The organism is Streptomyces sp. NPDC046862 (assembly GCF_040704615.1).
Classification (GTDB): Bacteria; Actinomycetota; Actinomycetes; order Streptomycetales; family Streptomycetaceae; genus Streptomyces.
On the sequence record NZ_JBEYXP010000025.1, the window covers coordinates 1 to 115,343 of the forward strand.

Genomic DNA, 115,343 nt, shown 5'->3' on the forward strand with positions numbered 1-115,343 from the left:
AAACGCCCGGTTACATTCCGAACCCGGAAGCTAAGCCTTACAGCGCCGATGGTACTGCAGGGGGGACCCTGTGGGAGAGTAGGACACCGCCGAACGATTATTGGGAAAACCCCCGCACCTCACGGTGCGGGGGTTTTCTGCGTTCAGGGAAGGGTTTTTGTTTCCCAGAGGAGTCTGCCCCTGGGAAACACTCCTCACAGACGTCCCGCCGCTTTCAAGGCCAGGTAGGCGTCGGCCAGCGCCGGTGCCAGGTCGTCCGGGGTCGTATCAACGACCGTAACTCCGTGACGGCGCAGCTGTTCGGCTGTCCGGTGCCGTTCTGACTGGGCCTGGGCCGCGGCAGCGGCTTCGTAGACGGCATCTGGATTTCCGCGTGCTTTGGCCATGCCGGCGACGTGCGGATCCGCCACTGATGCCACGAGGACCGTATGGCGCCGAGTGAGTTGAGGGAGTACGGGAAGCAGGCCTTCTTCGACAGGGGCCGCGTCCAGGCTCGTCAGAAGCACGATCAGGGCGCGGCGCGGTGCTGTACGCAGTGCGGTGGCCGTGAGGCCGCGGGCGTTGGTTTCGATGAGTTCGGGTTCCAACGTGGCCATCGCGTTGACCAGGGACGGGAGGACGTCTCCTGCCGTGCGGCCCTGGACGAGGGCGCGTACGCGACGGTCGTACGCCAGGAGGTCCACGCGGTCGCCGGCTCGGGACGCGAGGGCGGCCAGGAGCAGGGCCGCGTCCAGGGAGGCGTCCAGACGCGGAGCGTCGCCCACACGTCCCGCGGAGGTCCTGCCGGTATCCAGGACCAGCAGGATGTGGCGGTCGCGTTCGGGACGCCAGGTGCGGACGGCGACCGCGGACTGACGTGCGGTGGCGCGCCAGTCGATGGAGCGGGTGTCGTCACCGGGAACGTATTCGCGGAGGCTGTCGAACTCCGTGCCCTCGCCTCGGGTCAGCACGCTCGTGCGGCCGTCGAGTTCGCGTAGGCGGGCCAGCTTGGACGGCAGGTGCTTGCGGCTGGTGAACGGAGGCAGGACCCGTACCGTCCAGGGGACCTTGTGGCTGCCCTGGCGGGCGAACAGGCCGAGAGGCCCGTACGAGCGGATGGTGACGAGGTCTGCCTGGCGGTCGCCGCGGCGGGTGGGGCGCAGGCGGGTGGTGACGCGTCGGCGTTCGCCCGGGGGGATTGTCAGGCGATGGCGGGAGGCGGCCACCTCGGTGCCGGGTTGCCAGCTGCTCGGAGGCCAGGCGTCGCGGAGGTGGGCGCGTAGTGGGCGGTTGGACGGGTTGGCCACGGTGAGGGTGACGTCCGCCGTTTCGCCCAGGCGCGCCGAGGTGTCGCCGGAGCGGGTCAGGCCGAGGCGGCGTACGGGCGCGGCGAGAGCGAAGTCGCAGGCGCAGGCCAGGGCCAGGGGGACGTTCACGGCGAGGATGCCCGTCCAACTGGGTTCCCAGATGCCGACGGGGAGGGAGCCGAGGGCCGCGAGGAGTGCGGCGCGTCCGGTGAGTGCCATCAGCGGGGGACGGGGACGTGGGTGAGGATCGCGTTGATGACCGAGTCGGCCGTCACGCCCTCCATTTCGGCCTCAGGGCGGAGTTGGACACGGTGGCGGAGGGTCGGGAGGGCGAGGGCCTTGACGTCGTCGGGGATGACGTAGTCGCGGCCCGTCAGCCAGGCCCAGGCACGGGCGGTCGCCAGGAGGGCCGTGGCGCCGCGTGGGGAGACGCCGAGGGTGAGGGACGGGGATTCGCGGGTGGCGCGGCAGATGTCCACGACGTAGGCGGTGATCTCGGGGGAGACCGTGGTCTTGGCGACCGAGGCGCGGGCGGCTTCCAGGTCTGCCGCGTTCGCTACGGGGCGTACGCCGGCGGCGCGCAGGTCGCGCGGGTTGAAGCCCTCCGCATGACGGGTGAGAACGTTGATCTCGTCCTGGCGGGAGGGGAGCGGGATGGTGAGCTTGAGGAGGAAACGGTCCAGCTGGGCCTCGGGGAGCGGGTACGTGCCCTCGTACTCGACGGGGTTCTGGGTGGCGGCGACGAGGAACGGGTCCGGGAGAGGGCGCGGGGTGCCGTCGACGGTGACCTGGCGTTCCTCCATGGCTTCCAGCAGGGAGGACTGGGTCTTCGGGGGGGTGCGGTTGATCTCGTCGGCGAGGAGCAGGTTGGTGAAGACCGGGCCGGGCTGGAAGGAGAACTCGGCGGAGCGGGTGTCGTAGACGAGGGATCCGGTGACGTCGCTCGGCATCAGGTCGGGGGTGAACTGGACGCGCTTGGTGTCGAGTTCGAGGGCGGACGCCAGGGCGCGGACGAGGAGTGTCTTGGCGACGCCGGGGACTCCTTCGAGGAGGACGTGGCCGCGGCAGAGGAGGGCGACGACGAGGCCGGTCACCGCGGGATCCTGGCCGACCACGGCCTTGGCGATCTCGGCGCGCAGGGCTTCCAGGGAGGAGCGGGCGGCGCCCGGGTCCCCGGCGTACCCGGCGTTGTCAGTGGTCGGGTCCATCATGGACGGCGTACCTCTCTTTCGAGGGCGTCGAGTTGGTCGGCGAGGGCGGTCAGGCTTGCGTCGTCGCCGGGTGGTGGGCCGAAGAGGAGGGCGTGCAGGGCCTGTCCGTCCGCGTGGTTGTCGAGGTGGGTGGACAGGGCGGGGAGCAGGGCCTCGGGTGCGTGCGCCTGGGCGAGGGGGATGCCTACGAGGAGGGCGAGGCGGGTGCGGGTGGTGGAGCGCAGGGCCGCGGACGCGCGGTCGCGGGCGTTGGCCTTGCGGTAGAGGCGGGCGCGGCCTTCGACGGTTTCGGAGGCGCGGATCGCGACGGGGAGACGTTCGGGTACGAGGGGGCCGAGCCGGCGTGCCCTCCAGAGGGCGGCCAGGGCGCCGGCGACGAAGAGCTGGAGCGTGCCCCAGAGCCAGCCCGAGGGGAGCAGGTCGAGGAAGCCGCGCTCGCCGTTCTCGGTGAGGGCGTCGTCGGACAGCGAAGGGAGGTACCAGACCAGATGGGGGCGCGAGCCGAGGAGTTGGAGGGCGAGCGAGGCGTTTCCGCGCTCGTCGAGACGGTCGTTGAAGAAGATGCTGCGGGCGCCGAGCACGATGGTGTCGCCGCCTCCTTCGGGTGCCGGCAGGCGCACCAGGCTGGGCAGACCGTCGCTGGGGTAGCAGGTGTCGGCGTCCGGGTCGGTCGTGCGGTAGCGGATGCCTCCCGTGTCGGCGGTGCCCGCGCTGCGGGCTGCCGGCAGGTCGCACTGGGGGGTGAGCGTCGAGTGGGGGCTGCGTGCCCGGTCGGCGCGCACACCGGGGGCGAGGGTGCCGATGGAGGGAGAGTCGGGGGCGAGCAGGACCGTGCGGCCGCCGGAGGTCCGGGTCGCCGTGCGGAGCTCGGTCTGTTGGCGGTCCGTCAGCAGGTCGGGGACGGCGACCAGGAGGGTGGTGCCGGAGCCGGTGGCGGCGCGGGCCTCGTCGAGGGTCGTGACCAGACGCGTGGACACGCCTCGGTCGTCGAGGAGTTCGGCGATCGCGCGGCTGCCGTTGGGGTCGGCCGAGCGCGGGTCGAGCATGCCGTGCTGGGAGGTGGAGCGGACCGAGGCGATCACGACGGCCGCCGCCATGAGGAGGACCAGCGCGAGCACGACGCCGCGCGAGCGGGTCCACACGTGGCGGACGGTGGGCGAGGCCGAGGTGGAGGGCGCGGTGTCCGGGGGCGTGACCTCGGTGGTCATTCGGCGGCTCCCCGGCGTGCGCTGCCGGCCGTGTCGCTCACGCCGGCTGTGTCGGTCGTACTGGCCGTGCTGTGGGCGCTGTTGGTCAGCACGGGCTTGGTGCGCTCCAGCTCGTCGTCGAGGGCGGCGAGGCGGCGGTACGTTCCGTCGTCCGCCGACCTGCCACCGTATGTGACGTCGTCGAAGTCGCGGGAGGCCGTGCGCAGCCGTTCCGCGTGGGCGGGGAGCGTGCGGCCCGCTTCGGAGGCGGCCTCGTCGGCGGTGCGGCCGGGGCGTACGTCGAGCAGGGCGCGTTCCTCGAGGGAGCGTACGACGGCGCGCATGCGTTCCTGGACGGCCTGGTTCCAGTGGCCCTGGGCGGCGTGCGCCTCGGCGGTGGCGCGGTGCTCGGCGGCGCTGCGGGGGCGGTCGTCGAAGAGCGCGGCGGACGTCGTGGGCGTGCGGTGGGGGGTGCCCAGGCGCCACCACAGTGCGCCGAGGAGCGCGAGGACCACCAGGACGATGACGACGAGGCCGAGTGCGCCGCCTGGGGTGGCGGCGGACGCGGCGTTGAACAGCGTGTCGAGCCATTCCCAGAAACGGTCCAGGGCGCGCTGGAACCAACTGGGGTCGTTCTCGTGGTACATCCGCTTGGACAGCTCCCGCCTGGCCGCCTCGCGGGCGGGGTCACGCGGTGTGGTGAGCGGTGGTGCGTCGTCGGACATCGGCAGCGCCAGGACCGCTGTGGGAACTCCCCCCGTCACGCCGTCAGCTCCCCGGAGTCGTGCCGGGTGCTTGAGTGTCGTATCCCTGGATGCCGGCGGCGCGGGCCAGGTCGAGGTCGAGGGCCTCGCGGCGGATGCGCTGGTCGATGTAGAGGAGCACGGTGACACCCGCGGTGATGGGGAACGTGAGCGTGGACCCGATCACCGAGCCGATCCCGCTGATGACGAGGAACGTCCAGCCGACCTCCCCGGTGCTGGTGTTGAGGAAGCCGGAGAGGCCGTCTCCGCTGAGTGCGGCGGCGATGAAGGCGAACGGGATCACGATGATCGACGCGAGGATGTTGGCGATGAGCGCGGCGAGCAGCTGGATGCCGAAGACCCGCCACCAGGAGCCGCGCACCAGCTTCGCGGAGCGGTTCATCGACTTCAGGACGCCCTGCTTCTCCAGCATCAGCGCGGGGGAGGCGAGCGAGAAGCGGATCGTCAGCCACACGGCGACGGCGCCGCCGCCGATGCCGCCGAGCGCGGCGAGCGCGGCGCCTCCTCCGCCTCCGCCCCCGGCGATCACGAGGATTCCGGGCAGGATGCCGACGGTGATGATGGTGAGGGCGATGAGGGGCAGCAGGAGGGTCAGGCCGAACAGCCTGGCCAGCCGGGGCCGGGCCTCGCGCCAGGCCTCCGCCGTGGTCACCGGCTTGCCGAGCACCGCGCGGCTGGTCACGGAGGTGAGCAGGGCCGTGGCCACGATGGTGCCGAGCAGGCTGATGAGCAGGACGACGGCCGAGCTGAGCATGGTGGTGCCCAGGGCCCGGGTCAGTTCGTCGAGGGAGGCGCTGGGGTCGTTGAGGGCCTCGGTGCCGGCGGCGTCGTTGAGGACGAGGCCCTGGAGCAGGATGACCGCGATCTCCGTGACGACGGCGACGGTCAGCGAGATGCCGAGGACCGTGCGCCAGTAGGTGCGCATGGTGGAGACCGCGCCGTCGAGGATCTCGCCGACGCCGAGTGGGCGCAGGGGGATCACGCCGGGTTTGGCGGCGGGCGGGGGACCGCCCCACGCTCCGCCCCAGCCGCCGGGGCCGCCGTATCCGGGCGGGCCCCATCCGCCGTAGCCTCCGGGGCCGCCCTGGCCGCCCTGGCCAGGGCCACCGGGGCCGCCGGGCTGCCCGCCGCCCCAGCCCGGGCCGGGCGGAGGGGGCGGTGGAGCCTGGCCGGGGGTCTGCGGGCTCGGAGCGGACCACTGGCCGGGCGGGGGCTGCTCCTTGGACCACTTCGACGGCGGCTCGGAGGGGTTCACGCCACCCTGGTCCGGCTGCTCCGGGGGCTGGGTAGCGCCGGAGCCGGCCGGTTCCTGGCCGTCCGACGGGGCGGATCCGGGCGAGGCCCAGCCCGGAGTGTCTTTCATCGTCGCTCCTTCACGATGCCCGTCCGCGGTCGCGGTGGCAGGTTGGCGCCCATCGTGCCACGGGGCGTCCGTCAAGTGACCAGGGGTGGTATGGGCTGTGCACCTTCAATTGTCAGCGGGGTAGGGGGCAGACTGGGCGGATGGCTGATCAGCAGGCGCAATCCAGCGACGACAACCGGCCGACGGAGATCCCCGCGATCCGTTGGGACGAGCCACCGGAAGGGCCCGTCCTGGTCCTTCTCGACCAGACACGGCTGCCGGCCGAGGAGGTCGAGCTGGTGTGCACGGACGCGCCCGCGCTGGTGGAGGCGATCCGTACCCTCGCGGTCCGCGGGGCGCCGCTGCTGGGCATCGCCGGGGCGTACGGCGTCGCGCTCGCCGCCGCGCGTGGGTTCGACGTGGAGGAGGCGGCCGCAGGGCTCGCGGGTGCTCGGCCCACCGCGGTGAACCTCGCCGTGGGCGTGCGCAGGGCCCGGGACGCGTACCTGGCCGCGCTCGCCGAGGGAGGGGACCAGCAGCGGGGCGCCGAGGCGGCTCTCGCGGCGGCGCGGGCGCTGCACCGTGAGGACGCCGAGGCGAGTGCCCGCATGGCCGGGCACGGGCTGGCGCTGCTCGACGAGTTGCTGCCGGCCGGCGGGCACAGGCTGCTCACGCACTGCAACACCGGTTCGCTGGTGTCGGGCGGGGAGGGCACGGCGTTCGCGGTGGCCCTCGCGGCACACCGGGAGCGGCGGCTGCGCAGGCTGTGGGTGGACGAGACGCGGCCGTTGCTGCAGGGTGCCCGTCTGACGGCGTACGAGGCGGCGCGCAGCGGGATGGCGTACACCTTGCTCACGGACAATGCGGCGGGTTCGCTGTTCGCGGCGGGGGAAGTGGACGCGGTGCTGGTGGGGGCCGACCGGATCGCGGCCGACGGCTCGGTGGCGAACAAGGTGGGGACGTATCCGCTCGCGGTGCTGGCCCGGTACCACCATGTGCCGTTCATCGTGGTGGCGCCGGTGACGACGGTGGATCCGGACACCCCTGATGGTGCGTCCATCGAGGTGGAACAGCGGGCCGGGTACGAGGTGACGGAGATCGCGGCGCCCCAGGTGCCGGTGGCGGGAGCGGAGGCGGGCGGTGGGATTCCGGTGGCACCCCTGGGAACCCAGGCGTACAACCCGGCGTTCGACGTGACACCGTCGGAGCTGGTGACGGCGATCGTCACCGAGGAGGGCGCTGTGTCGCCCGTGACGGCCGAGGCACTTGCCGAGCTGTGTGACAGGACACGCCAGGTAACGACTTAGTTAATGGGATGATGTCATTCATGAAGGGACGAGTCCTTGTCGTCGACGACGACACCGCACTGGCCGAGATGCTCGGCATCGTGTTGCGTGGTGAAGGTTTTGAGCCGTCTTTCGTAGCCGACGGCGACAAGGCGCTGGCCGCTTTCCGGGAGAGCAAGCCCGATCTGGTGCTGCTCGACCTGATGCTGCCCGGCCGGGACGGCATCGAGGTGTGCCGCCTGATCAGGGCCGAGTCCGGGGTGCCGATCGTGATGCTCACGGCCAAGAGCGACACCGTGGACGTGGTGGTCGGCCTGGAGTCCGGTGCCGATGACTACATCGTGAAGCCGTTCAAGCCGAAGGAGCTCGTGGCCCGTATCCGGGCGCGGCTGCGGAGGTCGGAGGAGCCGGCGCCGGAGCAGCTCGCCATAGGTGATCTCGTCATCGACGTGGCCGGTCACTCCGTGAAGCGGGACGGGCAGTCGATCGCGCTGACGCCGCTGGAGTTCGACCTGCTGGTGGCGCTGGCGCGCAAGCCGTGGCAGGTGTTCACGCGCGAGGTCCTGCTGGAGCAGGTCTGGGGCTACCGTCACGCGGCGGACACCCGTCTGGTCAACGTCCATGTGCAGCGGCTGCGGTCCAAGGTCGAGAGGGACCCGGAGCGGCCGGAGATCGTGGTGACCGTCCGGGGCGTCGGGTACAAGGCGGGGCCGAGCTGAGATGAGCGGAGACAGTGCCGCTTCGGCGCCCGGCCAACCGGGGACCCGCGCGGGGCGGCCTGTCGGCCGGAGGACGGCGGGGGCCGGCTGGGGGCGCCTTCTCGACGGCGGGCTGCTGCAGGGGGGAATCCACGGCAGCCCGGTTCTGCGGCTGTTCATGCGCTGGGTGCGCCGTCCGCTGTTGCCGGTGATGCGGCTGTGGCGGCGCAACATCCAGCTCAGGGTGGTCGCGACGACCCTGCTGATGTCGCTCGGTGTGGTCCTGCTGCTGGGCTTCGTGGTCATCGGACAGGTGCGCAACGGGCTGCTGGACGCCAAGGTGAAGGCGTCGCAGAGCCAGGCGACGGGCGGCTTCACGGCCGCCGGGCAGAAGGCCGACAGCGCGGCGACCGTGGCCGGGAACGACAGCCCGGACCCGGACGGCGACTCGGTGAAGAACGTCGGCGAATGGATGAGCAACCTCTCGGAGTCGCTCTCCAGCGGCGGCCAGGGCGCGTTCGACGTCGTGATGCTCAGCAGCAGCGGAGCCGGTGACACCCGCGGTTTCGGGCCCCGCGCCTCCGGCGGGGTGGAGCCGACCCTCAGCGTGCCCGAGGACCTGCGCGATCGTGTGGACGACGGCGCGGGTGCGGCACAGAGCTACACGCGCATCGTCTACGAGGCCGCCACCGGCAAGGAGTCGCAGCCCGCGCTGGTCATCGGCAAGCAGGTCAACGACCCGTACGGCAACCCCTACGAGCTGTACTACCTCTTCCCGCTCAGCCAGGAGGAGAAGTCGCTGAGCCTGGTCAAGGGGACGCTGGCGACGGCGGGACTGTTCGTCGTCGTACTCCTCGGGGCCATCGCCTGGCTCGTGGTGCGCCAGGTGGTCACGCCGGTACGGATGGCGGCCGGGATCGCCGAGCGGCTGTCGGCGGGGCGCCTTCAGGAACGTATGAAGGTCACCGGTGAGGACGACATCGCGCGGCTCGGTGAGGCCTTCAACAAGATGGCGCAGAACCTACAGCTGAAGATCCAGCAGTTGGAGGACCTGTCGCGGATGCAGCGGCGGTTCGTCTCCGACGTGTCGCACGAGCTGCGCACCCCGCTGACGACGGTCCGTATGGCCGCCGACGTCATCCATGAGGCGCGCGTCGACTTCGATCCGGTGACCGCGCGGTCGGCGGAGCTGCTCGCCGACCAGCTGGACCGGTTCGAGTCGCTGCTCGCGGACCTGCTGGAGATCAGCCGGTTCGACGCGGGCGCGGCGGCCCTGGAGGCCGAGCCGATCGATCTCAGGGAGGTCGTGAGGCGGGTGGTCAGCGGGGCGGAGCCGCTCGCCGAGCGCAAGGGCACGCGGATACGGGTCGTCGGCGACCAGCAGCCCATCGTGGCCGAGGCCGACGCCCGGCGCGTGGAGCGGGTGCTGCGCAACCTCGTCGTGAACGCCGTGGAGCACGGTGACGGCAGGGACGTCGTGGTCAAGTTGGCCTCGGCGGGCGGCGCGGTGGCGGTCGCCGTGCGCGACTACGGAGTAGGGCTCAAGCCTGGCGAGGCGACGCGGGTGTTCAGCCGCTTCTGGCGGGCGGACCCGGCACGCGCGCGTACCACCGGTGGTACGGGTCTGGGGCTGTCCATCGCCCTGGAGGACGCGCGGCTGCACGGTGGCTGGCTGCAGGCGTGGGGCGAGCCGGGCGGCGGTTCGCAGTTCCGGCTGACGCTGCCGCGGACCGCGGACGAGCCGCTGCGCGGATCACCGATACCCCTCGAACCCAAGGACTCGCGGCGCAACCGGGGACTCGACGAGGCCGGTCTGTCCCTCGGCGGCAGCAGCAAGCTCGCCACGGTCCCGTTGCAGGCGTCCGGAGAGAACGTGCAGGTGAGGGCGCCCATAGGGATGCGGTCGGCCGGGACGACGCCCACGGTGGACCCGACGGCGCTGCCGGGGGACGGGGCGCGGGTCGTGCCCCGTCCCACCAGGGCCGCGGGCCGTCCGGCGGACGGCGACGTGGGGGACACCGAAACGGGGGATGCCGAAGCCGGCGACACCGAAGCGCGGGACGCCGGGGAACAGCCGTCGCAGGGCGGCGCGGAGGAGTACGAGCAGGGGGAGGCATTCCGTGGGCGTTGACCGCGAGGGGCGCGGCCGTCGGCGTGGGATGCGCGTGGGGGCGTACATCGGCTGCGGTGCCGTACTGCTGTCCGGGTGTGCCTCGATGCCGGACAACGGGGATCTGCGCGGTGTCGAGTCCACGCCACGACAGGACGCGCAGGTACGGGTCTACGCGCTGCCGCCGCGTGAGGACGCCCGGCCCTCGGAGATCGTGCTGGGCTTCCTGGAGGCCCTCACCAGCGACGACCCGAACTATGAGACGGCCCGTATGTACCTGGCCGGCAAGGCGCTCTCCGACTGGCGTCCGAGCGACTCCACGACGGTTCTCGCGGAGGGGCCGAGTGCCCTGGTCGAGCCGTCGGGGACGAGGGAGAACGACGGTGACTTCCTCTACCGGCTGACCGGCCGTGAGGTCGCACGGGTGGACGCGCAGCACGCGTACGAACCCGCCGACGAGACCTACAACGAGACCGTGCACCTGACTCAGGTGAAGGACTCCAAGGGCACCAAGCAGTGGCGCATCGACCGGCTGCCGCCGGGTGTGGTGATGGGCAAGTCGGACTTCCAGCGCACCTACGTGTCCGTGAACAAGTACTACTTCACCTCGTTCGCGCAGTCCGGCCTGCTGGGTACCGTGGCCGATCCGGTCTACGTGCGCCGGGAGGTGGACCCGGTGACGCAGATGGTCCGGGCGCTTCTGAAGGGTCCGACCCGCTGGCTCAATCCGGTGGCGCGGACGAGTTTCCCCTCGGGCACCGCTCTGAAGAAGGGCGTCAGGTCGCTCACGCCCGACGACAAGAACAAGCTGGTCGTGCCGCTGAACGGCAAGGCCGACCATGTCGGGCGCGGCAAGTGCGACGAGATGGCGGCGCAGCTGCTGTTCACGCTCCAGGACCTGATGCCCACGGGTGTGGACGAGGTGGAGCTGCAGCGGTCGGACGGTACGCAGCTGTGCGTGCTCGACGAGGGTGGGGCCGAAAGCGTCGCCTCGCGCGGCGTGGGCAGGCCGGCGGAGTACGAGTACTTCATCGACGGCGAGGGCCGGCTCGTCCGGATGCTCGGAAGCGGTGCGGGCCGGGACCCCGAGCGCGTGCCCGGCGCCCTGGGCACCGGCGACACCCAGCTCCGGTCGGCCGCCGTGGCACGCGACGAGGACCGGGCGGCGGGTGTGTCGAAGGACGGCAGCGCGTTGTACGTCGGGTCGCTCGCGTCGGGCGGTTCGCTCGGCGACCCGGTGGTGCGCAGCGAGGGCCCCACCGACAAGGACCGGCTGACGACACCCAGCTGGGACGGGCGGGGCGATCTGTGGGTCGCCGACCGCAATCCGAAGAAGCCGCGGCTGCTGATGCTGCGGGACGGTGCGGGCGAGCCCGTGGAGGCCGCGACACCGGGGCTCGACGGGCGCATCGACGCGGTGAGGGTGGCCGCGGACGGCGTACGGATCGCGCTGATCGTGGAGAAGGAGAACAAGCAGGCCCTGTACATAGGGCGGATCGAGCGGGACTCCGACTCCAGTGGTGACCCGTCCGTGTCGATCGTCGCGCTGCGTTCGGCCACGCCGCAGTTGGAGGAGGTCAAGGCCATGTCGTGGGCCGGGGACAGCCGGCTCGTGGTGGTCGGGCGTGAGTCGCGCGGTGTGCAGCAGATGCGGTACGTGCAGGTGGACGGTTCCATGCCGGACGGTCCGCAGCCCGCGTCGCTCACCGGGGTGAAGGAGATCGCCGCGTCCGAGGACGAGCGGCTGCCGCTGGTGGCGCATTCGGAGGACGGGATCGTACGGCTGTCGTCCGGTTCGCAGTGGCAGAAGGTGGTCAGCGAGGGGTCGGCGCCGGTTTATCCGGGATAGCGGTATCCGGGACAGGTATCCGGGGAGCGGCGAGCGTCCGCGCGCGCGGGCGTGCACAGGGGGCTGTCGCTCGTGTGGGGGACGGCCGTGGGCCGTTGCCGCGAGTTGTCCACAGGCGGTTGTCCACAGGGGTGGCCGGGTCCCGCCGACGTTGGCACAGTGGTGGGCATGCGGGGGTGGTGGCAGGACCTCACCGATCTGGTGCTGCCGGCCGAGTGCGGAGGCTGCGGGATGTCTCGCACGGTGCTCTGCCGGGAGTGCCGTGCCGCCCTGAGCGGGGCCGCACCGCGCCGGGTGCGACCCGTGCCGGAGCCGCCCGGGCTGCCCGTGGTGCACGCGGCGGCCCGGTACGAGGACGAGGTACGGGCGGCGCTCCTCGCCCACAAGGAGCGGGGCGCGCTGACGCTCGCGTCACCTCTCGGCGCGGCCTTGGCAGGGGCCGTACGGGCGGGGCTCCAACAGCAGGGGCTGCGCGAGACGACAGGCGTGCGGGAGTGCGTGCTGCTCGTTCCCGTGCCGTCGGCACGCTGGGCCGTGAGGGCACGTGGGCACGACCCGGCGCGGCGGATCGCGCTCGCCGCCGCCCGGGAGCTGCGGCGCACGGGGACGCCGTCCCGGGTGGTCGGCGTGCTGAGGCAGCGCCGGGCCGTGGCCGACCAGTCGGGTCTCACCGCGCGGCAGCGGCTGGACAACCTCGCGGGCGCCCTGGAGGTGGCCGACGGAGGAGGCCGGTTGCTGGCAGGGGGCAGGGTCGTGCTCGTGGACGACCTGATGACGACGGGCGCCTCGCTGAGGGAAGCGGCGCGTGCCGTACGGGAGGCGCTGGAGGAAACGGCTGTGTACGGCGGCGTGACAGGGGAAGTAAGAGCGAGACGGATCGCGGGTGCGACCGCGGCGACCGGAGTGAGGTCGGTGCGGTCGGCTCCCGGGGAGGTGATGGACCGTAGCCGAGCAGTACCGGGAAAGGCGGCTGAGAACGGTGCCGGATACATGATCCGTGCGGCGGTGGTCGCTGCCTCACCTGAATCTTTCCAATAAACCGGAACTGAGAGAGAACTTGCGTCGTTGCAGGTAACAAGAGGGTCAAATCACCTGAACGGAGGTACGTCGCAGTAGAGGGTGACGACATCCGTCCGGGCGAGATATGTTCGGTTGTGAGGGAAAGGCGGTGGCCGTTCCTCGCATATCCGAATGCCGTGCTGCGGGTTTTCTGTAATCACCCGCGACGGCAGGGCGGAGATCTCGTCCATGGGGGAGGAGGAGGTGGCAGTCACCAAGTCCGAGGCTCCGGGACGTACCGGGGCCTGGTGATGCACAAGGGAGACGCTCCGCACTGGCGCGGGGCGATCCGGGAACGGAGTTCTGCGTGGACATCGTCGTCAAGGGCCGCAAGACCGAGGTGCCCGAGCGGTTCCGCAAGCACGTGGCCGAGAAGCTGAAGCTGGAGAAGATCCAGAAGCTCGACGGCAAGGTGATCAGCCTCGACGTCGAGGTGTCCAAGGAGCCCAACCCCCGGCAGGCCGACCGGTCGGATCGAGTGGAGATCACGCTCCACTCCCGCGGTCCGGTGATCCGGGCGGAAGCAGCGGCCAGCGATCCGTATGCGGCGCTCGACCTGGCGGCGGAGAAGCTGGAAGCCCGGCTGCGCAGGCAGCACGACAAGCGTTTCACGCGCCGTGGAGCCCGACGGCTCACGGCAGCCGAGGTCCCCGACCACGTCCCGGGCGTGGCGACGCTGAACGGGAACGGCAAGGCCGTCGACGAGGAAGAGCAGCCGGACGGTGTTCCCACCAAGAAGATCGGCTCGCTGGAGGTCAAGGGTGAAGGCCCCCTCGTCGTCCGCGAGAAGACCCATGTCGCGTCCCCGATGACCCTTGACCAGGCGCTCTACGAGATGGAGCTGGTCGGGCACGACTTCTATCTCTTCATCGACTCCGAGACCAAGGAACCCAGTGTCGTCTACCGGCGGCACGCCTACGACTACGGCGTCATCCACCTCAGCACCGATCCGATGGTGGCCGAAGGGCGTTCGGCTGCCCCGGGTGGTGCGCTCGGCGGCTGACCTCGCCGGGTGACAGTCGATCGGGTGCCCCTGGAGCGCGCGTGTGCGCCCCCAGGGGCACCCGTGTGCGACCCCTCGATGCACCGCTCTGTCACCGCTCCGCAGCCCAGGCATGAAATCATGGCTGGACCGGCCCCAACCGGTGGGCTGTTGCCTTTGGTTGGCGATGGCACAGAAACACAGGCCACGGCCTTCTAGGGGGAGGAACGATGGCGGACAGCTTCGGACCGATGCGTGACGAGGATGCCGACGGCGGCGTCGTCGGCATGGGCTCGGAGGCGGGCTCCCCACGCAAGGAGCCCATCCGGGTGCTCGTCGTGGACGACCACGCGCTCTTCCGCCGGGGCTTGGAGATCGTGCTCGCGGCCGAGGAGGACATCCAGGTCGTGGGCGAGGCCGGTGACGGGGCGGAGGCGGTCGACAAGGCGGCCGATCTGCTGCCCGACATCGTGCTGATGGACGTACGGATGCCCAAGCGCGGCGGGATCGAGGCGTGCACCTCCATCAAGGAGGTGGCCCCCAGCGCGAAGATCATCATGCTGACGATCAGCGACGAGGAGGCCGACCTCTACGACGCGATCAAGGCGGGCGCGACCGGTTATCTCCTGAAGGAGATCTCCACGGACGAGGTGGCCACGGCCATTCGCGCGGTCGCCGACGGGCAGTCGCAGATCAGTCCCTCCATGGCGTCGAAACTGCTCACCGAGTTCAAGTCCATGATCCAGCGGACCGATGAGCGCCGGCTCGTGCCGGCGCCGCGATTGACGGATCGTGAGCTGGAGGTCCTCAAACTCGTGGCGACGGGAATGAACAACCGTGATATCGCCAAGGAGTTGTTCATCTCCGAGAACACGGTGAAGAACCACGTGCGCAACATCCTGGAGAAACTGCAGCTGCACTCCAGGATGGAGGCCGTGGTGTACGCGATGCGGGAGAAGATCCTCGAGATCCGTTAGGCGTACGGGTCGGAAGCACGGAAGCACGGAAGCGCGGAACTCGGTGGCGGTCAGGCGAGGGTGCGGTTCAGCTCCCTCGTGAGGGGTTCGCGCAGCTCCGGGGTGTCCACCCGCTCCACGCGTACGTCCGTGCAGTCCACCCAGCTCGCTGCCTCTCGCAGGGCCTGGGCCACCCCGGGAACTGCCTTGGGGCCGACGAGGTTTATCTGCTTGGCGACCAGGGTGCGGCCGTCGCGAGCGGGGTCGACGCGGCCGACGAGGTGGCCTCCGGCGAGGACCGGCATCGCGAAGTAGCCGTACACACGCTTCTGTTTGGGGGTGTAGGCCTCCAGGCGGTGGGTGAAGCCGAAGATGCGCTCGGTCCGGGCCCGCTCCCAGATCAGGGAGTCGAAGGGGGACAGGAGCGTCGTACGGTGGCGGCCACGCGGTGCCGTCTCCAGGGCCGCCGGGTCGGCCCAGGCGGGCTTGCCCCAGCCCGCGACCGTCACCGGGACCAGGCCGGAGTCCGCGATCACCGCGTCGACCTGCTCGGCCTTGAGACGGTGGTAGTCGGCGATGTCCGCGCGCGTGCCGACGCCCAGGGCCTCGCCGGCGAGGCGGACCAGGCGGCGCAGGCACTCGGTGTCGTCCAGCTCGTCGTGCAGCAGCTCCGCCGGGATCGCTCGCTCGGCGAGGTCGTACACCCGCTTCCAGCCGCGGCGTTCGACGCAGACCACCTCGCCGTACATCAGGGCCCGCTCGACGGCGACCTTCTCGCCGGACCAGTCCCACCACTCACTGGTCCGCTTCGCGCCGCCCAACTCCGTGGCCGTCAGGGGCCCTTCCGCGCGGAGCTGCTTGATGACGCGGTCGTACGCGCCGTCCGGCAGCGCGTGGTTCCAGTGCGGGCGGGAGCGGTAGGCGCGGCGGCGGAACGCGAAGTGGGGCCACTCCTCGATGGGGAGGATGCAGGCGGCGTGAGACCAGTACTCGAAGGCGTGCGGTTGTTTCGGAGACGTGCTGACCGGGGCGGTCGACCAGTACGCCCTGTCCACCGTCCCGCGGCCCACCGCGCCGAGGCGGGCGTACGGGATGAGTTCGTGCGAGCGGGCGAGGACCGAGATGGTGTCGAGCTGGACCGCGCCCAGATGCCGCAGCACACCCCGCACGCCGCCCTTGCGGTTGGGTGCACCCAGGAAACCCTGGGCCCGCAGGGCGATGCGACGGGCCTCGTCGGCGGAGAGCTGGGCGGTGGGGCGCGGCAGGGTCGTCATGGTCCGCACGATAGGGGGTGCCACTGACAACGGGGCCCGAGCCCGGGATTCCGGGCTGCGCAGGGACGTTACGGCCGGCCCGGCACGTACGGTGCCGTCGACGGCAGGCCCAGGTCCGAGGGGAGAAGAGAGGCCACCCAGCAGTCGCGGCGTACGCCCTTGTTGTCGATCGCGGAGCGGAGGGTGCCCTCCAGGGTGAAGCCCGCCTTGTCGGCCACCGCGCGGGACGCCGTGTTGCCGACCTCGGCGCGCCACTCCACACGGTCGATCGCCACGGAGGTGAAGGCCCAGCGGGAGACGGCGAGGGCGGCCTCGGTGATGTAGCCGTTGCCGCGGTGCTCCTTCGTCGCCCAGAAGCCGATCTCGCCGGTGCCGAGCGAGCGCATGGTGATGCCGAGCATGCCCGCCAGCTCCCCGGAGGGGAGGAAGACGCCGAACGTGTACATCGAGGAGTCCGCCCACCCGTCGGGCGCCATCTGACCGACGAACAGCTCCGCGTGCTCGCGCAGGTACGGCGACGGGATCATGGTCCAGCGCTGGATCTCGGGGTCCTGCGCGGCCGCGTACACCGCCTCGGTGTCGTGCGGGCCCACCGTGCGCAGGACGAGCCGGTCGGTGGTCAGGGTGACGGGGTCCATCGGGCGATTCTGGCTCGCTGCGGCGGGAGAGCGCCATCCTTTTCGATACCGGGCCGGTCGATGTCGGACCTGGTCGGCCGGTGTCCGGTCAGCCGGACGCCGTTTTGTGGTCCGTGTTGTTCGCGGTGCGTGAGGGTCTGATCACATTTCGCGCATTTCGTGGACGGAACGCGGCACCATCCGTCTCGCACGTCCGTTGTCCTAGTGGCTGTCACGGCCAGACCTCCCGGCACGGTGGGGTCCTCGCTTACGATGGCCGTTGCTCAACTGGTATTGAAGCTGTCATTGAACCTGTCCATGGAAAACCGACCGTCCCAGGCCCGATCGGCAAGGAGACAAACCCCCGTGTCCGTCCTCTCAAAGATCATGCGTGCAGGCGAAGGCAAGATCCTGCGCAAGCTGCACCGCATCGCGGACCAGGTCAAGTCCATCGAAGAGGATTTCGTCGACCTCTCCGACGCCGAGCTGCGGGCCCTCACCGATGAGTACAAGCAGCGCTACGCCGACGGCGAGAGCCTCGACGACCTGCTCCCCGAGGCCTTCGCCACCGTCCGTGAGGCGGCCAAGAGAGTCCTCGGCCAGCGGCACTACGACGTGCAGATGATGGGCGGCGCGGCACTCCACCTCGGCTACGTGGCCGAGATGAAGACCGGTGAGGGCAAGACCCTGGTGGGTACGCTGCCGGCGTATCTGAACGCCCTGTCCGGGGACGGCGTCCACCTGATCACGGTCAACGACTACCTGGCCGAGCGCGACTCCGAGATGATGGGCCGCGTCCACAAGTTCCTGGGCCTGACCGTCGGCTGCATCCTGGCCAACATGACGCCGGCCCAGCGCCGCGAGCAGTACGGCTGCGACATCACGTACGGCACGAACAACGAGTTCGGCTTCGACTACCTCCGCGACAACATGGCGTGGTCCCAGGACGAGCTCGTCCAGCGCGGCCACAACTTCGCGATCGTCGACGAGGTCGACTCCATCCTCGTCGACGAGGCCCGTACGCCGCTGATCATCTCCGGCCCGGCCGACCAGGCCACCAAGTGGTACGGCGACTTCGCCAAGCTGGTCACGCGCCTCAAGCGCGGCGAGGCGGGCAATCCGCTGAAGGGCATGGAGGAGACCGGCGACTACGACGTCGACGAGAAGAAGCGCACGGTCGCCATCCATGAGTCCGGTGTCAGCAAGGTCGAGGACTGGCTGGGCATCGACAACCTCTACGAGTCGGTGAACACGCCGCTGGTGGGCTACCTGAACAACGCCATCAAGGCCAAGGAGCTCTTCAAGAAGGACAAGGACTACGTCGTCATCGACGGCGAGGTCATGATCGTCGACGAGCACACCGGCCGTATCCTCGCAGGCCGCCGCTACAACGAGGGCATGCACCAGGCGATCGAGGCGAAGGAAGGGGTGGACATCAAGGACGAGAACCAGACGCTCGCCACGATCACCCTGCAGAACTTCTTCCGCCTCTACGGCAAGCTCTCCGGCATGACCGGTACGGCGATGACCGAGGCCGCCGAGTTCCACCAGATCTACAAGCTCGGCGTCGTCCCGATCCCGACCAACAAGCCGATGGTCCGCAAGGACCAGTCGGACCTGATCTACCGCACCGAGGTCGCCAAGTTCGACGCGGTGGTCGACGACATCGCCGAGAAGCACGAGAAGGGCCAGCCGATCCTCGTCGGTACGACGTCGGTCGAGAAGTCCGAGTACCTCTCGCAGCAGCTCTCCAAGCGCGGCATCCAGCACGAGGTGCTGAACGCCAAGCAGCACGACCGTGAGGCGACGATCGTCGCCCAGGCCGGCCGCAAGGGCGCCGTGACGGTGGCCACGAACATGGCCGGTCGTGGTACCGACATCAAGCTCGGCGGCAACCCCGACGACCTCGCCGAGGCGGAGCTGCGCCAGCGCGGCCTCGACCCCGAGGAGCACATCGAGGAGTGGGCCCACGCCCTGCCCGCCGCCCTGGAGAAGGCCGAGCGGGCCGTGAAGGCCGAGTTCGAAGAGGTCAAGGAACTCGGCGGGCTCTATGTGCTGGGCACCGAGCGGCACGAGTCGCGCCGTATCGACAACCAGCTGCGCGGTCGTTCCGGCCGTCAGGGCGACCCCGGCGAGTCCCGCTTCTACCTCTCCCTGGGCGACGACCTGATGCGTCTGTTCAAGGCCCAGATGGTCGAGCGCGTGATGTCGATGGCGAACGTCCCGGACGACGTGCCGATCGAGAACAAGATGGTCACCCGCGCGATCGCCTCCGCCCAGTCGCAGGTCGAGCAGCAGAACTTCGAGACCCGTAAGAACGTCCTGAAGTACGACGAGGTCCTCAACCGCCAGCGCGAGGTCATCTACGGCGAGCGGCGCCGCGTCCTCGAGGGCGAGGACCTGGACGAGCAGATCAAGCACTTCATGGACGACACGATCGACGCCTACATCCAGGCCGAGACCGCCGAGGGCTTCGCCGAGGAGTGGGACCTCGACCGGCTGTGGGGCGCGTTCAAGCAGCTCTACCCGGTGAAGGTCACCGTCGACGAGCTGGAGGAGGCGGCCGGTGACCGTGCCGGGCTGACCGCCGAGTTCATCGCCGAGTCCATCAGGGACGACATCACCGAGCAGTACGAGGGGCGCGAGGCGCAGCTCGGCTCCGAGATCATGCGTGAGCTGGAGCGCCGGGTGGTCCTGTCGGTCCTGGACCGCAAGTGGCGCGAGCACCTCTACGAGATGGACTACCTCCAGGAGGGCATCGGCCTGCGCGCGATGGCCCAGAAGGACCCGCTGGTCGAGTACCAGCGCGAGGGCTTCGACATGTTCCAGGCCATGATGGAGGGCATCAAGGAGGAGTCCGTCGGCTACCTGTTCAACCTGGAGGTCCAGGTCGAGCAGCAGGTCGAGGAGGTTCCGGTCGAGGACGAGAAGCCTTCGCTGGAGAAGAAGGAGGACGCGGTTCCGGCCCAGGCGGGCGCCCGTCCCGAGATCCGCGCCAAGGGGCTGGAGGCCCCGCAGCGCCGTGAGCGCCTGCACTTCTCCGCGCCCACCGTGGACGGTGAGGGCGGCATCATCGAGGGCGACTTCGCCGAGGACGAGCCCGTCCGTTCCGAGGCCGACGGCCTCACGCGCGCGGAGCGCCGCAAGCAGGCCAAGGGCGGTCGGCGCCGCAAGAAGTAACGGGTACCTTCGGCGAGACAGCCGTGTGAAGGGCCGGGCACTTGCGAGTGCCCGGCCCTTCTGCGTACGGCCATCGCCGATTGCTCCGGTCCGTCCTTGTGCGTCCGTCCTCGTGCGTCAGTCCTCGTCCGTGCCGGGCATTCTCGGGCCGCCCAGTTCCACGGCTGTGCAGCGCCAGCGGTGGTCGGGGCCGTGTTCCAGGCGGAAGGCCATGGCCCGGAGCTGGTCACCGGCGCCGATGCGGGCGAATGCCTCGATGGCTCCGGGGCGGGGCTCGTAGTAGCCGATGTCGCGGACGACCGGGCGGGTACCGCGGGTCGTGCGCAGGGGGCCGCGTTCGGCGAGCCAGGCCAGTTCGTCGTACGCGCGTCCGACGGTGTGGCGCAGCATGCTGTGGACCGGACGCTGACCGCTCAGCACCGCCAGGAGGAGGTCGGCGAAGTGGTCGGTGGGGCGCGGCTGGGGAAGAGCGGGCATGAGCGGGGCCGCGCAGGGTGCCGGCGGGCGGACGGGGCCGCCGAGGACCGCCGTGTCGGCCGCTGTCGTGCCGGTCGCCGCTGTGCCGGCCGCTGCCGTGCCGGTTGCTGCCGTGCCGACCGCCATCGTGCCGCTCGCCGCGGAGCCCGGTGTGGTGGAGCCCGGTGTCGTGGAGGGGCGGCTGTGGCCCGGAGCCGTGCGGGGCGGGGCCGTGCGGGTCGGGTTGCCGCCGGGGTGGCGGGTGTCGTGGCGCGTGTCGTGTCGGACCGGCGGGCGGGTGCGGGTGGCGGGGTGGCGCCGGGTCCTGGTCATGACCTTGTTCATTGGGGGTTCCCCGTTCCGTGAACCGACCGCTCAGGGGATACCGGTCGGTAACTTCGTGGTTGGGGATCTTGTACGGGGCCGGAGGGGAGCGCCGCAACGAAGCCGGGCACGCCGCCGGGGCGCCGGATTCTTCACCTATCAGGGTGATCCGGAGGTGCGGAACCCTTGGGGGCACTGGGGTGTACCGGGTGATCGGGGAGTGGCGGGTGGACGCCGTGGACGGCGCGGGTGGGGACCCGATGGGGGACGCCCGCACGTATCCTGGGGTGACTCACCGGAGGTGCGGGACCACGGACCGGTCCTGTCGAAGGCTCCCCCGCGTTTCCCGTGTCCTTCCGGTGGCCCTTCCCGACTACGAAAGCGGCTCGTCATGCGCGTCTACGTCCCTCTGACCCTTCCCGGTCTCGCCGAGGCGTACAAGACGGGTGAGCTGGGAGAAGGGCCGTTCGTCGCGTACGCCGTCACGCCCGCTCTGCGCGAGTGGTACCTCTCCGACGACATCGAGGAGCTCGAGTACGCGGCCCTCAACCGCGCCGCCGTCGCCTCGCTGCGGCTCCTCGCCGTGGAGCCCGGGGTGGTCCGCCGGCGCGTGGTCGTCGCCGTCGACGTCGCCGACGGGGCCGCCGCGGCCGATCCCGACCGCGGGCTCGACTCCGCGGCGCTCGGCGAGGTACGGGTCGCCGGTCCCGTCCCGCTGGCCAGGGCGGCGGCCGTGCACGTCGACTCCGATGACGCCGAGACCGACGTGGCCGCCGCCGCGGACGCGCTGGGCGCGGCCGATCAGGGGGACGACGACGCCCAGTTCACCGTTGACGGTGCCGAGGACCACGAGCTGTTGTGGTTCGCCACGCAGGAGATTCCCAACCTGGTGGGACTGGGGGACTGACCTGCGGCGACCGGTCCTGGCGACCGGCGCGAAGGAGTCGGACACGGGCGTGCGGTGGGCGGTCACGATGCGTTGTCAGTCGTGCCGGGTACGTTCTTGGTATGGGGAAGCACGGAGCAGCGCACATCGTCTGGGACTGGAACGGGACCCTGTTCCACGACAACGAGGCGATCATCGGGGCGACGAACGCGGCGTTCGCCGAGCTGGGCATCGAGCCGCTCACACTGGAGCGGTACCGGGCGTTGTACTGCGTGCCGGTGCCCAAGTTCTATGAGCGGCTGATAGGGCGGCTGCCGACGGACGAGGAGTGGGAGATGATGGACGAGATCTTCCACCGGTACTACTTGGAGCACCGCACGACCTGCGGGCTGACCGAAGGCGTGCCGACGATCCTCGCGGACTGGCAGTCGGCGGGGCGCAGCCAGTCGATCCTCAGCATGTACGGGCATGAGGAGCTGGTCCCGCTCGTGCGGGGGTTCGGGATCGAGCCGCACTTCCTACGGGTCGACGGGCGGACCGGGCCGTCCGGTGGCAGCAAGGCCGAGCACATGGTGCGGCACGTGGGCGCGCTCGCCGGTGTGCAGCCGACCCGGGTGGTGGTGATCGGGGACGCCGCCGACGACGCGGTGGCCGCGCGGCACGTGGGCGCGCAGGCGGTGCTGTACACCGGCGGTTCCCACAGCCGCGCCAGCCTCGAGGTGGTGGGGGTGCCCGTGGTGGACACCCTGGAGGAGGCGGTCGCGGAGGCCGAGCGGTTGGCGGCCTGACGGCTGCGGCCTGACGGCTGCGGTCGGGCGACAGCCGGTCGGGCGACAGCCGGCCGGGCGGCTGTTGCCGGCGCTCCGTGTGCCACCGCCTCCGGGCCCGAGCAGTGGCTGGCCGGGTTCGGTTCAGCTGCATCACTTCAGGTCAGGTCACGGGCGCCTTGGCTCGCAGGATCGTGAGGAACTCGCGCATCCAGCCGGAGTGGTCCGGCCAGGCGCGGGACGAGACGAGGGTGCCGTCGACCACGGCCTCCGCGTCCTGGAACGTGGCGCCGGCCGCCTGCATGTCCAGCTCCAGCGCCGGGTACGCGGTGACGCGGCGGCCGCGCAGGCTGTCCACGGCGGCGGTCAGCAGGGGACCGTGGCAGATCTGGGCGACCGGTTTGTCCGTGTCGAAGAAGGACTTGAGGATCTTGCGGAGTTCGGGATCGTTGCGGAGGTATTCCGGGGCACGGCCGCCCGGGACGACCAGGGCGACGTACTCGCCGGGATCGACCTCGGAGAAGGCGAGGTCGGCGGGCCAGGTGTAGCCGGGCTTCTCGGTGTAGGTGTCGAAGCCTGGTTCGAAGTCGTGGACGACGAACTGGAGCTTCTTGCGGGCGGGGGCGGCGATGTGGACCTCGTAGCCCTCCTCGCGCAGGCGCTGGTACGGGTACAGGACCTCCAGTGACTCCGCCGCGTCGCCGGTGATGATCAAAATCTTGGCTGACATGTCGCTGAGCTCCCCTCAGCCGTGGTGTGCGCCCCCAGACCCCCACTATCGCCCACAATCGGTCTGAACGGGTTCGTCCTCAAAACGCCCGGGTGCGAAGCGGGCGGACGGCCCCGTGCTGTGCAGAACGTCAAACTTCCGGCCCCGGTTTTGTACACATACGGCTCATGACGGGGCCCCCGTCCGGAGCGATAGCCTTGTGGCGTGATCAGCGCGATATTTCGCGGGGGCCTCGTCGTCCCTGCCCTGCGCCCGGAGAGCACGGTCGACAGCCGTGACCGGGTGGCGGTCGCTGGTCTTCGCGGGCGGGGCGGGACATCGAGGCTTCCCGGGACGCCGAGCACTCCCTGGGCGCGGACGCCACCGAGAGCAGCGTCACACCTGTCGGGGAGCTCAAAAATGGCTCAGAAACCCCCGCACATCTCACCTTGCGGCATAGCGTCGGATCAGGACCGGACACCCCGCGTCTCGGCGTCACGTCGGCAGGGAGGGACCGTACTTCCTTCTACGTCACGCAACGGCGCGCGACAGGAGCCAGAGGACAATGCAGACCAAGCTGGACGAAGCCAAGGCCGAGTTGCTGGAGAGGGCCGCTCGGGTAGCTGAGAACAGCCCGGTCGGGGGGCACCTTCCCACCGGGACGACGAGCGAGGGCACCCCCGGCACCTCGGACGGCACCGCGGACCGGGACACCATGCTCGCGTTCCTCCAGCGCTACTACCTCCACACGGCCCCGGAGGACCTGGCCGACCGCGACCCGGTCGACGTCATCGGAGCCGCGTTCTCCCACTACCGGCTGGCCGAGAACCGCCCCCAGGGCACGGCCAGCGTGCGGGTCCACACCCCGACCGTCGAGGAGAACGGCTGGACCTGCAGCCACTCCATCGTGGAAGTCGTCACCGACGACATGCCCTTCCTCGTCGACTCCGTCACCAACGAGCTGTCCCGGCAGGGGCGCGGCATCCACGTCGTCATCCACCCGCAGGTCATCGTGCGCCGCGACGTCACCGGCAAGCTCATCGAGGTGCTCAACACCCCGCGCGGCGGCGAGTTGCCGCACGACGCGCACACCGAGTCGTGGATCCATGTCGAGATCGACCGTGAGACCGACCGGGCCGATCTGAAGCAGATCACCAACGATCTGCTGCGTGTCCTCTCCGACGTGCGGGAAGCCGTCGAGGACTGGGAGAAGATGCGGGACGCGTCGATCCGTATCGCCGACGAGCTGCCCGCCGAACCCACCGCGGACGACCTGCGCGGCGACGAGGTCGAGGAGGCCCGCGAGCTGCTGCGCTGGCTGTCGGACGACCACTTCACCTTCCTGGGCTTCCGGGAGTACGAGCTGCGCCAGGACGACTCGCTGACCGCCGTTCCGGGCACCGGCCTCGGCATCCTGCGGTCCGACCCGCACCACGAGGAGGAGGAGAGCCACCCCGTCAGCCCCTCCTTCGAGCGACTGCCCGCCGACGCCCGCGCCAAGGCCCGCGAGCACAAGCTCCTCGTCCTCACCAAGGCCAACAGCCGCGCCACCGTCCACCGGCCGAGCTACCTCGACTACGTGGGAGTGAAGAAGTTCGACGAGGCGGGCAACGTCGTGGGGGAGCGGCGCTTCCTCGGACTCTTCTCGTCCGCCGCCTACACCGAGTCCGTCCGGCGCGTTCCCGTCATCCGCCGCAAGGTCGACGACGTGCTGGCACGTGCCGGGTTCTCGCCCAACAGCCACGACGGGCGCGACCTGCTGCAGATCCTGGAGACGTACCCGCGCGACGAGCTGTTCCAGACGCCCGTCGACGAGCTGCAGTCCATCGTCACCTCCGTGCTCTACCTGCAGGAGCGGCGCAAGCTGCGGCTCTACCTGCGCCAGGACGAGTACGGGCGCTACTACTCCGCCATCGTCTACCTGCCCCGCGACCGGTACACGACCGGCGTACGGCTGCGCATCATCGACATCCTCAAGGAGGAGCTCGGCGGCATCAGCGTCGACTTCACGGCCTGGAACACCGAGTCGATCCTCTCCCGGCTGCACTTCGTGGTCCGCGTCCCCCAGGGCACCGAGCTGCCCGAGCTCAGCGACGCCGACAAGGACCGCATCCAGGACCGGCTGGTGGAGGCCGCGCGTTCCTGGTCCGACGGGTTCTCCGAGGCGCTGAACGCCGAGCTCGGCGAGGAGCGGGCCGCCGAGCTGCTGCGCCGCTACGGCAACGCCTTCCCCGAGGGATACAAGGCCGACCACAGTCCGCGCGCGGCGGTCGCCGACCTCGTCCACCTCGAAAAGCTCGGCGACGGCGAGAAGGGCGGCAAGGACTTCGCGCTCAGCCTGTACGAGCCCGTGGGCGCCGGTCCCGGCGAGCGGCGGTTCAAGATCTACCGCCGGGGCGAGTCCGTCTCCCTCTCCGCGGTGCTGCCGGTCCTCCAGCGGCTCGGCGTCGAGGTCGTCGACGAGCGGCCGTACGAGCTGCGCTGCGCGGACCGTAACAACGCCTGGATCTACGACTTCGGCCTGCGGCTGCCCAAGGCCCTGATCGAGAGCGGCATCCTGGGCGACGACGGCCGCGAGCGGTTCCAGGAGGCCTTCGCGGCGACCTGGAGGGGGCAGGCCGAGAACGACGGCTTCAACGCGCTCGTGCTGAGCGCCGGGCTCACCTGGCGCGAGGCGATGGTGCTGCGGGCCTACGCGAAGTACTTGCGCCAGGCCGGCTCCACCTTCAGCCAGGACTACATGGAGGACACCCTCCGCAACAACGTCCACACGACCCGTCTGCTCGTGAACCTGTTCGAGGCGCGGATGTCGCCGGAGCGGCAGCGGGCCGGTCTGGAACTCGTCGACGCGCTCTTCGAGGAGCTGGACAGCGCCCTCGACCAGGTGGCCAGCCTCGACGAGGACCGGATCCTGCGGTCCTTCCTGACCGTCATCAAGGCGACCCTGCGGACCAACTTCTTCCAGGAGGCGGGCGGCGGGCAGTGGCACGACTACGTGTCCATGAAGTTCGACCCGCAGGCGATCCCGGACCTCCCGGCGCCGCGCCCGGCGTTCGAGATCTGGGTGTACTCGCCGCGGGTGGAGGGCGTGCACCTCAGGTTCGGCAAGGTCGCGCGCGGTGGTCTGCGCTGGTCCGACCGGCGTGAGGACTTCCGCACCGAGATCCTCGGCCTGGTCAAGGCGCAGATGGTGAAGAACACCGTCATCGTGCCCGTCGGCGCCAAGGGCGGCTTCGTGGCCAAGCAGCTGCCGGACCCGTCCGTGGACCGCGACGCCTGGATGGCCGAGGGGATCAGGAGCTACAAGACCTTCATCTCCGCGCTGCTCGACATCACCGACAACATGGTGGCCGGCGAGGTCGTGCCGCCCGCCGACGTCGTACGGCACGACGAGGACGACACCTACCTGGTGGTCGCCGCCGACAAGGGCACGGCGACGTTCTCGGACATCGCCAACGAGGTCGCCCAGTCGTACAACTTCTGGCTCGGCGACGCGTTCGCGTCGGGCGGCAGCGCCGGCTACGACCACAAGGGCATGGGCATCACGGCCCGCGGTGCCTGGGAGTCCGTGAAGCGGCACTTCCGGGAGCTGGGCGTGGACACGCAGACCGAGGACTTCACGGTCGTCGGCATCGGCGACATGTCCGGTGACGTGTTCGGCAACGGCATGCTGCTGAGCGAGCACATCCGTCTGGTCGCCGCCTTCGACCACCGGCACATCTTCATCGACCCGGTTCCGGACGCGGCCACCTCGTACGCCGAGCGCCGCCGCGTGTTCGAGCTGCCGCGCTCCTCCTGGGAGGACTACGACACCGAGCTGATCTCCGCCGGTGGTGGCGTGTTCCCGCGCACCGCCAAGGCGATCACGGTCAACAGCCACATCCGCGAGGCCCTCGGCATCGAGGGCAAGGTCTCCAAGATGACCCCGGCCGACCTGATGAAGGCGATCCTCCAGGCACCGGTCGACCTGCTGTGGAACGGCGGCATCGGTACGTACGTCAAGGCGTCCACCGAGACGCACGCCGACGTCGGCGACAAGGCCAACGACGCCATCCGCGTCGACGGCGCAGACCTGCGGGTCCAGGTCGTCGGCGAGGGCGGCAACCTCGGCCTGACCCAGCTCGGCCGGATCGAGTTCGCGCAGCGCGGCGGGAAGATGAACACCGACGCCATCGACAACAGCGCGGGCGTGGACACCTCCGACCACGAGGTGAACATCAAGATCCTGCTCAACGGCCTGGTCACCGAGGGCGACATGACCGTCAAGCAGCGCAACAAGCTGCTCGCCGAGATGACCGACGAGGTCGGCCATCTGGTGCTGCGCAACAACTACGCGCAGAACACGGCGATCGCCAACGCCCTCGCCCAGTCCAAGGACATGCTCCACGCCCAGCAGCGCTTCATGCGCCACCTGGTGCGCGAGGGCCACCTCGACCGGGCGCTGGAGTTCCTGCCCACCGACCGGCAGATCCGCGAGCGGCTCAGCGCCGGGCACGGGCTCACGGGCCCGGAGACGGCCGTCCTCCTCGCGTACACGAAGATCACGGTCGCCGAGGAGCTGCTGCACACCTCGCTGCCCGACGACCCGTACCTGCTCGGCCTGCTGTACGCGTACTTCCCGACCGAGCTGCGCGAGCAGTTCCCCGAGAACATCGACAGCCACCCGCTGCGCCGCGAGATCGTCACGACCGTCCTGGTCAACGACACGGTCAACACGGGCGGTACGAGCTTCCTGCACCGTCTGCGGGAGGAGACCGGAGCCTCCCTGGAGGAGATCGTCCGGGCGCAGACCGCGGCCCGCGCGATCTTCAACTCCGGCGCGGTGTGGGACGGCGTGGAGGCGCTGGACAACAAGGTCGACGCGGGCGTCCAGACCCGTATCCGCCTGCACTCCCGTCGGCTGGTCGAGCGCGGCACGCGCTGGCTGCTCAACAACCGGCCGCAGCCGCTGGAGCTCACCGGGACCATCGCGTTCTTCAAGGACGGGGTGGCGCGGGTCTGGGCCGAGCTGCCGAAGCTGCTGCGCGGCGCCGACCTGGAGTGGTACCAGAAGATCTACGACGAGCTGACCGACGCGGGCGTCCCCGACGAGCTCGCCACGCGGGTCGCCGGGTTCTCCTCCGCCTTCCCGACGGTCGACATCGTCGCGGTGGCCGACCGCATGGGACGGCAGCCGATGGAGGTCGCCGAGGTGTACTACGACCTCGCCGACCGGCTGCGGATCACCCAGCTCATGGACCGCATCATCGAGCTGCCCCGCGCGGACCGCTGGCAGTCCATGGCCCGGGCGGCGATCCGCGAGGACCTCTACGCGGCGCACTCGGCCCTCACGGCGGACGTCCTGGCGGTGGGCAACGGCGAGGCCACGCCGGAGCAGCGGTTCAAGGGCTGGGAGCAGAAGAACGCGGCGATCCTGGGCCGGGCGCGCACGACGCTGGAGGAGATCCAGAGCTCGGACTCGTTCGATCTGGCGAATCTGTCGGTGGCGATGCGGACGATGAGGACGCTGTTGCGCACGCATTCTTAGGGCGCGTCCGTAGGGGCGGTGCCTGTTGGGTGCGCGGCTGCCGGTTCGTTGTGGTCGCTCGCGCAGTTCCCCGCGCCCCTTTTGGGGGCGCGGGGCTGTGTCGATATGCGGCTCCGCCGCGTGGGCGCGACCAGCCACGACGCATCCGCAGCCGCGAAACAGACATCCGCCCCCCTCTGGGAGCGAAGGCCTGGAAGCAACCCATCCCGCCCTCGTGACATCTACCTAAGCGACCCCCAGATGGACTACACATGGATTACTCTGTGTAGTCGGGGTGAATCGGTATGTCTACGATTATTGGGATGAACGTGGAACTGCGTAGCTCGCCCGCGCCCGCCGTGTCCGTCGTCGTGATCGTCTACAACGACGAGGCCAGGCTCCCCACGGCGGTGCGCTCCGTGCTGGACCAGACGTTGCGGAGCGTGGAGGTCGTCATCGTCGACGACCGGAGCACGGACGGCTCGTACGCGGTGGCCCAGCGCCTCGCCGCCGAGCACCCCGGCCGCGTACACGCCCACCGGCTGCCCGAGAACAGCGGCGGCTGCGGCGCCCCCCGCAACCACGGGATCCAGCAGGCCCGCGGCGACTACGTGCTGTTCCTCGACAGTGACGACGTCCTGGAACGCAACGCCTGCCGCAACATGCTGGAGGCCGCCGAGACCACCGGCGCCGACCTCGTCTCCGGGCTCTGCGTCCGCGTCCACGTGGACTCGCGCAACGGCAAGGAGGTCAAGTGGTACCCCTGGCTGTACGCGACCACCCGCACCCTGGAGTCGATCTCCGAGCTGCCCGACCTGCTGGTCTTCGACACGCTGTCGACCAACAAGTGCTACCGGCGTGAGTTCCTGCTGGACAACGGCCTGGAGTTCCCCGTAGGAATCCACTACGAGGACCTGCTCTTCTCGGCGCAGGCGTACGCCGCCGCCCGCCGCATCACCCTCATCCCGAACCGGGTCTACGACTGGAACGTCGTGGACAAGCCAGGCACGGCCGCCACGAAGTCGATCAGCAACCGGCGCGCCGAGATCGCCAACTTCACCCACCGTATGGAGATCCACCGCCGGGTCGACCAGCTCCTCGTGGAACGGGGCCTGGCGGAGCTGAAGTTCCACAAGGACGTCAAGTTCCTCAAGCACGACCTCGTGCTGCACCTGCGTGACCTGCCGTTCCGGGACGCCGCCTACCGGCAGGAGTTCGCCGCGATCGCCCGTGAGTACCTGGAGTCGATCGACCCGGCCGCGTACGACGAGACCGAGCCGATCCACGCCATCTGCGCCTATCTGCTGCGCAAGAGCGACTGGGACAACCTGCTGCCCGCCGTGGACACGCTCACCAACCGGAACAAGGTCTCCGCGCCGCTCGTCGAGCGCGACGGCCGGATCTACTGGTGCGCCGAGCACCTGGACGACCCCGAGGACGGGGACTTCGCCCGCCGGGTCCTGGACGTCACCGAGCTCGGCTACCACACCAAGCCGGTCGAGAAGCTGTTCCTGCGCAACGAACTGACCGAGTACCAGGGCCCGTACGGCGGCGTCGGCGGCGCGGTCCGCCTCGCCGGGCGCATCACCAACCCGCTGGGTGTCGTCCCGCCGGGCGCCCGACTCACCGGCGAGCTGGAGTTCGCCGCCCGCCGCAAGGGTGTCCGTTTCCAGGTCTTCCGCTTTCCCGTGGCATCGACCCGGCACGAGGGCGAGTTCATCGCGTGGGAGGCGGTCGCCGATCTCGCACGGGGGCTCAGGCCCGTCGGCATCGTGGACGCGGTGTGGGACGTACGGCTCCACCTCGACGTGGACGGCGTACGCACCACCACCCGGCTCACCGCCTCCGAACCGGGCCTCGCCTCCGGGCAGTTGCCCGTCCGGCCCCGGCTCACCCGGCTCGTCGCCGACCGTATCGAGCCGCAGATCTCCTCCCGCGGTCACCTCGCCTTCCAGCTCGTCCCCGACAAGAAGGCGAACACCCTCGTCGAGCGCGGTATCCACGGTGCCCCAGGACGGCTCGCCAAGTCCGGCTACCGCAAGGCGAAGTCGGTGCGCAGGACGCTGGCCTCCGGGGACACCAAGATCCGTCTCTACCACGAGGCGTATCGCCGGCTGCCCGTGAAGAAGCGCCTGGTCGTCTTCGAGAGCCACCTCGGCCGTCAGTACAGCGACAGCCCCCGCGCGATCTACGAGGAGATGCGCCGCCAGGGACTGGACTTCGAGGCCGTGTGGGCGTACGCGGACAAGCCGGAGGGCTTCCCCAAGGACGCCATGCTGGTCCGCCGTTGGTCGATGCCGTATCTGAAGGCCCTGGCCCGCGCCGAGTTCTGGATCGACAACCAGAGCTACCCGCTCAAGCTCACCAAGCGTCCCGAGACGACGTACATCCAGACCTGGCACGGCTCCGCGCTCAAGCGGATGGGGTTCGACGAGCCCGAGTGGAAGCTCCGCTCCCGCGCCGAACAGGCCGAACAGCAGCGCACCCTGGACCGCTTCGACCGCTTCCTGGTCCGCTCCGAGCACGACGTGCGCACCCTCGCGCGCGCCTTCCGCCTCAAGGAGAAGTCGCTGCTGCGGGTGGGCTACCCGCGCAACGACGCGCTCGTACGGGCCCGGCAGTCCTCAGGGCGCCCGCCGCTCGCCGCCGAACTGGGCATCCCCGAGGACAAGAAGGTCCTCCTGTACGCCCCCACCTTCCGCCGGCGAGGGCAGCGCCGCTTCGAGCTGCCCTTCGACGTGGAGCGCTTCGCCGACACCTTCGGCGACCGCTACGTCCTCCTCGTCCGCTCCCACTACCTCAACCACGTCGTGCTCCCACCGTCGGTCCGGGGCCGCGTCATCGACGTCTCGTCCCACCACGACGTGACCCCGCTGCTGGCCCTCGCCGACGGTCTGATCACCGACTACTCGTCCGTGATGTTCGACTACGCGCTCCTCGACCGGCCGATGTTCTTCTTCACCTACGACTACGAGGAGTACGTGCACGAGGGCCGCGGCACCTACTTCGACCTGCTCGAACGTGCTCCCGGTCCCGTCGTCCGCACCGAGGACGACCTGTACGCGGCGCTCGGTTCGCTGGAGGAGCAGTCGGCCAAGTTCTCCGGAGCCCGCGAGCGGTTCGTCGCCGACTTCGGCGAGTACGACAAGGGGCATGCCGCCCGGAGCATCGTCGACCAGTTCTTCGCCGAGTGGAGGCGAGCGTGACGCCGAACCCGAACCCGAACCCGTCCCCGTACCCGTACCCGTCGAGGGACGTCTTCCTCGTCGCCAACAGCGTCAACGAGCTGGGCGGAGTGGCCAGTTGGACTCACCAGATGGCCCGGCTGTTCTCCGAGCGCGGGCACCGCGTGCACGTCGTCGGCATCACCCCGCCCGAGGTCCCCATGGAGCTGGGCGACGTCCCGTACCCGACCACCACGCTGTACGACGGCCAGCCCCCGCGCCCCGGCCGCGCCCGGGACGTGAGCATGCGCGAGAAGGCCACCCGCCTCACCTCGCTGTTCCGGGCCGCGCGCCCCGGCGCGATCGTGATCGTCACGCAGGTGTGGGCGATGGAGTGGGTGGGGCTCGCCGACACGACCGGCCTGACCGTCATCGGGATGAGCCACGAGTCGTTCGAGTACAGCAGGAAGAGCTCGCGCTTCCAGCGAGTCCTGAAATTCTACGAGAATGTCGACCGCATGCTCGTCCTCACCCGCGAGGACGCCGACCTGTGGATCGGCCAGGGCCTCAACAACACATCCTTCATGCCGAATCCACTGCCTTTCATACCCGCCGAACCCTCGCCGCGCACCGAGAAGGCCGTCGTCAGCATCGGCCGGCTGCACGACCAGAAGGGCATCGACATGCTCCTCGACGCCTGGGCGGAGGTCGCGCCGCGCCACCCCGACTGGACCCTGAAGATCTACGGCTCCGGCGAGGACGAGGAGATCCTGCGCAAGCAGTGCACCGAACTGGGCCTCGACGACTCGGTGCGGTGGATGGGCCGTACCAGCGACGTGCCCGCAGCCCTGCGCGGAGGCTCCGTCTTCGTCCAGTCGTCCCGGGGTGAGGGCTTCCCGCTGGCCCTGATGGAGGCCATGGCCACCGCCGTCCCGTGCGCGGCCTTCGACTGCGCCCCCGGCGTCCACGAGATCGTCCACGACGGCGAGGACGGCCTGCTGGCGGCCCCCGGCAACACCGGCGAACTCGCCCGCAAGCTGGGCGTGTTGATGTCGGACAAACACCTACGGGACCGCATGGGCGACACGGCCCGCGTCAACATCCAGCGCTACACGACGGAAGAGATCGTCCGCCGCTGGGAGGAGCTGTTCGGGTTCCTGGAGAGGTGACCTTCAAGGCCGGGGGTGGGGGCGCCCCTGAAAGGGGCGCGTGCCCCGTAAGGGGCGCGGGGAACTGCGCGAGCAACCACAAACGACCCGCAGTCGCAGTAAGCCAGTTCCCCCCGAGCTCCAAGGCGGCCCCTACTTCTTCCCACCCGTGAACTCCTCGTACGCCTCCAGAACCTCCTCCGTGGCCCCATCCATCCGCAGCTCCCCCCGCTCAAGCCACAGCACCCGATCACACGTGTCCCGGATCGACTTGTTGTTGTGGCTCACCAAGAACACGGTGCCCGCGTGCTTGCGCATCTCACGAATACGTTCCTCAGAGCGCACCTGGAAGGAGCGATCCCCCGTGGCGAGGGCCTCATCGATCAGCAGCACGTCATGGTCCTTGGCCGCGGCGATGGAGAACCGCAGCCGCGCCGCCATTCCGGAGGAGTACGTCCGCATCGGCAGCGTGATGAAGTCGCCCTTCTCGTTGATGCCGGAGAAGTCGACGATCCCCTCGTAGCGCTCCCTGATTTGCTCGCGGGACATGCCCATCGCGAGGCCGCCGAGGTAGACGTTCCGCTCGCCGGTGAGGTCGTTCATCAGGGCGGCGTTGACGCCGAGGAGCGAGGGCTGGCCGTCGGTGTAGATACGGCCGTTCTCGACGGGAAGCAGTCCGGCCACGGCCTTCAGCAGCGTGGACTTGCCGGAGCCGTTCGTGCCGATGAGCCCGATGGCCTCGCCCTTGTAGGCGGTGAAGGACACGTTCTTCACCGCGTGCACCTTGCGCACGCCCGCCGCCTTCTCGGTCTGCTTGCGGCGCATCATGCGGTTGAGCGCGGCGGTGGCACTGCCGCGGCCCGCGCCCGTGCCGTTGACCCGGTAGACGATGTCGACCTGGTCGACCACGACGGTGGGGGCGAGCTCGGCGGGGGCTTCGGCCTGCGCCATGTCCTCGAGGTGGGTCAGGGTGATGTCAGCCACGGCCGTACGTCTCCTCAGCCTTCCAGAAGTAGATGAACCCGCCGACGCCGGCGAGCAGCGCCCAGCCGAGGGCGTACGCCCACACGTGGTGGGGGAGCTGGCTCGCGTGGAAGCTGTCGATCAGCGCGAACCGCATGAGGTCGATGTAGACGGCGGCGGGGTTCGACTCCAGCAGGATGCGCAGCCAGTGGGGCAGGTCGTTGTGGTCGAGCACCCTGCTGATGCTGAACATCACGCCCGACATGTACATCCAGGTGCGCAGCACGAACGGCATCAGCTGGGAGATGTCCGGGGTCTTGGCCCCCCACCGGGCCATGATCATCGCGACGCCGGCGTTGAAGACGAACTGGAGCGTGAGCGCGGGCACGATCAGCACCCAGGACGCGGTGACCGGCACCCCGAAGGCGAGCAGGATCACGACCAGCGCGGCCATCGAGAACAGCAGCTGCTGCAGCTGCTGGAGCGCGTACGAGATCGGGAGCGCGGCGCGCGGGAAGTGCAGGGCGCGGACGAGTCCGAGGCTGCCGGAGATGGCCCGCGTCCCCGCCATGATCGAGCTCTGCGTGAACGTCCACACGAAGACACCGGTCACCAGGAACGGGATGTAGTCCGGCACGCCCCGGCTGGTGCCCATCAGGACGCCGAAGATGAAGTAGTAGACCGCCGCGTTGAGCAGCGGGTTGGCCACCTGCCAGATCTGGCCCAGCTTCGCCTGGCTGTACTGCGCGGTGAGCTTGGCCGTGGCGAACGCCGTGATGAAGTGCCGGCGCGCCCACAGCTGCCGTACGTACGCGGGCAGGGAGGGGCGGGCGCCGCTGACGCTGAGGCCGTACCGCGCGGCGAGCTCCTCGGGGGACTCGCCTGTCGGCGCCTGCGCCCGCGTCTGCGTGGGGGGCGTGGCGGGGGGCGGTGTGTGGAGTACCTGGCTGCTCACATCCGCTGCTTTCGGCTAGGGGGACATCCCGTGACGCTTCGTCGCGCTGCTCTTCGCCCGGCTCTTCGCGCTGCTCTTTGCATTGCTTTTGCCGTGCTCTTGCGTCGCTCTTACGTCGGGACGGGTCCGTATCGTCGTAACGCAACCGTAGGCCGAAGTAACGCCGGAACGCAACCGTTTCGTCGTCACGCCCCTATGCTGGTTCGTATGACTTCGAACACCGACGCCCCCGCAGCAGCGCAGTCGACAGCAGCGCAGTCGACGCGGCCGCGGCAGCCGCGCCGCCGGGCCCCCGCCGGGGCGGCCGTGCTCCGCGAGGACGTGACCGAGGCCATCCAGGCGGCGGTCTTCGAGGAGCTCGCGGCCGTCGGCTACGGCCGTATGTCCATCGAGGGCATCGCCCGGCGCGCGGGGGTCGGCAAGACGGCGGTGTACCGCCGCTGGCGCTCCAAGCTCCACCTGGTCCTCGACCTGGTTTCCGCGGTGGCGGTCCAGGGCCTGCCGATGCCGGACACGGGTTCGCTGGAGGGCGACCTCCGCCTGCTCTACGAGGTCACGTCCCGCGCCCTGCGCCACCCGGTGGCCGGCCAGATCATCCCCGACCTCCAGGCCGAGGCGGCCCGCAACCCCGAGATCGCCGAGGCCATGCAGAAGGCGCTGCGCGAGGGCCAGCAGAGCGTGGCGAGCGGCATCGTCGCGTCGGCGGTCGCCCGCGGGGAGGTGCGGGACGGGATCGACGAGGACCTCACCCTGGACCTGATCTCCGGTCCGCTGTACTGGCGGGCGGTGGTCGTACGGGGCCCGAAGCTGCCGAAGGGGTACCTCGCGAGCTTGGCGAGGGCGACGGCGGGGGCGCTCAAGGCGCTGTAGGCGCTGTAGGGATGCGCATCCGGGTGTGCTCCGTCCCGGTGAAGCCCTGAGGCGCTGATCCTGTTGTGCCCTGGGAGGAAGCGGCGGGACCGGCTCCGCATTGCACACGTCACCGTTTGACAGGGGGTGGCCGGCGGTTTGCGATGGTGACGAGGCGTCGACGCGACGTTCTCCGCTTCGGCGTATGACCGCGGAGCATGACCGAGGAGCATGACCGAGGAGGCCGCCATGGCAACGCATTCGTCGCACCTGCCGTCGGCGGATGTCGCTGCCGGCGCTGCCGGCGCGGTTGCCGGACTGTGGCGCTATCCCGTGAAGTCGATGATGGGGGAGGAGTTGAACGCCTCCGAGGTCACGAAACGGGGGCTCTTCGGGGACCGGCAGTTCGCCGTGGTCGATCCGGCGACGGGCAAGGTCGCGGGTGCCAAGAATCCGCACAAGTGGGGAAACTTCTTCGAGTTCCGAGCCGCGTATGCCGACCCTCCGCGGGCGGGCGGACACCTGCCTGACGTCCGCCTGACCCTGCCCGACGGGACCGTCCTGACGAGCGCCCAGCCCGACGCGGCCCGGCTGCTGTCCGAAGCGCTCGGCCGGGAGGTCACGCTCGCGACTCTCGCGACGGCCAAGGGCGACGACGAGTCGCCCCGCGCGACGGCGGAGGAGTACTGGCCGGACATGGCAGGGCTCGACCACCGGGACACCGTGACCGACTGGGACCTGCCGACGGGGACCTTCTTCGATCTCGCCGTGGTGCACCTGCTGACGACGGCGACGATCGACAGGCTGCGCGCGCTCTATCCCGAGGGGCGCTTCGAGGCTCGCCGCTTCCGCCCGAACATCATCGTGGAGACCCGTCCGGACCTGCGGGGTTTCGTGGAGAACGACTGGGTCGGGCGCACGGTGGCGATCGGCGACGAGGTACGCCTGCGGATCACCGGTGCCTGCCCCCGCTGCGTCATGATCACGCTGCCCCAGGGGGACCTGCCGCACGATGCGGGCATCCTGCGTACGGCGGCGCGGCACAACCAGGTGAACGTGGGGGTCTACGCCGACGTGATCTCGGGCGGAACGATCCGGCGCGGGGATCACATCACGCTCGTGTGAAGGGGCGACCGGCGTTGGTCAGCAAACCTGACGACCGATCAACCGCCATGCGAGATCCACCAGTTCAGCAGCACGGAGAACGCGTCCTTCGAATCCGGGCAAGGGCGCGCTGGGGGTCAGTCAAGGCGCCTGGCTTTGAGCGCGGTGAGGAGAGCGCGGAGGGGGGCGGGGCTGGTGGTCAGGTGAGCGGCGGGTTGGTCACTCTCGCGGAGGTGTATGGAGGTGGGGGTGGAGGGCAGAGTGGCGAGTTCGACGCAGTCGTCGCCCGAATCGGTGCCCGAGAAGGACGACTTCTGCCAGTGGAGGCGGCCGCGCATGTCAGCTCCTTTCACAGTTCGCGGGCGACGCGGTTGATGAGATCTCTGGACTCCGCGGGTGGGAGAGCCGCTGCGGCAACCCGCTCGTAGCGCTGTTGATACTGCCTCAGACGGGACTCGGCGTCGAAGAGTTCGCCGCGATGTGCCGTATCGATCTGTGCGGTGTCGAGTTGGGGGACAGGGCCGTGCAAATAGAGCATCGAATACCCGGTCCCGGCGAAGTCCTCGGCGTCGAAGGGCAGCACATGCACGGTGACGTTGGCCAGCTCCGACCGTTCGAGGATCTGTCGCAGCTGGGCCTGAGCCGTGTCGCGGCCACCCACCCGGATGCGGAGAGCCGCCTCGTGGATGATGGCTTCGTACGGCGTTCCGGGCGAACCGGTGAGGACCTGCTGCCGTTGCAGGCGGAAGGCGACAAACGCGTCCAGGTCTCGCTTCGGCATGGCCGGCGAGGTGTAGCTGAACATCGCCCGCATGTGGTCCTCGCTCTGCAGTAAGCCTGGGATGTGGGCGACTTGGAAGGTGCGGATGCCGGTGGCGTGATGCTCGCACTCCGCGAGGTCCAGCCCTTGCGGAGCGACGATGTCCCGGTACTCCTCCCACCACCCCTTGCCTCGTTCGTTCGCCATGCTCACCAGGGCGTCGACGTACGCCATGTCCTCGCACGCGCAATGCGTCGCCAAGCGACGAATGCGATCCTCGCTGATCCCGCCGCGGCCGGTCTCCACATGGCTCTGGTGCATGGGGCTCGATCCCAGGAACTCGGCTGCCGCTCGGGCGCTGATCCCCGCGCGCTCACGCATCTTGCGCAGTTCGGCACCCAGGCGCTGTTGCCGGGCCGTGGGGTTGCTCCTTGGCGGCATCCGCCTCTTCTCCCTGGTCATCCCGCTCAACGAGTATGCCGCGCAAGCATGGCACGGTTCACACCGTCGAGTTTCAGTTTCCGGGTATAGCTTGCGCCGGGTATAGGTTGCACCCTACTTTGGGTGATGGTTATGGCGCTCTCGGTCATGTTTTCTTGATGTGCCTCAACTCCCGTATCCGCCAACGTCAGTCGGAAGTGCACCTGGGCGAAGCCGACTGCCCGGGCAATGACACCGACCGGCCCGTTCCCTTCTCTCTCGTCATCTGTCCCTCTCCGTAGCGGAGTTGATCAGCCATGCCCGAATACACCCTCCGATGCCCACCCCTGGACACCACTCCCCGCATCGCCCGCGACTTCGTCACCTCCGTCCTGAGTGCCCTGGGGCTGGGCACCCTCGTCGACGACGCCACCCTCTGCACCTCCGAACTGGTCACCAACTCCTGCGTTCACGCGAAGGGGGCGGGCGCCGTTTTACTGCTGACAGCGGAGGGTGAGGCTGTCCGCGTGACGGTCTACGACGAAGACGACGTGCTGCCCGTCCTGCGGGAGGGCTACGACAGCGAGTCCGGCCGTGGCCTCTGGATCATCGACGCCCTCACGGACGGCCGCTGGGGGATCGAGCCCGAGCAAGGTGTCGGCCTCGCGTTGGGACGGGATGGCGGGAAGGGCGTGTGGTTCGAGCTGGGAGCGGGGCCGCCGGAAGGGAGTGTGTGTCCGTCCGGCCCGCGCCGAGCCCCGGCGGAGTGCGGAGGTAGCGAGGGATGGCGTACAGCCGGTGCACCCTGAGGGGCCGAGAATCCCGATGCCGCCCTTGACGCGGGACGCGTTGAGGGAAGCTGTGAAGCGGGTGAGTCTGGTGAACCTGCCGCAGTTCGACCTGGAGGCGGGGCGGGCGTTCGACCAGGCCAGTCAGACCGGGAGTACGGCTCCCCTGCAGCTGTTCCTACGGCGCTGGGGCGTCTTCGTGGCGATCGAGCGGGATCGGGCCCGGGCGGCCCGTCTGCACGAGGCCGAGCGGGTCTCCCAGGACGACACGGTGGCCGAGTTCGCGTTCCGCGCCGCCATGGCGGAGGTCAACCGGATTCTGCGAGAGGCGGAGCGGGAGATCGAGGCTTGAACGATCAGGAGCCGCCGGACCCGGAGTGGGCATGGGAGTACGGAGCGGAACCGGACTGGGTTGTTGGTGATCTTCCCAGCGAGGGGCGCGAAGCGGCGGAGGAGGTCGCGCGCGAGTTGGTGGTGCTCGCCTAGCTGGGACAGGACCCCGGCGAAGGAGCCGACGTGACGAGAACGGCTACAGCGGCCGATGCCGCGTCGTACGACACTGAGACCGAGCAGGGCTGTCAGTCCACCCGTTGGCGGGCGGCGAGGACCGCGATGTCGTCCTCGTTCGCGCTGCTTCCGAGGCCGGCCAGGAGGGTGTCGAGCATGTCCTCCAGCGGGTCGTCCGTCGACAGGCTCAGATCCGTCAGCGCCTGCAGCGAGACGTCGATGTCCATGCCGCGCCGTTCCACCAGGCCGTCGGTGTAGAGCAGCAGCACCGTGCCCGGCTCCATCCGTACGGTGATCGACGCGTAGTCTCCCAGCTCGGTGCCGAGGGGCGGACCGGCGGGAAGCCACAGCACCTCGGGAGGTCCTCCGGGCCGGATGACGACGGGCGGCAGGTGTCCGGCGCCGGCCGCCGTGCAGGTGCCTGACTGTGGGTCCATGAGTACGAGAAGACAGGTGGCGACGCGGTCGAGGCCGATGTGCGTGACGCGCTGATCGACCTCGCCGAGGATCCTGTCGACGGGCATACCGGAGGCCGCCACGGTGCGGAGCAGGGAGCGGTACTGACTCATGGCGACGGCCGCCTGGAAGCCGTGGCCCATCACGTCGCCCATGACCAGCAGGGTGCGGCCGCCGGGCAGGGCGATGGAGTCGTACCAGTCCCCGCCGACCAGCACGCTGGTCCCGGAGGGGAGGTAACGGGTGGCCACTTCGACGCCGGGGTCCGGGCTGCCCGGTTCGGACAGCAGCGCACGCTGCAGTTCCAGCGCCATGGTGTGCTCATGGGTGTATCTGCGAGCGCTGTCGATGGCGACGGCGGCCCGCCCTGCCAGGCCCTGGGCCGTCAGAACGTCCTCCTCGCTGAAGGGCGCCGACGCGCCCGCCCGCCCCAGGATGACGTGGCCGACGGAGCGTCCGGCCGTGGGCAGGGGGACGAGGAGAAAGGAATGGATGCCGGCCGCGCGGAGGACCCTGAGCGGTTCGAGGTCCACCGGCATCTTCTGGAGCAACTCGTCCGAGGCGTGGTTGCCCAGCCACGGCCGCCCGGTGTCCATGCAGCGGCGTGAGACCGACCCCCGGGGGATGTCGATGTACCCCGCCGGTCCGCCCATCAGCCGCAACTGACGTCTCACCTCCTGCGGCGCCGAGAGCGCCATGCCGCGCAGCCGCAGCATGCCGGGAGCAGGTGTGCCGCAGAACTCCTCGTCGACGATCCCGACCAGGGCGGCATCCGCGAGGGAGGGGGCGAGGAAGTCGGCCAGCTCCGTGCAGGTGGCTTTGATGTCGAGTGTGGTGCCGATCCGGGTGGCCGCGGTGTCCAAAAGCGCGAGCCTCTGATGCGCGTTCTCCAGATCGTCCAGATAGCGGCGCAGGTTGCTGACCTCCACGCCGATCCCACACACACCGACGACCCCGTCCTGCCCTTCCAGCCGGTGAAAGACCACACGCCACAGCCTGCGGCCCAGGCGTGAGGGGGCACGTGTGGTGCCGTCCACGGTCTCTTCCCGGGGCTGCCCGTCCTTCAGTACCTGGAGCGGAACCTCGGGGTAGGCGTGGACGTCCGGCAGCACCTCGCCCAGCGTCCGGCCCAGGAACGCGGCGGCGGGTACGCCACTGACCCGGGCCCACGCGGGATTGACGTAGAGATAGCGCAACCGCTCGTCGAGAATCACGACGGGAGCCGACGTCCCTTCGATGATCCGGCGCAGGAACCCGCACTCGCACGCCTCCTCGGTCAGGTCGCCGAGTAATCCGGAAACCCCTGCCGGGAAATCCGGATCGCGGGAGAGGAGCCACGGTGGCGGAGGTCGTTCGGCGTCCACACGTCCCTCCTTCTGACCGGTCCGATCCTTCTGATCCTTCTGATCCTTCTGATCGGCGTGCTGACCAGGCCAAACCGCTTTCTCATCGTGCGGTAGGGGAGGGTGTGCCGCATCTTGAGCGAACGGTCCGTGCCCGGCGGCCAAAAAAGTCCGACGGCGATGTCGAGAACCCGCGTCCGGCTCCGTCCCCGGGGTGAACGCGACCACAATGGGTCGCACGAGCACCGAGGAGAACCACGATGGCCAAGTACCTGCTGCTGAAGCACTACCGAGGCGCCCCGGCCGCGGTCAACAACGTGCCGATGGACCGGTGGACGCCCGAGGAGATCTCGGACCACGTGCAGTACATGAACGACTTCGCGGCCCGGCTGGAGAAGACCGGCGAGTTCGTCGACGGTCAGGCGCTCGCCCCCGAGGGAGCATGGGTCCGCTACGACGGTGAGGGACGCCCTCCGGTCACCGACGGACCGTTCGCGGAGACCAAGGACCTCATCGCCGGCTGGATGATCATCGACGTCGACAGCTACGAGCGGGCCGTCGAGCTGGCGGGGGAGCTGTCGGCCGCGCCGGGGGCCGGCGGCAAGCCGATCCACGAGTGGCTGGAGGTGCGGCCGTTCCTGACCGCGGCTCCCACCATCACCGAGTGCCATTGATGAACGAGGCCCTGCTGAGGAGCCTCACGCCGAGCGTGCTCACCGTCCTCGTCCGCCGCGGAGCCGACTTCGCGGCGGCCGAGGACGCCGTGCAGGACGCGCTGGTCGAGGCGCTCCGGGTCTGGGCGGCCGACCCGCCGCGGGATGCCAAGGGCTGGCTGGTCACCGTGGCCTGGCGCAAGTTCCTCGACGGGGCCCGCTCGGACGCCGCCCGCCGCCGGCGCGAGGACCGCGTCGACGAGGAGCCGGTGCCCGGGCCCACCCCCGCGGTGGACGACACGCTCCAGCTCTACTTCCTGTGCGCGCACCCGTCGCTCACACCGGCGTCCGCGGTCGCCCTCACCCTGCGCGCCGTCGGCGGGCTCACCACCCGCCAGATCGCCCAGGCCTACCTGGTGCCCGAGGCGACCATGGCCCAGCGCATCAGCCGGGCCAAGCGCACCGTCTCCGGCGTACGGTTCGACCAGCCGGGCGACGTCGCCACCGTGCTGCGCGTCCTCTACCTCGTCTTCAACGAGGGCTACTCCGGCGACGTCGACCTCGCCGCCGAGGCCATCCGGCTCACCCGGCAGCTCGCGGCCGTCGTCGACCACCCCGAGGTGGCGGGGCTGCTCGCCCTCATGCTGCTCCACCACGCCCGGCGTGCCGCCCGGACCGCGTCCGACGGCAGCCTCGTGCCGCTCGCCGAGCAGGACCGCGGCCGGTGGGACACGCGCCTGATCGCCGAGGGCGTCGGGATCCTGCAGGCGGCCCTCGCCCGCGACCGGCTGGGCGAGTTCCAGGCCCAGGCCGCCATCGCCGCCCTCCACGCCGACGCGCCCCGCGCCGCCGAGACCGACTGGGTGCAGATCGTCGAGTGGTACGACGAACTCACGGTCCTGACCGACAGCCCGGTCGTCCGGCTCAACCGGGCGGTCGCCGTCGGGGAGGCCGACGGACCGCGCGCCGGCCTGGCGGCGCTCACGGAGCTGGACGCCTCACTGCCCCGCCACGCCGCGGTGGCGGCGTACCTCCACGAGCGCGACGGTGACCTGGAGACGGCGGCACGGCTGTACGCCGAGGCGGCCCACAACGCACCCAACCTCGCCGAGCGCGACCACCTGACGCGCCAGGCCGCCCGGCTCAACGCCCACGGACCCCGCTGACGGGTCGCGCCGGCTGTTGCTGATGGGGCGCGCCGGCTGTTGAGGCGGCGCTCAGGAAGGCGACTGCGCCTCCGGATGCCTGCGCAGCCAGCCCTCCCAGGCCGAGGAGATCATGTCCTCCACCCCGTACCGGGCCTTCCAGTCGAGCTCGCCGGCGATGCGATCCGCGGAGGCGACCACGCGGGCGGGGTCGCCGGGGCGGCGGGGGGCGACGGACGGGGGCAGGCCGTGGCCGGTGAGCGTGGTGATGCGGTCGATCATCTCGCGGACCGAAACGCCTTCACCGCGCCCGATGTTGAGGGTCAGGTCCGTGCCGGGGGCGGCCCGCAGGCGCCGGGCCGTCGCCACGTGGGCCTCGGCCAGGTCCACCACGTGGATGTAGTCCCGCACGCACGTGCCGTCGGGCGTCGGGTAGTCGTCCCCGAAGATCCGCGGCGCCGCGCCCTCGGTCAGCTTCTCGAAGACCATCGGGACGAGGTTGAAGACGCCGACGTCCGCCAGTTCGGGCGAGGCCGCGCCCGCCACGTTGAAGTAGCGGAGGGACGCCGTGGACAGGCCGGTTGCCCGCCCCGTGGCCCGTACCAGCCATTCGCCCGCGAGCTTGGTCTCGCCGTAGGGGCTCATCGGTACGCAGGGCGTGTCCTCGGTCACCAGGTTCACGTCCGGCATGCCGTACACCGCGGCCGAGGAGGAGAAGACGAAGGACGGGACCTTCGCGTCGGTGACGGCGGAGAGCAGGACCCGCAGTCCCTCCACGTTCTCCTGGTAGTAGTGCAGCGGCTGTTCGACCGACTCGCCGACCTGCTTCTTCGCCGCCAGGTGGACCACGCCGGAGACGGCGTGCCGGGCCAGGGTGCGCGACAGCAGCTCGCCGTCCAGCGTGGAGCCCACGACCAGCGGCACACCCTCGGGTACGCGCTCGGCGATCCCCGTCGACAGGTCGTCGTAGACCACCGCCCGTTCGCCCGCCTCGCGCATCGCGCGGACGACGTGTGCCCCGATGTAGCCGGCGCCGCCGGTGATCAGCCAGGTCATGGACTGCCGTCCCTTCATGAGTTCGCCTACAGGTCGCGCACCAGTGAAGCAGGCGATCACTTGTGAAGCAGACGTTTGACGCGCCTGCTCACCACATCCGCCAATCCGCGCCAACCGGGCGCGATCCGCACCGCGAGCGCCCCCGCGTGGGTCGCGTACGGCTGCACGAGGAGGAGCCCGTGGCGCGCGCTCGGCACGGCGGTGCGCCGCAGCAGCCCGGGCCCCCGGAGTGCGCGGGGCGTGGTCTCCCGGGCGGTGCCGTCATGGAAGCACAGCCGCAGCCGCAGGTCCCAGGTGCCCGAGCCCAGCTCGCCGAGGTCGACCGGCACGTCGGCCTGCCAGCTGTCGAACTCCGGCTCGGCCGTGAGGGAGGCCGTGCGGACGAGTCCCACCCGGCCGGTGTCCCGGTGGGTGAACTCCACGTCCACCGTGTGGGGTCCCGCCTGATCCATCCGCCCGTACAGCTCGTGCAGGCGCAGCCGGAGCAGGGTGTGGCGCGCGCGGGGGCGCAGTTCGGCGTCGACCGTCGCGGGCAGCAGGTGCACGGGGCGTTCGAGGAGGTGCTCCAGCCGCACCTCGGGCAGGTCCGCGGACCACACCGGGGTGCCGTCGGCCGCGCGCGCGTACGGCGGTGTCAGCCGGGCCGGTCGGGCCGCGAGCTCCTTGAGGCGGGACACGTCGCGCGGCTCGGCGGAGGTCAGTATCACGCGCGCCACCACACGCCCCGGCGCGGGCGCCAGCGCGAAGTCGGCCGCGTCGAAGGTCTCCAGGTACGCGCGGGTGAGGGTCCACCACTCGCGCTGGTACCCGTCCCCGCGCTGGTCGAGCTCGCGCGCGTACATCCGCAGCGAGTGTTCCAGGAACCTCGCCCGCGCGGCCCGTGCCAGCTGCTTCTCGCCGGCGCCCAGGAGGATGTCGTACGACAGTCGGTGGGCGTCGGTGCGTGCCCGCCAGTTGTCGATGCCCGCGCGGTCGAGGGAGATGGACAGCCGGGTCGCGGAGCGCCGCACGTGCCAGACGTAGACCGTGTCCGGGACGAGGGCCATGCGCGGGGCGGCGGCCAGCACGCGCGCGCTGAACACGAAGTCCTCGTACGCGAAGCGCCCGTCGGGGAAGCGGATCCCGTGCTCACGCAGGAAGTCGGTGCGGTAGAGCTTGTTGACGCACAGCGTGTCGTGGACGAGGCGGGTGAGCCGGGACGGGTGGGTGATCACGGCCGGCTTCGTGTACAGCTCGGGCTGCCACGGTGTCTCGCGCCCGGACGGCAGCTCCCGGCGCACGCACAGGCCCGCCGTGACCTGTGCGCCGTGCTCGACCGCCGCGCCGAGTAACACGTCCACCGCACCGGGCGGCAGCACGTCGTCGCTGTCCAGGAACATCACGTACGGCGCCGCCGCGGCCTCGATGCCGTCGTTGCGCGGGGTGCCGCAGCCGCCGCTGTTGACCTGGCGGCGGATCACCCGCAGGCGCGGTTCGCCGGCCGCCATCCGCTCCAGCAGCTCCGCGCTGCCGTCCGACGAGCAGTCGTCGACCGCGATCACCTCTCGGACGGCGGGGCCCTGCGCGAGCGCCGAGCGGACCGCGTCCGCCACATGGGCAGCGTCGTCGTATCCGATGACGACGACGCTGACCTGCGAGTGGTGAGGATGCATGGCTCCCACGAGTCGGAATAGTAGGTATTGATATTAGTTTCCCGTTTAGAGGCACTTAGCCTCCCGTGTGGAAGATGGCAGGAATGGGGGCCGGGTTCCGTTCGGAGTTGTCGGATTCGAGGCCGTTCGGTCGTTGCCCGCCACAGCCGTACGAAGGACAGGGCCGCCGCGGCCGTCAGGAGCCCGTTGCGCACGAGCATCAGCAGGCAGCCCGTCCAGGTGCTGTCGACGACCTCCCGGTAGAGCACGGGATACGCCACCGCGCTGACCGCCGTCGCCGCCACGAGCAGCACGGCCACCGGGCGCTGCGTGGTGTGCCGCGAGGTCAGGCACACGGCGGCCAGGCCCAGCAGCCACACCATGTACTGGGGGCTGATCACCCGGCTGGTGACCGTGAAGAGCAGTACGGCGCTCAGCGCGGCGTCGTACGGCGTCGCGGGCGACCAGCGGTGGGCTCGCGTCCGCCACAGCAGCAGGGCGCCGAGGGCGGCGACGGTGAGGGCGAGCGAGAGGGCCGCGACCTCCGGCACGTACGGCCCCGTGAACTCCATCGCGCCGTACCGGTAGCGCACGGTCCCGTCCCATCCCGCGCGGCGCGCGAACGCGAGGGCCGTGCCGCCGAGCGACTCGATCTGCACGCCCCGGGCGCCCTGCTGGCGCAGGAAGTCGAACGGCGCCCTGAACAGCACCGCGAGCGCCCCCAGCAGCACCGCCGCGGTGACCACGCCGGCCGTCCACGCCTCCTTCGTCGTACGGCCCCTCGGCGTACCGATCAGGGTCAGCGCGGGCCATACCTTCACCACGGCGCCCATCGCGGCGAACGCCCCGCACGCGCGCTTGGAGCGCGAAAACGTCAACAGGGCGATGACGGCGAACGCCGTGACCAGCACGTCGTACCGTACGAGCGGCAGACACAGCAGGACCGGCAGGGCGGCCGTCCACAGCGCGGCCCCGGTCGGGCTGCGCCCCTCGGGGCGGGTCCCCGCGTGCGCCAGGGCGGCCGTGACGACGGCGTCGGCGGCGAGGGTGAGGACCACGAAGGCCTGGAAGTACGTCAGGCCCGGCAGCAGTCCGGGCGCCAGCAGCAGGGGCCCGGCTCCCGGTGGGTACTGCCAGAGCGGGTCGCCCTGGGGGTACGCGCCACCGGAGAGGATGTCGTGCCAGCCGGCGTACAGCCGGTACACCTCACGCGCGACACCGCCGCCACCGAGCGCGGGCAGGTGGTTGTGGGCGAGCAGCCACAGCATCAGGGCGCGGGTGGCCGGCCAGGCGACGGCGAGGGTGAGCAGGGGGAGACGGGTTCGGGGCTGGATTCGGGGCTGGATTCGACATCTCATCAGCTCGGATGGTAATCCGCGCAAATGCCACATTCACGGCGATACGCCGCCACTGTTGCGCTGCTTGGTGTGCTGCTCTGGCGACCCCCGCTTCTAGCCGCAGCCCGGCGCCCCCTCCAGCTCCGCCTCGTCCAGCGCGGTCGTCAGGCGGTCCAGGCGGGTGCGCAGCTCGCGCAGTTCGCCGAGGTCGAAACCCGTCGCGGCCGCGATCCGGCGCGGCACCTCCAGGGCCCGCTCGCGCAGCGCCCGGCCCTCCTCGGTCAGCCGCACCTCCACCGACCGCTCGTCGCGGGTGCTGCGCTCGCGCCGCACCAGTCCGGCCGCCTCCAGTCGCTTCAGTAGCGGTGACAGCGTGCCGGAGTCCAGGCGCAGGTGTTCGCCCAGCTTCTTCACGGGCAGCTCGCCCTGCTCCCACAGCACCAGCATCACCAGGTACTGCGGGTAGGTGAGGCCGAGGTCCTTCAGGAGCACCCGGTAGACGCCGTTGAAGGCGCGCGAGGCCGCGTGCAGCGAGAAGCAGATCTGCCGGTCGAGGCGCAGGAGGTCTCCGTCGAGGGCGCCGTCGAGGGTGTCCGCCGGGATGGCTGAGGTCGAGTGGACGGCTGGGGTCGAGTCGGTGGATGGGGTCGGGGTCATGGGGCCAGGATACCTCCGGTGCGTCATTTAGTTGTGTGCAATTTAATTGTGTGCTCTAATCGTGGCGTGCGGGCGGCCGGACCGGGCCGCCCAACGTGAACTTCGAGAGGGATGGTTTCCCATGGACGCGCTCTACACCGCTGTCGCCACCGCCACCCACGGCCGCGAGGGCCGTGCCGTCTCCTCCGACGGCAAGATCGACCTCGCGCTGGGCCTGCCCGTGGAGATGGGCGGCAACGGCCAGGGCACGAACCCGGAACAGCTCTTCGCCGCCGGATACGCCGCCTGCTTCGGCAGCGCCCTGGGCCTCGTCGGCCGCCAGGCGAAGGTCGACGTCAGCGACGCCGCGGTGACCGCCGAGGTCGGCATAGGCAAGCAGGGCGAGGGCTTCGCCCTGAAGGTGACGCTGCGCGTGGAGCTGCCGGACTCCGTGGATGAGGCGACCGGCCGCAAGCTGGTCGAGCAGGCCCACCAGGTCTGCCCCTACTCCAACGCCACCCGCGGCAACGTCCCGGTCGAGCTCGTCGTCGAGTAGGGCCGCGTCCCGCCCGGACACCTCCCTGCCCGGACACCTCCCCGCACGCCGAGCCCCCCGTACGCGCCACCGAGCCGTACGCGGGGCTCGGCCCGTGCGCGGCCCATGCGCCGTCCGAGGTCCACGCGATGCCCATGCGATGTCAGAGGTTCACGCGAGACCCGCGCGTACGAAGGCAACGGAGGCGCTCAAGGGCCGAGCCTCGCCAGCACCTCCCCGGTCCGCTGGCTCCAGTCCACCACCACCGCCTCCTCCGGCACCCTCCGCCACCGTGTGAGCAGCAGCCAGCGCACGCCGTACCGGCGGGCGATCACGGTACGTGCGGCGCGCGTGGACGCCGGGTCGAGGTAGGCGCGGACGTCGGCGAGCCGGCGCGCCCGCTTTCGCTCGTCCAGGGCGGGGTCGGGCCAGATGGGCGCGGCGAGGTTCGGCCCGTACCCGGCGATGGCGTGCCCGGATTCGTACCCGTCGGTGATCACGACCTCGCCGGGGCCGATGTGGCGGGCCGCCCACCCGTACCCCGGCCAGCGCGGCGGCTGCGCGAACCCCACGGGGTCCAGCGAGCGCGGCACCACGGCCCCGGCCTGCACGACGAACCCCACACACGCCCCCACGGCGGCGGCCGCCCCCAGCACCCGCCGCGCCCACCCCCACGGCCGGGGCGCCGCCAGCTCCACCGCCAGCGCGAACTGCGGGGCCACCGCCGTGAGCCCCAGGATCCTGCCGTACGTGTAGTGGCCGCTCGCCCAGCCGTACGCCAGCACCAGGCAGTCCAGCGCGAACATCAGCGCCAGCGGGTCCCGCCACGCCCGCCACCAGTGCCCGCCCGCCGCGCGCCGGGCCCGTGCCCACAGCGCGGGCACCCCGAGCAGCGCCAGCCAGAGGTGGGCGCCCATCCGCTCGTAGAGGCGGCGGTGGACGGCGTCCACGGCCGGGTTTCCCGGCAGCGCCAGCACGTCGTTGTACGGCCACACCACGGCGACCGCGACAGCGACCGCCCCCGTGAGGGCCCACCGGCCGGCGACCGGCCCTCGCCACCGGCGCTGCCGTGCCGCCACGATCGCGACGGCCCCGGTCGTCGACGCGACCGCGGTGATCGGATGGACGAGCACGATCAGGCCGTACAGGGCGCCGAGCCCGGCGTACCCCCACCACCCGCGCGGCCCCCGCACCAGCGGCCCCCGCGCGCGCGTGCCCGTCAGCGCCCACGCCCACAACGTCAGCCCGATGGCGAACGCCGACGGATAGCCGAGGTTCGTCGTCATCGACATCAGCCCGAGGTAGCCGCTCCACAGCACCCGCTCGGTGCCCCAGAGCAGCGTCATGAACAGCACGGCGAGGACCGGCGCCCACGGGCGCGGCGTCAGTGTCCGCACGAAGCGGCCGATCCCCGTCAGCAGCACCGCCAGGTTCACCGGACCGGCGAGCCTGACCACCTCCCAGCCCGACAGCCCGGTCAGCCGCGCGAGGCCGCCCTGCACGACGGCGTACGGCGAGTAGTACGGGCTGCCCGCGCCCGGCAGGTCCGCCATCGGGTGGGCGGGGTGGAGCAGATGGGCCTTGAGGCGCTCGACGACCGCCGCGTGCTGGCCGGCGTCGCAGCACAGCGGGATCCGCCAGTACGCCAGCGTCATCACCAGCCAGAACAGGCCGCCGAGGACGGCGTACGGGCCGGGGCGCCAGGTGCGCCAGGTGTGGCCGCCGCGGAGCGCCGTGGCGCCGCGCGTGAGACGCCGTACGGCCCAGGTGCCGCCAGGCTGCCCGGGTTGTGCCGTTTGGGACATTTGCCGTCTATTCCCGTTATCCCTGTGGGGCGTTGACGGCTTGGCCCACCGTCACCTCACTGGGCGACAGACGTGTCCCGCCTCGACGGACCCGGCACCGCGACAGCGGCCGCCGCCGCGCCCGTCAACCGCTCCAGCAGCAGCGGCAGCCCGATCACCGGCAGCAGCCACGCCAGCACGATCAGCCGGCCGCCCCAGATGTTGATGTCGGGATGCGCCGCATGGGTGAGGAACCCGGTGCCCGCCGCCGCGAACAGGAACCCCGCGAACGCCGGCCGCTGCCGTACCGCACCCCACGCCCCCGCCACCAGCCCCGTCAGGAACAGCGGCTCCCAGAACTGCCGGCGCAGCCACTCCGCCCAGAAGTTGGCCTCCAGCTGCCAGAACTCCGGCCACGGCCGGGCCCGGTCCGGGCGGCGGAAGTGACAGGTGAGCAGATCCTGGACACTGTCGGCGGTCGAAGGGAAGCGCAGCAGCCACGCCACCACCACGGTCACCAGGGCTCCGCCGCCCGCCACGGCCCCGACCAGCAGCAGAGGCCGGTCGAGCTCTGACCGCCGCCCTCTGCGCCGTACGGCGGTCACCGCGCACACCCCCACGAGGCACACCGCGAGGAACAGCGCCTGCGAGTGCTTCACCGCGAACAGCAGCCCCAGCGCACCCCCGACGAGGGCGGCACCCTCCCGTCCCCTCCCCTCGACGGCCAGCGCGCACCCCCACAGCGCGGCCAGCGTCAGGTCCAGCAACAACCCCTCCGTCATCGGGCGCATCGCGGTCGCGCCGCACGGCAGGACGTAGAAGAGGACCTGCCCGGTGAGCGCGACCACCGGAGGCGCGCCCAGCGTCCGCAGCACCAGGAACGCCAGGACCCCACCGGCCACCGCCACGAGCACGCCCGCCAGCCACACGCCCCACGTCACCCCGAACACCGTGACGAACGGCACCAGCAGCGCGGGATAGCCGGGCCGCGCCTCGAAGATCCGCATGAACCGCGGGGACGAGAACGGCGCGGTGTATCCGCCCGTCTGCCCGGCCCGCAGCCGCCCGTCCACCTCCCGCCACAGCTTGTCCCGGCATGCCTCGGCGACCCGCGCGGACGTGTCCGGGGCGAGGAAGAGCCCCACGTCCACGCTCTGCTTGCGCCGCGCCATGGAGCTCTTGCCCGCGCACACCCAGTCGATGGTGGCGCCCGCGGCCTCGCGCTTGCCGTCACCGCGCAGGCCGAGCGCGTACGACACGTAGTTCCTGCTGTCGGGCGTGTCCCGGCCGGTGACGTTGGCGAGCTGAAGGAGGGCGAAGACCGCGCCCAGGACCAGCACCCAGGTGCGCGGTCTCACGACAGCGCCAGGAGGTCCGCGGCGGGCGCCGCACGCGGCGCGGGCACCTCCGCCTCGCCCAGCAGCAGCGTCCGTACGACCCGTTCGGCCGCCCGCCCGTCGTCGAACTCGCAGAACCGCGCCCGGAACCCCGCGCGCAGCCGCGCCGACTCCGCGTCCCGCCACGCTCCGGACGCGAACAGCGACGCCAGCTCGCGGTAGGAGCGCGGCACGGGACCGGGCGCGTCGGCCGTGATGTCGAGGTACGCGCCCCGGCTCGCCGTGAACGCGTCCCAGTCGTCGGCGTGCACCACGATCGGCCGGTCCAGGTGGGCGTAGTCGAACATCAGGGCCGAGTAGTCCGTGACCAGCACGTCGGAGGCGAGCATCACGTCCTCTACGTACGGCTCGTCCGTCGCGTCCACGACGACGCCCCGCCGGTGCAGCTCGGCCAGACCGAGCCCGCGCGCAGGGCCGTCCGCGAGCGACGGGTGCAGCCGGACGACGAGGGTGTGGCCCTCACCCAGGTCCGCGGCGAACCGGGCGAGGTCGACACGCTCCACGTGCCCGCCCAGCCGGTAGTCGCGGCGCGTCGGTGCGTACAGCACCACCGTGTGGCCGTCGGGGATGCCCAGCCGGGCGCGGGTCTCGGCGCCGCTGTGCGGCCCGGCGTTCACGAGGACGTCGTTGCGCGGGCTGCCGGACCGCAGCGAGGTGAAGTGGCACGGGTAGGCGCGGCTCCAGACCAGCTCGGAGTGGCGGTTGGCGACCAGGCTGTGGTCCCAGCGGTCCGCGGCGCGCAGCATCCGCGGCACGTCAAGGCCGTACCGGGCGCCGGGCCTGCCCAGCAGATCGACGCCCGAGTACTTGAGCGGGGTGCCCCGGTGGGTGTGGATGTGGACACTGCCCGGGCGTTTGACCTGCTCGTCGGGCCAGTTGACGTTGTTGACGAAGTACGTGGCCCGCGCGGTCACCCGTCGGTGCTCCGGCGAGTCCGGCAGGACGTACTCGATGCCCGGAGGCAGCGACGGCACGCGCTCGGGGCGGACCACCCACACCCCGCGGAGGTGCGGGGCGAGATCACGGGCGGCCCGGTGGACGGCGGCCGGATCGCCGAGGACCCCCTGGTGCGAGAACGCCGAGTACACCGCCAGGTTCGCGTCCAGCGGCCGGTGCGCGTGCACGAAGGACACCCCGGCCCCGACCCGGTCCACGGCCGCCGCGCGCACCGCCCGTTCGCGCTCGCGGACCGCTCGACGTACGCGGTCCGCCCGTCGCCCCGCCCGGTAGCGGGCCCAACTCCTGTGCAGAACCTGGAGTTCGGCGGGCACGGGACCCACGGTCCGGTACTTCCGGAACAGCCCCGCCGAGCGCCGGAAGAACTCCGCCCTGTCCTCGGGCGGCAGCCGGTCCGGCCCTGCGAGGACCTCCAGACAGTGCTCGCCCATCGTGTGGTGCAGGTACCGCCGCCAGCCCACCAGCCGGGGGCGGGAGTCGAGGAAGGTGAAGATCCGCTCGTACTGGTCGAGCAGGTCGAAGTGCCCACGGCCGGCGGTCGACAGGGCGTCCGGCAGGATGTCCGACGGCAGGATGTCCGACAGGGTGTTGCCGTGCCGCCGCTGCCGGTACGCGACGCAGATCCGGTCCAGCGTGGCGATCGAACCGGCGGTGAGCAGCACCGGGAACGTCCAGGGCGTGTCCTCGTAGTACCCCGGCGGGAAGGCGAAGCCCTGGCGCTCGACGAACTCCCGCCGGTACGCCTTGTTCCACACCACCCTCGGCAGCTCCATGACCTCCGGGTACTCGGCGGCCGTGAAGGTGCCGCTCCGGCAGGCGCGCGCGTGGTCGAGGACCAGCACGTCCGGGTCACCCGTCTCCTCCAGCCGGTCGGCCACCGCGCCCAGGGCGCCCGGGGTGAGCGTGTCGTGGCTGTCGAGGAACAGCAGGAAGTCCCCGGCGGCGTGCCGCATCCCGGCGTTGCGCGCTCGGCCGGGCCCCACGTTCTGAGGCAGGTGCAGCACCTTCACGCGCGGGTCGCGGGCGGCGTACGCGTCGAGGATCTCCCCGCTGCCGTCCGGTGAGCAGTCGTCGACCGTGATCAGCTCCAGATCGGTGTACGACTGCCGCAGCACCGAGTCGAGGCACTCGCGCAGGAAGCCCCGCACGGCGTGGACGGGGACGATGACACTGAAGCGGGGCACTGCCGTGAGCTCCTTACGAGGCCGACGAGACCGATGACGCGGGTGAGGCGGGTGAGGGTGTCCGGGCGGACGGGGTGGGGGCGGGGACGCGCCGGTCGATCGGGATCACGGCAGGGATCGACTCGGGCGGTTCGCCGAGCAGCACCCGGCGCACCACCCGCTCCGCGGCCCGCCCGTCGTCGAACTGGCAGAACCGCTCCCGGAACGTGGCCCGCAGCGCGGCGGACCCCGCGTCCGAGTAGGAACCGTCACGGAAGAGACGTGCCAGTTCGTCGGGCGTCCGCGCCACCGGGCCGGGCGGTGCCTCCATGAGGTCGACGTACACGCCGCGCGTCTCCCGGCAGACCTCCCAGTCGTCCGCGTACACGACGATCGGCCGGTCGAGGTTGGCGTAGTCGAACATGATCGACGCGTGGTCCGTGACCAGCGCGTCGGCCGCGAGACAGACGTCCTCGGCCGAGCGGTGGTGCGTGACGTCGATGATCCGGCCGCCGCCGACGCTGCTCGCGCGCCCGCCCCGGTCGTCGACGTGGTCGGCGTACAGCAGGACGACGTACTGCTCGCCGGCCGCCTCGCAGAACGCCTCCAGGTCGAGCCGCGCGTCGAGCGGCGCGTACAGCAGCGCGACCCTGCCCTCCGGGACGCCCAGCTCCCGCCGGACGCGGGCCACGTCGTCGGCCGTCGCCGTGCAGTACACGTCGTTGCGCGGACAGCCGTACTCGAGCGTCTCGTACGCGCCCGGGAAGGCCCGTTCCCACACCTCCGTGGAGTGCCGGTTGGAGGAGAGGCCGAAGTCCCAGCGGTCCACGCGGTGCAGGAGCCTGTCGAAGCCGCCGGCCGTGGCGGCCGCCATCGGGTACATGGCCAGGTCGACGCCCGTCGTCGTCAGCGGGGTGCCCGGCTGGATCCGCAGGTGCACGCTCCCGGGGCGTTTGACGGCCGTGTCCTCGAAGCCCGTGTCCTCGAAGCCCGTGTCCTCGAAGTCCGCGTCCGCGAAGTCGGTGTCGTCCACCAGGTACGTGGCGCGGGCGAGCACCTCCCACGCGCGTGGGCTGCCGATGACGGCGTACTCGACGCCCTCCGGCAGGGCGTCCACCGCCTCGGGCTCCACCAGGAACACCGACCGGAGGTACGGGGCGAGTCGGCGGGCCATGGCGTGGATCGCGGCCGGATCGCCGGCGTAGCCGCGGCCCCGGTCCGCGCGGTACACCGCGAGGTTCTCGTCGAGCGGGCGGCGCCGGTGCGCGGCGTACAGCGCACGGGCGCGCGGCAGCCGGGGGCGCGGGACCGCCCGTACCGCCTTCGCGGTGGTCCGGTGGGCGGCGCGCAGGGTGTGGAACGCCGTGTACGCGCCCGCCGCGAGCAGCCGGTGCTGCACCCCGAGGCTGCCCGCCGGGGGACGGAACCTGGCCGGGCGGTAGCGGCGGTGGAGCCGGGCCGCCCGGCCGAAGAAGGCACGGCGGCGCTCGGCGGGCAGCAGCCCGGGGCGGGCCGCCGTCCGCAGCACGGCGGCGAAGAGCTGCTCGAACAGCGCCTCGGACAGCCCGTGCTCGGCACACGCCCGCGACAGCACCAGCTCCACCTGGTCGAGCAGGTCCAACTGGTGCTCACCCGGCGCGTCGAGCCGGCTGCCCTGCCGCCGCACGAGGTGTCGTACGCACACCGAACGCAGCTCGGCCGTCCTCTCGGCGGTGAGCGTGACCAGCCCGCTCCAGCCCACATCCGTGAAGTGACCGCAGGGGAAGGCGAGTTGGTGCTCGGTGACGAACGCCCGCCGGTAGGCCGCGCTCCACGCCGGTGCCCGCGCCCCCTTCAGCCGGAGCGTGGTCGGCTCGCCCTCCCACCAGGGCACGCGCTCGTGGTCGAAGGACAGGACGTCGGGCTCCCCGGACGACAGCAGCCGGGCGTGCAGGGCCGCCAGCGCGCCCGGCGCCAGTGTGTCGTCACCGTCGAGGAACAGCAGGTACCTGCCGGTGGCCGCCGCCGTCCCCGCGTTCCGCGCCCCGCTCAGCCCGGCCGACGGCGGCGAGTCGACCGGGGCGACACGGGTGTCCCGCTCGGCGTACGCGGCGATGACCGTGGCCGCCGGGGCGTCGGGGGTGTCGCGGACCGGGATCAGCTCGAAGGCGCCGAAGGACTGGGAGAGGACCGAGTCCAGAGCCAGGGACAGCCGCCCCTCCACGCCGTGCGTGGGGACGATGACGCTGAAGCGGGGCATGCGGGCTGCCTTCGGCTCGGAACTCGGAAGACGTCGGAGTCGGAAGACGTCAGAGGGTGTCGGGGACGCGGAGCCCGCCGCAGGGCGACGGCACCGCGGCGAGCAGGGACGGCGCGAGGGACGGCTGCGTGAGGGACGACGGCGTGAGCGACGGCGCCGAGGGCGACGACGGCGAGGGGTCGCCCAGGGAGCGCGCCCGGCGTGCCGCGGCCGACGGCACCGGGTGGCGCTCGGCCAGGGGTACGAACGGCGGCAGACCGCCTCTCTCGCCCAGCACCACACGCCGTACGACCCGCTCGGCGGCCAGCCCGTCGTCGTACGGGCAGAAGCGCTCCCGGAACGCGGCCCGCAGCTGGGTGGAGCGCGAGCCGCGCCAGTGGCCGGAGGTGAAGATGTCGATCAGTTCGTCCTCGCTGCGGGCGACCGCGCCCGGCGGGAAGGAACGCAGGTCGAAGTAGGTGCCGCGGGCCGCCTCGTACGCCTCCCAGTCGTCCGCGTGGATCACGATCGGCCGGTCCAGGTTCGCGTAGTCGAACATCAGGGACGAGTAGTCGGTGACCAGCACGTCCGAGGCCAGGCACAGGTGCTCGACGTTCGGGTGGCCGGTCACGTCGACGATCCGGCCGCCGGGGGACTCGACCAGCGGGGTGCCGTCGGCGTGGTGGGCGCGGGCCAGCAGCACGAAGCGGGGGCCGAGCCGGCGCAGCACGCGCTCCAGGTCGAGGGTCAGGCAGGGCCCGCACTTGTAGTCGCGGTGCGTGGGCGCGTACAGGATCGCGACCGCGCCCTCGGGGATGCCGAGCGAGGCGCGCAGCCGGTCCACCTCCACCGACGTGGCGCGCTGGAACACGTCGTTGCGCGGCTGGCCGTACTCCAGCGTCTCGTACCCGGCCGGGAAGACCCGGTTCCAGACCAGCGTGGAGTGGCGGTTGCCCGACAGCACGTAGTCCCACTGGTCGGCGCCGCGCAGCTGCCGGGCGAAGTCCGTGCCCCCGGCGGCGGCCGGTCGGTCCTTCAGGTCGAGGCCCATCTGCTTGAGCGGGGTGCCCGCCCGCGTCTGCACCAGCACCTGGCCCTTGCGCCGGACCAGCCGGGAGTCGAAGTCGGTGTTGGCGACCAGGTACCTGGAGCGGGCCAGCGCCGTGAAGTAGGCGAGCGAGCCGGGCGTCACCCGGCGGGTGGCCGTCGGCAGCGTGTGGTGGTGCTCGGGACGGGCCACCCACGCGGTGCGCATCCGGGGGACCAACGAGCGGAACGCGTCCTCCAGCGCGGCCGGGTTGCACCCGTAGCCGCGCCCCCCGTGGGAGGCGAACAGCGCGCGGTCCTCGCGCAGGGGGAGCAGCCGCTGGACGCGGTAGTGGACGCGGAGCGCCGCCCGCCACCCCCCGTGGGCCAGCAGGGAGCCCAACCGGCCCGAGCGCCGCAGCACCCGCACGCCGACCGACAGCACCCGGTACGCGCGGTGGCTGCCCAGCCGGACCAGCCCGTGCCGCAGACGACTGCGGGCCGGGGCGCCGGGCGCCCGGTACCGGACGTAGTGGGCGCGGGCCCGGCGCAGGAACTCGGCGCGGGTGCCGAGCGGCAGCCGGCCGCGCCGGGCGTACACGGCCGCGAGGTGGTCGACCATGCGGCGGAACAGCACCGGGCGCCAGTGGGCCAGCGCGGGACGGGAGTCGAGATACGCGAACAGCCGGTCGTACTGCTCGAAGACGTCGAAGTGGCGGCGGCTCGCCGTGCGCGTGATGCCGCCCAGACGGCGCTGGCGGTAGTGGACGCAGACCCGGTCGAGGGTGGCGATCGACTCGGCGGCCATCAGCACCGGGTACGTCCAGGGCGTGTCCTCGTAGTAGCCGGGCGGGAAGGCGAAGCCCTCACGGTCGAGGAACTCACGCCGGTACGCCTTGTTCCACGCCACCTTCATGACCGACAGCAGCCCCGGCCGCTCGTCGAGGCGGAAGGGTGCCGGGCCCTCCTCGGTGAGTTCGAGGGCGTGCTCGTTGCGGCGGATCTCGCCGGACCAGAAGGCGCGCGCGTAGTCGTAGACGAGGACGTCGGGGCCGTCGGTCTCCTTGGCGCGGTCGGAGATCGCCCGCAGGGCACCCGGGGTGAGGGTGTCGTCGCCGTCCAGGAAGACGACGTAGTCGCCGGTGGCGAGGCGCAGCCCGGCGTTGCGGGCGAGTCCGAGGCCCGCGTTGTCGGGCAGGTGGACGGGCCGTACGCGCGGGTCGCGGGCCGCGAACTCGTCGGCGATCGCGCCGCACGCGTCCGGGGAGCAGTCGTCGACGACGATCAGTTCGAGATCGGTGAAGGACTGGGACAGCACGGAATCCAGGCACTCGTGCAGGTACGCCTGAACCTCGTAAGCGGGGACGATGACACTGAACCTGGGCACAGGGGACATCCATGGGTCGGCGCGGGCATACTGCCCGGAAACGCGCCGGACGGCGATCGGGTTACGCCGGACGTGCCATACGGGGGAAGCGGGGTCAACTGAGGTGAACAGGGGGAGGGGGCGCGCCGGAATCGGCCCGCCCCCTCCGATCGAGTGACGTAACTGCCCTACAGGCAGACGCAACTGCCCTACGGGCCCGCCTACTTCACCGCACCCGCCATCACCCCGGACACGAACTGCCGCTGGAACGCGAAGAACACGGCCAGCGGGATCACCATGGAGATGAAGGCGCCCGGAGCGAGGATCTCGATGTTGCTGCCGAACTGCCGCACCTGCTGCTGCAGGGCGACCGTCAGCGGCTGCGAACCCGAGTCGGAGAACACCAGGGCGACCAGCATGTCGTTCCACACCCACAGGAACTGGAAGATCCCCAGCGAAGCGATCGCCGGCGCGCCCAGCGGCAGCACGACGGTCAGGAACAGCCGGGCCTCCCCGGCGCCGTCCAGCCGCGCAGCCTCCAGCAACTCCCGGGGGATCTCCGCGAAGAAGTTGCGCAACAGGAAGATGGCGAACGGCAGTCCGAAGCCGACGTGGAACAGGATGACGCCGATGATGTCGCCGAAGATCCCGAGGTCCCGGAAGAGACCGGACAACGGGATCAGGGCCACCTGCACCGGCACCACCAGCAGCCCCACCACGACCATGAACCACCAGTCGCGGCCCTTGAAGTCCATCCACGCGAACGCGTACCCGGCCATCGCGCCGACGAGGATGACCAGGAGCGTCGCCGGGACCGTGATCAGAATCGTGTTGAACAGGGAGTTGGTGATGTCGTCGTTCTCCAGCAGCGACTTGTAGCTCTTCGCCGTCAGCTGGGCGGGCGCCGAGAAGACCTTCCACCAGCCCGAGTCGGCGATGTCGGTCGGCTCGCGGAACGAGGAGACCAGCAGGCCGAGGGTCGGCACCAGCCAGAACAGGGCCACCAGCAGCAGGAAGACGCGCAGCGCGCCGCCCGCCGCACCGCTCGCCACCCGGGCGGCGAGCGACGGCCTGGCCCGAACGGTCGTGCCGGGCGCCGGAGTTCCCGGCACCGGCGGGCCGGACGTGGGTGTGTCGAGAGCGGTCACCGCTGACGCTCCTTCCGCAGGCGCCGGATGTTGACCCACATCACCGGCAGGACGAGCAGCAGCAGGACGACACCGAGCGCGCTGCCGAGACCCTCGTTGCCCCCGCCGCCGAACGACACGAGATACAGCTGCAGCGCGAGGACGGTCGCGTCGTCCTGGCTGGGCTGCGGCGCGATGATGTAGACGAGGTCGAAGATCTTCATCACGTTGATCATCAGCGTGACGAGGACGACGACCAGGACCGGTGCCAGCAGCGGCACGGTGACCCTGCGGAACACCTGCCACTCGTTGGCGCCGTCCACGCGGGCCGCCTCCAGCAGGTTGCGGTCCACTCCGGCGAGCCCCGCCGCGATCAGCACCATCGCGAAGCCCGCCCACATCCACACGTACGCGCCCATGATGGCCGGCGTCACGAGGGTCGGGCCGAGCCAGTCGATGCCGCTGTACGGCGCCGCGAAGTTCGAGCCGGGGAGGCGGAGTTGGGCTCCGTCCGCCTTGTCGGGCAGCGAGAACGTGCCGTCGGCGCCGCTGGTCGCGGAGGCGACTACCTTGCCGTCCTTCACCGCCTCGACCTTGACGCCCTTCAGCGCCTTCTCGCCCGGGTCGATGGCGCCCTTCTCCCCGCCGCCGCCCAGCTTGAAGTCCAGCCAGACGGTGCCGGTGACGCCGTCGCCCGTGGCCGCCTTGGCGCCTTCCGGAGTACCGGGCAGCTTGTTGGGCGCGATGCCGACCAGGGGGAGCAGGGCCGGGGTTCCCGCCCTGACCGGATCCGTCGAGGTGAACGAGCCGCCGCCGGACGGCTTCAGATCGCTGACCTGCGCGTTGGGCCGGGCGTTCGGATACACCGACGAGTCGGCGAACGCGTCGTGCACCGACGTGACCACCGCGTTCGCCACGCCCTGGTCCGGGTCCGCCTCGTACACCAGCCGGAAGATGATGCCCGCGGCGAGCATCGAGATCGCCATCGGCATGAAGACGACCAGCTTGAACGCCGTTCCCCAGCGCACCCGTTCGGTGAGGACGGCGAAGATGAGGCCGAGCGCGGTGACGATCGCCGGGGCGACGGCCACCCAGATCGCCGTGTTCCGCAGGGCTTTCAGGTTGGCGTCGTCGGAGAAGATGTCGACGTAGTTGTCGAGTCCGACGAAGCCCGAGCCGTCCGCGTCGAACAGGCTCCGCCAGACCGAGTACCCGATCGGGTAGACCACGAGCGCGCCGAGCAGCACCAGCGCGGGCAGCAGGAACAGCACCGCCACCCACAGCCGGGTGCCCATCACGCTCTTGCGCGGTGCGACGGGGGGCGTCGGCAGTGCACCGGCGCCCCCCGTCGGCTTCGCAACGGCTTCCGCCATGCCGGGCCGTCAGCCGTTCCCGTACGCCTTGGCGGCGTCCGACTCCAGCTTGCGCTGGGCGCCCGCCACGTCCTTGGGGTTCCGCAGGAAGTCCTGCAGGTCCTTCCACTCGCCGACACCCTGGGTGCCGCCGAACGCCGCCGGGGCCTGGTCGGACATGTCGAAGCGGAAGTCGTCGCCCGCCGCGAGCAGCGCCTTGGCGATGTCACGGGTGACGGCGTCCTTGTACGCCCCCTGGTCCATCTCCTTGTTGGGGGAGATGACTCCGCCCTGCGCGGCCCAGATCTCCGCCGCGTCCGTCGACGCCAGGAACGTCAGCAGGGCCTGCGCGCCCTTGCTGTCCGTGAGGGCCACCGCCGCGTCGCCGCCGCTGACCACCGGGGAGTCGGCGCCGACCGCCGGGAACGGGAACACCTTGGCGTCCGTGCCCACCTTCGCCTTGGTGTCGGCGTTGATGTTCGCGGTCACGAAGTCACCCTCGAAGACCATTCCGGCCGGGGTGTCACCGGAGAACGTCTTGATGACCGACTTCGGGAACTCCGTGCCCAGCGCGCCCTTGCGGCCGCCCGCGAGCAGTTCGTCCTTGCCCCACAGCTCGCCCAGCGTGGTCAGGGCCTCCTTGACCGAGGGATCCGTCCACTTGATCTTGTGCGCGGCCAACTGGTCGTACTTCTCCGGGCCCGCCTGCGAGAGATAGACGTTCTCGAACCAGTCCGTGAGCGTCCAGCCGTCCGCGCCGCCGATGGAGACCGCGGGGGAGCCCGCGTCGGACAGGGTCTGCGCGGTCTGCACGAACTCGTCCCAGGTCTTGGGCGGTTGGGTGATCCCCGCCGCCTCGAACGACTTGGTGTTGTACCAGACCAGCGACTTGTTGGCGGCCTTCACATAGGCCCCGTACTGCTTGCCCTTGTACGCCCCGAGGTCCACCCAGCCCTTGGAGAAGTTCTTCTTCAACTGCTCCTGGGCCGCGCTGCCCAGCGGTTTGACCCAGCCCTTGTCGGCGAACTGGTGCAGCACGCCGACCTGGGGCAGGAACGCGACGTCCGGCGGCTTGCCGCCCTCGATCTTGGTACCGAGGAACGTGGAGGTGTTGTTGCCCGTCGGCACGAAGGTGACCGTCGCTCCCGTGCGCTTCTCGAACTCGTCCAGGACCTTGGTGAAGTTCTCCTGCTCCGGGCCGGTCCAGACGGCCGCGACCTCCAGCTTCTCGCCTTTCAGCTTGGGCAGTTGAACGGTGACCTTGCTGCCGCCGTCGTTGTCCTTGCTGCCGTTGTCCTTGGAGCCTGAGTCGTCGTCACCGCCGCACGCGGTGAGGGAGAGGGCGAGGACGCCCGCGGCGAGAGCGGCAACTGCCTTGGCGGCTCCGGGCTTTGCGGGGTTTCCGGGTTTTCTGGCTTTCCTGAGTGGTGGCGTGTGCTTGAGCGACTTACCTGTCCGAAGAGTGCTGCGCATCACTGCCCCGTTCTTCGTTCATCATCGAACGTCCGAGCGCTGTCCCGTGGCACTGGTCTACGCCGGGCGACTGGGGGCGGCAAGAGCGCCTGCGGTGTCAAGTCGGTGATCGTAATGGCCTCGTGACGTGAAATCAGGCAGGGCGCATCGATCACGGACCGGGTGGGGGCGGCCTCCCTCCCCAGGGGAGCCTGCCCAACAGCTGAGTGATGGTGGATCAGCCGGACACAGAAACTCCGGTCACCTGTTTCTTGCCCGCTGTCCGACGCCTCCGGGGTGTTGCGAACGTGCGTGCCTGTTGTCGCTGGTGAGGGTGGTGGCTTTGGCATCGCGGTACAGGCGTGCGGTGGTCGTACATATGGTCCCTCTGAGGTTCGGGATGCCATGCCATACCGGCCGGGAACCGTGAGGGGGCGAGATGGCGCAGGTGGAGGCGGCTGCGGAGGCCGGGCGTGCCCGCTACACGTACCGGCTGCGCCTGTCGCGCACCGCCCGCACCGACCTGGTGGCGGAGTGGGACCGGTGCCGCTGGATCTGGAACGAATGCGTTGCCAAGTCGAAGGCCGCACACCTGCACAACAAGGCCACCGGCCAGAAGGCCACATGCGGCCCGGCACAGCTGGATCGGATGCTGACCGAGGCCCGCGCCAGTACACCGTGGCTGCGGGAGGGCTCGTCGGTCGTCCAGCAGCAGGTCATCCGCGACTTCGGCCGCGCCCGCGCCAAGGCGCACAAGGACGTCACCGAGCGCCTGCCGGTTCGGCAGCGGGCCGGGATGCCGAAGTGGAAGACCAAACGCGAGAGTCTGCCGACTCTCAACTACACCCAGCGCGGCTTCCGGTTGAAGGACGGGCGGCTGCACTTGGCGGGCGGCATCGTGGTGGCGGTGGTGTGGTCGCGGGTACTGCCGGCTGAGCCGTCCTCGGTGCGCGTGTACCAGGACAGCCTCGGGCATTGGTACTGCTCGTTCGTTGTCCCCGCCCAGGTTGAGCCCCTGCCGGGAACAGGCCGTGTACTCGGTGTCGACTGGGGTGTGAAGGAGACCGCGACTACCACGTCCGACGCGCACGACCTGCGGCACGCCGAGCACGGCAAGAAGGCCCACACGAAGCTGACCCGGTACGACCGGATGATGGCCCGCCGCAAGCCGAACAGGGGCCGGCCCGCATCGAAGGGCTACCGCGAGGCGAAGAAACTGCGGGCGAAGGCGCACAAGAAGGTCGCCAGACAGCGTAAGGATACCGGCCGCAAGTGGGCCAAGAAGGTGGTCCGCGACCACGGCGCCGTCGCTGTCGAGGACTTCCGCCCGAAGTTCCTCGCCAGGACCACCATGGCCCGCAAGGTCGCTGACGCCGCCATCGGCGCCACCAAGGCCGCTCTGATCGAGATGGGCCGCAAACACGGGCGGGACATCCGCCTCGTACACCCCGCGCACACCACGATGGACTGCGCGCACTGCGATGCGAGAGCCAAGCATCGCCTGCCGCTGGGTGAGCGCACCTACACCTGCACCGCATGCGGATACGTGTCCCCACGCGACAAGAACTCCGCACGCGTCATGCTCGTCCGGGCTGGTCTCAACCCGGCTGGTGCTGATGGCGCAAGACCTCCTGGAGCGCTGCTCCAGGAGGCGGCCTGAGCCAGGAATCCCCTCCCTTCAGGGAGGGGAGGATTCAAAAAAGCGAAGGGACCTCCGTCGCCGAGACCTCGCGGGCCGCACGGTCCAGGGCGCTGGCCAGGAGGGCCAGATCCGTCGGGCCGTTGCCCAGCTCGCGGACCGGGCGGCGGGTCGGGGGGTCGCCCATGCGGGTCCAGTCCACGGGGACGACCGTGGGGCGGAGCGTGGCCGTACGGGGAATGCGGCCCGTGACGCGGCCGGCCTGGAAAGTGGTGGCACGGTCGGGGGCGGGGTGACCGGCGGGCCGGTTGTTCCGGACCGTCAGCCGGCCGCGTCCCGGCGCCGGTTCGTCCGGGCCCGATGCGGGCGCCTCCAGGGTGACGTGGAGCGTGGCCGCGCGGGCGAGGTCGGTCTCCGCCGTGCGGGTGCCTCCGGAGGTGGTGGCGACCAGGTGCACACCGAGGCGGGCGCCCTCCCGGGCCACGGCCTCCAGGGCCCGTACGACGGAACCGGCCGCCGGGCGGCCCGGCGAGCCGAGCGGCGGGGACAGCAGCGCGTCGAGGTCGTCCACGATCACCACCAGACGGGCGAGCGGCGGGCCGGGGTCGGTGCGGTCACGGGACGCGGACGGGCGCAGCCGCAGGGTGGAACTGGGCGGTGAGTCCAGGTCGTCGGCACCGGACGAGGCACCCGCGGAGAGGCCGGACGAGGTGGCGGACGGCGTGCCGGCCGTTCCCGTCGTGCCCTTGGCCGAGCGCTGGGCGACGACGCGGCCGGACACCCCCCGCTGGGTGTGCCACGCGATGAAGTCGAGGCGGCCGAGCAGCTCCGCACGGCGCTTGAGCTCGGCGCTCAGGGACTGTGCGAACTCCCGCATGCGGACCGGGTCGTGGGCCGCGAGATGCGTGCCGACGTGCGGGAGGTCGGTGCAGACGCCCAGGCCGTCGCCCGGACGGGGGCCGTGGCCGCTGCCGCTGCTGTCCCGTCCGTCCACGAGGGCGATGCCGAGCCGGTCGGGGCGCTCGGCGGCGGCGAGCGAGGCCGCGATGGAGCGCAGCAGCTCCGTACGGCCGCTGCCGGTCGGGCCCTCGATCAGCAGATGGGGGCCGTCGGCGGCGAGGTCCGCGCACACCGGCCCGCGGGGACCGGCGCCGAGCACGGCCCAGGCCCGCCCGCCGACCGTCTGCGCGTCGTCGGCCGCGTCCGCCCAACGCGCCATCAGGGACGCCGGAGTGGCGCGCGCCAACCCCAACTCGTCCAGCAGCCGCGCCGACTGGGGCAACGGCGCTGACACGCGCGCGTGCCGCTCACCGAGGGCGCCGTCCGACCGCAACGGCGCCAGCGCCCGCGCGAACCGCTCGGCCCAGGCCACCGAGACCGCGTCGACGGCGGCCACGGTGCCGGGAGTTATCGGGCCGGAAGGCGAGGGGGAGGGGGCACCGGCTGGGGGACGTGCTTCGGCGGGACGGCGGGCGCCGGTGTCCGCCGGGGTGCGCTCGGCCGGGTCCGGGCGCGTGTGACCGTCGGTGTCGGGAGGCAGGTGGCCCATCAGACTGACGTGGGTCCGGCTCCCGTGCTCGGAGGGGACCTGGCGCGCCGTGGCCGACGGGGTGTGGCCTGTGGGGCGCGTGGCGGCGCGGGCGGTGGGGTCCGACGCGCGCGCGTGGTGTTGTGAGGGCTCGGGGTGCGCGTGCAGCGCGGGCTCTCCCGCCGTGTGACCCGCGGGGCGGGCCGGGGCGACCCGCATCAGCCGCAGTGCCGTGGCGACGTCCCCGCTGAGCAGGGCTACGGCCCCGCACTCGCGGAACGCGGGCGACACCCCGCACGCGGCCTCGTACGTCTCCGACACCGGTGACGCGGGCGACGCGGCCTCCGTCTCGGCGAGGCACACCACGTGGATGCCCGCCGCCGGTCCCTGCACCGCCAGCCGCGCGACGGCCTTGCGCACATCGGCTCCGCCCGCGTCGCCGTCGACGATCACCACCGTGTACGGCCCGGCGAAGCCGGCGTCCGCCGGGTCCTCGTCCCGGGCCCACGAGGGCCGGTGCACAGGGCGCCTGCCGGAGGCGCCCTCGCCGCTGCCGCTGTCCGCGTCGCTCACCCTGCCGGCGGCGTCCACACCGGTCGCGTCGTACGAGCCGTGCGTACCGGTCGTGCCGTGCGCGCCCGACGCGTCGAGTCCCCTGTCCGCCAGATGGTCCTCCAGGCGGCGCAGAAGCTCGTCGGTGCGCGCGGTGGCCTGGTCGCGGTCGTACGCCAGGAGGAGGCGGCAGTCCTGGCCGTGCCCCGGGCGGACGTGGGGGAGCCAGCCGAGCCAGGACCAGTCGGCCGTGCGCTCGTCGGCCGGCCGGGAGCGGTCCGCGCTGATCAGGACCAGCTCCAGGGCGTCGGGCGAGTGCAGCGCGGCGAGCTGTGCCACGACCGCGCGGGCCAGGCCCAGCAGCCGCGCGCGCGGCCCGGCGACTCCCAGAGCGCCGACCTCGCGCAGCCCGGCGGTCACCGGCACCGAGGGCAGCAGCCCCGAGCCGTCGGGCGCCGCCCGGTCGGCCGTCCCCAGCCGGACCGTCAGCGCCTCCGGGTGCTCCGGTGCCCGCTCCCACAACCGCGGGCCCGGCCCGAGCGCCGTGAGCAGCAGCGTGGCGGGGTCCGGCCACTTCTCCGGGGCCTGGGCCACCGCGACGGGGGGCTCCTCGGGGAAGTCGTCCTCATCCGTCTCGTACGGGTCGAGCCCCTCGCCCGGCTGGTCGCCGCGTCCGCCGGCCAGCCGTCGCGCCCAGGCCGAGAGGCCGCCGCGCTTCCGGGGCCCGCGTGGCATGTCCGTACCCCGCACGGGGGTCCCCTTGCGGGTGCCGCCCGGGCCGGGAACACCGTCGGCCTGGGCTCGGTCCTGGTCCTGGGCCCGGTCCTGCGCCTGGCTGCCGAGGGCCGTCCGCCTGCTTTGGGGCGCCGCATCGCCCACGGGGGTCGAGCTGCCGAGGGCCGCCGGGCTGCCGGGAACCGCCGCGCGACCGGGGGACGCGGGGCCCTCCGCAGTCACCGAACGGGTGCTGCCGTGGGGCGTCGGGTGGCCCGCGGGCGCCGTACCGGGCGCCGTACCGTGGCCGGTCTCGGCCGGGCCCCCGCCCTGAGCGCCTCCGCCCCGGGTGCCCCTGCTCTCGATCCGTGGAGCCCCGCCCTGCCCCGGCACCACGGGCTCGCCGTCATCGCCGGGGGCGCCTGCGGTGACCACCCGCACATGCCCTTCCCCGTCGGGCGCCGTCCCCAGCGCCCCGGAGCCCGCGCCGATGCCGCCGGGCGGGGCCAGCCGCAGGGCCGACTCGCCGATGCGCAGCAGCCCGCCCGGGGTGAGGCGCACCGGGCGGTCGCCCACACGGGTGCCGTCGAGCGTCGTGCCGTTGGTGGAGCCGATGTCGGTGACCGAGACACGTCCGTCCTCGGCGACCGTCACCGCGCAGTGCAGGCGGGAGACGTCCGGGTCGTCGAGGGGCACGTCCGCGTCGGCGGAGCGGCCGATCTGGATCCTGCCGCCGTGCAGGAAGTGGACGCCGCCCGCGTCCGGACCCGCCACCACGTGCAGCCGCGGCGCCGACTCGTCCACCTCGGGCCCGGGCTCCGGGGCGCCCAGGGACAGCACGGCGCCGTCGACCAGCGGCGGCTCGCCCAGGGTGCAGCGCTGTGCGTCCAGCCGCTCCGCGCCCGCGTACAGCACGACGGTCCCGCCGCCGTGGTCCCGGCTCCGCTCGGGCTGGGCGGCGCCCCCGTCCCCGCCGACCGCCGACGCGAGACCGGACGCCACCGCGGCCAGCGCGGTCCCCGGCGGTGCCGTCACCAGCACATCGCAGGCCGTGGCACGACCTCGCGGCTCCGAGGGCGGCCCCAGCGGGTCTACGACGGTCAGCCGGATCTGCATCGCCGTCAGCGGTCCCTTCCGCGCGGGCACCCGCGGCGGGACGGACGAGCCTGCGCGGTCCCCACCGCAGACTTCCCCCACCCCACACGGGCACATCGGCCAGTACTGAAGGCATCCTCGCACCTGCCACTGACAACGCGCCCGCCTCCGAGGGGCAAGTGATCTTGATTGGTCGGCTCTGCCCGCAAAAGTGCCTGACCAGTGGACAGCGGATGCCCGCTCGATGCCCGCTTGAGATCGGTCACGTTCGTCTCCGGCAACCAACGACCCGCCGGAGAGCGTCTTTCCGTCGAACACGTACGGGAATGTCATCGAACGCGCGGGGGAAGGCGTACGTACTCGCATGCATCGCGCGCACCGTCGTCCGAGCAGGTGCGTGCGGGAGAGCACAGGGCCACGACACCCCGGTTCGCCGGACGGCGGCACTACAGTGGGGCGGAACGTCCGAATCCCCGGCGGGACCGGTGGAATCACCAGCAGGCAAGCAACACCGACCAGGCAAGCAAGCAACAGGGAGCCCATGACGTGCGGCCGGTAGGGAGCAAGTACCTCCTGGAGGAGCCGCTGGGACGCGGCGCCACAGGCACAGTCTGGCGCGCCCGCCAGCGGGAGACCGCGGGGGCCGAGGCGGCCGTTCCGGGCCACCCCGGGGAGACCGTGGCGATCAAGGTCCTCAAGGAGGAGCTCGCCAACGACGCGGACATCGTGATGCGGTTCCTGCGGGAGCGGTCCGTGCTGCTCCGCCTCACGCACCCGAACATCGTGCAGGTGCGGGACCTGGTGGTCGAGGGCGATCTGCTGGCGCTGGTCATGGACCTGGTCGACGGCCCGGACCTGCACCGCTACCTGCGTGAGAACGGCCCGTTCTCGCCCGTCGCCGCCGCCCTGCTCACCGCCCAGATCGCCGACGCGCTCGCCGCCAGCCACGCCGACGGGGTGGTCCACCGCGACCTGAAGCCCGCGAACGTCCTGCTCAAGCAGGAGGGCGGCCAGATGCACCCGATGCTGACCGACTTCGGCATCGCGCGCCTCGCCGACTCCCCGGGCCTGACCAGGACCAGTGAGTTCGTCGGCACGCCCGCGTACGTCGCCCCCGAGGGCGCCGAGGGCCGCCCCCAGACCTCCGCCGTCGACATCTACGGCGCCGGCATCATGATGTACGAGCTGGTCACCGGGCGTCCGCCGTTCGGCGGTGGCTCCGCGCTCGAAGTGCTGCACCAGCACCTCAGCGCCGAGCCGCGCCGCCCGTCCACCGTCCCGGACCCGCTGTGGACCGTCATCGAGCGCTGCCTGCGCAAGACCCCGGAGGAGCGGCCCAGCGCCGAGAACCTCGCGCGCGGGCTTCGGGTCGTCGCCGAGGGCATCGGCGTCCACGCGAACGCCGCGCAGATCGCCGCCGCCGAGGGCGTGGGCGCCCTCCTCGCCCCCGACCCGGCGCCCGCGCCGGTACCGGGCACGCCCGAACCGTTCGGCTCGGCCGACCCCACCCAGGTCCTGCAGAACAACGCGGGCACGTACGACCCGAACGCGGCGACCAGCGTGATGCAGCACACCTCGGGCCCTGCGGGCGCGGCCGACCCCACCGCCGTCCTGCCGAACCGCGGCGCCGCCGACCCGACGGCCGTCATGCCGTCGATGCCGCCGAACCAGCCCGGCCAGCCCGGGCAGGGACAGGGCGGCGGACCCGAGGACCCGCACCCCTGGCAGAACCAGCTCCGCGCGGCCCGCGACCGCAACGAGCAGACGCAGGTCCAGTACCTCGACCCCAGCGAGGACCCGCTGCGCCGCCGCCCCCAGCGCCAGGTCGGGCGGCCGCCCCAGCAGCCTCCGCAGCCTCCGCAGGGCCGGCGTCCGCAGGCGCCGCCGCCCGGGCAGGACTACGGCTACCCGCAGCAGCAGCCCCAGCAGTACGCGCCCCAGCGGCAGGCGCCCCCGCCGCCCCAGCCTCAGCGGTACGCGCCGCCGCCCCCGCAGCAGCAGCCCCAGCGGCCCGCGCCGCGCCCGCAGCGCGAACCCCGTGAGCCCCGCGAGCCGCGCCGGCGCAGCTCCAGCCCGATGCGCATCCCCGGCCTCGGCTGCCTGAAGGGATGCCTCTTCACGATCGTCATCCTGTTCGTGGCGGGCTGGCTGGTCTGGGAGTTCAGCCCGCTCCAGGGGTGGATCGGGACGACGAAGGGCTACTGGGACCAGCTGTCGACCTGGGTCGGAGACATCACCGGATGGATCAAGGACCTCGGGAGCGCCACGGGTACGCAGTAGGGCCGGTCCCGTGTGACGTCGCCGTACCCGGCCGGTCGAGCCGTACCCCGGCCGGTCGAACCATTCCGCACCCGGCGTCCTTTTCATGCCCGTCTCGGCGGTCGTTCTGACATTCGTCTCGTACGTCGCTTTCGTGCGCCCGTGATACGCCACCGAGGTTGGTGATTTGTCGACATCTGACGGGTGATTTCCGCCTCCGCGGTGAAGGTTGGCTCGCCGGACGCGTAGTTTTAGCGACAACACGCGTCCGTAGGAGCAGTCTTGGCACGGAAGATCGGGAGCCGGTACACCGCGAACCAGATTCTGGGGCGGGGCAGCGCCGGCACGGTGTGGCTGGGTGAGGGACCGGAGGGGCCCGTCGCCATCAAGCTGCTGCGCGAGGACCTCGCCTCCGACCAGGAGCTCGTGGGGCGCTTCGTCCAGGAGCGGACGGCGCTGCTGGGGCTCGACCATCCGAACGTGGTGTCCGTGCGGGACCTCGTGGTGGACGGCAACGACCTGGCGCTCGTCATGGACCTGGTCCGCGGCACGGATCTGCGCACCCGCCTCGACCGCGAGCGGCGGATGGCGCCCGAGGCGGCGGTCGCGATAGTGGCGGACGTCGCGGACGGGCTGGCGGCGGCGCACGCGGCCGGGGTCGTGCACCGGGACGTGAAGCCGGAGAACGTGCTGCTGGACATGCAGGGCCCGCTGGGCCCGGGCGGCGCGCACCCGGCCCTCCTGACGGACTTCGGCGTCGCGAAGCTGATCGATTCTCCTCGTCGTACGCGCGCCACGAAGATCATCGGAACACCGGACTATCTGGCCCCGGAGATCGTGGAGGGCCTGCCGCCCCGGGCCTCCGTCGACATCTACGCGCTGGCGACGGTGCTGTACGAGCTGCTGGCGGGCTTCACGCCGTTCGGTGGAGGGCACCCGGGCGCCGTACTGCGCCGCCACGTCACCGAGACGGTCGTCCCTCTCCCCGGCATCCCGGAGGAGCTCTGGCAGCTGCTCGTGCAGTGCCTGGCCAAGGCGCCGGCCTCGCGGCTGCGGGCCTCGGAGCTGGGCGCGCGGCTGCGGGAGCAGTTGCCGTCCCTGGTGGGGATGCCGCCGCTGGACGTGGACGAGCCGGACACCGAGCCGGAGGAGTACGAGGAGGAGGCGGAGTCGGCCGCGCCGCGGGAGCGGGTGCGGCGGGGGGCGGTGCCCCTGGTGCCCGGCGCCAAGCCCGACTCCAACCGGGACACCCACACGTCGATGCGGGTGCCCGGGCCGGACGAGCTGGCCGGGGGTGCGCGGGGTACGGCTCGCGCGCCGCGGGCGGCGGGGGCTCCGCGGCCGGGGTCGGCCCGGCACCGGGCCCAGACCCGGCGGCGGCGGATCACGCTCGGTGTGGCGGCGGTGGTGTTGATCGCGGCGGCGGGGGTCGGGACGTGGGCCGCCACGTCCGGCGACGACTCGGGGAGCGCGCCGACGGACACGAGGAACTCGACGACGGCTCCGTGACGGGGGGTGGGGGGGCCCGCGGTTTTTCGCCCCCGCCGCCCCTACGCGTCCCATCCTGTCCCTGGGGGCTGCGCCCCCGGACCCCCGCAATCGGCCTGACGGCCTCGTCCTCAAACGCCGGACGGGCTGAAATTTGGTTGAGCCGAGAGTGGGGGAAGGACGGGTAGGGGCGGCGAGGCGAGGAAAGAGCCGGTCCAGCCGCAGGCCACCGGTGGTCGGGGCGGGACGTTTGCCACAGCCGTTAGGCTGGGAGGCGTGGCAGTCGTCGACGTATCCGAAGAGCTCAAGTCCCTCTCCTCGACCATGGAGTCGATCGAGGCCGTCCTGGACCTCGACAAGCTGAGGGCAGACATCGCCGTGCTCGAGGAGCAGGCGGCCGCGCCGTCCCTGTGGGACAACCCTGATGAGGCGCAGAAGATCACCAGCAGGCTGAGCCACCTCCAGGCGGAGGTGAGGAAGGCCGAGGCCCTCCGCGGTCGCATCGACGACCTCGGTGTCCTCTTCGAGATGGCCGAGGAGGAGGACGACCCGGACACCCGCGCCGAGGCCGAGTCCGAGCTCGCACTTGTCAAGAAGGCACTGGACGAGATGGAGGTCCGGACGTTGCTCAGCGGGGAGTACGACGCCCGAGAGGCGCTCGTCAACATCCGCGCCGAGGCCGGCGGCGTCGACGCCGCCGACTTCGCCGAGAAGCTCCAGCGGATGTACCTGCGCTGGGCCGAGCAGCACGGCTACAAGACCGAGGTCTACGAGACGTCGTACGCGGAGGAGGCGGGCATCAAGTCCACCACCTTCGCCGTGCAGATCCCGTACGCGTACGGGACGCTGTCCGTCGAGCAGGGGACCCACCGGCTCGTCCGCATCTCCCCGTTCGACAACCAGGGGCGCAGGCAGACGTCCTTCGCGGGAGTCGAGATCCTTCCCGTGGTCGAGCAGACCGACCACATCGAGATCGACGAGTCCGAGCTGCGGGTGGACGTCTACCGCTCGTCCGGTCCCGGCGGGCAGGGCGTGAACACCACCGACTCGGCGGTGCGCCTCACCCACATCCCCACCGGCATCGTCGTCTCCTGCCAGAACGAGCGGTCGCAGATCCAGAACAAGGCCACGGCCATGAACGTGCTGCAGGCCAAGCTGCTGGAGCGGCGCCGGCAGGAGGAGCAGGCCAAGATGGACGCCCTGAAGGGCGACGGCGGCAACTCCTGGGGCAACCAGATGCGTTCGTACGTCCTGCACCCGTACCAGATGGTCAAGGACCTGCGCACGGAGCACGAAGTCGGCAACCCGGAGGCCGTGTTCAACGGTGAGATCGACGGCTTCCTGGAGGCCGGCATTCGCTGGCGCAAGCAGCAGGAGAAGTAGCGCCGAGCGCGCGCCCGACCTCTCGGGCGTTTTATCGACAAGGCAACTGCCGCCTACCGGGCGGCAGTTGCCTTATGTGTGCTGGATGTCCGGGTTTTACGTCACACTCACATCTCCTGCCCGAGGCCAAATGATGTTGAAGTGGACATTGCGCGCGCAACGACCTTGACGTTGCCATGAAAACTGGGAAGGGTGCAGCGTGGCATGCGTATCTCTGGGGCGCATGTGACGCGGGGGAATTGAGTGAGCGAAACATCCCCTGACGCCGTCGCCCCGAGCGCTGCTCTACCGACGATGAGCTACTGGGGGTAGCAAACACATGACCAAGAAGACGCGGATCCGCCTGGCGCGGGTGGCCGCAGGCGCCGTGATAGCCGCCGGCGCCTCGATGACCGCCGCCGGTGCGGCGTCCGCCGCGGAGACCGACAACTGCCTGCTCGGGCTCCTGTGCACCGCCGATCCCTCGACCCCGCCGCCGCTGCCGACCCCGACCAACACGGGTATCCCGGGCGACCAGGGCGACCCGGAGGTGCCGCCGATCACGGACGAGCCGCCCACCGACGAGCCGAACGAGCCCGAGGACCCGGGCAACGGGAACGGGAACGGGAACGGGAACGGCAACAGCGGCAACAACGGCAACGGCAACAACGGGGGCGGCAACAACACCGACCCCGACGGCGGCAGCGGCAACAACGCCGAAGCGCAGGAGGAGGGCTCCTCCTCCCTGACCGACACCGGCACGGACACCTCCACCGGCACCAACACCAACACCAACACCTCGGCTCAGGCCCAGGGCACCGGTGACGAGCTCGCCGAGACGGGTGCCGCCGAGACCACGTTCCTGCTGGTCGGAGCCGCCACGATGATCGCCGGCGGTATCGGCTTCCGTCTGCTTCCCCGCCTGATGGGCGGCCGCGGCGGCGCCGCGGCCTGAGCCTCACGGCTTGCCGCGGTACAGCTACCCGCAGTACGCACGAGAAGGGCCCGGAGCGACTCGCTCCGGGCCCTTCCCGTATGCCCTGGTGTTCCCGCGTCCTCCGGCGCCCTACGCCGTCTGGTGCGCCAGCAGCGCCACCGCCGCGATCAGCACGGCGAGCAGCGCGATCAGCGCCATCGGGTTCAGCCCCGCGAACGGACTCTCCTGCTGCAGCCGCTCACGGCTCGCCCGGCAGACGGGACAGCGGCCCTCACTCACGGGCGCCGCGCAGTTCGCGCACACCAACCGGTCGTACGTCATGCGCTCGCCCTCCTCGCAACGCTCCACGCGTTCCTTTACTCAACGTTTCGGGGAAGTCAACCGTTCCCCCTCCACTGTGCCAGGTTCCTCCGGAAAGAGCGCGGGGTCTCTGCGAGGGCTTGGCCTCGGCGCTCCGAGAGGGGTGGTTTGGGTTGGTTTCGCGGCTGCGGGTTTGTTGTGGTTGCTCGCGCCCACGCGGCGGAGCCGCATATCGACACAGCCCCGCGCCCCTTTCGGGGCTGCGCCCCGCGCCCTCCCCATCTCTCCTCCGCACAAAAACACACATCCCCCACGTAACCCCTACCGGCGACTGCGCTCCCGTACCTGGTTCGCGTATGGTCACGCTCATCTACCCCCGGCTACCCGTGGTGCATCCGTGATCCGATTCGACAATGTCTCCAAGGTCTACCCCAAGCAGACCCGCCCCGCCCTCAGGGATGTCTCCCTGGAGGTCGAGAAGGGCGAGTTCGTGTTCCTCGTGGGGTCCTCCGGCTCCGGAAAGTCCACCTTCCTGCGGCTGATCCTCCGCGAGGAGCGGGCCAGCCACGGCCAGGTGCACATCCTGGGCAAGGACCTCGCCCGGCTGTCCAACTGGAAGGTGCCGCAGATGCGCCGCCAGTTGGGGACCGTGTTCCAGGACTTCCGCCTGCTGCCGAACAAGACGGTCGGCGAGAACGTCGCGTTCGCGCAGGAGGTCATCGGCAAGTCGCGCGGCGAGATCCGCAAGTCCGTGCCGCAGGTGCTCGACCTCGTCGGGCTCGGCGGCAAGGAGGAACGGATGCCCGGTGAGCTGTCCGGTGGTGAGCAGCAGCGCGTGGCCATCGCGCGGGCCTTCGTCAACAGACCCAAGCTGCTGATCGCCGACGAGCCGACCGGCAACCTCGACCCGCAGACCTCCGTCGGCATCATGAAGCTGCTCGACCGGATCAACCGGACCGGCACGACCGTGGTGATGGCGACCCACGACCAGAACATCGTGGACCAGATGCGCAAGCGCGTCATCGAGCTGGAGAAGGGCCTCCTCGTCCGCGACCAGGCGCGCGGCGTCTACGGCTACCAGCACTGATCCACCGTCCACGGAAAGGCCCGAAGGCAACGCCATGCGCGCCCAGTTCGTTCTCTCGGAGATTGGTGTAGGTCTCCGCCGCAACCTGACGATGACCTTCGCGGTCATCGTCTCCGTCGGCCTCTCCCTGGCCCTGTTCGGCGGCTCGCTCCTGATGAGCGACCAGGTCAACCAGATGAAGGGCTACTGGTACGACAAGGTCAACGTCTCGATCTTCCTCTGCAACAAGAGCGACGCGGAGTCCGACCCCAACTGCGCCAAGGGCGCCGTCACCACGGAGCAGAAGGACCAGATCAAGTCCGACCTGGCCAAGATGCCGGTCGTCGACACGGTGCTGTACGAGTCGCAGGACGCGGCCTACAAGCACTACAAGGAGCAGTTCGGCGACTCCCCGCTGGCCAGCAGCCTCACTCCGGACCAGATGCAGGAGTCGTACCGCATCAAGCTGAAGGACCCGGAGAAGTACCAGGTCATCGCGAGTGCCTTCAACGGCCGGGCCGGTGTGCAGTCGGTGCAGGACCAAAAGGGCATCCTGGACAATCTGTTCACGTTGCTCGGGTACCTCAACTGGGCGGCGCGCGGCGTGATGTTCGTCATGCTCGTCGTGGCGCTGCTGCTGATCGTCAACACGGTGCGCGTCTCGGCGTTCAGCCGTCGTCGTGAGACCGGGATCATGCGGCTGGTGGGCGCCTCCGGGTTCTACATCCAGGCGCCGTTCATCATGGAGGCCGCGGTCGCCGGACTCATCGGCGGCACCATCGCCTGCTCGTTCCTCGTGCTCGGGCAGTACTTCGTGATCGACAACGGTGTGGCGCTGTCGCAGAAGCTCCAACTCATCAACTTCGTGGGCTGGGACGCGGTGCTGACCAAGCTGCCGCTCATCCTCGCGGCGAGTTTCCTGATGCCCGCGCTGGCCGCGTTCTTCGCGTTGCGCAAGTACCTGAAGGTGTGACGCATGCCAAGAGGGTCGTTCGGTCAAGCGGCCGTACGGCCCTTTTGCGTTGTCCTAGACTCACCGGCATGTCAGGCCAAGACCCGTTCTGTCGGAACCGTCGCCTCCGCCGAGGGGCGGCCCTGACATTCGTCTTCGCGAGTGTCCTCGCGACGGGCGCCGCGACCGGCTCGTTCGGCGAGCTGGGCGGCCCGGACCCCGAGTCGGCCGCCACCTCCCGTTCCGCGCCCAAGGGCCACCGCGAGTACGTCGCCGAGGCCGCGGCCCAGGCCATGGCCGCGGGCCAGTCCCCCGTGGAGGCCGCCGAGCGCGCGGTCAGCCGCAGCGGGGACCGCTGGGGCGCGGTGTACTCCGAGGGCGAGTACGAGGAGTTCGAGGAAGCCCTCGACGGGGCGTACACCGGTGTCGGGCTGTGGGCCCGGCGCGAGACCGACGGCCGCATCGAGGTCACCCGGGTCCAGGACGGCTCACCGGCCGCCGACGCCGGCATTCGCGGGGGCGACCGGCTGCGCAGCGTCGACGGCAAGGGTGTCGACGGCCGGCCCGTCACCGAGGTGGTCTCCTTACTGCGCGGCGACGAGAAGGACGCCTCCGCCGGCACGACGGTCTCCCTGGGCCTGCAGCGCGGCGAGCGCGCGTGGAGCGAGACCCTGCGCCGGGCCCGCCTCTCCACGGACCCGGTGACCGTCCGCAGACTCACCCACGGGGTCACCGTCATCAAGGTCGCCGCCTTCACCAGGGGCTCGGGCGACCGCGTACGCACCGCCCTCGACCGCTCGCCCGCCGACTCCGGGATCGTCCTCGACCTGCGCGGCAACTCCGGCGGACTGGTCACCGAGGCCGTCACCACCGCCTCCGCCTTCCTCGACGGCGGCCTGGTCGCCACGTACGACGTCAACGGCTCCCAGCGCGCCCTGCACGCCGACCCCGGCGGCGACACCACGAGACCGCTGGTCGCGCTCGTCGACGGCGGCACGATGAGCGCGGCCGAGCTCCTCACCGGGGCCCTGCAGGACCGCGGCCGCGCGGTCGTCGTGGGCTCCCGCACCTTCGGCAAGGGCTCGGTCCAGATGCCGAGCCGCCTCCCCGACGGCTCCGTCGCCGAACTGACCGTCGGCCACTACCGCACCCCCTCCGGCCGCAGCGTCGACGGCCACGGCATCACCCCCGACCTGGAGGCCGACGAGGGCGCCCTGGAGCGGGCGGAGACGGTACTGAGCGGGCTGGGACAGTAGCCCGGCCCTCCTCGCTCCCTCCTTGCCCCTCCTCCCCCTCTCTTCGCCGCCCGCGTTAATGCGCTTCCCGTACGCCCCCTCCGTAGTGCGAAAATGGACGGCACTATGAGCAAGGGAATGTACGTACCCAAGGAGGCCCAGCCCAAGAAGGGCGGGGCGGCCGCCAAGGCCCAGGACGGCGAGAAGGGCGGTAAGCGCAAGATCGTCGCGCAGAACAAGAAGGCCCGGCACGACTACGCGATCATCGACACCTACGAGGCCGGCATCGTGCTCAGCGGTACCGAGGTCAAGTCGCTGCGTCAGGGGCGGACCTCGCTGGCCGACGGCTTCGTCCAGATCGACGGGGGCGAGGCGTGGCTGCACAACGCCCACATCCCCGAGTACGCCCAGGGCACCTGGACGAACCACTCCGCGCGCCGCAAGCGCAAGCTGCTGCTGCACCGCGAGGAGATCGACAAGCTGGAGGCCAAGTCCCAGGAGACGGGTCACACGATCGTGCCCCTCGCCGTGTACTTCAAGGACGGCCGGGCGAAGGCCGAGATCGCGCTCGCGCGAGGCAAGAAGGAGTACGACAAGCGGCAGACCCTGCGCGAGAAGCAGGACCGGCGGGAGTCGGACCGGGCGATCGCGGCGGCGAAGCGGAAGCAGCGCGGCCAGTAGGGCGAGGGCGCCGGGAATGCGGTGGCATGGCCGAGCGTTGTTCACGTACGATGGCATCGCACCTCACAGAGGGTGCGTGCCCCTCTCCGGAGGGCCCTCTCCGGAGGGATTGAAAAAACAACATGGGGATGATCGGTTTCGACAGCGGATGTCGAAGCAGGGGAAGCGTGTCGAGGAAGCGGCCATGATCTCGTAAACCACAGGCCGAAAAAAATAATCGCCACTATCAAGAGCGATTCTCCCAAGGCGTCGCAGTACGCCCTCGCTGTCTGATCTCAGGTAGCTAGGCAACTGCTCCTTACTTAAGGGAGTGTCAGCCCGGGGCTGTTCCCGACCCGGATCCTGGCATCAGCTAGGGGACTAAACCTTGATCCCGGTCACGGGGTGAAGAGGGAAATCAAACAGTGACTGGGCCCGTCGGCGACTTGTTCGCGTGATCGCCGGGGCCGAGAAAATCACAGCGAACTGCACACGGAGAAGCCCTGATTCCGCACCGTTGGACGCGGGTTCGATTCCCGCCATCTCCACACGATCGGGAGGTCCTGTCGCCCAGACGGACCACTCTCACCCATGCGAGTGAAGGCCTCGCTGCTCTTGAGCAGCGGGGCCTTCGTCGTGTCTAGCCTTTGATCCGTGACGCACCTAACGGGTGCGTCCTCCCTTCATTCCGGGCCCCTTCTCGTCGGGGCCCGGCCCGACGAGAGCGGTCCCGGGACTTGGTGACGGCCGCCTCACGTCGAAGGGAGGACGCCCTCAGATGGGCTGTCACGAGGAGCAGAAGCCGACTCTCGTCATCCGGCTGATCCGGCTCTTGCCGGAGCGGGCGGCGAAGCGCGCGAGGAGGTGGCTGCTCTGGTGGCTCAGCAGGTAGCCGGATGTCCCCAAACCAAGTGGGGACATCCGACGGGCTCCTGTTGAGCCTGGGCCCTCGCTCGGAGTTTCCCGCTCCGGTGCGGGGGCCCACCTTTTCTCTGGTGGCTGAGCAGCTAACCGGTTGTCCCCATCCACAGTGGGGACATCCGACACGCTCCTGTTGAGCTCGGGCCTCCGCCTGGGTAAAGCATCACCGGCCCAGAGCGGCGCCCTCCTTGCGTCCAAGTACAGCACACAGCCCATCTCCACGGCAGCACACACCAACCACTCATCACGCGAGCGAGCGACAAGCCGTACTGGCTCTCTCCGTCAGCCTGGGCGGCAGCAGCGTCGCCTCCGGCACTCCCGCGCCGCCCAGCTTCCTCATCAGCAACTCGACCGCTCCCGCACCCACCTCCGCCGACGGGACGTCCACGGAGGTGACCGGGAGGCGGGTGCGCGCGGCCAGGTCGGCCGGGCAGATGGCGGTGACCGAGAGGTCGTCGGGGACGCGTAACCCGAGGTCCTCGAAGGCGTCGATCAGCGGTTCCAGGATCGCCTCGTTGTGCACGACGACCCCGGTCAGCGCGGGCCGCTCGCGCAGCAGTTGCTCGGCGACCGTGCGGGCCGCCGCGGGAGTCGCGTCGCACGGGTGCACCGAGGACGACAGCCCGTGCCGGGCGGCGGCCGCCGTGAAGCCCTGGGCCACGCGCTGGGCGAACCCGGTCTCACGCGCGTACACCTCGGGCGGCGACCCGACCAGGGCGACCACCCGGTGGCCGAGGCGCACGGGATGCTCCACGCACACCTCGCCCGCCGCCTTGAAGTCGAGGTCGATGCAGGTCAGCCCGGCGGGCGCGGCGGGGAAACCGATCAGGACCGAGGGTCTGTCCAGGGTGCGCAGCAGGGGCAGCCGGGAGTCGTGGAGCTGGACGTCCATCACGATCAGCGCGTCCGCCAGGGCCGTGTCCGCGACCCGCCGCAACCCGTCCTCGCCCTCCTCCTGCGTCAGCAACAGCACGTCGTGGTCGTGGGCGCGGGCCGTGGTCACCACCGACACCGCGAACTGCATCACCACCGGCACGTGGATCCCGGCCCGCAGCGGCACCACCAGCGCCAGCACGTTCGACCTGCTGCTGGCCAGCGCCCGCGCGCCCGCGTGCGGACGGTAGCCCAGCGCGCGGATGGACTCCTCCACGCGCTGCCGGGTCTCGGCCGAGATCGGGCGCTTGCCGCTGAGGGCGTAGCTGACGGTGCTGGGGGAGACCCCGGCGTGCCGTGCCACGTCCGTGATCTTCACCATCGCTCGGACCTCCCCATCACTCGGACTCCCCTTCCAGCTCCAGGGTCAGGAACCCGCTCCCCGCCCTCGCCCGCACCTCGCGCCCGCCCGCCGCGAGCCCCCAGGGCGCCGCCGGGTCGCCGCACGAGGCCCGCAGGGTGTCCCCCTCGCGGACCACGGTGAACGTCACGTCCCCGACGGGCACCGTCACCTGCGCCCCGCGCTGAAGCCCGTACGCGCGCAGGGTGACCCCGTCGGCGTACGCGTAGTCGGGCCGGTCGTGCACCGCGCCCACCGGGATCACCGCGCCCGGCCGGACGAGGAGCGGCACGCTGCTGAACCCGTGGCGCTCGCGCACCCAGCGCGGGCCGGTCACCGTGCGACCGTTCAGGAAGTGCGTCCAGGTGCCCTCGGGCACGTAGTACGCGACGTCCCCCTCGTCGCTGAACACGGGCGCGACCAGCAGATCGGGCCCGAGCATGTACTGGCGCTCCAGGTGCGCGCACCCCGGGTCGTCGGGGAACTCCAGCACCATCGCCCGCATCATCGGCACGCCCTCGGTGTGCGCGGTGCGCGCGGCCTCGTACAGGTACGGCATGAGGCGCAGCTTCAGCCGGGTGAACTCGCGCAGGACGTCCACGGACTCCTCGTCGAACAGCCACGGCACCCGGTACGACGACGAGCCGTGCAGCCGGCTGTGCGAGGACAGCAGCCCGAAGGCGATCCACCGCTTGAAGAGGGCCGGGCTCGGGGTGCCCTCGAAGCCGCCGATGTCGTGGCTCCAGAAGCCGAAGCCCGACAGCCCCAGCGACAGCCCGCCCCGCAGCGACTCCGCCATCGCCTCGTACGTCGACTCGCAGTCCCCGCCCCAGTGGACCGGGAAGCGCTGGCTGCCGGCCGTCGCCGAGCGGGCGAAGACGACCGCCTCTGCCTCGCCGCGTTGCTTGCGCAGCACGTCGAAGACGGTGCGGTTGTAGAGGTAGGTGTAGTAGTTGTGCATCCGCTCCGGGTCCGAGCCGTCCGCGTACGCCACGTCGAGCGGCACCCGCTCGCCGAAGTCCGTCTTGAAGCAGTCGACGCCCTGTGAGAGCAGCGCCTCCAGCTTCGAGGCGTACCAGTCGCGGGCCGCCGGGCTCGTGAAGTCGACCAGTGCCATGCCCGGCTGCCACAGGTCCCACTGCCAGACGCTGCCGTCGGGCCTGCGCAGCAGGTGGCCGAGGGCCTTGCCCTCCGCGAAGAGCGGCGACCGCTGGGCGATGTACGGGTTGATCCACACGCAGACCCGCAGCCCCTTCGCCTTGAGCCGGGCCAGCATGCCCTCCGGGTCCGGGAACACCCGCGGGTCCCACCGGAAGTCGCACCAGTTGAACTCGCGCATCCAGAAGCAGTCGAAGTGGAAGACGGAGAGGGGGAGTTCGCGCTCCCGCATGCCCTCGATGAAGGACGTCACCGTCTCCTCGTCGTACGAGGTCGTGAACGACGTCGACAGCCACAGCCCGAACGACCAGGCGGGCGGCAGCGCCGGGCGGCCGGTGAGCGCGGTGTACTTGCGGAGGATCTCCTTCGGGGTGGGGCCGTAGATGACGTAGTACGTGAGCTGTTGGCTCTCGGCGCTGAACTGGACCCGGGACACCGCCTCCGAGCCCACCTCGAAGGAGACCTTGCCGGGGTGGTCGACGAAGACGCCGTAGCCCGCGTCGGTCAGGTAGAACGGCACGTTCTTGTAGGCCTGTTCGGTCGCCGTGCCGCCGTCGGCGTTCCAGATGTCGACGACCTGGCCGTTCTTGACGAGCGGCCCGAAGCGTTCGCCGAGGCCGTACACCGACGTGCCCACACCCAGGTTCAGCTGCTCGCGCAGATAGTGGGCGCCCGTCGCGTCGCGCATGATGCCCATGGCCTTGGTGCCGCTGGTGGTGAGGGTGCGGCCGTGGGCGAGGAAGTCGACCTGCCAGGGGCCCCCTCGGGCGACCCGGACGGAGAGGGCGCCCGCGGTGAGGGTCGCGTGGTCGTCGTCGTACGAGGTCTGGGCCCCGCACTCCGTACCGCTGACCTCGAAGTGGGGGCCGCGTGGCTCCTCTCCGTCGAAGTGGGTGAACGTGACGCCGATGACGTCGGGCATCGGCGCGTGCGCGCTGATCGTCACGACCGGTCCCTTCAGCAGGTCGCCGCGGTGGCGGATGGGCTGGGTCGGCGCGTGGAGCTCCAGCGTGCCGCCCGGACCCTCCGTGACGTCGAGGACCTGCCGCGGATGGGCCGCGGTGACGCCCTCGCGCAGCAGCCAGTAGCCGTCGGTGAACTTCAAGCCCCACACCTCCAGTTCGTCGTCACTTGACCGCCCCCACGGCGATACCCCGGGTGAGGGTCCGCTGGAAGACCAGGAAGAAGACGATCGCGGGCAGGACGCCCAGGAGCGCGGCCGCGTTGGTCATGGTGGCGTCCATCAGCCGCTGGCCCTGGAGGACGCCGAGGGCCACCGACACCGTCTGGTTGTCGTTGGAGATCAGCATGACCAGGGGGAGCAGGAACTCGTTCCAGGTCCAGATGAAGAAGAAGACCAGCAGCACACCGAGCGTGGGCCGGCTGACCGGGACGACGATCCGCCACAGCACCTGCCGGCGGTTCGCCCCGTCGATGCGGGCCGCCTCGATGATCTCGCGCGGGAACCGGCTCAGGACGGCCGAGAGCAGATAGGTGCCGAAAGCCGCCTGGATGACCGTGAACACGATGATGACGCTCAGCCGGGTGTCGTACAGGCCGGCTTCCTTGCTCAGGTAGTAGACCGGGTAGACCAGCGCCTCCTGCGGCAGCACGTTGGCGAGGACGAAGAAGGCCAGCACCCAGGCGCGGCCCCTGACCCTTCCGATGCCGATCGCGTACGCGTTGAGGACGGACAGCACGACGGCACCCGCCGCCACCGCACCGCTGATCAGGAACGAGTTGAAGAGTTTCTGCCCGAAGTCGACGCGCTCCCAGAAGTCCTTCAGGCCGTCGAGGTAGAGGCCGTCGGGAAGGCTGAGCGGGCCGTCGGCCGAGTACTCGGCGGGTGACTTCACCGCGTTGACCGCGACGATCAGGAACGGCACGACCATGAAGAGCGCGGCGATGACCAGGGCCACGAGCACCGGGTAGCGGCGCAGGGAGGCGCGTACGGATGTACGGGTGGCTGTGGGGGCGGCTGTCGTCGTGCTCGTCATGTGCGCAGACCCTCCTCGGCGTCCTCGGCGCGCGTCTGGAGCCTGAGCCCGACCAGCGCCAGCAGCAGGACCAGCACGGTGAGGACCGTGGAGATCGCGGCGCCGTAGCCCACCTGCGTCTTCTCGAAGAACGTGGTGAAGGAGAAGTAGGAGGGGACGTCGGTCGCGCCGCCCGGACCGCCCTTGGTCAGCACGTACACCGCGCCGAAGACCTTCAGCGCGGCGATCGTGCACCACGTCAGGACGACGTGGATCTCCGGGCGGATCTGGGGCAGCGTGATGTGCAGGAAGCGGCGCCACCAGCCCGCCCCGTCCAGCTCGGCGGCCTCGTACAGCTGCGGGTCGACGCGTTGCAGGCCCGCCATGAAGACGACGAGCGGGAAGCCGATCTGCACCCACACCATCACGCCCATGACGCTGTACAGGGCGATGTCGGGATCGCCGAGCCAGTCCTGCTGCCAGGAACCGAGCCCGACGGCCTTCAGCAGCTCGTTGAGCGAGCCGTTGTCGGGCGCGAGGACCCAGCTCCACACGATGCCCGCGACGGCGATCGGCAGCACCTGCGGAAGGTAGAAGCAGGCGCGGAGGACGGCGGCGACCCTGCTGCCGAAGTGCTTGCCCACGTAGTCGAACAGGGCCGCGGCCAGCACGAGCCCGATCGCCGTCGGCAGGACCGCCATCGCCACGACCATGAACAGGCTGTGCCGGAAGGACGCCCAGAAGGCGGAGTCGTCCATCAGCTCCCGGTAGTTGGCGAGCCCGGACCAGTCGGGCGAGCCCACGCCCTGCCAGTCGGTGAAGCTCACACCGGTGTTCATCAGGAACGGCACCACCACGACGGCCAGGAAGGCGAGACCGCCGGGCAGCAGGAACAGGACGTACGAGTCACGGGTGCGGGTGCGGGTGCGCCGCGAGCCGCCTCGACGGCGCCTGCCGACGGCCCGCGCACCCCGTTGTTCGACGGTCACCGTCATCGCTTCGGCGCGCCCTTGTCGTACGCGTCCTGGAGGGCGTCCAGGTACGCGTCCGGCTCGGCGTTGCCGGTGATCAGCTTCTGGGTCTCGGAGACGAGGGTGTTGTAGAAGTCGGGGACGGGCCAGTCGGGGTAGAAGGCGAGCCCGTCCTTCTCGGACAGGGAGTTGAAGCCGGCGATCAGCTGCTTGGCCCGAGGGTCGGTGATGGCGGCCGGGTCGGCGGCCACCGGGACACCGCCGTTGTTGCCCAGCAGGTTCTGGATCTTCTTTGACATGGTGATGTCGATGAAGTCGTAGGCGAGGTCCTTGTTCTTCGCCGCCTTGGGGACCACCCAGAGGTTGCCGCCGGAGCCGAGGGTGAGGTTCGTGTCCGGCCAGAGGAAGGTGCCCCAGTCGAACTTCGCCTCCGTCTTGAGGCGGCCGTACCACCAGGTGCCGGAGAACAGGATGGGCGTCTTGCCGGAGATGAAGGAGACCGCCGCGTCCTCGGCCTTCGCGCCGACGGTGTTCTTCGCGACGTAGCCCTTGTCGACCCAGTCGGCGAAGGTCTCGGCGCCGTACGTCCAGGCGGCGTCGCGGAAGTCGTTCTCGCCCTTGTACAGCTCGTAGCGGTCCACCCAGGCGCGGTCGGCCTTGCTGAGGGCCAGCTGGTACAGGTACTGCTGGGCGATGTACTCGGCGCCCGCGTTGGCGAGCGGGGTGACGCCCTCGTCGGTGAACTTCTCCATGGCGGCGGTGAGTTCGGCGAACGTGGTGGGCTCTTCGACGCCGTACTTCTTGAACAGGTCCTTGTTGTAGTAGACCAGCGTGTACTCGGCGTAGTTGGGCACGCCGTACCACTTGCCGGAGCCCATGACGCCGCCCGCGTCGTACTGGCTGGTGGTGCGGACCCCCGCGCTCAGCTTCTTGTCCCTGCCGCGCTTGGTCACTTCCGCCGTGAGGTCGGTGAGGAGCCCCTGCCGCGACAGCTTGCCCGCCGTCGCGTTGCCCTTGTTGTACTCCATGAGGTCGGGCGCGTCCGAGGAGTTCAGGACCATCGGGGCGGTCTTCTGGATCTGTTCGAAGCCCTTCTCCTCGAACTCCACCTTCACGCCCGGATGTGTCTTCTCGAACTCCTTGATGGCCGCGTTCCACGCCACGCCCATCGCGCTCTCGGGTCCCTCGTAGTGCCACAGCCGGAGCGTCTTTCCGTCTGAGGACCCGCTGTCGGAACCGCCGCAGGAGGCCAGGAGCAGGACTCCGCTCAGAGCCGCGGCGGCCCACGCCGCCGTACGCCTTCGTGCCGTCAACATCCTCTGCCTCCAGGGGAGTTCGGATGGTTCTCGGGGCGCCACGCGGTGGACCGGTCCGAGTGCCGGGTCGGGGGCTGGTGTCGGGGGTCGGGTGTCGAACGGCACAGTCGAATCGTTTCGATGCGTGACGTCGAAGCGCTTCGACGGTGGAAGGTATGTGGGGGCTGTGGGTGCGTCAATGGGGCGTGCGGGAATTCGGATGCGTGGGGCGCCCCGAAAGGGCGCGAGGAACGCCGCGTTCGCACCTATGGTGGTCGTATTGGTGTTCGGCTGGCAGGAGGGGGCTTGCCCATGACCGTCACGACCACTCGAAGCACGCGAAGTGCCGCACGGGCGCCCGTAGTCGCGGGTACGCCTCTGCTGGGCTCGCTGCCCGACCTGCTCCGCGATCCGCTGGCGGCGTATCTGAGCGCCCGGCGCGAGTGCGGCGACGTCGTGCGTTTCCGGATCGGGCCGCCGGGGCTGCGGCGGGAGTTGCACGGCGTGTTCTCGCCGGAGGGCGTGCAGCGCGTACTGGCGACGGAGGCCGCCAACTTCCGCAAGGACACGCCCTTCTACCAGGAGGTGCGGGACCAGATCGGCAACGGGCTGCTCACCAGCCAGGACGCCGACTACCTCCGCCAACGCCGCCTCGTGCAGCCACTGTTCACCCGCCGCCGGGTGAACGGTTACGCGGAAGGGGTCGCCGTCGAGGCCGCCGAGCTCGCCGAGTCCTGGCGTGCGGCGCCCGGCGGGAGCGTCGAACTGATCGGTGAGATGCGCCGGTTCGCGTTGCGTGTGGTCGGCCGCATCCTCTTCGGCACGGACATGGAGGAGGCGGTCGCGGTCGTCGAACGGACCCTGCCGCAGCTCCAGGACCACGCGCTGAAGCGGGGGCTGGCGCCGCTGAAGACCCCGCCGACCTGGCCGACTCCGGCCAACCGCCGGGCGGCGCGGCGCCAGGCGGAGCTGTACGGGCTGTGCGACAGGATCATCGAGAGCCGGCGTGACGGGGGAGACGGCGGAGACGGGGGAGACGGGGGAGAGGCGACCGGAGCGGCGGACTCCGGCGACGATCTCGCGACCCTGCTCGCGCGGGCCGAGAACGCCGAGGACGGGCGGCTCGACCACACCGAGGTACGCGAACAGGTGCTGATCTTCCTGCTCGCCGGTCACGAGACCACCGCGACCGCGCTCGCCTTCGCGCTGCACCTCCTCGGCCGGCATCCCGAGGAGCGGCGGCGGGCCCGGGAGGAGGTGGACCGTGTGCTCGGGGGGCCCGGCGGGCGGGCGCCCACGGCCGAGGACATGGAGGCGCTGCCGTATCTGACGATGGTGGTCAAGGAGGCGATGCGGCTGTATCCGTCCGCGCCGATCATCGGGCGGCGGGCGGTCGCCGGTACGGAGATCGACGGTGTGCGGATACCGGCCGGTGCGGATGTGCTGGTCAGTCCGTGGGTGACCCATCGGCACCCCGGGTACTGGGACGAACCGGAGCGGTTCGATCCCGAGCGGTTCACGCCTGAGGCGGAGGCGGGTCGTCCGCGTTATGCGTGGTTTCCGTTCGGTGGGGGGCCGCGGGCGTGTATCGGGCAGCATCTGTCGATGCTGGAGTCGGTGCTGGGGCTTGCGGTGCTGTTGCAGAACCACGACTTCGACGCGGTGGAGGACGAGGATGTGCCGCTCGGCGCGGCGATCACGTTGATTGCGAAGGGGCCGGCTTGGTGCGGGGTGACGGCACGGGTGGGGTGACGGGTGGACGGTCCCGAAGAGACGGGTGCCCCCGGGACACGGGCGTGAGAGTTGCCCATCAGCGCACAAGCCATCGGGCTGACACCATCAGACGCCATCAACGGCGGCGAACGACGACGAAACGACGCAGCCACAGATCCGGGCCGCCCCGATGTGACACTTCGGCGCGAAGTGTCACATCGGCAAACCGACGCGGGAACACCACGCCCGTTTCGGCACGACGACCCACAGAGCGATCGAACCTCCCAAAGTGGTGACGTCCACGACACCATCGCCCTGGACTTGGCCGAGCGCATGGCGGACCGCTCTCACGTATCGGCCGGACAAGTGCTGGTCACCGGGCCGGGAGAACTGCAGGAGAGCCACCAGGTCCGGCGGATCCTGCACGTCGCAGCCGTCGAGGGAGAACCCGGCTCCGGTTACCGCCAGGTCATGGCCCTGGAGCGGTGCGTCCGCAACATCCTTGGTGAGGTCAACCGGCTCGCCGACTCCGGGGAGGCGCTGCGCTCGGTCGTACTGCCTCTTCTGAGGACCGGCGGCGGCAACAGCGATCTGCACAAGACCGTGGACACTCTGTTGGCCACGACGGTGAGCTACTTTCGCTTGCATGCGGCGTCACGCATCCGCGTTGTCTACCTTCTGGCCTACACCGACGTGCAGGCGGCCATATGCAAAGCAGCCCTGAACACGGTTGAGGAACTCTCGTCGGACGGCTAGGGCCTGTCGTTCCCCGTGCTGGGCCGCCCTGAACACCGTCTCCGGTGCAACCGCACTCGACCTGTGGCCCGCAGCCATCCGGCCGTTACCGACCTCGCTTGCGGTACGGCATCACGGTTTGCGCCCCACCCCGCAGTAAGCGTCGACGGCAGCGGCAGGAATGGCTGAACCGTGAGAGTCGGGACGCCACTCGGGCACTCGGACGACGCCCGGATCCACCAGTTCGAGACCGTCGAAGAAACCGGCTATCTCCGCGACGCCACGCACGTGGTACGGCACCGCACCACTCGCGTTGTACGCCTCCGACGCCGCGATCATCCCCTCACTGGTCGCCGTGCTGTCGCTGATCACCAGATGGCTTCCCGACGGGAGGCCGGCCATCAGGCGGTGCACGAGCCCGCGCGCCTGGTCGTAGTCGGCGACGTGGCCGAGCGTGTTGAGGATCATCAGGGCGACCGGCCGGGAGAGGTCGAGGGTGGCGGCGGCGGCCTCGAGGACGGCCTCGGGCTCGTAGAGGTCGGCGTCCAGGTAGGCCGTCCTGCCCTCGCGGGTGCTGGTGAGCAGCGCCTTCGCGTGAGCCAGCACGATGGGATCGTTGTCGACATACACGATCCGGGCGTCCGGGGCGACGCGCTGTGCGACCTCATGGGTGTTGTCGGCGGTCGGCAGGCCGGTGCCGACGTCCAGGAACTGCCGGATGCCGGCCTCTCCGGCCAGATGGCGGACGGCACGCCCCAGGAAGTGCCGGCTGGTGACCGCCACGTCGACCAGGCCGGGGAAGATCTCCTTGATCTGGTCCCCGATCTCCCGGTCGACCTCGTAGTGGTCCTTGCCGCCGACGAAGTAGTTCCAGAAGCGGGCCGAGTGCGGCTTGGAGGTGTCGATCCTGGCCCGTGTCTGCGCGGCGGCGTGGATCAGGGGATGGGGCTCGGACACGGCAGGGCCTCCTGTGGATCGGTGATGGCGATGGCGATGGCGAATGTGATCAGAGCACCAACCTAGGCGAACTCGCCTTCAAAGCAGGGGAGTTGTCAGCGTGCACAGCTCACGCACCGTGGGGTTTTGGCCACTCGTGGACAGAGGTGCCCCGCCCGCCGAACGCGGCGATCAGCAGGGCCACCGACGCCGCGGCCACCGGCACTCCATACCCCCCGCTCACCGACACGTGCTCACTCACCCACCCCCCGGCCCCCGCACCGGACGCGATCCCGGCCAGCAGCCCTGTCACCGCGAGTGTCATGCCCTCGTTCAGGCGGCCCTCGGGTGTGTGGTGCTGGACCAGCGTCATGGTGGTGATCATCGTGGGCGCGGTGGCCATGCCGGCGAGGAGGAGGGTGAGGGCGAGGACCGGGAGGGAGCCGGTGAGGGTGGCCGCGAGGAGGGGGAGGGTCATCAGCGCCGTCATCACGGCCACGCACCGGGGCAGGCGCCGCGAGGCGGGGCCGCCGGGCTTCAGGGCGCCGTACAGCAGCCCCGCCACGCACGAACCGGCCGCCTGCAGCGCGAGGACGACCCCCGCCGCCGACTCGCGCCCGTGCCCGTCGGCGAACGCGATCGTGACGACCTCCATCGAGCCGAAGACCGCGCCCATGGCGAGGCAGACGGCCAGCAGGGACGGCATGCCGGGCGCCCGGAGCGGTGAGCGTGCCGTGGAGAACGGAGCCGGGCGGCCCGACGCGGGTGGCTCCGTCGACCGCTGGGCCGCGAAGACCAGCACACCCGTCAGCAGCAGCATGGCGCCCACCAGCGTCCCCGCCTCCGGGAACAGCGCGGTGCACAGGAACGCCGCCAGGATCGGGCCGAGCATGAAGCACAGTTCGTCCGCGGCCTGTTCGAAGGAGTTCGCGGTGTGCCGGGCCGCCGGGTCGTCCCGCAGCAGATGCGCCCAGCGGGCACGGGACATGCCTCCGGTGTTCGGGGTCGTCGCGGTGGCCGCGTAGCAGAGGAAGAGGGTCCAGTCGGGGGCGCCGCGGCGCACGCAGAGCAGGAGCGCCAGGCTGCCCAGGACGGCGACCACCGTGGCGGGCACGGCCACCCGTGCCTGCCCGTGGCGGTCGGTCAGCCGGGCGGTCCAGGGCGCCACCAGCGCCGTGGCCAGCAGGCCCGTCGCGGTCACGGCGCCGGCGAGGGCGTACGAACCCCGCGACCCGGCGATCATGATGACCGCGCTCACGCTGAACATGCCCATCGGGAGCCGGGCGATCAGGTTCCCGATGGTGAAGGCCCGGGTGCCGGGGAGGGCGAAGAGGCGGCGGTACGGGGTCAGGGGGCTGCTCCTGCGGGCCCGGCTGCTCGTGGGGGTGCGGTTGTTTCCGTGGGTGTGGCTGCCCCCGCGGGCGCCGGGGGACCGCTGCCCGCGCGGGGCGAAGTCGGCCGCGACCAGCGTGTCGGCGGTGACCGTGAGGAGGAGGGGGCGGCGGGGTTCGTCGGTGGGTGGTTGCGGCATGAGCACCACCGTCGTCCGTCGCGTGATCGACCGTCCAACACCTGCTCCGTCGCGATTGACGCACCTGCGTTGTAAGTTCGCCGGATGTCCTCCCCGACCGTGGATCCCCGCCTCCTCCGCGCCTTCCTCGCCGTGGCCGAGGAACTGCACTTCACGCGTGCCGCCGCCCGGCTGTACGTCGCCCAGCAGGCGCTCAGCCGTGACATCCGGCGGCTGGAGCGGGAGCTGGGGGCCGAGCTCTTCACGCGGACGACCCGGCAGGTGGCCCTGACGGCCGACGGTGCCCGGCTGCTGCCGTACGCGCGCCGGGTGCTTCAGGCGCAGGAGGAGCTCGTCGCGGCGTTCACCCCGAAGGCGGGCACCGGCGCCTCGGGGCGGCCGCTGTTCGTCGACGTCAACACTCCGGGGCTCGTCGGGGAGCGCGTTCTCGCCCGTGCCCGCGAACTCGTCCCCGGCGAGGAGCTGATGACCCGCTACGAGAGCGGCCTCACCGGTGCCGCCGCGGAGATCCTCGCCGGACGGCTCGACGTGTCGTTCGGCCGGTTCGCGGGGCTCGACCCCGCGGTCCAGGCGCGGCTCGCCCATCGGCCGGTGCGGTACGAGCCGATGGCCGTGATCCTTCCCGAGGACCACCCGCTGGCCCCGCGGGACGAGGTCCCCCTGGCCGAGCTCGCCGGTGAGACCGTGTACGCGGGCGCCGGGAACCCCCGTACGCCCGAGTGGACCGACCTGGCGCGTCGGCTCTTCGAGGGGCGCGGCATCGAGGTGGCGCCGCCCGAGCCGCTCGCCGTGGGGGCCGAGGAGTTTCGGCGGGTCATGGCCAAGAACCGCAACCCCGTCCTCGCAGTGGTGGGATTTCCGGCCATGCCCGGGACCGTGACCAGGCCCCTCGTCGATCCCGTTCCCCTGTCACCCGTCTCGATGGTGTGGCGCAAGGGATTCCGGCATCCCGGAGTCGTGGCCCTCGGACGTGCCGTGGACGAGCTCGCGGGGGAGGAAGGGTGGCTCAGACGCCCTGGGGATGGATGGATTCCGGCCATGGATTCACTCAATATGATGAGTCGCCCCTGACACATTGCACACACGGTTCCCCCACGTGCGCTACATTCTTGGCCCGGGCGCGTGTGATAGAGGGGGCGCTCGGACCGGGTGGGGGCCCGGTCCGAACAAGTAAGTGCGAAGTGCCCGGATCGTTCGCGCGCCCGAAAGTGTCCCTTGGGGGGATGAGCGTGCGAGTGGACAACTGGCGGAAAGACGCCCAACCGAACGGGCGGAACAACCATCGCCAGGGCAGAAGCGGAACCGGTCCGTCGGACCGGGACGGCGCCGGCGAGCGGTCAGGCGGTCAGCAGACCGACTGGCCGGAAGCGATCGGCAGAACCGCGTCCTGGCCGGGGACCCAACACATCGGCGTACCGAGACAGCCGTCGGCATCCGGTCACGGCGCCGGCGACGGTACTGAGTCGCCGCGCACCGGATCCCCGTACTCCTCCTCACGCTCGCGTCAATCACGCGAGGCAACGGAGTACGACACGGAAGGCGGCATGGGACGCGCCGAGGAGCCGTCGCGGTACGACGCGGCAGCCGAAACCCGTCAGTTCAGCGACCCCGACCGGGGGCGGTTCACCGATCCCGTCACCCGACGGCCCGGGCACGTCCCGTACGCCGGCGGGAGCGCGGATGCCCCGGAGACCCGGCTGGTCGACCCCGTGCCGGACAGACCCGGGCAGCAGCCCGGTCCGGACCCGCACCCGGACCCGTCGCGGGTCTGGGAGCAGTCCGACGAGCCGGGCCACACCCACGACCCGCACGAGGTGACCGTCCAACTCGACGGCGTGGGGCGGGAGCTGGAGGACTGGTTGGTCCAGCAGGCCAAGGAAGCGCCGGCCCCGCAGGAGTCGGACGGCCCGGTGTTCGTGGACGAGTCCGGCCGCCGCCGCAGCAGGCTGCGCCGCATCGGCATAGTCGTCGGCCTCGCCTGCGCGGTCTACGCCGTCGTCATCGGCGCCACGCTCCTGTCGGGCAACTCCAACGCGCCCTGGCTGCCGGGGCTCGGACAGCAGGACGAGGAGCCGGCGAGCGAGGTCGAGGCACCCCCGCTGCCCGCCGACTCGGCCGGCCCGTCCGGCACGGCGAGCGTTTCGCCGAGCGCCGGCACCTCGCCCACGGCCGGGACCACGACGGCACCGGTCACGGGCACCTCGCCCTCGGGCGAGGCCTCCGCACCGGCGGCCCCCGGCTCGCCGAAGCCCTCGGTCAGCGACGAGCCCGACCCCGGCCCCACCACGGAGGACCCGGGCGTCGATCCGCAGCCGTCACGGCCCGACCCGTCGGACCCCGTCACCTCGCCCGACCCCGAGCCCAGCACCTCGGAGTCCACGGGCACCGACGGCGGCACGGGCACCGGCACCGGAACGGACTCCGACCCCGTCGCCGGAGACGCCCCCGCCCCCGGCCCCGTCGGGTCGGGCGCCGCACCCAGCTCCTCGTCGTCCCCGGAGAACATCGCCTGATGGCACGCACCAACCGCCACGGCCCGGCCCCGCGCGCCCGCCGTCGGCTGCCCCTGCGTTACCTGCTGCCCGTCCTCGTCCTCACCGCCCTGATGGCGATGCTGATGCTGCGCGGCTACGTGCACAGCGAGATCCTCGCCGACCACCGCGTCCGGCCCCCGGTCTCCTCCGACAAGGTGCCCGAGAACATCCTCGACGGCGGTCCGGTCATCGACACCCGCAGCGGCCGCACCAAGAGCCTGAGCGTGGCGGACCACCGGCTCGTCCTCACCTTCGACGACGGTCCGGACCCCACGTGGACGCCCAAGGTGCTCGACGTGCTGAAGAAGAACCAGGCGCACGCCGTCTTCTTCGTCACCGGCACCATGGCCTCCCGCTACCCGGACCTCGTCCAGCGCATGGTCGACGAGGGCCACGAGGTGGGCCTGCACACCTTCAACCACCCGGACCTCTCCTACCAGTCCAAGAAGCGCATCGACTGGGAGCTGTCCCAGAACCAGCTCGCGCTCGCGGGCGCGGCCGGCGTCCGCACCTCCCTGTTCCGGCCCCCGTACTCGTCGTTCGCCGACGCCATGGACAACAAGTCCTGGCCGGTCACCGAGTACATCGGCTCCCGCGGCTACATCACCATCGTCAACAACACCGACAGCGAGGACTGGCAGCGCCCGGGCGTCGACGAGATCATCCGCCGCTCCATGCCCAAGGGCGGCAAGGGCGCGATCGTCCTCATGCACGACTCGGGCGGCAACCGCGCCCAGACGGTCGCGGCCCTCGACACGTTCATCCCCATGCTCAAGGAGCGGGGGTACGAGCTCGACAACCTCAGCGAGGCCCTGGACGTGCCCAGCGCGCACACCCAGGTAGACGGGCTCGACGCGCTCAAGGGTGAGGCGTGGATCGTCCTCGTCCAGGCCTCGGAGCACATCACCGACGGTCTCGTGGTCGGGCTCGCCGTCATCGGCGTCCTCGTCTTCACCCGCTTCGGCCTGATGCTCCTGCTGTCCGGCGTGCACGCCCGCCGCGTACGCAGAAAGAACTTCCGCTGGGGCCCGGCCGCCCCGGTCACCGAACCGGTCTCGGTGCTCGTGCCCGCGTACAACGAGGCCAAGTGCATCGAGAACACGGTGAACTCGCTGATGGCGAGCGAGCATCCGATCGAGGTCATCGTCATCGACGACGGCTCCAGCGACGGCACGGCCCGCATCGTCGAGAACATGCGCCTGCCCAATGTGCGCGTCGTCCGCCAGCACAACGCGGGCAAGCCGGCCGCCCTCAACCGCGGCCTGCGCAACGCCCGTCACCACCTGATCGTGATGATGGACGGCGACACGGTCTTCGAGCCGTCCACCGTCCGCGAACTCGTCCAGCCCTTCGCCGACCCGAGCGTCGGCGCGGTCGCGGGCAACGCCAAGGTCGGCAACAAGGACTCGCTGATCGGCGCCTGGCAGCACATCGAGTACGTGATGGGCTTCAACCTCGACCGCCGTATGTACGACATCCTGCGCTGCATGCCGACGATCCCCGGCGCGGTCGGCGCCTTCCGGCGCTCGGCCCTCGAACGGGTCGGCGGCATGAGCGACGACACGCTCGCCGAGGACACCGACATCACCATGGCGATGCACCGCGACGGCTGGCGCGTGGTGTACGCGGAGAAGGCACGGGCCTGGACCGAGGCCCCCGAGACCGTCCAGCAGTTGTGGTCGCAGCGCTACCGCTGGTCGTACGGCACCATGCAGGCGATCTGGAAGCACCGCCGCTCGGTCATCGAGAAGGGCGCGTCCGGCCGCTTCGGCCGCGTCGGCATGCCGCTGGTGTCGCTGTTCATGGTCGTGGCACCGCTGCTGGCACCGCTGATCGACGTGTTCCTCCTCTACGGCCTCGTCTTCGGCCCGACCGAGAAGACCATCGGTGCCTGGCTGGGCGTCCTCGCCATCCAGGCGGTGTGCGCGGCCTACGCCTTCCGCCTCGACCGGGAACGCATGACCCACCTCATCTCACTCCCGCTCCAGCAGATCCTCTACCGGCAGCTGATGTACGTCGTCCTGCTCCAGTCCTGGATCACCGCGCTCACCGGCGGCCGTCTGCGCTGGCAGAAGCTGCGCCGCACGGGCGTGGTGGGGGCGCCCCCCGAGGGCATCCCCGGGCAGCGAGTACACAGTGGAGCCGAACGGAGGCCGGTGGGATGACCCAGGGTTACCAGCAGCAGAGATCCACCGATGCCGAGAACCCGTACTGGGCCTCGTACGGGGAGACGTACGGCGTGCCGCGGCAGCGGGTGGACGAGGCGCTGATTCCGGACGGGCCGGCGCTCCAGGTCGAGCAGCCGGAAGCAGAGCAGTCCGACGCCGGGCGGCCCGAAGCGAAACAGCCCGAGTCGCGACAGCCCGAGTCGCGACAGCCGGTGACCGGGACCGACGCGAAGCCGAAGAAGCCCGGCCGCGACCGCTACCTGGACCTGCTGCGGACCATCGCCCTGGTCCGCGTGGTGGTGTACCACCTCTTCGGCTGGGCGTGGCTGACGGTCCTGTTCCCCTCCATGGGCGTGATGTTCGCCCTGGCGGGTTCGCTGATGGCGCGTTCGCTGAACCGTCCCGCGTGGGGCGTGATCCGGGGCAGGGTCCGCCGACTGCTGCCCCCGCTCTGGGCGTTCAGCGTGGTGGCGCTGGTGCTGATGTTCGCGGGCGGCTGGGATCCGGGGACGTCGTCCGACGGACCCACGTGGGGCTGGATCGAGCTGGTCAACTACGTGATCCCGATCGGCGCCCCGCCCTTCCCCTGGAGCATCGGCTCCAAGTCCGGTCTGCTGGAGGACACCTGGGCGGTCCAGGCGGCGGGCGTGCTGTGGTACCTGCGCGCGTACCTGTGGTTCGTGGTCGCGTCCCCACTGCTGCTGTGGGCGTTCCGCAGGGTGCCGTGGGCGACGCTGCTGGCCCCGCTCGCCCTGACGGCGGTCGTGGGCACGGGCCTGGTCACGATCCCCGGCGAGACGGGCAACGCCGTCACCGACTTCGCGGTCTACGGCAGTTGCTGGGTCCTGGGCATGGCCCACCACGAGGGCTTCCTGGCGAGGATCCCCCGCTACATGGCGGTCTCCTGCTCGGTACTCGTCATGGCCTTCGGCCTGTGGTGGGCGTCGGGCCACCTGGGCCCGGACGGCTGGGACCTGAACGACATCCCGCTGGCCCAGGCCACCTGGTCCTTCGGGTTCGTGGTCATCCTCCTGCAGTACTCCCCGTCCTGGCAGGAACTGCCGGGCAGGCTGGCACGCTGGGACAAGCTGATCACCCTGTCCAACAACCGGGCCGTCACGATCTACCTCTGGCACAACCTCCTGATCATGGCGACGGTCCCGCTCCTCGATCCGATCTACGAACTCCCGTTCATGCAGAGCGACCGCGCGGTCGCGGCACTCGACACGACGTACATGATATGGATGTTCGTGCTGGTGTGGCCGCTGATCGGGCTGATGATCGTGGCGCTGGGCTGGATCGAGGACGTCGCCGCCAAGCGCAGCCCGCGGCTGTGGCCGAACGGCGCGAAGCGCGGGGGAAGCAGGCGAAAGGCCTGATTCCGGGGGGTACTTGGGCGTGTACCGAGTGCGTAACCGAGCGCGGAACGCCCTTGCGTGCGGGTGCGGCCGGGTGGATCTTTGGGGCGCGTGGGGGGCGTCCTGGCTCACCGACGCGAGCGAGGAGTGAGACCCCATGACCCAGCCTCCCGGCCGGCCGCCGTACGACGGTTACGGATCTCCGGACGGTTACGGAACTCCGGACGGTTACGGAACTCCCAAAGGTTACGGAGCTCCCGAAGGTTACGGACCTCCGCCGGTCCAGCCGCCACAGCAGCCGCCGTACCCGGGGCCGTACGCACCGCCCCCGCTCCCGCCACAGCCCCCGAACCCGTACGCGATGCCGCAGCCGCAGCCGCCGTACGGGGGTGCGCCCTACGGGAGTTACCCGCCGCCCCCGCCTCCCGGGGGCTCCGGGAAGAAGGTGGCGCTCATCGCCGTCGGCGCGGTCGTGGCCCTGGCGCTGGTGGGCGGCGGCGTCTTCCTGGCCTCCGGCAACGGGGACGACGATGCCAAGGCCGACAAGACCGTGGCGGTCGGGCCGAGCGCGTCCGGGAGCCCGACCGGCGAGGTGGCCGACCTGCCCTCGGGCGGCCTGCCCTCGGGCGGCGCGACGGAGGTGCCCGACCTCCCCTCACCCGACTTCGGCGACGACACGGGCCCCGTCAAGGCCCCGCCCGCGCCCGGCGTCGAGGGCCAGTGGCAGGACGCGGACGCCAAGACCCTCACGGTCGGCACGAAGTACACCTCCGGCGACCTGAAGGGCAAGTACTCCCTCTCCTACATCGACACCGAGGGCAAGGGCGTCCTCACCGGCCTCGGCACCTACCGTGACGACGACTCCTTCCGCCTCGTCCTCCGCCGCATGGGCACGCAGGCCACGCAGGAGTCCGACCTCACCTACGGCACGGTCCGCCGATCCGGCGACGACGTGGTGATCAAGTGGGACGACGGCGGGACGGAGACCCTGGCGTACATCGGGTCGTTGTAGGACTGACGTGATGGATTCCGATCGGTCTCCTACTTTCCGGTCGCCACCGACCACAGCGTGACCGCCAGGGCCGCGCAGGACGTGAGGGCGGCCAGGGACGGCAGCGGCCAGCGGCTGCGTTCCAGGGTGTCGAGGCGCTCCTCGTGTTCCGAGAGCGTCTTGTCCGTCTGGTCGGCGCGCTGGAGGAGGAGGGCCAGGTCGCCCCGGGTGGTGGCGAAGCCGACATCCACGGCGCGGCGGAGGCGCTCCAACTCCAGGACCACGCCCGCTCGTTCGTCACTGCTCACCATCGGCACCTCCCTGGTCCGTCCGCTGCTTCGGCCCGGTCATCGCGTACCTCCTTGTTCCGTACATCCGCGACTTCCTCGACTTCCTCACGTGCGTGGCACGCGGAGCCTGTCCCAGCTCACGCGGCCCGGAATGCCGTCGGCGTCCGCGCCCGAGTAGCCGAGCCGGCGCTGCCAGGCGGCGTACGAGCGGCGGTCGGCCTCCGTCCAGACCGGGCCGGGACCGATGGCGTAGCGGCCGCAGCCCTCCGCGACCAGGCGCCGGCCCATGGCGGTGACGATCGTGCCGCGGCGGCCGTTCGTGAAGTACGCGGCCCCCGGGAAGGGTTCGTACGCGGTCGGCGCGGACCCGCCCCCGCCCGTGGGCTTTCCCAGGCGCTTCGCTGTCCGCGTGCGCATCGCCGCCATCGAGAACGTCGGGTCGATCTTGCGTCGCGTCCACTCCTTGTGGCCGATGACCCGCGACGAACTCCAGCCGTGGGCACGGCAGACGGCCGCGGCGACCCTCTCCACGGCCGCCAGCTGCGCCTCGGGATACGGGTCGCGGCCGTTGCCGAGGTTCTCGATCTCGAAGCCGTAGAAGTGGGCGTTGCCGTCGACCGCGTCGGCGCCCGGTCTGGAGGGGAGGGCGCTTTGGCCGCGTACGGCGTTGTAGGCCGCCTGCGAGCCGCTGCCCGCGTGGTTGGTGCGGCCGTAGCCCACCAGATGGACCGTGCCGTCCTTGGCGATCACTCCGATGCACAGCGGGCCCGGCAGGTCGGCGCGGCCGGTGCGGCAGAGGGAGACGCTGTTGGTGCCGGCGGTGTGGTGCAGCATCACGCCCTGGGCAGGGCCCCAGGCGCCGATGGCGTTGCGGTTGTGGGTCGGCCAGGTGCCGTGCTCCTTGAGGGTGACGCCTTCGGCGCGCAGGGCTCTCGCGAAGGCGGACGCGGACAGGGGTGTGGCCATTGAGGACTCCTTTGTGAGCAGGCGAAAGCCCCGGTGCGCCGCTGTGTGCGGCGTACCGGGGCTTCGGGAAAGAACGGGCTTCGGAACGGGGAACGGGAACGGGGAACGGGTCACGGCATTGGGTCGACCCTGATGAAGCGGTTGTCGTAGCTGACGGTGTTGGTACTGGCGGCCGACCAGTACGTCGGCGTCGCCGAGTACACGGTGCCCGCCGTCAGGCCCGTCACCAGGAACTGGCTGGAGACCGAGGCCCGGTCGGTGTTGTAGACGTTGGCGGCGCGGTCGATCGACGACGCCAGGTGCACCGAGTTGTCCGAGACCTTCTTGATGGTCGCGCCCATGTAGCCGTTACTGGCCGCGGAGCTGAACATCCAACTGCCCACCGTCACGATCACCTTCCCGGTCGGCGGAGCCACGAAGGACGCCACCAGCGGGTCACCGGTCGCGCCGGTCAGGGTCTCCGCGGGGGTGGTGGACGCCGTCGTACCGGCGTCGTTGTTGTAGAGGAACACCGGCGCCGGGGCGACCGGGGACCACAAAGTGCCCGTGTAGTACGTCAGTTGGCCGGGGCTGCTCAGCCAGGCGACCATGCCGGCGGCCGGAGTCGTGACCGCCGCGTCACGGGCGGCGGCGTTGGCGTAGCGCAGGATCGTACGGCTGTCGATCGCCTCCGCCATGGACTGGAAGTGCAGCGGCAGGTTGGCCGTGTCGGTGGGCTGGGGGTAGGGGAGGCCGCTGAGCGGCGTGTAGGCGGTCATGCCCTCTCCGCCTCCTTTCCTCGTGTGTTGGTCTGTGTGAAGGTCCGCGTGTCGGTCCGGGTGCCGGCATCGGGGTCGGCGTCCGGGTCGGGCTCCTCGGCCGGCGGCGGTTCGGGGCCGGAGCCGTCCGCCCCTGATCCGCCGGAGCCGGAGGGCGCGGTGGCCTCCTCCGGCTCCTCCGGTTCGTCCGGCTGCTCCGGCTCCTCGACCACCGGGCCGGGGAAGGTCACCTCCACCTGGGCGGGCAGGCCGATGACCGGCTCGTCGGCGTCCGCCGGTTCGACGGCCGGCTCGGGGGTCGGCTCGGGGGTCGGCTCAGACATGCGCGGACTCCTTGATCTCGCCCCAGGTGAGCCCGGAGGCGATCAGCACGGACAGGGTCGGGAAGGCCGCGGACACCGACGCGTACGTGGCCAGGACCACGGCGGCCGGATCGGCGGCCGCGTCGGGCGTCAGCCCGGTGTCGGCCGGTGTCCCGTTGGGCGTGGTGCCGCGCAGGGTGAGCGTCTGCCTCACCCCGCCGTCGGCTGCGGCGGACGTGCTGATGCCGACCACCCAGGCCAGGGTGTCGAGCCGCGTGCCCGAGGTGTCGGTCAGCCGTACGACGTCGCCGAGCTGGACGCGCGGGTCGTACAGCACCTCCACGTCGCCGATGACGGGCACCGGATACGCGCCCGCGTCGTACAGCGCGTTGGCGATGGACTGCGCGGCGGACAGGTCCTGGATCCAGTCGGTGGTGTCCCCGGTGTGCTCCTGACGGCCGTAGAACCGCTCGCTGTCGGTGCCCGGCACGTACGCGGTGGCCTGCCGCTCGACGGTGTCGGCCTCCGGCTTCAGCGTCATCAGGTAGACCGACGGCGTACCGTCCTTCTTCGCCGTGTAGAGCGTCTGGGAGGTGCGGTTGCTGAACCGCACCACCAGGTAGCCGTCCTCGCGCCGGGTCAGCACGTCGACCGCGCCCTTGACCGCCGTCGTACCGGCCTTGCTGGTGGCGAAGCGGACCTGGGAGCCCGACGTGACGACCGAGTCGTCGTCCGTGCCGGGCGGCCCGATGTCGAACTCCTCCTCCGCCATGACGTACGACACCGTCAGCGTGCCGTTCGCCGGGACGGTCCGCACCACGGTGTCGGTGTACGTCGTGCCGGCCACGGTCACGAAGCTCTCCCACACCTTCGCCGGCTGGACGACGTAGTTGCGGCAGGCGTCGATCTCCTCGGTGAGGGTGAGCGAGGCGATGTCCCGGACCGAGGTGAGACTGAGGTCGGCCGTCGTCGGCGTGCTGCCGAACCGGGTGTGGTTCCGCCAGCGGAAGATGCCCCGCTCGTCGAACTCGGCCGTCGACATGCTCGCCTTGGCGATCTGCCCCACGACCTCCCACTGCGACCCCGACACGCGCGGCACCGCGTACAACGGCAGCATCGCGTCGTCGAGTTCGGCGCCCTTGGTCCAGGTCCCGGTCTGCGCGAACACCGACGGCGACGGCATCGCGGACAGCCCGCTGGTGAGCTGCACGCCCTCCACCGCCATGTCGGTGACGAGTTTGAGCTCGCGCAGCTCGGCGGCGGCCTGGAGCCCGTCGCTGTCGGTGAAGGTGGCCGGCGCACCCAGGAGCTGGGTGCCGTCGGGGCCGGTCAGCCGGGGTTGCATGGTCGGATAGATGCTGGACCCCGAAGTACCGGAGGTGTCGAACAGCACTCCGATGTGCCAGGGGCCCTTGAGCGTGCGCAGGGCTGTCCAGACCCAGTAGAAGTACGGGCTCGAGCCACCGACGGTGTTGGAGTAGAGCCGCACCATGCCCTCGGCGAAGTCCACCTCCATCCGCATCGAGCCGCGCGCGTTCCCGGTGCGGTCGAGGGAGAGTTCGAGGGTGACGGTGTCGCCGGGGCCGATCGCGGGGTTGACCCACGCCTCGGCCAGCAGTCGGCTGCCCGGCACGGTGACCCGGGAGCGCGGGAACCAGCTTGCGGTGACGCCCGTGGTGCGCGGCAGCAGCGCCATCTCGTGCGGGGCGCCGTCCCGGGTCCAGGTGTAGGAGGACGCCGGCGGCAGGATCTCCGGCTGGCCGTACGGTGAGGCGAAGCCGCCGTGCAGACCGGCGTGGACCAGGGTGAGGGGCTGGCCCTCGATGAAGTCCGGGTAGCGGGGCGGCGGGGCGCTGTGCACGCCCGCCTGCCGCAGCAGCTCGTCGACGCACCAGGTGGCCGTGGCCACCGGGCGGCCCTGGAGGAACCCGGCGTACGGCTTCGGCAGCAGTGCCGGGCCGCGCAGCCGTTCGGCCCCGTCGAGCGCGGTGACCTGCACGGTGTCCGTACCGGCCTGCGCCGAGCGGGACCGGACGGTGCCCCGGAAGGCGGGCAGCGGTGTCGTACCGACCCCGCCCAGGTGCACCACGGACTGCCCCGGGCGCGTGATGTCGCCGGTGGCGTGCGGCGCCCAGGGGGCGTACAGCTCGGGCGCCGTCACTCCGCGGGAGCCGGACAGCTGGAGCTGGAGCTGCGCCGAGGAGGAACCGGAGAACGCCCGCATCGCGGCCGGCAGGTCGGTCGCGTACGACCGTTCGACCTGCCACGACTGCACCTGTTCGGAGAGGTCCTCGCCGCCGAGGCGGGTGGTGTGGGTGGTGGTGCGCTCACCGGCCGCGAGCGCGGACTGGGTGGCGTCGTCAGCCTGTTGCACTGGACACCTCCACGAGGTCGAGGCTGAAGTTGCGGAACGGGAGGGGGCGGCCGGGGGTGTCGCTGTAGCCGGTCACGGACATCGGCGGCAGCCCGTCGCCCGGCACGCCGTCCGCCGCCGTACCGCCGTACGTGAGGCAGGCACCGGCGAGCGCGTACGTACCCGCCGTGCCCGGCTTCGCGGTCGGCGTCACGTACGCGGCGCCGGCCGGGACGGTGCCCGTGACCAGCGGGCCGGAGGCGGATGTCGTGGTCAGGTAGGAGCCGTCGGCCTTTTTGAAGTCGATGCCGACGCCGACGGTGCCGAGGGCGGCGATCGCGGTCGGGGCCCGGAAGGAGATCTGGAGCCCCGGGGTCACCGGGAAGTCGCCGACGGCGCCCTCGGTGCCGACGCAGCTCCAGGCGACGGCGCTGTTGGCGTCCACGGCCGTGAAGGTGAAGGTGCCGGGCATGGTCGTGCTCTCGGTGACCGTGCCGGACGGGCCGGTCCGGAACCACTGGCCGAGGCCGGTGATGTCGGTGGCCCCCTTCGTGCCGCGCCCGGCGGCCTGCCGGGGGTCGAGCACGTTGCCGGAGGCCGGGTCGACGAGGAACACCGGGCCTGGGCCGTCGATCCGCCGCGCGATCCGGTCCAGGACGCGGGCCTGCGCCGGTGGCAGCAGGTCCCACGCCAGCTTGATCCGGCGCACGGGAGCGAGGTTGCGGGTGACGGTGACCCGGCCGCCGAGCGACTTGAACTCGCTGACGCCCAGGTCGGCGGTGCGGTCGAAGGACTTGGCGGCCTGGTCGATCTCGGACATGGAACCGGGTGGGCCGATCCAGAGGTTTCCCATGGTTTCTCCTGGTGGTGGGCGGAGGCGGACATTGCTGGTGGGCGGAGGCAGGCATGAAAAAAGCCGATGGCGGCGCAAGGCCGGTGCCATCGACTGCTGCTGAACGGGGGTGGGTGCCGCTACCGCCTGGCGAGCTGCCGCTGCCCCAGGAACACGGCGCGGGCGATCTCCTGCGAGCCGACCTGGACGACGACGGGCCGGTCCGCGAGCCGCTCCACGGCGGAGGCGAGCGCCCGGAGCCCGTGGCCCGAGCCCAGCATCCGCTCCAGCTTGGACAGCGGGATGACGGCCTCGTGCTCCCCGGCCTCACCGATCAGTGCGAGCGTGCCGCCGGAACGGGCCTGCACGATGCCGCCCTGCGCGAGCGCCGGCACGGGGATGGTCGGCAGGTTGAACGCGAACCCCTTGCCGCCGATGACGGGCACCCAGTCCGGGACCTTGATCTTCACCCGGTTCAGGGAGCCGATGAGCATGTTGAGCCCGCGCACCAGCATCCGCGAGGGCAGCAGGAACCCGTTGACGACGCCCTTGAAGAGCGGCCCGAGCATCCGCGCGGCCGACTGGGAGGCGCTCTTGATGTGACTCCAGGCGGCGACGAGGCCACGGCGGACCAGCGACGCGACCTTGTCCATGTTGATGAACTGGGCGATGAGAGGCGCGAGAAGGGTCATGACCAGCCCGAATGGACTGGCCGCCATGGCGAGGTTCAGGCCTCGCTGAGCGAGCGAGGCACCCTTGAGCCCCTTGCCCAGGTTGCCCATGGACTTTCCGCCCTTGTCGGCGTTCTTCCCGGCCCGGCCGACCGACTTCTCCACGGCGTCGGACTGCTGCTTGACTCCGCGGAGGGCGGTCTTGGTCTTGTCTGCGGAGGACCTGAGCTTGTCGAGGGCGGACTTGAGCTTGTCGGAGCCGGACTTGGACTTCACCATCCCGGTGGTGAGGTTGCCGGCCTCGGACTTGAGCTTGCCGAGGGAGTTGTGGAGTTTGTCAGAACCACCACGGATCTTGTCCAGTGAGGTTCCGGTGCTGGTGGCCGCCGTTCGGAGGCGTCCCACGACTGACGCTGTCTGGGAAATGGAGGTCCGGAACCGCGCAAGGGATCCGGCGGCGGTGGATGCGCTTCGGGCCAGTGACATGGAAGCTCCTCGGGCAGTCAGGCGATCTGGCGTGCGGCGTTGTTGACGTCCTTGGTGAGGTCGTTCAGCGACCTGGACAGCGCGATCGCGGCACTCCGCATGTTCTTCACGCGGTCCACGTCGACACTGGTGATCGGGGCCTCCGGAACGGCTTGGCCTCCCGTCACCCTTGTCTTCCTGCGGGGAATCCCGCTCTCGTCGCGCTCGAGTCCGATTTTGCTGAGCGCTGTCTTGGACAGCGCGTCCCTGTCGAAGACATTGCTGAGCACGAACCCCGTTATCGTGGCGCCGAGTGCGGAGAAAGCGGCCAGTGAGCCGATCTTGAAGTCCTGGACGGACTTCACTACTTCATCCAGGCCGAATCCGATCGACTTGGCCCAGTTCTCCAGCTGGGACGGTTCCTTGTTCTCCTCTGCTTTGCTGTTCTTGAGCTTTCCGTCTATGTACTCCTGGGAGGCGACTCCACCTCCCGCTTCGAGCTTCTTCTTTATTTCGGTTATCTGGCTGTGTACTTCGTCGATCGAATGTTGCGCCATGGGGTCATCTCCTTGACACGTGTGCGAGTTGGGTGGTAGGAGGGGGTGCGGATGTTGTGTCGGTGGAGGGCGGGGTATGGGCGGGCTTGCGATTCCGGTTGCCGTTGTCGCTGCTTTTGTTTTTGCCTTTTGCGTGGTGGCCTACAGGCGGGGCAGGGCGCTGCGGACGCGTGGCATACGTGTCTCGGCGAGATGCGTCAACTCAAGGAAAGACGAGAACGGGAAGGTCTACCTTCTGGTCCGGTTCCCTTCGGAGGCCGGCGTGTCGCTGCAGACCAGCGTGGGGCCTTTCGTATGGCCTCCCGCTCAGGTGGGGGGTGTGCTCGACGTGGTTTATGACCCGGAGGACGAGAGCAACACGGTAACCCCCGACGAGGTGACGAGCGGAAAGACGCTTCTGGCGTTCGCCATCGGTTCAGGCTTGCTGCTTTTCCTCTGCTTCGCCGTTATGGTCATCGACTTCGCCGGCTGAAGTAGTATCGCCCCTGTCGGCGTTCTTTCCCGCCCTCCTGCCGGACTTCTCGACCGCGTCCGCGTCGGCCTGCTGCGTGGCCCAGAATTTCGGTGTCAATGGAGTCGGCCATGACTCCTCCTTTCGCATTCCCCTGGCCGTGGCACGGCCAGGGGAAAGTGTGGAAAGGGGCGCCGAATGGTCAGGCGAGAAGCGCGAGGGCGGTCCATGCGTCGAGGGCGACGAACATGACGAGCAGGGGGCTGGTCGCGAGCAGGGTGCGCCGGTGAGAGCGCACGGCGCGCTCCAGGCCGTCCGCCAGTTCCGCTGTCGCCGGCGAGGCGGGGTCGTACACGACCGACACCGCGCTACCCGGTGAGACGGACGTGCGTGCCAGGGGGAAGGAATCCGCCTCGTACTCCGTGCCATCCGGAAGCGCGTAGGAAAAGCGCACGGAGACGTCGTCCTGGCGCCATGACAACGAGGTGCACCGGCCGGTCGTTGCCGTGCCCGATGCCTGCAGGCGCAGGCCCGCACGGTACCGACGGAAGGTGTGCACGGCGGCGACGGTGATGCCGCAGGACGCCAGTGCCAGGATCAGCGACCAGATCAGGGCGCCCGCCATGTCACTTCCCGTTAGCTCGCCGCCTCGACGTTCCAGGCGCTTCATCATGGCTCACCCGGTGACCGCTGTCGACGGCAGTGGCTCCTGCGGCCGCTGGGACCATGAGGTGGGTGGCCGCTGTGTCGTCACCCCGCAGCCCGGTCGGCTCCAAGAGGACCGCTACCGGGGTTCATTCGCAGTGCTCCGGCCTTCAGGCCGGGGGCGAAGCGAATCTTGTGGCCGCGACGCGGAGCGTCGCGGTGTCGTTCCGGCGGAGCCGGATCCCGCTTCGTGACGGTGACGGATCGTTCACATGTTCCCGGTGACGACGTGGGTTCGACGTGCCTGGTGTGATCGTCATGCAGCTCCGGTACGCCTTCAGGGTGTACCCCGATTCCGCTCAGCAGGCCGCGCTGGCCAGTGCGTTCGGGTGCGCACGCGTCGTGTTCAACGACGCCGTGCGTGCCCGCGAGGACGCACGTAAGGCCGGGCAGCCGTTGCCGACGGCCCGGTCAGCTGTCCACACGCCTGATCACGGAAGCGAAGCGGACGCCGGAGCGGTCCTGGCTGGGCGAGGTCTCCGCGGTGGTGCTCCAGCAGTCCCTGCGGGACGCCGAGGCCGCCTACAAAGACTTCTTCGCCTCCCTCAGGGGCACCCGCAAGGGTCCGAAACTGGGCCCGCCCCGCTTCAAGTCCCGCAAGGACAAGCGGCAGTCGATCCGGTTCACTGCCAACGCCCGCTGGAGCATCACCGGCAGTGGCCGTCTGAACCTGCCGAAGATCGGCGCGGTGAAGGTGAAGTGGTCCCGGACGCTGTCCGCCGCTCCCACTTCCGTCACCGTCATCAAGGACGCGGCCGGCAGATTCTTCGCCTCCTTCGTCATCGACACCGACCCGGACGCCGACCAGGCGCGGATGCCGGAAACCGACCGCACCCTCGGCATCGATCTCGGCCTGACCCACTTCGCGGTCCTGTCCGACGGCACGAAGGTCGACTCCCCACGCTTCCTTCGGCGCGCGGAGAAGAAGTTCCACCACCAGCTCTCCACGAAACTGATCTCCGAGAACCAAGGGATCGCCGTGGAGGACCTGTCGGTGGCGGGACTGGCCCGTACGAAGCTGGCCAAGTCCGTGCACGACGCCGGATGGGCCTCGTTCATCAGCATGCTGGAGTACAAAGCGGAACGGTACGGCCGCACCCTGGTCAAGATCGGCCGCTTCACGCCGACCTCCCAGACCTGCTCCACCTGCGGCACCGTGGACGGGCCCAAACCCCTGAACGTCCGACAATGGACCTGTAGCGCCTGCGGCGCCGTCCACGACCGGGACACCAATGCCGTGATCAACGTGAAGACGGCCGCCGGACTGGCGGTATCGGCCTGCGGAGCGCCGGTAAGACCAGGAGCAATCCCGGCACAGCGCGAAGAAACAGGAAGCCACGGATTCCCGACCCAACCCCGTGCCGCGTAGCGGCACAGCAACAGGTCGAGAAGGCCAGAATCCTCGTCCTTCAGGGCGAGGAGCATGTCAATGATCGTCGTCCGACGGGTGCGGGCGTGCCGTGGGCGGGTGCGTGTGAGGGTGCGGAGATCCTGAGGGGGCCGGGGTCTGTGGAGGGAAGGGGAGGACCTTCGCCCCGTCGTCCGGGTGGACCGGAGCCTTGTGGCCCGGGCGGCTCCCTGGCTCGCGGCGCTCCTCGTGCTCGCCCCGGTCGCGCCAGCCCTTGGCGTACGCCCTGAACTCCCGCTTCTCGATCTCCGCCCGGGTGGTGACGACCACGTCGGCCGGAACGGCGCGCCGCATGCGCGTGGCCAGGACCTGTCGCAGTTCGGCCTCGGCTTCGGTGCACTCGACGCCGCCCCATGCCTCACCGTCGTTCTCCGTCAACATGGCCCCCATCCGTCGCAACACGTGCTTCGAACATATGCTCGAATGCACCTTGCAGGATACCCGAAGTGCCCGTGGTGACCACGGGAAAACAGAGGCGCTTCAGGTCACTTGGTACCTCCCGGGTCCTCGGCTCAGGCCACCTCGTACGTCCCGCCGACGCGGATGATGTTGCCGTTCGCCCAGGCCGCTCCGAACAGTCCGCCGCTGCCGAGCTGGTCGATCTTGGAGGAGGAGGCGGAGGTCGGGCCCCACAGGGTGTACGCCGTGGCGTTCGTGCTCGCGGTCGGCTGGCAGGAGACCACTCCGCGGCCCGCACCGCTGGTCGCCACACCCTGGAACTGGGGCAGCCCGCCGAGCGCCCCCGCCCTGACCGGCAGGCCGAGGGAGTAGTCGCCGCTGCCGTACGTGGTCGTCGAGCCGAACTGGATCAGGGCCGTGAAGTGGCACACCTTGCCCACCACGGCGTACTTGCCGGTCAGCGTGCCGTTGCCGATCGCCGGACTGGTCGTTTCGGCGGTCCAGGCTGGGGCGTACGTGTTCCAGACGCCCATCGCGACCCACGCCGAGCCGGTGTAGTAGCTGAGCGCGCCGGGTGAGGTCAGCCAGGCGACCATGCCGGCTGCCGGGGTGGTGATGACGGCATCCCGCTCGGCGGATGTCGGGTACCGCAGGATCGTGCGCGAGTCGATGCCCTCGGCGAGGGACTGGAGGTGGAGGGGGAGGTTGGCGGTGTCCGTGGGCTGTGGATACGGGAGACCGCCGAGTGGGGTGTAGAGGGTCATCGGATGAGTTCACTCCTCGTGTGACTGAACTGCCGTCGGCGTCGACTCAGGTGAAGAACCGGGTGAGTTCGGCCGCTGTCGGGTTCCGTTCCGGCGGCTCGGGCTGCGGCTGCGGCTGCGGCGCCCGCGATGACGCGGCGGGCGGAGCCTCGGGCTCCCGCAGCCCCGGGCGCGGCACCGGCTTCGGGTACTCCAGGGGCTCGGAGTCCTCGTCCCGGTTCACCGTGGCGAACATCCAGTTGGCCTCGGCGAGCTGGTCGACGACCGAGGCCAGCAGGTAGTCCGTGACCGACCATCGCGCTGCCTCGCCGTGGGCCCCCTGAAGGGTCGCGCTGTCGCGTGGGAGGTGCTTGACCAGCACCGCGAGCCGGCGGGAGGAGAGCCGGCCGCGGTGCCAGTCGAGCAGGTCCACGCCGTAGTGGCGGAGCAGGTCCGCTTCGAGGGCCTCGGCGTGTTCTTCGACGAACTCGCCGAGGCTCAGCCTTCCCCCAGGCCGAGCCCGGTCTCCTTGCCGTACGCCTCCATGATCGCGGAGATGTCCTGCATGGTGACGTCGTGGCGGTCGAACCGCTCGTACTGGTCGTCGCCGAGGAGCGCGCGGAGCAGGCCGTCCACGTCGTTGTCGTCGAGGTCGCGCAGGGTGCGCGCGGTCTGGCGGGTCAGCTCGGTGGGCAGCGTGAAGGTGTCCCCGTCGATGGTGAACGACCAGGCGCGGCCGAGTGCGTCCTGCCGCTGGGCGCGGGCGGCGCCGACGTCGAAGGTCATGAGTACTCCCTTGTGCGGAACGTGAGTCGAGCAGAGAACGGGATGCGGCGGGCGGGGCCGGGAGGGGGGAAGGTCCCGGCCCTGCCCGCCGGAGGAGGCCCCGCCCGGGTCACGGGCGGGGCGGCTTGGGCCGGTGGGGCGACTGGATCAGGAGACGGCGCTGTACGCCGGGTCCTTCATCAGGAAGGTGGCCAGCGGCTTGGTGTTGTCGACCGCCAGCGCGGTGAAGGTCACGCCGAGCTTGATGGAGGCGGTACGGGTCAGCGACAGTTCCTCGGTCTCGGTGACCTGGCCGCGCGCGACGACGAAGCGGTACGTGATGTCCTTGCCGTCACTGAACTCGATGCCCAGCGCCTTCTCGTTGAACTTCGGGTCGGCGCTCAGCTCGTACTTGTAGAGACCGGAGTTGGCCGCGGTCTCCGCGACGGCGTCACCGCCCATGAAGAACGGCAGGGTGTCCTCGTTCAGCTGCAGCAGCTGGAACTTCACCGTCAGGTCCCGGTCGGAGTAGATGAACCGGGCCGGGGAGACGGACTGCCAGGTCTCGACCGGGTCGAGCTTGTCCTTCTTCGCCAGCTTGATGCCGTCCTGCGAGGTGTAGCCGAGGTCCTTCCAGCCGGCCCCCCACGCGGTGGTGACATCGGCCGGCGCGGTCGTGCCGACCGGGGCGACCAGGATGCGGCCGGTGCCGGCGACCCGGATCTCGTTGGCGTTGGTGCCTGCCATGCGGAACTCCTTCGTGAGTGGTGGTGAGTCGGGCCTCGGTGGTGGTACTTGCTGTGCCTCGGGCCCGGACATGACGAAGGCCCCGCCGGATGACGGGGCCTGATCGGGGAGAGCGCGTACGCGTGTGCGCCTGGGGACGTACGTGCGTGGGGCTCTCAGGCGGGGCGGATGTGCAGCCGCACCGTGGAGTAGTAGCGGTTGGCGGCCGACCGGTTCCAGTCGGGCAGCCACCGCGGGCCGTCGGCCTCGACGACGTCGGAGACGTACGCCGTGCCGTAGCCCGTGCCGCGCAGCGCGAGGAGCGCCGAGCGGACGGTCAGGGCCAGGGCGTGGGCCGCGGTCTTGGTGGGGCCGTAGACCTCCAGGTCCACGAGCGGCTGGTCCAGGTGCAGGTCGTCGACCCAGGCCCCGCCGGAGCGGGAGACCAGGACGACCCGCTGGGTGCCGTCGAAACCGCTGGGCGGAACGTTGTCCACGGTCGCGGTGGAGAGTTCGGCGCGGTCGGTGAGGAAGTCGACGACGAGTCGCTCGACATCCGGGAAGGTGACCGTCGGATCGGCCACGGTGAGACCTCCCTTCTCGTGTAGGCGAACAGGCGAACAGGCGAACAGGCGAACAGGCGAAGTGGTGCCATGCGAAACGGCGGTGCTGTTCCCCGGTCCGGGTACAGCTCCGCCGCTGCACCAACTGTGACACGTTGCGAGCGCGCGCGCAAGTTCTTCTTTCCGTGCGTGCCGACGCGGGGCCTGAAACGGCGATTGCCCCGCCACACCAGGTGGTGTGACGGGGCAATCGCGAGCAGTCGTGTCGGTCGTGTCGGTCAGGTCAGTCGTGTCCGTCAGGTCGGCCGCGGCGGCCGCGCCCCCGCGTGGCTCGCTCCGCGGCGAACACGTCCTCCAGTCGGTAGAGATGGGTCCGGCCCTGACGGCCGGCGGCCTCCAGACGGCCCAGCTGGACCCATTTGCGTACGGTCGCGGGGGTCACCCCCGTCTCTGCGGCGGCCGCGGCGCCGGTCACCAGTGTGGGGGACGAGCCGGTCGGACCGGGGAGGGATCCGGGCATCAGGCGGCCCCTGCCTCGGTGGCTCCGCTCTGCGCACCGGCTCCGCTCTGCGCACCGGCCCCGCTCTGCGCACCGGCCCCGTTCCGCGTGGCGGTCCCGTTCTCCGGGCCGGCCCCGGCTCCCTCGTATGCGTCGAGGTGCTGGTCGTCCATGTCGGCCAGCGCCGCGATCTCCTCCTCGTCCGCCCCCGCCCCCGCCTCCGCCGCGAGCCGCGCCCAGTCGGTCTCCGTCCAGGTGTGCCGGTGGGCCGGGTCCTGCGCGCACGGGCACGCGTCGTCGGTGCAGCGGCAGCCGGGGTTGACGCACAGGACGGTGCGGCGCGCGGGCATGACCCGCAGGGAGACCGAATCGCACCACGGGCAACGGCCGTCGAGGCGTACGAGGGTCTCCGGGTCGCCGAGCGTACGGCCGCAGCGGCGGGCCATCCGGCGGCACTCGTCGAGGACGTGCCGTGCGAGAAAGGGGTCTTCGGCGAGGTCGGCGAGCAGGGCGGCGATCCGGTCGAGCCGCCGCGGCACGTCCGCCCGGGGAGGCCGGCCGAGTCCGAGCTTCTCGCGCACCGCTTCCTCCAGTTCGACGACCCCGTCGCTGATGTCCCGCAGGGCGTCGGAGACATGGAGGCGGATCGGGGCGGAGCCCGCGCCGAGCGGGGCGATGCCCAACTGCTCGCCGCGCAGGGCCTCGGCCCGCTCCACGCGGTCCCGTTCGGCGAGGGTCCGCAGCGTGGCCGGGCCCAGGAGCGGGCGGGAACGGGCGCCGCCACCCGGGCGGCCCGGCGCCAACTCCTCGAGTAACTCGGGGAACTGCAGGCGCAGGATGTCGATCCAGCGGGCGGCGCGGGCGGTGTACTGGGAGGCGAGGTCCGATGTCATGGCGGACACACTCCGATCCGTGAAACGGGTGGGACGAGGAGCACGGCAACGGAGTTGTTGCGAGCTCGCACACAGCGTACATGTTGCGGACTCGCTCGCAACGAAGTTCGCGACCCCTGGTTGACGAGCGGCCCTCACGGAACCTTTACTCGTGCGTGCGCGCAACTGCTTAGTACGTGTGCGCGCGAACGTTACAGTGAGGAGTGAGCGAGGGGAGCGATGTGGGATGAAGAGCGATGCCGAGCAGGTCGAGGAGTTCGCCGCCTGGATCGAGGCGGTGATGCGCCGGCGTGGTTACGACATCGACAGCCCGCGCGGCGGCGGCAAGACCAAGCTGGCGGAGGACGCCGGTGTGCACCGGGCGGCCATCACCCGACTGCTCCAGCGCCAGAGCATGCCCGACCTGGAGACGATGCGCGGTCTGGCTCGAGCGCTGGGCATCCCGGTCCGGGAGGTGCTCATCCGCTCCGGCAGGCTGACCGAGGAGGACCTGCCGCAGGCCCCGGCGCCTTCCGGGGTGGCCGCGGCGGGTGCGGTGGAGGGGGAGCCGCGTCTTTCCGCTGAGCAGGCGGCTGTGGCCCTCGGTATTCCGGAGCATCTGCGGACGGCCTTCGTGCAGATCACCGAGCAGCTCAGACTCGGCGCGGTGGCGCCGGCCCCCCAGGGAGGGCAGGACGGTCAGGCCGGCCCCTGAACGCGATGCCTCGCCGTATGCGAGCGAACCCGCATGTGAACGAACGCCCCCGCCGGTTCAGGCGGGGGCGTTCGTTTTGTCCACTCGCATGTCCACTCGCATGTCCACCCGGTTGCGAACAGTGTGCGCGTTGCGTACAGTGTTCGCAAGGAGCGCACGATGTACGGCCACCGGATGGAGGGGTTCGACGATGAAGCAGCAGGACCACATGACGCGCCGAGTCGGCACGGCCCCCGGACCGTTCGCCGCCTTCCTCCGCTTCACGCTGTGCGGCGGCGGGGTCGGCCTCCTGTCCAGCGGTGCCGTCGCCGGGTTGGCCTCGCTGCTGCCGTGGGCGGTGGCGAACGCGGTCGTGACCGTCGTGTCCACCCTGATCGCCACGGAGCTGCACGCGCGGTTCACCTTCGGCAGCGGGCACCGGGCCGGTCTGCGCGAGCACCTGCGCTCCGCCGGATCGGCGGCCGCCGCCTACCTGGTGACCTGCGCCGCGATGGCCGTACTGCACCTGCTGCGGGAGGAGCCCGGCGTGCTGGTCGAACAGGTCGTGTACCTCTCCGCGTGCGGGCTGGCCGGTGTCGGGCGGTTCGTCGTCCTGCGGCTGTTCGTCTTCCGGCAGGGCCGCCCGGCCACTCCCACGGTTCCCACCGAGCTCGGCACCTGGCAGGTGGCCGGAGCCCGGCCGCTGTGCCGGGCGGCGTGAGTGGAGTCACTCCCATCTGGACCCCAAAACCCCGCACGGCCCGGCGGACACCGGCCTACCTTGGGCGGACACCGGCCCACCTGTGCCGGAGGCCCGCCCCGGCCCCCTCCTCACCGACGGGTCCACGCGCCCGTGAGAGCAAAGTTCCCTTCCGGTCACTCGGTGCCACAGGCAGGAAACGCGCCGTCCCTACCTTCGGGACTCATCACCCCTCACCACCCCTCTTAGTACGAACCTGAGCACCGGAGAGCCGTGGAGGCGCCATGACATCCCCGAGCACAGCCCCCGCCCCCAGTAGGGGAGGCCGCTGGATCGAGCACTGGGACCCCGAGAACGAGACCTTCTGGAACGAGACCGGTGAGAAGGTCGCCCGGCGCAACCTGCTCTTCTCCGTGCTGTCCGAGCACATCGGGTTCTCCGTCTGGACCGTGTGGTCGGTGATGGTGCTCTTCATGGGCCCCGAGTACGGGCTCACCCCGGCCGACAAGTTCTTCATCGTGTCGATGGCCACGCTGGTCGGCGCCATCGTGCGCGTCCCCTACACCTTCGCGGTCGCGATCTTCGGCGGGCGGAACTGGACGATCATCTCCGCGAGCCTCCTGCTCGTCCCGACCGTCGCCGCGTTCGCCGTGATGGAGCCGGGGACCTCGTTCAACACGTTCCTGGTGTGCGCCATGCTCGCCGGTATCGGCGGCGGCAACTTCGCCTCCAGCATGACCAACATCAACGCCTTCTTCCCGCTCCGCAAGAAGGGCTGGGCCCTCGGCCTCAACGCAGGCGGCGGCAACATCGGCGTGCCGGTCGTACAGCTCGTCGGGCTCGCGGTGATCGGCGCCAGTGGCGGCCCGCGCCTGCTGCTCGGGATCTACATCCCGCTCATCGTCCTCGCCGCCGGCCTCGCCGCGGTCAAGATGGACAACATCGCGTCGCTGAAGAACGACACCGGTGCCGCAAAGGACTCCGTCAAGGAGGTCCACACCTGGATCATGTCCTTCCTCTACATCGGCACCTTCGGCTCCTTCATCGGCTACAGCTTCGCCTTCGGCCTGGTCCTGCAGACACAGTTCGGCCGTACGCCGCTGCAGGCCGCCTACGTCACCTTCATCGGCCCGCTGCTCGGCTCGCTGATCCGGCCGGTGGGCGGCGCGCTCGCCGACCGCTACGGCGGTGCGAAGATCACGCTGTGGAACTACGTCGCCATGGCCGCGGCCACCGGCGTCATCGTCATCGCGTCCATGCAGAAGTCGCTGCCGCTGTTCACCACCGCGTTCATCGCGCTGTTCGTGCTCAGCGGACTCGGCAACGGCTCGACGTTCAAGATGATCCCGGGCATCTTCCAGGCCAAGGCCCTCGCCAGGGGACTCCAGGGCGAGGAGGCCGCCGCGTACGGGCGGCGGCTGTCCGGTGCGTCCATGGGCATCATCGGAGCGGTGGGCGCGCTCGGCGGCCTCGGCATCAACCTCGCCTTCCGCCAGTCCTTCCTCACCGTCGGCTCCGGCACCGGCGCCTTCGTCTCCTTCCTCGCCTTCTACGCGGCCTGCTTCGTGGTCACCTGGGCCGTATACCTTCGCCGCCCGGCGGCCGCCAAGGCCGGGGCCACGGCCACGACGGAGGCCAAGCCGCAGCTCAGCTACGCCGAGGTGTGACGGTGCGACGTCCCGGGAAGAGCCGCCCCGGGACGCATGCCGGACGACCGGAACGAAACCGGGGCAGAACCGGAGCAACGCGGTAAGGCGTGGCGCATCCGGTGTACTCATCCGGTGTTCTCACACGAGGCGGTATCGGTAACACCGCCGACATAAAGCCGAACCGAGTCTGTCACGCACCGTTGACAGGCTCGTTCGGCACGCAGGTTTCAGCACGCATGTGCTGCGACGACTCGACCGCGGGACGAGACATGTACGACGAACAGCAGCGACCACCAGACCACGGGCCCCTCGCCGGGTTCACCGTGGGCGTGACGGCCGCGCGACGGGCCGACGAGCTCGGAGCGTTGCTCCAGCGACGCGGCGCGTCCGTCCTCCATGCGCCCGCGCTGCGCATCGTGCCGCTCGCCGACGACAGCGAGCTGCTCGCCGCGACGAAGGAACTGCTCGACCAGGCCCCGGACATCGTGGTGGCGACCACCGCCATCGGCTTCCGCGGCTGGGTCGAGGCCGCCGACGGATGGGGCCTCGGCGAGGATCTGCTGGCCCGGCTGCGCGGGGTGGAACTCCTCGCGCGCGGGCCCAAGGTGAAGGGTGCGATCCGGGCCGCCGGACTGACGGAGGACTGGTCACCGTCCTCGGAGTCCATGGCCGAAGTGCTCGACCGCCTGCTGGAGGAGGGCGTGGACGGCCGCCGTATCGCCGTGCAGTTGCACGGTGAGCCGCTGCCCGGGTTCGTGGAGGCGCTGCGGGCCGGGGGAGGGGAGGTCGTGGGCGTGCCCGTCTACCGCTGGCTGCCGCCGGAGGATCTGGGGCCGGTGGACCGCCTGCTGGACGCGACGGTGAGCCGTGGGCTCGACGCCCTGACC

At 70.8% G+C, this 115,343-nt stretch carries 95 protein-coding genes, 1 rRNA gene, 1 other RNA gene and 1 pseudogene (1 of these 98 running past the window's edge); 45 read left to right on the forward strand and 53 right to left on the reverse strand.

Annotated features, from left to right (window positions below):
• Positions 1-95: ribosomal RNA gene (gene rrf, locus AB0959_RS26435) — 5S ribosomal RNA — on the forward strand; the annotation flags it as partial.
• 99 nt (positions 96-194) lie between these two features.
• Here rrf and AB0959_RS26440 read toward each other — a convergent pair.
• Genes AB0959_RS26440 through AB0959_RS26460 form a run of 5 tightly spaced genes read right to left on the reverse strand, consistent with a single transcriptional unit; the run spans position 195 to position 5,811 of the window.
• Positions 195-1,505, reverse strand: coding sequence for a DUF58 domain-containing protein (locus AB0959_RS26440; RefSeq protein ID WP_366829046.1), 1,311 nt, complete (start codon positions 1,503-1,505; stop codon positions 195-197).
• Entirely contained in the window at positions 1,505-2,494 is a 990-nt protein-coding gene (locus AB0959_RS26445; protein ID WP_366829183.1) for a MoxR family ATPase, read from the reverse strand. Before AB0959_RS26445 ends, AB0959_RS26440 begins: the two co-directional genes overlap by 1 nt.
• On the reverse strand, positions 2,494-3,705 hold the full coding sequence (locus AB0959_RS26450; RefSeq protein WP_366829047.1) for a DUF4350 domain-containing protein: 1,212 nt from the start codon (positions 3,703-3,705) through the stop codon (positions 2,494-2,496). Before AB0959_RS26450 ends, AB0959_RS26445 begins: the two co-directional genes overlap by 1 nt.
• A complete protein-coding gene (locus AB0959_RS26455; RefSeq protein ID WP_366829184.1) occupies positions 3,702-4,409 on the reverse strand; it encodes a DUF4129 domain-containing protein in 708 nt (235 codons plus the stop codon). The genes AB0959_RS26450 and AB0959_RS26455 overlap by 4 nt, the downstream gene beginning before the upstream one ends.
• 43 nt (positions 4,410-4,452) lie before the next feature.
• Entirely contained in the window at positions 4,453-5,811 is a 1,359-nt protein-coding gene (locus AB0959_RS26460) for a hypothetical protein (RefSeq protein ID WP_366829048.1), read from the reverse strand.
• 140 nt (positions 5,812-5,951) lie between these two features.
• Here AB0959_RS26460 and mtnA point away from each other — a divergent pair, with 140 nt between their 5' ends.
• The 7 genes from mtnA (at position 5,952) to AB0959_RS26495 (ending at position 14,751) form a co-directional block, all read left to right on the forward strand.
• Positions 5,952-7,097, forward strand: a complete 1,146-nt coding sequence (mtnA, locus tag AB0959_RS26465; RefSeq protein WP_366829049.1) for an S-methyl-5-thioribose-1-phosphate isomerase — start codon at positions 5,952-5,954, stop codon at positions 7,095-7,097.
• Between the two features lie 8 nt (positions 7,098-7,105).
• Complete coding sequence (gene mtrA / locus AB0959_RS26470) at positions 7,106-7,795, forward strand: two-component system response regulator MtrA (protein WP_194238626.1); 690 nt, start codon at positions 7,106-7,108, stop codon at positions 7,793-7,795.
• A gap of 1 nt (position 7,796) precedes the next feature.
• Complete coding sequence (mtrB, locus tag AB0959_RS26475; RefSeq protein WP_366829050.1) at positions 7,797-9,905, forward strand: MtrAB system histidine kinase MtrB; 2,109 nt, start codon at positions 7,797-7,799, stop codon at positions 9,903-9,905.
• Positions 9,895-11,733, forward strand: a complete 1,839-nt coding sequence (locus AB0959_RS26480; protein ID WP_366829051.1) for an LpqB family beta-propeller domain-containing protein — start codon at positions 9,895-9,897, stop codon at positions 11,731-11,733. Before mtrB ends, AB0959_RS26480 begins: the two co-directional genes overlap by 11 nt.
• Before the next feature lie 168 nt (positions 11,734-11,901).
• A complete protein-coding gene (locus AB0959_RS26485; protein ID WP_366829052.1) occupies positions 11,902-12,771 on the forward strand; it encodes a ComF family protein in 870 nt (289 codons plus the stop codon).
• Positions 12,772-13,066: 295 nt separating this feature from the next.
• Positions 13,067-13,795 carry a ribosome-associated translation inhibitor RaiA gene (raiA, locus tag AB0959_RS26490; RefSeq protein ID WP_366829185.1) on the forward strand — a complete coding sequence of 243 codons (729 nt, stop codon included), beginning with the start codon at positions 13,067-13,069 and terminating at the stop codon, positions 13,793-13,795.
• Between the two features lie 209 nt (positions 13,796-14,004).
• Positions 14,005-14,751, forward strand: a complete 747-nt coding sequence (locus tag AB0959_RS26495) for a response regulator transcription factor (protein ID WP_366829053.1) — start codon at positions 14,005-14,007, stop codon at positions 14,749-14,751.
• Between the two features lie 50 nt (positions 14,752-14,801).
• Here the strand turns inward: AB0959_RS26495 and AB0959_RS26500 are convergent, their stop codons facing one another.
• Together AB0959_RS26500 and AB0959_RS26505 are read right to left on the reverse strand one after the other, a co-directional pair.
• Positions 14,802-16,004, reverse strand: coding sequence for a crosslink repair DNA glycosylase YcaQ family protein (locus tag AB0959_RS26500; RefSeq protein WP_366829054.1), 1,203 nt, complete (start codon positions 16,002-16,004; stop codon positions 14,802-14,804).
• A gap of 68 nt (positions 16,005-16,072) precedes the next feature.
• Positions 16,073-16,642, reverse strand: coding sequence for a GNAT family N-acetyltransferase (locus tag AB0959_RS26505; RefSeq protein WP_366829055.1), 570 nt, complete (start codon positions 16,640-16,642; stop codon positions 16,073-16,075).
• Positions 16,643-16,987: 345 nt separating this feature from the next.
• On the opposite strand from AB0959_RS26505, the gene secA reads away from it, so the two are divergent.
• A complete protein-coding gene (gene secA / locus AB0959_RS26510) occupies positions 16,988-19,801 on the forward strand; it encodes a preprotein translocase subunit SecA (RefSeq protein WP_366829056.1) in 2,814 nt (937 codons plus the stop codon).
• 117 nt (positions 19,802-19,918) lie between these two features.
• Here secA and AB0959_RS26515 read toward each other — a convergent pair whose 3' ends face one another.
• The gene (locus tag AB0959_RS26515) at positions 19,919-20,602 is read right to left on the reverse strand and encodes an Rv3235 family protein (protein WP_366829057.1); all 684 of its coding nucleotides are present in this window, start codon (positions 20,600-20,602) and stop codon (positions 19,919-19,921) included.
• 370 nt (positions 20,603-20,972) lie between these two features.
• On the opposite strand from AB0959_RS26515, the gene AB0959_RS26520 reads away from it, so the two are divergent.
• Positions 20,973-21,488, forward strand: coding sequence for a hypothetical protein (locus tag AB0959_RS26520; protein ID WP_366829058.1), 516 nt, complete (start codon positions 20,973-20,975; stop codon positions 21,486-21,488).
• A gap of 101 nt (positions 21,489-21,589) precedes the next feature.
• Positions 21,590-22,255, forward strand: a complete 666-nt coding sequence (locus AB0959_RS26525; protein ID WP_366829059.1) for an HAD hydrolase-like protein — start codon at positions 21,590-21,592, stop codon at positions 22,253-22,255.
• Between the two features lie 142 nt (positions 22,256-22,397).
• On the opposite strand, the gene AB0959_RS26530 is transcribed toward AB0959_RS26525, so the two are convergent.
• The gene (locus AB0959_RS26530) at positions 22,398-22,964 is read right to left on the reverse strand and encodes a DJ-1/PfpI family protein (protein ID WP_366829060.1); all 567 of its coding nucleotides are present in this window, start codon (positions 22,962-22,964) and stop codon (positions 22,398-22,400) included.
• A 544-nt stretch (positions 22,965-23,508) separates the two neighbouring features.
• Between AB0959_RS26530 and AB0959_RS26535 the strand changes: the two genes are divergently transcribed.
• From AB0959_RS26535 to AB0959_RS26545, 3 genes are all read left to right on the forward strand, one after another.
• Entirely contained in the window at positions 23,509-28,470 is a 4,962-nt protein-coding gene (locus tag AB0959_RS26535; RefSeq protein WP_366829061.1) for an NAD-glutamate dehydrogenase, read from the forward strand.
• Between the two features lie 302 nt (positions 28,471-28,772).
• The gene (locus AB0959_RS26540) at positions 28,773-31,655 is read left to right on the forward strand and encodes a bifunctional glycosyltransferase family 2 protein/CDP-glycerol:glycerophosphate glycerophosphotransferase (RefSeq protein ID WP_366829062.1); all 2,883 of its coding nucleotides are present in this window, start codon (positions 28,773-28,775) and stop codon (positions 31,653-31,655) included.
• Complete coding sequence (locus AB0959_RS26545; RefSeq protein WP_366829063.1) at positions 31,652-32,782, forward strand: glycosyltransferase; 1,131 nt, start codon at positions 31,652-31,654, stop codon at positions 32,780-32,782. Before AB0959_RS26540 ends, AB0959_RS26545 begins: the two co-directional genes overlap by 4 nt.
• 132 nt (positions 32,783-32,914) lie before the next feature.
• On the opposite strand, the gene AB0959_RS26550 is transcribed toward AB0959_RS26545, so the two are convergent.
• A complete protein-coding gene (locus tag AB0959_RS26550) occupies positions 32,915-33,712 on the reverse strand; it encodes an ABC transporter ATP-binding protein (protein WP_366829186.1) in 798 nt (265 codons plus the stop codon).
• Positions 33,713-33,737: 25 nt separating this feature from the next.
• On the reverse strand, positions 33,738-34,679 hold the full coding sequence (locus AB0959_RS26555) for an ABC transporter permease (protein ID WP_366829064.1): 942 nt from the start codon (positions 34,677-34,679) through the stop codon (positions 33,738-33,740).
• A gap of 207 nt (positions 34,680-34,886) precedes the next feature.
• On the opposite strand from AB0959_RS26555, the gene AB0959_RS26560 reads away from it, so the two are divergent.
• On the forward strand, positions 34,887-35,549 hold the full coding sequence (locus AB0959_RS26560) for a TetR/AcrR family transcriptional regulator (protein ID WP_366829066.1): 663 nt from the start codon (positions 34,887-34,889) through the stop codon (positions 35,547-35,549).
• Positions 35,550-35,777: 228 nt separating this feature from the next.
• Complete coding sequence (locus tag AB0959_RS26565; RefSeq protein WP_366829068.1) at positions 35,778-36,653, forward strand: MOSC N-terminal beta barrel domain-containing protein; 876 nt, start codon at positions 35,778-35,780, stop codon at positions 36,651-36,653.
• Between the two features lie 116 nt (positions 36,654-36,769).
• Here AB0959_RS26565 and AB0959_RS26570 read toward each other — a convergent pair whose 3' ends face one another.
• Both AB0959_RS26570 and AB0959_RS26575 read right to left on the reverse strand, forming a co-directional pair.
• Positions 36,770-36,970 carry a DUF397 domain-containing protein gene (locus AB0959_RS26570; protein WP_366829069.1) on the reverse strand — a complete coding sequence of 67 codons (201 nt, stop codon included), beginning with the start codon at positions 36,968-36,970 and terminating at the stop codon, positions 36,770-36,772.
• Between the two features lie 11 nt (positions 36,971-36,981).
• Positions 36,982-37,854, reverse strand: a complete 873-nt coding sequence (locus AB0959_RS26575) for a helix-turn-helix transcriptional regulator (RefSeq protein ID WP_366829070.1) — start codon at positions 37,852-37,854, stop codon at positions 36,982-36,984.
• A 275-nt stretch (positions 37,855-38,129) separates the two neighbouring features.
• Here AB0959_RS26575 and AB0959_RS26580 point away from each other — a divergent pair, with 275 nt between their 5' ends.
• From AB0959_RS26580 to AB0959_RS26590, 3 genes are all read left to right on the forward strand, one after another.
• On the forward strand, positions 38,130-38,621 hold the full coding sequence (locus AB0959_RS26580; protein ID WP_366829071.1) for an ATP-binding protein: 492 nt from the start codon (positions 38,130-38,132) through the stop codon (positions 38,619-38,621).
• A 61-nt stretch (positions 38,622-38,682) separates the two neighbouring features.
• The gene (locus AB0959_RS26585) at positions 38,683-38,952 is read left to right on the forward strand and encodes a hypothetical protein (protein ID WP_366829072.1); all 270 of its coding nucleotides are present in this window, start codon (positions 38,683-38,685) and stop codon (positions 38,950-38,952) included.
• A complete protein-coding gene (locus AB0959_RS26590; RefSeq protein ID WP_366829073.1) occupies positions 38,949-39,086 on the forward strand; it encodes a hypothetical protein in 138 nt (45 codons plus the stop codon). The genes AB0959_RS26585 and AB0959_RS26590 overlap by 4 nt, the downstream gene beginning before the upstream one ends.
• A 92-nt stretch (positions 39,087-39,178) precedes the next feature.
• Here the strand turns inward: AB0959_RS26590 and AB0959_RS26595 are convergent, their stop codons facing one another.
• A complete protein-coding gene (locus tag AB0959_RS26595; protein WP_366829074.1) occupies positions 39,179-40,927 on the reverse strand; it encodes a SpoIIE family protein phosphatase in 1,749 nt (582 codons plus the stop codon).
• 239 nt (positions 40,928-41,166) lie between these two features.
• On the opposite strand from AB0959_RS26595, the gene AB0959_RS26600 reads away from it, so the two are divergent.
• Both AB0959_RS26600 and AB0959_RS26605 read left to right on the forward strand, forming a co-directional pair.
• Entirely contained in the window at positions 41,167-41,580 is a 414-nt protein-coding gene (locus AB0959_RS26600) for a YciI family protein (RefSeq protein ID WP_366829075.1), read from the forward strand.
• Complete coding sequence (locus tag AB0959_RS26605) at positions 41,580-42,725, forward strand: DUF6596 domain-containing protein (RefSeq protein WP_366829187.1); 1,146 nt, start codon at positions 41,580-41,582, stop codon at positions 42,723-42,725. The genes AB0959_RS26600 and AB0959_RS26605 overlap by 1 nt, the downstream gene beginning before the upstream one ends.
• A gap of 51 nt (positions 42,726-42,776) precedes the next feature.
• Here AB0959_RS26605 and galE read toward each other — a convergent pair whose 3' ends face one another.
• The 4 genes from galE to AB0959_RS26625 form a co-directional block, all read right to left on the reverse strand.
• Positions 42,777-43,760 (reverse strand): UDP-glucose 4-epimerase GalE, encoded by a 984-nt coding sequence (gene galE, locus AB0959_RS26610; RefSeq protein WP_366829076.1) that lies wholly within the window; start codon positions 43,758-43,760, stop codon positions 42,777-42,779.
• A 56-nt stretch (positions 43,761-43,816) separates the two neighbouring features.
• Positions 43,817-45,412 carry a glycosyltransferase family 2 protein gene (locus tag AB0959_RS26615; RefSeq protein ID WP_366829078.1) on the reverse strand — a complete coding sequence of 532 codons (1,596 nt, stop codon included), beginning with the start codon at positions 45,410-45,412 and terminating at the stop codon, positions 43,817-43,819.
• A complete protein-coding gene (locus tag AB0959_RS26620; RefSeq protein WP_366829079.1) occupies positions 45,298-46,749 on the reverse strand; it encodes a glycosyltransferase 87 family protein in 1,452 nt (483 codons plus the stop codon). The genes AB0959_RS26615 and AB0959_RS26620 overlap by 115 nt, the downstream gene beginning before the upstream one ends.
• Positions 46,750-46,842: 93 nt before the next feature.
• Positions 46,843-47,385, reverse strand: coding sequence for a MarR family transcriptional regulator (locus tag AB0959_RS26625; protein WP_366829080.1), 543 nt, complete (start codon positions 47,383-47,385; stop codon positions 46,843-46,845).
• Between the two features lie 121 nt (positions 47,386-47,506).
• Here AB0959_RS26625 and AB0959_RS26630 point away from each other — a divergent pair, with 121 nt between their 5' ends.
• Complete coding sequence (locus tag AB0959_RS26630) at positions 47,507-47,920, forward strand: organic hydroperoxide resistance protein (RefSeq protein ID WP_366829081.1); 414 nt, start codon at positions 47,507-47,509, stop codon at positions 47,918-47,920.
• Positions 47,921-48,108: 188 nt separating this feature from the next.
• Here AB0959_RS26630 and AB0959_RS26635 read toward each other — a convergent pair whose 3' ends face one another.
• From AB0959_RS26635 to AB0959_RS26670, 8 genes are all read right to left on the reverse strand, one after another.
• Positions 48,109-49,704, reverse strand: a complete 1,596-nt coding sequence (locus AB0959_RS26635) for a hypothetical protein (RefSeq protein WP_366829082.1) — start codon at positions 49,702-49,704, stop codon at positions 48,109-48,111.
• A 56-nt stretch (positions 49,705-49,760) separates the two neighbouring features.
• Positions 49,761-51,041 carry a hypothetical protein gene (locus AB0959_RS26640; protein WP_366829083.1) on the reverse strand — a complete coding sequence of 427 codons (1,281 nt, stop codon included), beginning with the start codon at positions 51,039-51,041 and terminating at the stop codon, positions 49,761-49,763.
• Entirely contained in the window at positions 51,038-53,221 is a 2,184-nt protein-coding gene (locus tag AB0959_RS26645; RefSeq protein WP_366829084.1) for a bifunctional glycosyltransferase family 2 protein/CDP-glycerol:glycerophosphate glycerophosphotransferase, read from the reverse strand. The genes AB0959_RS26640 and AB0959_RS26645 overlap by 4 nt, the downstream gene beginning before the upstream one ends.
• A gap of 13 nt (positions 53,222-53,234) precedes the next feature.
• Positions 53,235-55,439: a CDP-glycerol glycerophosphotransferase family protein gene (locus AB0959_RS26650; protein WP_366829085.1), complete on the reverse strand. Its 2,205-nt coding sequence runs from the start codon at positions 55,437-55,439 to the stop codon at positions 53,235-53,237.
• A 49-nt stretch (positions 55,440-55,488) separates the two neighbouring features.
• Positions 55,489-57,831 carry a bifunctional glycosyltransferase family 2 protein/CDP-glycerol:glycerophosphate glycerophosphotransferase gene (locus tag AB0959_RS26655; RefSeq protein WP_366829086.1) on the reverse strand — a complete coding sequence of 781 codons (2,343 nt, stop codon included), beginning with the start codon at positions 57,829-57,831 and terminating at the stop codon, positions 55,489-55,491.
• A 200-nt stretch (positions 57,832-58,031) separates the two neighbouring features.
• On the reverse strand, positions 58,032-58,922 hold the full coding sequence (locus AB0959_RS26660) for a carbohydrate ABC transporter permease (RefSeq protein WP_366829188.1): 891 nt from the start codon (positions 58,920-58,922) through the stop codon (positions 58,032-58,034).
• A 32-nt stretch (positions 58,923-58,954) separates the two neighbouring features.
• Complete coding sequence (locus AB0959_RS26665) at positions 58,955-60,310, reverse strand: sugar ABC transporter permease (protein ID WP_366829087.1); 1,356 nt, start codon at positions 60,308-60,310, stop codon at positions 58,955-58,957.
• A 9-nt stretch (positions 60,311-60,319) separates the two neighbouring features.
• A complete protein-coding gene (locus AB0959_RS26670; RefSeq protein ID WP_366829088.1) occupies positions 60,320-61,762 on the reverse strand; it encodes an ABC transporter substrate-binding protein in 1,443 nt (480 codons plus the stop codon).
• A 418-nt stretch (positions 61,763-62,180) separates the two neighbouring features.
• Between AB0959_RS26670 and AB0959_RS26675 the strand changes: the two genes are divergently transcribed.
• Complete coding sequence (locus AB0959_RS26675; protein WP_366829089.1) at positions 62,181-63,401, forward strand: transposase; 1,221 nt, start codon at positions 62,181-62,183, stop codon at positions 63,399-63,401.
• Positions 63,402-63,435: 34 nt separating this feature from the next.
• On the opposite strand, the gene AB0959_RS26680 is transcribed toward AB0959_RS26675, so the two are convergent.
• Entirely contained in the window at positions 63,436-67,290 is a 3,855-nt protein-coding gene (locus tag AB0959_RS26680) for an FHA domain-containing protein (protein ID WP_366829090.1), read from the reverse strand.
• Between the two features lie 525 nt (positions 67,291-67,815).
• Between AB0959_RS26680 and AB0959_RS26685 the strand changes: the two genes are divergently transcribed.
• The 4 genes from AB0959_RS26685 (at position 67,816) to AB0959_RS26700 (ending at position 73,333) form a co-directional block, all read left to right on the forward strand.
• Positions 67,816-69,549, forward strand: a complete 1,734-nt coding sequence (locus AB0959_RS26685) for a serine/threonine-protein kinase (protein ID WP_366829091.1) — start codon at positions 67,816-67,818, stop codon at positions 69,547-69,549.
• Between the two features lie 261 nt (positions 69,550-69,810).
• Positions 69,811-71,037 carry a serine/threonine-protein kinase gene (locus AB0959_RS26690; protein WP_366829092.1) on the forward strand — a complete coding sequence of 409 codons (1,227 nt, stop codon included), beginning with the start codon at positions 69,811-69,813 and terminating at the stop codon, positions 71,035-71,037.
• Between the two features lie 255 nt (positions 71,038-71,292).
• A complete protein-coding gene (gene prfB / locus AB0959_RS26695; protein ID WP_366829093.1) occupies positions 71,293-72,399 on the forward strand; it encodes a peptide chain release factor 2 in 1,107 nt (368 codons plus the stop codon).
• 319 nt (positions 72,400-72,718) lie between these two features.
• Positions 72,719-73,333 carry an LPXTG cell wall anchor domain-containing protein gene (locus AB0959_RS26700; RefSeq protein WP_366829094.1) on the forward strand — a complete coding sequence of 205 codons (615 nt, stop codon included), beginning with the start codon at positions 72,719-72,721 and terminating at the stop codon, positions 73,331-73,333.
• Positions 73,334-73,444: 111 nt separating this feature from the next.
• Here AB0959_RS26700 and AB0959_RS26705 read toward each other — a convergent pair whose 3' ends face one another.
• On the reverse strand, positions 73,445-73,636 hold the full coding sequence (locus AB0959_RS26705) for a hypothetical protein (protein WP_366829095.1): 192 nt from the start codon (positions 73,634-73,636) through the stop codon (positions 73,445-73,447).
• Between the two features lie 376 nt (positions 73,637-74,012).
• Here AB0959_RS26705 and ftsE point away from each other — a divergent pair, with 376 nt between their 5' ends.
• From ftsE to ssrA, 5 genes are all read left to right on the forward strand, one after another.
• Entirely contained in the window at positions 74,013-74,702 is a 690-nt protein-coding gene (gene ftsE / locus AB0959_RS26710; protein ID WP_366829096.1) for a cell division ATP-binding protein FtsE, read from the forward strand.
• 34 nt (positions 74,703-74,736) lie between these two features.
• Positions 74,737-75,654, forward strand: a complete 918-nt coding sequence (ftsX, locus tag AB0959_RS26715) for a permease-like cell division protein FtsX (RefSeq protein ID WP_366829097.1) — start codon at positions 74,737-74,739, stop codon at positions 75,652-75,654.
• A gap of 68 nt (positions 75,655-75,722) precedes the next feature.
• On the forward strand, positions 75,723-76,889 hold the full coding sequence (locus tag AB0959_RS26720) for a S41 family peptidase (RefSeq protein ID WP_366829098.1): 1,167 nt from the start codon (positions 75,723-75,725) through the stop codon (positions 76,887-76,889).
• Positions 76,890-77,006: 117 nt separating this feature from the next.
• Positions 77,007-77,549 (forward strand): SsrA-binding protein SmpB, encoded by a 543-nt coding sequence (gene smpB / locus AB0959_RS26725; protein WP_366829189.1) that lies wholly within the window; start codon positions 77,007-77,009, stop codon positions 77,547-77,549.
• A 124-nt stretch (positions 77,550-77,673) separates the two neighbouring features.
• Positions 77,674-78,079: a transfer-messenger RNA gene (gene ssrA / locus AB0959_RS26730) on the forward strand.
• 235 nt (positions 78,080-78,314) lie between these two features.
• Here the strand turns inward: ssrA and AB0959_RS26735 are convergent.
• From AB0959_RS26735 to AB0959_RS26760, 6 genes are all read right to left on the reverse strand, one after another.
• Positions 78,315-78,449 carry a hypothetical protein gene (locus AB0959_RS26735; RefSeq protein WP_366829099.1) on the reverse strand — a complete coding sequence of 45 codons (135 nt, stop codon included), beginning with the start codon at positions 78,447-78,449 and terminating at the stop codon, positions 78,315-78,317.
• Positions 78,450-78,693: 244 nt separating this feature from the next.
• Entirely contained in the window at positions 78,694-79,704 is a 1,011-nt protein-coding gene (locus tag AB0959_RS26740) for a LacI family DNA-binding transcriptional regulator (RefSeq protein WP_366829100.1), read from the reverse strand.
• A 16-nt stretch (positions 79,705-79,720) separates the two neighbouring features.
• Positions 79,721-81,985, reverse strand: coding sequence for an alpha-xylosidase (gene yicI / locus AB0959_RS26745; protein ID WP_366829101.1), 2,265 nt, complete (start codon positions 81,983-81,985; stop codon positions 79,721-79,723).
• A gap of 22 nt (positions 81,986-82,007) precedes the next feature.
• On the reverse strand, positions 82,008-82,877 hold the full coding sequence (locus AB0959_RS26750; protein ID WP_366829102.1) for a carbohydrate ABC transporter permease: 870 nt from the start codon (positions 82,875-82,877) through the stop codon (positions 82,008-82,010).
• Positions 82,874-83,851, reverse strand: a complete 978-nt coding sequence (locus tag AB0959_RS26755) for a sugar ABC transporter permease (protein ID WP_366829103.1) — start codon at positions 83,849-83,851, stop codon at positions 82,874-82,876. The genes AB0959_RS26750 and AB0959_RS26755 overlap by 4 nt, the downstream gene beginning before the upstream one ends.
• Complete coding sequence (locus tag AB0959_RS26760) at positions 83,848-85,143, reverse strand: extracellular solute-binding protein (RefSeq protein ID WP_366829104.1); 1,296 nt, start codon at positions 85,141-85,143, stop codon at positions 83,848-83,850. The genes AB0959_RS26755 and AB0959_RS26760 overlap by 4 nt, the downstream gene beginning before the upstream one ends.
• 291 nt (positions 85,144-85,434) lie before the next feature.
• On the opposite strand from AB0959_RS26760, the gene AB0959_RS26765 reads away from it, so the two are divergent.
• Entirely contained in the window at positions 85,435-86,874 is a 1,440-nt protein-coding gene (locus tag AB0959_RS26765) for a cytochrome P450 (protein WP_366829106.1), read from the forward strand.
• Positions 86,875-86,925: 51 nt separating this feature from the next.
• Positions 86,926-87,591, forward strand: a complete 666-nt coding sequence (locus AB0959_RS26770; protein ID WP_366829108.1) for a hypothetical protein — start codon at positions 86,926-86,928, stop codon at positions 87,589-87,591.
• Between the two features lie 111 nt (positions 87,592-87,702).
• Here AB0959_RS26770 and AB0959_RS26775 read toward each other — a convergent pair whose 3' ends face one another.
• Entirely contained in the window at positions 87,703-88,527 is an 825-nt protein-coding gene (locus AB0959_RS26775; protein ID WP_366829109.1) for an SAM-dependent methyltransferase, read from the reverse strand.
• Between the two features lie 109 nt (positions 88,528-88,636).
• Complete coding sequence (locus AB0959_RS26780) at positions 88,637-90,037, reverse strand: MFS transporter (protein WP_366829110.1); 1,401 nt, start codon at positions 90,035-90,037, stop codon at positions 88,637-88,639.
• 84 nt (positions 90,038-90,121) lie between these two features.
• Here AB0959_RS26780 and AB0959_RS26785 point away from each other — a divergent pair, with 84 nt between their 5' ends.
• The 5 genes from AB0959_RS26785 to AB0959_RS26805 all read left to right on the forward strand — a co-directional run bounded on the left by AB0959_RS26785 (position 90,122) and on the right by AB0959_RS26805 (position 97,109).
• Complete coding sequence (locus tag AB0959_RS26785; protein WP_366829111.1) at positions 90,122-91,108, forward strand: LysR family transcriptional regulator; 987 nt, start codon at positions 90,122-90,124, stop codon at positions 91,106-91,108.
• A gap of 473 nt (positions 91,109-91,581) precedes the next feature.
• Positions 91,582-92,550: a hypothetical protein gene (locus AB0959_RS26790; RefSeq protein WP_366829112.1), complete on the forward strand. Its 969-nt coding sequence runs from the start codon at positions 91,582-91,584 to the stop codon at positions 92,548-92,550.
• Positions 92,550-94,736, forward strand: coding sequence for a glycosyltransferase (locus tag AB0959_RS26795; protein ID WP_366829113.1), 2,187 nt, complete (start codon positions 92,550-92,552; stop codon positions 94,734-94,736). Before AB0959_RS26790 ends, AB0959_RS26795 begins: the two co-directional genes overlap by 1 nt.
• Entirely contained in the window at positions 94,733-96,118 is a 1,386-nt protein-coding gene (locus AB0959_RS26800; protein ID WP_366829114.1) for an acyltransferase, read from the forward strand. The genes AB0959_RS26795 and AB0959_RS26800 overlap by 4 nt, the downstream gene beginning before the upstream one ends.
• Positions 96,119-96,458: 340 nt before the next feature.
• On the forward strand, positions 96,459-97,109 hold the full coding sequence (locus AB0959_RS26805) for a hypothetical protein (protein ID WP_366829115.1): 651 nt from the start codon (positions 96,459-96,461) through the stop codon (positions 97,107-97,109).
• 29 nt (positions 97,110-97,138) lie between these two features.
• Here AB0959_RS26805 and AB0959_RS26810 read toward each other — a convergent pair whose 3' ends face one another.
• From AB0959_RS26810 to AB0959_RS26845, 8 genes are all read right to left on the reverse strand, one after another.
• Positions 97,139-97,399 (reverse strand): hypothetical protein, encoded by a 261-nt coding sequence (locus AB0959_RS26810; RefSeq protein ID WP_366829116.1) that lies wholly within the window; start codon positions 97,397-97,399, stop codon positions 97,139-97,141.
• A gap of 84 nt (positions 97,400-97,483) precedes the next feature.
• Positions 97,484-98,344 (reverse strand): peptidoglycan-binding protein, encoded by an 861-nt coding sequence (locus AB0959_RS26815; protein WP_366829117.1) that lies wholly within the window; start codon positions 98,342-98,344, stop codon positions 97,484-97,486.
• 110 nt (positions 98,345-98,454) lie between these two features.
• Positions 98,455-99,102: a hypothetical protein gene (locus tag AB0959_RS26820; protein WP_366829118.1), complete on the reverse strand. Its 648-nt coding sequence runs from the start codon at positions 99,100-99,102 to the stop codon at positions 98,455-98,457.
• Positions 99,099-99,425: a hypothetical protein gene (locus AB0959_RS26825; protein ID WP_366829119.1), complete on the reverse strand. Its 327-nt coding sequence runs from the start codon at positions 99,423-99,425 to the stop codon at positions 99,099-99,101. The genes AB0959_RS26820 and AB0959_RS26825 overlap by 4 nt, the downstream gene beginning before the upstream one ends.
• Positions 99,418-101,778, reverse strand: a complete 2,361-nt coding sequence (locus tag AB0959_RS26830) for a hypothetical protein (protein WP_366829120.1) — start codon at positions 101,776-101,778, stop codon at positions 99,418-99,420. The genes AB0959_RS26825 and AB0959_RS26830 overlap by 8 nt, the downstream gene beginning before the upstream one ends.
• Positions 101,765-102,610, reverse strand: a complete 846-nt coding sequence (locus AB0959_RS26835; protein WP_366829121.1) for a hypothetical protein — start codon at positions 102,608-102,610, stop codon at positions 101,765-101,767. Before AB0959_RS26835 ends, AB0959_RS26830 begins: the two co-directional genes overlap by 14 nt.
• 119 nt (positions 102,611-102,729) lie before the next feature.
• Positions 102,730-103,665, reverse strand: coding sequence for a hypothetical protein (locus tag AB0959_RS26840; protein ID WP_366829122.1), 936 nt, complete (start codon positions 103,663-103,665; stop codon positions 102,730-102,732).
• Between the two features lie 98 nt (positions 103,666-103,763).
• Entirely contained in the window at positions 103,764-104,282 is a 519-nt protein-coding gene (locus AB0959_RS26845) for a hypothetical protein (protein ID WP_366829123.1), read from the reverse strand.
• A gap of 76 nt (positions 104,283-104,358) precedes the next feature.
• On the opposite strand from AB0959_RS26845, the gene AB0959_RS26850 reads away from it, so the two are divergent.
• Complete coding sequence (locus AB0959_RS26850; RefSeq protein WP_366829124.1) at positions 104,359-104,754, forward strand: hypothetical protein; 396 nt, start codon at positions 104,359-104,361, stop codon at positions 104,752-104,754.
• A 181-nt stretch (positions 104,755-104,935) separates the two neighbouring features.
• On the opposite strand, the gene AB0959_RS26855 is transcribed toward AB0959_RS26850, so the two are convergent.
• On the reverse strand, positions 104,936-105,358 hold the full coding sequence (locus tag AB0959_RS26855; RefSeq protein WP_366829125.1) for a DUF3592 domain-containing protein: 423 nt from the start codon (positions 105,356-105,358) through the stop codon (positions 104,936-104,938).
• A gap of 338 nt (positions 105,359-105,696) precedes the next feature.
• Between AB0959_RS26855 and AB0959_RS26860 the strand changes: the two are divergent.
• A pseudogene (locus AB0959_RS26860) lies at positions 105,697-106,807 on the forward strand (RNA-guided endonuclease TnpB family protein).
• Positions 106,808-106,864: 57 nt separating this feature from the next.
• On the opposite strand, the gene AB0959_RS26865 reads toward AB0959_RS26860, so the two are convergent.
• The 8 genes from AB0959_RS26865 to AB0959_RS26900 form a co-directional block, all read right to left on the reverse strand.
• Positions 106,865-107,227, reverse strand: a complete 363-nt coding sequence (locus AB0959_RS26865; protein ID WP_366829126.1) for a hypothetical protein — start codon at positions 107,225-107,227, stop codon at positions 106,865-106,867.
• A 131-nt stretch (positions 107,228-107,358) separates the two neighbouring features.
• A complete protein-coding gene (locus tag AB0959_RS26870; protein WP_366829127.1) occupies positions 107,359-108,009 on the reverse strand; it encodes a hypothetical protein in 651 nt (216 codons plus the stop codon).
• Between the two features lie 46 nt (positions 108,010-108,055).
• Positions 108,056-108,421 (reverse strand): hypothetical protein, encoded by a 366-nt coding sequence (locus tag AB0959_RS26875; RefSeq protein ID WP_366829128.1) that lies wholly within the window; start codon positions 108,419-108,421, stop codon positions 108,056-108,058.
• Positions 108,422-108,486: 65 nt separating this feature from the next.
• A complete protein-coding gene (locus tag AB0959_RS26880; RefSeq protein WP_366829129.1) occupies positions 108,487-108,774 on the reverse strand; it encodes a hypothetical protein in 288 nt (95 codons plus the stop codon).
• A gap of 147 nt (positions 108,775-108,921) precedes the next feature.
• Positions 108,922-109,500, reverse strand: a complete 579-nt coding sequence (locus AB0959_RS26885) for a phage tail protein (protein WP_366829130.1) — start codon at positions 109,498-109,500, stop codon at positions 108,922-108,924.
• Between the two features lie 155 nt (positions 109,501-109,655).
• A complete protein-coding gene (locus AB0959_RS26890; RefSeq protein ID WP_366829131.1) occupies positions 109,656-110,063 on the reverse strand; it encodes a hypothetical protein in 408 nt (135 codons plus the stop codon).
• Between the two features lie 262 nt (positions 110,064-110,325).
• Positions 110,326-110,562, reverse strand: a complete 237-nt coding sequence (locus tag AB0959_RS26895) for a helix-turn-helix domain-containing protein (RefSeq protein WP_366829132.1) — start codon at positions 110,560-110,562, stop codon at positions 110,326-110,328.
• Entirely contained in the window at positions 110,562-111,434 is an 873-nt protein-coding gene (locus tag AB0959_RS26900; protein WP_366829133.1) for a hypothetical protein, read from the reverse strand. The genes AB0959_RS26895 and AB0959_RS26900 overlap by 1 nt, the downstream gene beginning before the upstream one ends.
• 226 nt (positions 111,435-111,660) lie before the next feature.
• Here AB0959_RS26900 and AB0959_RS26905 point away from each other — a divergent pair, with 226 nt between their 5' ends.
• The 4 genes from AB0959_RS26905 to AB0959_RS26920 form a co-directional block, all read left to right on the forward strand.
• Positions 111,661-112,128: a helix-turn-helix transcriptional regulator gene (locus AB0959_RS26905; protein WP_366829134.1), complete on the forward strand. Its 468-nt coding sequence runs from the start codon at positions 111,661-111,663 to the stop codon at positions 112,126-112,128.
• A gap of 190 nt (positions 112,129-112,318) precedes the next feature.
• Positions 112,319-112,828: a GtrA family protein gene (locus AB0959_RS26910; RefSeq protein ID WP_366829135.1), complete on the forward strand. Its 510-nt coding sequence runs from the start codon at positions 112,319-112,321 to the stop codon at positions 112,826-112,828.
• Positions 112,829-113,091: 263 nt separating this feature from the next.
• Positions 113,092-114,474 (forward strand): nitrate/nitrite transporter, encoded by a 1,383-nt coding sequence (locus AB0959_RS26915; RefSeq protein ID WP_366829136.1) that lies wholly within the window; start codon positions 113,092-113,094, stop codon positions 114,472-114,474.
• A gap of 251 nt (positions 114,475-114,725) precedes the next feature.
• On the forward strand, positions 114,726-115,343 hold the 5' portion of the coding sequence (locus AB0959_RS26920) for a uroporphyrinogen-III synthase (protein WP_366829137.1). Its footprint extends 534 nt past the window's final position; the window shows 618 of its 1,152 coding nt (coding positions 1-618); it begins with the start codon at positions 114,726-114,728; its stop codon lies off the right edge, out of view.

What these genes read in the sequence shown, in the direction of transcription:
- AB0959_RS26440 (WP_366829046.1), bottom strand. Translation starts at nt 1,505, where the DNA reads ATGGCACTCACCGGACGCGCCGCACTCCTCGCGGCCCTCGGCTCCCTC.
- AB0959_RS26445 (WP_366829183.1), bottom strand. Translation starts at nt 2,494, where the DNA reads ATGGACCCGACCACTGACAACGCCGGGTACGCCGGGGACCCGGGCGCC.
- AB0959_RS26450 (WP_366829047.1), bottom strand. Translation starts at nt 3,705, where the DNA reads ATGACCACCGAGGTCACGCCCCCGGACACCGCGCCCTCCACCTCGGCC.
- AB0959_RS26455 (WP_366829184.1), bottom strand. Translation starts at nt 4,409, where the DNA reads ATGTCCGACGACGCACCACCGCTCACCACACCGCGTGACCCCGCCCGC.
- AB0959_RS26460 (WP_366829048.1), bottom strand. Translation starts at nt 5,811, where the DNA reads ATGAAAGACACTCCGGGCTGGGCCTCGCCCGGATCCGCCCCGTCGGAC.
- mtnA (WP_366829049.1), top strand. Translation starts at nt 5,952, where the DNA reads ATGGCTGATCAGCAGGCGCAATCCAGCGACGACAACCGGCCGACGGAG.
- mtrA (WP_194238626.1), top strand. Translation starts at nt 7,106, where the DNA reads ATGATGTCATTCATGAAGGGACGAGTCCTTGTCGTCGACGACGACACC.
- mtrB (WP_366829050.1), top strand. Translation starts at nt 7,797, where the DNA reads ATGAGCGGAGACAGTGCCGCTTCGGCGCCCGGCCAACCGGGGACCCGC.
- AB0959_RS26485 (WP_366829052.1), top strand. Translation starts at nt 11,902, where the DNA reads ATGCGGGGGTGGTGGCAGGACCTCACCGATCTGGTGCTGCCGGCCGAG.
- AB0959_RS26495 (WP_366829053.1), top strand. Translation starts at nt 14,005, where the DNA reads ATGGCGGACAGCTTCGGACCGATGCGTGACGAGGATGCCGACGGCGGC.
- AB0959_RS26500 (WP_366829054.1), bottom strand. Translation starts at nt 16,004, where the DNA reads ATGACGACCCTGCCGCGCCCCACCGCCCAGCTCTCCGCCGACGAGGCC.
- AB0959_RS26505 (WP_366829055.1), bottom strand. Translation starts at nt 16,642, where the DNA reads ATGGACCCCGTCACCCTGACCACCGACCGGCTCGTCCTGCGCACGGTG.
- AB0959_RS26515 (WP_366829057.1), bottom strand. Translation starts at nt 20,602, where the DNA reads ATGAACAAGGTCATGACCAGGACCCGGCGCCACCCCGCCACCCGCACC.
- AB0959_RS26520 (WP_366829058.1), top strand. Translation starts at nt 20,973, where the DNA reads ATGCGCGTCTACGTCCCTCTGACCCTTCCCGGTCTCGCCGAGGCGTAC.
- AB0959_RS26525 (WP_366829059.1), top strand. Translation starts at nt 21,590, where the DNA reads ATGGGGAAGCACGGAGCAGCGCACATCGTCTGGGACTGGAACGGGACC.
- AB0959_RS26530 (WP_366829060.1), bottom strand. Translation starts at nt 22,964, where the DNA reads ATGTCAGCCAAGATTTTGATCATCACCGGCGACGCGGCGGAGTCACTG.
- AB0959_RS26535 (WP_366829061.1), top strand. Translation starts at nt 23,509, where the DNA reads ATGCAGACCAAGCTGGACGAAGCCAAGGCCGAGTTGCTGGAGAGGGCC.
- AB0959_RS26540 (WP_366829062.1), top strand. Translation starts at nt 28,773, where the DNA reads ATGAACGTGGAACTGCGTAGCTCGCCCGCGCCCGCCGTGTCCGTCGTC.
- AB0959_RS26550 (WP_366829186.1), bottom strand. Translation starts at nt 33,712, where the DNA reads ATGGCGCAGGCCGAAGCCCCCGCCGAGCTCGCCCCCACCGTCGTGGTC.
- AB0959_RS26560 (WP_366829066.1), top strand. Translation starts at nt 34,887, where the DNA reads ATGACTTCGAACACCGACGCCCCCGCAGCAGCGCAGTCGACAGCAGCG.
- AB0959_RS26565 (WP_366829068.1), top strand. Translation starts at nt 35,778, where the DNA reads ATGGCAACGCATTCGTCGCACCTGCCGTCGGCGGATGTCGCTGCCGGC.
- AB0959_RS26570 (WP_366829069.1), bottom strand. Translation starts at nt 36,970, where the DNA reads ATGCGCGGCCGCCTCCACTGGCAGAAGTCGTCCTTCTCGGGCACCGAT.
- AB0959_RS26575 (WP_366829070.1), bottom strand. Translation starts at nt 37,854, where the DNA reads ATGACCAGGGAGAAGAGGCGGATGCCGCCAAGGAGCAACCCCACGGCC.
- AB0959_RS26580 (WP_366829071.1), top strand. Translation starts at nt 38,130, where the DNA reads ATGCCCGAATACACCCTCCGATGCCCACCCCTGGACACCACTCCCCGC.
- AB0959_RS26600 (WP_366829075.1), top strand. Translation starts at nt 41,167, where the DNA reads ATGGCCAAGTACCTGCTGCTGAAGCACTACCGAGGCGCCCCGGCCGCG.
- AB0959_RS26605 (WP_366829187.1), top strand. Translation starts at nt 41,580, where the DNA reads ATGAACGAGGCCCTGCTGAGGAGCCTCACGCCGAGCGTGCTCACCGTC.
- galE (WP_366829076.1), bottom strand. Translation starts at nt 43,760, where the DNA reads ATGACCTGGCTGATCACCGGCGGCGCCGGCTACATCGGGGCACACGTC.
- AB0959_RS26615 (WP_366829078.1), bottom strand. Translation starts at nt 45,412, where the DNA reads ATGCATCCTCACCACTCGCAGGTCAGCGTCGTCGTCATCGGATACGAC.
- AB0959_RS26620 (WP_366829079.1), bottom strand. Translation starts at nt 46,749, where the DNA reads ATGAGATGTCGAATCCAGCCCCGAATCCAGCCCCGAACCCGTCTCCCC.
- AB0959_RS26625 (WP_366829080.1), bottom strand. Translation starts at nt 47,385, where the DNA reads ATGACCCCGACCCCATCCACCGACTCGACCCCAGCCGTCCACTCGACC.
- AB0959_RS26630 (WP_366829081.1), top strand. Translation starts at nt 47,507, where the DNA reads ATGGACGCGCTCTACACCGCTGTCGCCACCGCCACCCACGGCCGCGAG.
- AB0959_RS26635 (WP_366829082.1), bottom strand. Translation starts at nt 49,704, where the DNA reads ATGTCCCAAACGGCACAACCCGGGCAGCCTGGCGGCACCTGGGCCGTA.
- AB0959_RS26650 (WP_366829085.1), bottom strand. Translation starts at nt 55,439, where the DNA reads ATGCCCCGCTTCAGCGTCATCGTCCCCACGCACGGCGTGGAGGGGCGG.
- AB0959_RS26665 (WP_366829087.1), bottom strand. Translation starts at nt 60,310, where the DNA reads ATGGCGGAAGCCGTTGCGAAGCCGACGGGGGGCGCCGGTGCACTGCCG.
- AB0959_RS26670 (WP_366829088.1), bottom strand. Translation starts at nt 61,762, where the DNA reads ATGCGCAGCACTCTTCGGACAGGTAAGTCGCTCAAGCACACGCCACCA.
- AB0959_RS26675 (WP_366829089.1), top strand. Translation starts at nt 62,181, where the DNA reads ATGGCGCAGGTGGAGGCGGCTGCGGAGGCCGGGCGTGCCCGCTACACG.
- AB0959_RS26680 (WP_366829090.1), bottom strand. Translation starts at nt 67,290, where the DNA reads ATGCAGATCCGGCTGACCGTCGTAGACCCGCTGGGGCCGCCCTCGGAG.
- AB0959_RS26700 (WP_366829094.1), top strand. Translation starts at nt 72,719, where the DNA reads ATGACCAAGAAGACGCGGATCCGCCTGGCGCGGGTGGCCGCAGGCGCC.
- AB0959_RS26705 (WP_366829095.1), bottom strand. Translation starts at nt 73,636, where the DNA reads ATGACGTACGACCGGTTGGTGTGCGCGAACTGCGCGGCGCCCGTGAGT.
- ftsX (WP_366829097.1), top strand. Translation starts at nt 74,737, where the DNA reads ATGCGCGCCCAGTTCGTTCTCTCGGAGATTGGTGTAGGTCTCCGCCGC.
- AB0959_RS26720 (WP_366829098.1), top strand. Translation starts at nt 75,723, where the DNA reads ATGTCAGGCCAAGACCCGTTCTGTCGGAACCGTCGCCTCCGCCGAGGG.
- smpB (WP_366829189.1), top strand. Translation starts at nt 77,007, where the DNA reads ATGTACGTACCCAAGGAGGCCCAGCCCAAGAAGGGCGGGGCGGCCGCC.
- AB0959_RS26735 (WP_366829099.1), bottom strand. Translation starts at nt 78,449, where the DNA reads ATGTCCCCACTTGGTTTGGGGACATCCGGCTACCTGCTGAGCCACCAG.
- AB0959_RS26740 (WP_366829100.1), bottom strand. Translation starts at nt 79,704, where the DNA reads ATGGTGAAGATCACGGACGTGGCACGGCACGCCGGGGTCTCCCCCAGC.
- AB0959_RS26750 (WP_366829102.1), bottom strand. Translation starts at nt 82,877, where the DNA reads ATGACGAGCACGACGACAGCCGCCCCCACAGCCACCCGTACATCCGTA.
- AB0959_RS26755 (WP_366829103.1), bottom strand. Translation starts at nt 83,851, where the DNA reads ATGACGGTGACCGTCGAACAACGGGGTGCGCGGGCCGTCGGCAGGCGC.
- AB0959_RS26760 (WP_366829104.1), bottom strand. Translation starts at nt 85,143, where the DNA reads ATGTTGACGGCACGAAGGCGTACGGCGGCGTGGGCCGCCGCGGCTCTG.
- AB0959_RS26765 (WP_366829106.1), top strand. Translation starts at nt 85,435, where the DNA reads ATGACCGTCACGACCACTCGAAGCACGCGAAGTGCCGCACGGGCGCCC.
- AB0959_RS26780 (WP_366829110.1), bottom strand. Translation starts at nt 90,037, where the DNA reads ATGCCGCAACCACCCACCGACGAACCCCGCCGCCCCCTCCTCCTCACG.
- AB0959_RS26785 (WP_366829111.1), top strand. Translation starts at nt 90,122, where the DNA reads ATGTCCTCCCCGACCGTGGATCCCCGCCTCCTCCGCGCCTTCCTCGCC.
- AB0959_RS26790 (WP_366829112.1), top strand. Translation starts at nt 91,582, where the DNA reads ATGGGACGCGCCGAGGAGCCGTCGCGGTACGACGCGGCAGCCGAAACC.
- AB0959_RS26795 (WP_366829113.1), top strand. Translation starts at nt 92,550, where the DNA reads ATGGCACGCACCAACCGCCACGGCCCGGCCCCGCGCGCCCGCCGTCGG.
- AB0959_RS26800 (WP_366829114.1), top strand. Translation starts at nt 94,733, where the DNA reads ATGACCCAGGGTTACCAGCAGCAGAGATCCACCGATGCCGAGAACCCG.
- AB0959_RS26805 (WP_366829115.1), top strand. Translation starts at nt 96,459, where the DNA reads ATGCCGCAGCCGCAGCCGCCGTACGGGGGTGCGCCCTACGGGAGTTAC.
- AB0959_RS26810 (WP_366829116.1), bottom strand. Translation starts at nt 97,399, where the DNA reads ATGGTGAGCAGTGACGAACGAGCGGGCGTGGTCCTGGAGTTGGAGCGC.
- AB0959_RS26815 (WP_366829117.1), bottom strand. Translation starts at nt 98,344, where the DNA reads ATGGCCACACCCCTGTCCGCGTCCGCCTTCGCGAGAGCCCTGCGCGCC.
- AB0959_RS26820 (WP_366829118.1), bottom strand. Translation starts at nt 99,102, where the DNA reads ATGACCGCCTACACGCCGCTCAGCGGCCTCCCCTACCCCCAGCCCACC.
- AB0959_RS26825 (WP_366829119.1), bottom strand. Translation starts at nt 99,425, where the DNA reads ATGTCTGAGCCGACCCCCGAGCCGACCCCCGAGCCGGCCGTCGAACCG.
- AB0959_RS26835 (WP_366829121.1), bottom strand. Translation starts at nt 102,610, where the DNA reads ATGGGAAACCTCTGGATCGGCCCACCCGGTTCCATGTCCGAGATCGAC.
- AB0959_RS26845 (WP_366829123.1), bottom strand. Translation starts at nt 104,282, where the DNA reads ATGGCGCAACATTCGATCGACGAAGTACACAGCCAGATAACCGAAATA.
- AB0959_RS26850 (WP_366829124.1), top strand. Translation starts at nt 104,359, where the DNA reads ATGGGCGGGCTTGCGATTCCGGTTGCCGTTGTCGCTGCTTTTGTTTTT.
- AB0959_RS26855 (WP_366829125.1), bottom strand. Translation starts at nt 105,358, where the DNA reads ATGGCGGGCGCCCTGATCTGGTCGCTGATCCTGGCACTGGCGTCCTGC.
- AB0959_RS26865 (WP_366829126.1), bottom strand. Translation starts at nt 107,227, where the DNA reads ATGTTGACGGAGAACGACGGTGAGGCATGGGGCGGCGTCGAGTGCACC.
- AB0959_RS26870 (WP_366829127.1), bottom strand. Translation starts at nt 108,009, where the DNA reads ATGACCCTCTACACCCCACTCGGCGGTCTCCCGTATCCACAGCCCACG.
- AB0959_RS26880 (WP_366829129.1), bottom strand. Translation starts at nt 108,774, where the DNA reads ATGACCTTCGACGTCGGCGCCGCCCGCGCCCAGCGGCAGGACGCACTC.
- AB0959_RS26885 (WP_366829130.1), bottom strand. Translation starts at nt 109,500, where the DNA reads ATGGCAGGCACCAACGCCAACGAGATCCGGGTCGCCGGCACCGGCCGC.
- AB0959_RS26895 (WP_366829132.1), bottom strand. Translation starts at nt 110,562, where the DNA reads ATGCCCGGATCCCTCCCCGGTCCGACCGGCTCGTCCCCCACACTGGTG.
- AB0959_RS26900 (WP_366829133.1), bottom strand. Translation starts at nt 111,434, where the DNA reads ATGACATCGGACCTCGCCTCCCAGTACACCGCCCGCGCCGCCCGCTGG.
- AB0959_RS26905 (WP_366829134.1), top strand. Translation starts at nt 111,661, where the DNA reads ATGAAGAGCGATGCCGAGCAGGTCGAGGAGTTCGCCGCCTGGATCGAG.
- AB0959_RS26910 (WP_366829135.1), top strand. Translation starts at nt 112,319, where the DNA reads ATGAAGCAGCAGGACCACATGACGCGCCGAGTCGGCACGGCCCCCGGA.
- AB0959_RS26915 (WP_366829136.1), top strand. Translation starts at nt 113,092, where the DNA reads ATGACATCCCCGAGCACAGCCCCCGCCCCCAGTAGGGGAGGCCGCTGG.